This is a genomic window from Paenibacillus sp. FSL P2-0173 (assembly GCF_038008045.1).
Lineage (GTDB): Bacteria > Bacillota > Bacilli > Paenibacillales > Paenibacillaceae > Paenibacillus > Paenibacillus polymyxa_B.
Map to the genome: position 1 here is coordinate 1,153,431 of NZ_JBBOYK010000002.1, position 115,343 is coordinate 1,268,773.

The 115,343-nt window shown below is 46.5% G+C and carries 93 protein-coding genes, 2 pseudogenes, 1 riboswitch and 1 other annotated feature (2 of these 97 cut by a window edge); of the genes and pseudogenes, 31 read left to right on the forward strand and 64 right to left on the reverse strand.

Features of this window, described 5'->3' with window-relative positions; translation table 11 throughout:
• The 10 genes from MKX30_RS15525 to MKX30_RS15570 all read right to left on the reverse strand — a co-directional run.
• Nucleotides 1-570: the start of an SDR family NAD(P)-dependent oxidoreductase gene (locus tag MKX30_RS15525; RefSeq protein ID WP_341062966.1), read on the reverse strand. 3,465 nt of this gene lie to the left of the window's left edge; only the first 570 of its 4,035 coding nucleotides appear in the window; its start codon is at nt 568-570; the stop codon falls past the left edge of the window.
• Between the two features lies 1 nt (nt 571).
• On the reverse strand, nt 572-2,596 hold the full coding sequence (locus MKX30_RS15530) for a non-ribosomal peptide synthetase (protein WP_341062967.1): 2,025 nt from the start codon (nt 2,594-2,596) through the stop codon (nt 572-574).
• Nucleotides 2,597-2,601: 5 nt separating this feature from the next.
• A complete protein-coding gene (locus MKX30_RS15535) occupies nt 2,602-3,813 on the reverse strand; it encodes a pyridoxal phosphate-dependent aminotransferase (protein WP_209941231.1) in 1,212 nt (403 codons plus the stop codon).
• Between the two features lie 31 nt (nt 3,814-3,844).
• Nucleotides 3,845-8,764: a condensation domain-containing protein gene (locus MKX30_RS15540; RefSeq protein WP_341058083.1), complete on the reverse strand. Its 4,920-nt coding sequence runs from the start codon at nt 8,762-8,764 to the stop codon at nt 3,845-3,847.
• Nucleotides 8,761-16,374 carry an amino acid adenylation domain-containing protein gene (locus tag MKX30_RS15545; RefSeq protein WP_341062968.1) on the reverse strand — a complete coding sequence of 2,538 codons (7,614 nt, stop codon included), beginning with the start codon at nt 16,372-16,374 and terminating at the stop codon, nt 8,761-8,763. Before MKX30_RS15545 ends, MKX30_RS15540 begins: the two co-directional genes overlap by 4 nt.
• Before the next feature lie 83 nt (nt 16,375-16,457).
• Nucleotides 16,458-17,606 (reverse strand): archaeosine biosynthesis radical SAM protein RaSEA, encoded by a 1,149-nt coding sequence (locus MKX30_RS15550; RefSeq protein WP_076157858.1) that lies wholly within the window; start codon nt 17,604-17,606, stop codon nt 16,458-16,460.
• 2 nt (nt 17,607-17,608) lie between these two features.
• Nucleotides 17,609-19,015 carry a condensation domain-containing protein gene (locus tag MKX30_RS15555; RefSeq protein WP_068938681.1) on the reverse strand — a complete coding sequence of 469 codons (1,407 nt, stop codon included), beginning with the start codon at nt 19,013-19,015 and terminating at the stop codon, nt 17,609-17,611.
• Nucleotides 19,016-19,028: 13 nt separating this feature from the next.
• On the reverse strand, nt 19,029-20,060 hold the full coding sequence (locus MKX30_RS15560; RefSeq protein ID WP_034094990.1) for a class I SAM-dependent methyltransferase: 1,032 nt from the start codon (nt 20,058-20,060) through the stop codon (nt 19,029-19,031).
• On the reverse strand, nt 20,057-22,972 hold the full coding sequence (gene uvrA / locus MKX30_RS15565) for an excinuclease ABC subunit UvrA (protein ID WP_341062969.1): 2,916 nt from the start codon (nt 22,970-22,972) through the stop codon (nt 20,057-20,059). The genes MKX30_RS15560 and uvrA overlap by 4 nt, the downstream gene beginning before the upstream one ends.
• Nucleotides 22,973-23,010: 38 nt before the next feature.
• Complete coding sequence (locus tag MKX30_RS15570; protein WP_341062970.1) at nt 23,011-26,106, reverse strand: cyclic peptide export ABC transporter; 3,096 nt, start codon at nt 26,104-26,106, stop codon at nt 23,011-23,013.
• A gap of 576 nt (nt 26,107-26,682) precedes the next feature.
• On the opposite strand from MKX30_RS15570, the gene MKX30_RS15575 reads away from it, so the two are divergent.
• Nucleotides 26,683-31,176 carry an amino acid adenylation domain-containing protein gene (locus MKX30_RS15575; protein ID WP_341062971.1) on the forward strand — a complete coding sequence of 1,498 codons (4,494 nt, stop codon included), beginning with the start codon at nt 26,683-26,685 and terminating at the stop codon, nt 31,174-31,176.
• Nucleotides 31,177-31,293: 117 nt separating this feature from the next.
• Here the strand turns inward: MKX30_RS15575 and MKX30_RS15580 are convergent, their stop codons facing one another.
• The 19 genes from MKX30_RS15580 to MKX30_RS15670 all read right to left on the reverse strand — a co-directional run bounded on the left by MKX30_RS15580 (nt 31,294) and on the right by MKX30_RS15670 (nt 47,315).
• The gene (locus tag MKX30_RS15580) at nt 31,294-32,259 is read right to left on the reverse strand and encodes a glycoside hydrolase family 25 protein (protein WP_341058075.1); all 966 of its coding nucleotides are present in this window, start codon (nt 32,257-32,259) and stop codon (nt 31,294-31,296) included.
• Between the two features lie 158 nt (nt 32,260-32,417).
• Nucleotides 32,418-32,864, reverse strand: coding sequence for a phage holin family protein (locus tag MKX30_RS15585; protein WP_341062972.1), 447 nt, complete (start codon nt 32,862-32,864; stop codon nt 32,418-32,420).
• Between the two features lie 87 nt (nt 32,865-32,951).
• Complete coding sequence (locus MKX30_RS15590; protein ID WP_023987386.1) at nt 32,952-33,218, reverse strand: hypothetical protein; 267 nt, start codon at nt 33,216-33,218, stop codon at nt 32,952-32,954.
• Between the two features lie 59 nt (nt 33,219-33,277).
• Nucleotides 33,278-33,889 carry a hypothetical protein gene (locus MKX30_RS15595; RefSeq protein ID WP_279831934.1) on the reverse strand — a complete coding sequence of 204 codons (612 nt, stop codon included), beginning with the start codon at nt 33,887-33,889 and terminating at the stop codon, nt 33,278-33,280.
• Between the two features lie 13 nt (nt 33,890-33,902).
• Nucleotides 33,903-36,467, reverse strand: coding sequence for a hypothetical protein (locus tag MKX30_RS15600; RefSeq protein ID WP_279831935.1), 2,565 nt, complete (start codon nt 36,465-36,467; stop codon nt 33,903-33,905).
• A 1-nt stretch (nt 36,468) separates the two neighbouring features.
• Nucleotides 36,469-37,143 (reverse strand): YmfQ family protein, encoded by a 675-nt coding sequence (locus tag MKX30_RS15605; protein ID WP_341062973.1) that lies wholly within the window; start codon nt 37,141-37,143, stop codon nt 36,469-36,471.
• Complete coding sequence (locus MKX30_RS15610; protein WP_310167416.1) at nt 37,136-38,287, reverse strand: baseplate J/gp47 family protein; 1,152 nt, start codon at nt 38,285-38,287, stop codon at nt 37,136-37,138. Before MKX30_RS15610 ends, MKX30_RS15605 begins: the two co-directional genes overlap by 8 nt.
• Nucleotides 38,287-38,751 carry a DUF2634 domain-containing protein gene (locus MKX30_RS15615; RefSeq protein ID WP_028543145.1) on the reverse strand — a complete coding sequence of 155 codons (465 nt, stop codon included), beginning with the start codon at nt 38,749-38,751 and terminating at the stop codon, nt 38,287-38,289. Before MKX30_RS15615 ends, MKX30_RS15610 begins: the two co-directional genes overlap by 1 nt.
• Complete coding sequence (locus MKX30_RS15620; RefSeq protein WP_014280222.1) at nt 38,744-39,151, reverse strand: hypothetical protein; 408 nt, start codon at nt 39,149-39,151, stop codon at nt 38,744-38,746. Before MKX30_RS15620 ends, MKX30_RS15615 begins: the two co-directional genes overlap by 8 nt.
• Nucleotides 39,144-40,121: an XkdQ/YqbQ family protein gene (locus MKX30_RS15625; RefSeq protein WP_339201604.1), complete on the reverse strand. Its 978-nt coding sequence runs from the start codon at nt 40,119-40,121 to the stop codon at nt 39,144-39,146. The genes MKX30_RS15620 and MKX30_RS15625 overlap by 8 nt, the downstream gene beginning before the upstream one ends.
• The gene (locus MKX30_RS15630; protein ID WP_076295027.1) at nt 40,118-40,762 is read right to left on the reverse strand and encodes a LysM peptidoglycan-binding domain-containing protein; all 645 of its coding nucleotides are present in this window, start codon (nt 40,760-40,762) and stop codon (nt 40,118-40,120) included. Before MKX30_RS15630 ends, MKX30_RS15625 begins: the two co-directional genes overlap by 4 nt.
• A 36-nt stretch (nt 40,763-40,798) precedes the next feature.
• A complete protein-coding gene (locus tag MKX30_RS15635) occupies nt 40,799-42,592 on the reverse strand; it encodes a hypothetical protein (RefSeq protein ID WP_339201603.1) in 1,794 nt (597 codons plus the stop codon).
• 21 nt (nt 42,593-42,613) lie between these two features.
• On the reverse strand, nt 42,614-42,745 hold the full coding sequence (locus MKX30_RS15640) for a hypothetical protein (RefSeq protein ID WP_019686368.1): 132 nt from the start codon (nt 42,743-42,745) through the stop codon (nt 42,614-42,616).
• Nucleotides 42,746-42,768: 23 nt separating this feature from the next.
• A complete protein-coding gene (locus MKX30_RS15645; RefSeq protein WP_007429164.1) occupies nt 42,769-43,203 on the reverse strand; it encodes a phage tail assembly chaperone in 435 nt (144 codons plus the stop codon).
• A 76-nt stretch (nt 43,204-43,279) separates the two neighbouring features.
• On the reverse strand, nt 43,280-43,687 hold the full coding sequence (locus MKX30_RS15650) for a phage tail tube protein (RefSeq protein ID WP_013309122.1): 408 nt from the start codon (nt 43,685-43,687) through the stop codon (nt 43,280-43,282).
• Nucleotides 43,688-43,809: 122 nt separating this feature from the next.
• Nucleotides 43,810-45,276, reverse strand: a complete 1,467-nt coding sequence (locus MKX30_RS15655; protein WP_160789420.1) for a phage tail sheath family protein — start codon at nt 45,274-45,276, stop codon at nt 43,810-43,812.
• Between the two features lie 2 nt (nt 45,277-45,278).
• Nucleotides 45,279-45,497, reverse strand: a complete 219-nt coding sequence (locus MKX30_RS15660; RefSeq protein ID WP_013309120.1) for a hypothetical protein — start codon at nt 45,495-45,497, stop codon at nt 45,279-45,281.
• Between the two features lie 10 nt (nt 45,498-45,507).
• The gene (locus MKX30_RS15665) at nt 45,508-46,368 is read right to left on the reverse strand and encodes a hypothetical protein (RefSeq protein WP_339201601.1); all 861 of its coding nucleotides are present in this window, start codon (nt 46,366-46,368) and stop codon (nt 45,508-45,510) included.
• A 470-nt stretch (nt 46,369-46,838) separates the two neighbouring features.
• Nucleotides 46,839-47,315, reverse strand: coding sequence for an ArpU family phage packaging/lysis transcriptional regulator (locus tag MKX30_RS15670; protein WP_013309118.1), 477 nt, complete (start codon nt 47,313-47,315; stop codon nt 46,839-46,841).
• A 331-nt stretch (nt 47,316-47,646) separates the two neighbouring features.
• Here MKX30_RS15670 and MKX30_RS15675 point away from each other — a divergent pair, with 331 nt between their 5' ends.
• The 4 genes from MKX30_RS15675 to MKX30_RS15690 all read left to right on the forward strand — a co-directional run bounded on the left by MKX30_RS15675 (nt 47,647) and on the right by MKX30_RS15690 (nt 51,568).
• Nucleotides 47,647-48,120, forward strand: coding sequence for a helix-turn-helix domain-containing protein (locus MKX30_RS15675; protein ID WP_339201599.1), 474 nt, complete (start codon nt 47,647-47,649; stop codon nt 48,118-48,120).
• Nucleotides 48,121-48,131: 11 nt separating this feature from the next.
• Nucleotides 48,132-48,557, forward strand: a complete 426-nt coding sequence (locus MKX30_RS15680; RefSeq protein WP_076264415.1) for an ImmA/IrrE family metallo-endopeptidase — start codon at nt 48,132-48,134, stop codon at nt 48,555-48,557.
• A gap of 194 nt (nt 48,558-48,751) precedes the next feature.
• Entirely contained in the window at nt 48,752-50,653 is a 1,902-nt protein-coding gene (locus MKX30_RS15685) for a 5'-nucleotidase C-terminal domain-containing protein (protein ID WP_053324815.1), read from the forward strand.
• Between the two features lie 243 nt (nt 50,654-50,896).
• A complete protein-coding gene (locus tag MKX30_RS15690; RefSeq protein ID WP_023987369.1) occupies nt 50,897-51,568 on the forward strand; it encodes a 3'-5' exonuclease in 672 nt (223 codons plus the stop codon).
• Nucleotides 51,569-51,608: 40 nt separating this feature from the next.
• On the opposite strand, the gene MKX30_RS15695 is transcribed toward MKX30_RS15690, so the two are convergent.
• The 3 genes from MKX30_RS15695 to MKX30_RS15705 all read right to left on the reverse strand — a co-directional run bounded on the left by MKX30_RS15695 (nt 51,609) and on the right by MKX30_RS15705 (nt 53,810).
• Nucleotides 51,609-52,592: a helix-turn-helix transcriptional regulator gene (locus MKX30_RS15695; RefSeq protein WP_023987368.1), complete on the reverse strand. Its 984-nt coding sequence runs from the start codon at nt 52,590-52,592 to the stop codon at nt 51,609-51,611.
• 71 nt (nt 52,593-52,663) lie between these two features.
• Entirely contained in the window at nt 52,664-53,431 is a 768-nt protein-coding gene (locus tag MKX30_RS15700; protein ID WP_069081218.1) for a hypothetical protein, read from the reverse strand.
• Between the two features lie 223 nt (nt 53,432-53,654).
• Nucleotides 53,655-53,810, reverse strand: a complete 156-nt coding sequence (locus tag MKX30_RS15705; RefSeq protein WP_023987366.1) for a hypothetical protein — start codon at nt 53,808-53,810, stop codon at nt 53,655-53,657.
• Nucleotides 53,811-54,123: 313 nt separating this feature from the next.
• Between MKX30_RS15705 and MKX30_RS15710 the strand changes: the two genes are divergently transcribed.
• From MKX30_RS15710 to queF, 6 genes are all read left to right on the forward strand, one after another.
• Nucleotides 54,124-54,564 (forward strand): hypothetical protein, encoded by a 441-nt coding sequence (locus MKX30_RS15710; protein WP_341062974.1) that lies wholly within the window; start codon nt 54,124-54,126, stop codon nt 54,562-54,564.
• A 25-nt stretch (nt 54,565-54,589) separates the two neighbouring features.
• Nucleotides 54,590-55,294 (forward strand): AIM24 family protein, encoded by a 705-nt coding sequence (locus MKX30_RS15715; RefSeq protein ID WP_341062975.1) that lies wholly within the window; start codon nt 54,590-54,592, stop codon nt 55,292-55,294.
• Between the two features lie 79 nt (nt 55,295-55,373).
• A riboswitch (PreQ1 riboswitch) is annotated at nt 55,374-55,417 on the forward strand.
• A 134-nt stretch (nt 55,418-55,551) separates the two neighbouring features.
• On the forward strand, nt 55,552-56,235 hold the full coding sequence (gene queC, locus MKX30_RS15720) for a 7-cyano-7-deazaguanine synthase QueC (RefSeq protein ID WP_013309109.1): 684 nt from the start codon (nt 55,552-55,554) through the stop codon (nt 56,233-56,235).
• Complete coding sequence (queD, locus tag MKX30_RS15725) at nt 56,228-56,719, forward strand: 6-carboxytetrahydropterin synthase QueD (protein WP_053324813.1); 492 nt, start codon at nt 56,228-56,230, stop codon at nt 56,717-56,719. The genes queC and queD overlap by 8 nt, the downstream gene beginning before the upstream one ends.
• Complete coding sequence (gene queE / locus MKX30_RS15730; RefSeq protein ID WP_028543154.1) at nt 56,712-57,575, forward strand: 7-carboxy-7-deazaguanine synthase QueE; 864 nt, start codon at nt 56,712-56,714, stop codon at nt 57,573-57,575. The genes queD and queE overlap by 8 nt, the downstream gene beginning before the upstream one ends.
• A 423-nt stretch (nt 57,576-57,998) precedes the next feature.
• Nucleotides 57,999-58,496 (forward strand): preQ(1) synthase, encoded by a 498-nt coding sequence (gene queF / locus MKX30_RS15735; RefSeq protein WP_013309106.1) that lies wholly within the window; start codon nt 57,999-58,001, stop codon nt 58,494-58,496.
• 112 nt (nt 58,497-58,608) lie between these two features.
• On the opposite strand, the gene MKX30_RS15740 is transcribed toward queF, so the two are convergent.
• The 6 genes from MKX30_RS15740 to MKX30_RS15765 form a co-directional block, all read right to left on the reverse strand.
• Nucleotides 58,609-59,442 (reverse strand): helix-turn-helix domain-containing protein, encoded by an 834-nt coding sequence (locus tag MKX30_RS15740; RefSeq protein WP_023987362.1) that lies wholly within the window; start codon nt 59,440-59,442, stop codon nt 58,609-58,611.
• 215 nt (nt 59,443-59,657) lie between these two features.
• Nucleotides 59,658-61,037, reverse strand: coding sequence for a glycoside hydrolase family 32 protein (locus tag MKX30_RS15745; protein ID WP_023987361.1), 1,380 nt, complete (start codon nt 61,035-61,037; stop codon nt 59,658-59,660).
• The gene (gene bglX / locus MKX30_RS15750; protein WP_341062976.1) at nt 61,030-63,285 is read right to left on the reverse strand and encodes a beta-glucosidase BglX; all 2,256 of its coding nucleotides are present in this window, start codon (nt 63,283-63,285) and stop codon (nt 61,030-61,032) included. Before bglX ends, MKX30_RS15745 begins: the two co-directional genes overlap by 8 nt.
• A gap of 18 nt (nt 63,286-63,303) precedes the next feature.
• Nucleotides 63,304-64,710: a sucrose-specific PTS transporter subunit IIBC gene (locus MKX30_RS15755; RefSeq protein WP_076264421.1), complete on the reverse strand. Its 1,407-nt coding sequence runs from the start codon at nt 64,708-64,710 to the stop codon at nt 63,304-63,306.
• A 269-nt stretch (nt 64,711-64,979) separates the two neighbouring features.
• Complete coding sequence (locus tag MKX30_RS15760; protein WP_075153864.1) at nt 64,980-66,749, reverse strand: acid phosphatase; 1,770 nt, start codon at nt 66,747-66,749, stop codon at nt 64,980-64,982.
• Nucleotides 66,750-66,958: 209 nt separating this feature from the next.
• Nucleotides 66,959-68,950, reverse strand: coding sequence for a copper amine oxidase N-terminal domain-containing protein (locus MKX30_RS15765; protein ID WP_028543158.1), 1,992 nt, complete (start codon nt 68,948-68,950; stop codon nt 66,959-66,961).
• Nucleotides 68,951-69,305: 355 nt separating this feature from the next.
• Between MKX30_RS15765 and MKX30_RS15770 the strand changes: the two genes are divergently transcribed.
• Nucleotides 69,306-70,574: an MFS transporter gene (locus MKX30_RS15770; protein ID WP_071559076.1), complete on the forward strand. Its 1,269-nt coding sequence runs from the start codon at nt 69,306-69,308 to the stop codon at nt 70,572-70,574.
• A gap of 103 nt (nt 70,575-70,677) precedes the next feature.
• On the opposite strand, the gene MKX30_RS15775 is transcribed toward MKX30_RS15770, so the two are convergent.
• The gene (locus tag MKX30_RS15775) at nt 70,678-71,592 is read right to left on the reverse strand and encodes an EcsC family protein (protein ID WP_341062977.1); all 915 of its coding nucleotides are present in this window, start codon (nt 71,590-71,592) and stop codon (nt 70,678-70,680) included.
• A gap of 132 nt (nt 71,593-71,724) precedes the next feature.
• Between MKX30_RS15775 and MKX30_RS15780 the strand changes: the two genes are divergently transcribed.
• Nucleotides 71,725-72,201, forward strand: coding sequence for a GNAT family N-acetyltransferase (locus tag MKX30_RS15780; RefSeq protein WP_048481495.1), 477 nt, complete (start codon nt 71,725-71,727; stop codon nt 72,199-72,201).
• A 65-nt stretch (nt 72,202-72,266) separates the two neighbouring features.
• Here the strand turns inward: MKX30_RS15780 and MKX30_RS15785 are convergent, their stop codons facing one another.
• Nucleotides 72,267-72,692, reverse strand: a complete 426-nt coding sequence (locus tag MKX30_RS15785) for an Lrp/AsnC family transcriptional regulator (RefSeq protein ID WP_023987353.1) — start codon at nt 72,690-72,692, stop codon at nt 72,267-72,269.
• 158 nt (nt 72,693-72,850) lie between these two features.
• On the opposite strand from MKX30_RS15785, the gene MKX30_RS15790 reads away from it, so the two are divergent.
• On the forward strand, nt 72,851-73,603 hold the full coding sequence (locus MKX30_RS15790; RefSeq protein ID WP_076264424.1) for an MBL fold metallo-hydrolase: 753 nt from the start codon (nt 72,851-72,853) through the stop codon (nt 73,601-73,603).
• 119 nt (nt 73,604-73,722) lie between these two features.
• Here the strand turns inward: MKX30_RS15790 and mmsB are convergent, their stop codons facing one another.
• The 5 genes from mmsB to MKX30_RS15815 form a co-directional block, all read right to left on the reverse strand.
• Nucleotides 73,723-74,886, reverse strand: a complete 1,164-nt coding sequence (mmsB, locus tag MKX30_RS15795; RefSeq protein WP_023987351.1) for a multiple monosaccharide ABC transporter permease — start codon at nt 74,884-74,886, stop codon at nt 73,723-73,725.
• Nucleotides 74,870-76,420, reverse strand: a complete 1,551-nt coding sequence (gene mmsA / locus MKX30_RS15800; RefSeq protein ID WP_209941190.1) for a multiple monosaccharide ABC transporter ATP-binding protein — start codon at nt 76,418-76,420, stop codon at nt 74,870-74,872. The genes mmsB and mmsA overlap by 17 nt, the downstream gene beginning before the upstream one ends.
• A 32-nt stretch (nt 76,421-76,452) precedes the next feature.
• Nucleotides 76,453-77,538: a multiple monosaccharide ABC transporter substrate-binding protein gene (chvE, locus tag MKX30_RS15805; RefSeq protein WP_061831190.1), complete on the reverse strand. Its 1,086-nt coding sequence runs from the start codon at nt 77,536-77,538 to the stop codon at nt 76,453-76,455.
• Nucleotides 77,539-77,926: 388 nt separating this feature from the next.
• The gene (locus tag MKX30_RS15810) at nt 77,927-78,259 is read right to left on the reverse strand and encodes a nucleoside triphosphate pyrophosphohydrolase (protein ID WP_069081246.1); all 333 of its coding nucleotides are present in this window, start codon (nt 78,257-78,259) and stop codon (nt 77,927-77,929) included.
• A gap of 77 nt (nt 78,260-78,336) precedes the next feature.
• Nucleotides 78,337-78,876, reverse strand: a complete 540-nt coding sequence (locus MKX30_RS15815; protein ID WP_341062978.1) for a hypothetical protein — start codon at nt 78,874-78,876, stop codon at nt 78,337-78,339.
• A 454-nt stretch (nt 78,877-79,330) separates the two neighbouring features.
• On the opposite strand from MKX30_RS15815, the gene MKX30_RS15820 reads away from it, so the two are divergent.
• Entirely contained in the window at nt 79,331-79,678 is a 348-nt protein-coding gene (locus tag MKX30_RS15820) for a helix-turn-helix domain-containing protein (RefSeq protein WP_023987345.1), read from the forward strand.
• A 41-nt stretch (nt 79,679-79,719) separates the two neighbouring features.
• Here the strand turns inward: MKX30_RS15820 and hcp are convergent, their stop codons facing one another.
• From hcp to MKX30_RS15840, 4 genes are all read right to left on the reverse strand, one after another.
• A complete protein-coding gene (hcp, locus tag MKX30_RS15825) occupies nt 79,720-81,012 on the reverse strand; it encodes a hydroxylamine reductase (protein WP_076264432.1) in 1,293 nt (430 codons plus the stop codon).
• 145 nt (nt 81,013-81,157) lie between these two features.
• The gene (locus tag MKX30_RS15830; protein WP_071559085.1) at nt 81,158-82,459 is read right to left on the reverse strand and encodes a response regulator; all 1,302 of its coding nucleotides are present in this window, start codon (nt 82,457-82,459) and stop codon (nt 81,158-81,160) included.
• A complete protein-coding gene (locus MKX30_RS15835; RefSeq protein WP_341062979.1) occupies nt 82,419-84,407 on the reverse strand; it encodes a cache domain-containing sensor histidine kinase in 1,989 nt (662 codons plus the stop codon). The genes MKX30_RS15830 and MKX30_RS15835 overlap by 41 nt, the downstream gene beginning before the upstream one ends.
• A 37-nt stretch (nt 84,408-84,444) precedes the next feature.
• Nucleotides 84,445-85,452 (reverse strand): substrate-binding domain-containing protein, encoded by a 1,008-nt coding sequence (locus tag MKX30_RS15840; RefSeq protein WP_023987342.1) that lies wholly within the window; start codon nt 85,450-85,452, stop codon nt 84,445-84,447.
• 241 nt (nt 85,453-85,693) lie between these two features.
• On the opposite strand from MKX30_RS15840, the gene MKX30_RS15845 reads away from it, so the two are divergent.
• Nucleotides 85,694-87,013 carry an acyltransferase gene (locus MKX30_RS15845; protein ID WP_341062980.1) on the forward strand — a complete coding sequence of 440 codons (1,320 nt, stop codon included), beginning with the start codon at nt 85,694-85,696 and terminating at the stop codon, nt 87,011-87,013.
• Between the two features lie 177 nt (nt 87,014-87,190).
• Here MKX30_RS15845 and MKX30_RS15850 read toward each other — a convergent pair whose 3' ends face one another.
• Nucleotides 87,191-87,376: an aspartyl-phosphate phosphatase Spo0E family protein gene (locus MKX30_RS15850; protein WP_025723187.1), complete on the reverse strand. Its 186-nt coding sequence runs from the start codon at nt 87,374-87,376 to the stop codon at nt 87,191-87,193.
• A gap of 222 nt (nt 87,377-87,598) precedes the next feature.
• Nucleotides 87,599-88,984: a helix-turn-helix domain-containing protein gene (locus MKX30_RS15855; RefSeq protein WP_341062981.1), complete on the reverse strand. Its 1,386-nt coding sequence runs from the start codon at nt 88,982-88,984 to the stop codon at nt 87,599-87,601.
• 198 nt (nt 88,985-89,182) lie between these two features.
• On the opposite strand from MKX30_RS15855, the pseudogene MKX30_RS15860 reads away from it, so the two are divergent.
• From MKX30_RS15860 to MKX30_RS15870, 3 genes and pseudogenes are all read left to right on the forward strand, one after another.
• Nucleotides 89,183-89,630 (forward strand): annotated as a pseudogene (locus MKX30_RS15860) (AbrB/MazE/SpoVT family DNA-binding domain-containing protein).
• Nucleotides 89,631-89,838: 208 nt separating this feature from the next.
• The gene (locus MKX30_RS15865; protein WP_338533323.1) at nt 89,839-90,345 is read left to right on the forward strand and encodes a DJ-1/PfpI family protein; all 507 of its coding nucleotides are present in this window, start codon (nt 89,839-89,841) and stop codon (nt 90,343-90,345) included.
• A gap of 94 nt (nt 90,346-90,439) precedes the next feature.
• Nucleotides 90,440-90,934, forward strand: coding sequence for a hypothetical protein (locus MKX30_RS15870; protein WP_053324789.1), 495 nt, complete (start codon nt 90,440-90,442; stop codon nt 90,932-90,934).
• A gap of 86 nt (nt 90,935-91,020) precedes the next feature.
• On the opposite strand, the gene MKX30_RS15875 is transcribed toward MKX30_RS15870, so the two are convergent.
• Entirely contained in the window at nt 91,021-91,497 is a 477-nt protein-coding gene (locus MKX30_RS15875; protein ID WP_338533322.1) for a hypothetical protein, read from the reverse strand.
• Nucleotides 91,498-91,872: 375 nt separating this feature from the next.
• Between MKX30_RS15875 and MKX30_RS15880 the strand changes: the two genes are divergently transcribed.
• The 4 genes from MKX30_RS15880 to MKX30_RS15895 all read left to right on the forward strand — a co-directional run bounded on the left by MKX30_RS15880 (nt 91,873) and on the right by MKX30_RS15895 (nt 95,497).
• Complete coding sequence (locus MKX30_RS15880; RefSeq protein WP_023987332.1) at nt 91,873-92,961, forward strand: glycoside hydrolase family 11 protein; 1,089 nt, start codon at nt 91,873-91,875, stop codon at nt 92,959-92,961.
• A gap of 37 nt (nt 92,962-92,998) precedes the next feature.
• Complete coding sequence (locus MKX30_RS15885) at nt 92,999-94,072, forward strand: polysaccharide deacetylase family protein (protein WP_053324787.1); 1,074 nt, start codon at nt 92,999-93,001, stop codon at nt 94,070-94,072.
• A gap of 177 nt (nt 94,073-94,249) precedes the next feature.
• A complete protein-coding gene (locus tag MKX30_RS15890) occupies nt 94,250-95,185 on the forward strand; it encodes a hypothetical protein (RefSeq protein WP_338533321.1) in 936 nt (311 codons plus the stop codon).
• 75 nt (nt 95,186-95,260) lie between these two features.
• Entirely contained in the window at nt 95,261-95,497 is a 237-nt protein-coding gene (locus MKX30_RS15895; protein WP_013309068.1) for an NHLP leader peptide family RiPP precursor, read from the forward strand.
• A 99-nt stretch (nt 95,498-95,596) separates the two neighbouring features.
• On the opposite strand, the gene MKX30_RS15900 is transcribed toward MKX30_RS15895, so the two are convergent.
• Both MKX30_RS15900 and MKX30_RS15905 read right to left on the reverse strand, forming a co-directional pair.
• Nucleotides 95,597-97,486 carry a sensor histidine kinase gene (locus tag MKX30_RS15900; protein WP_023987329.1) on the reverse strand — a complete coding sequence of 630 codons (1,890 nt, stop codon included), beginning with the start codon at nt 97,484-97,486 and terminating at the stop codon, nt 95,597-95,599.
• Between the two features lie 132 nt (nt 97,487-97,618).
• Entirely contained in the window at nt 97,619-97,906 is a 288-nt protein-coding gene (locus tag MKX30_RS15905) for a hypothetical protein (protein WP_023987328.1), read from the reverse strand.
• A 183-nt stretch (nt 97,907-98,089) separates the two neighbouring features.
• On the opposite strand from MKX30_RS15905, the gene MKX30_RS15910 reads away from it, so the two are divergent.
• The gene (locus MKX30_RS15910; protein WP_069079713.1) at nt 98,090-98,350 is read left to right on the forward strand and encodes a hypothetical protein; all 261 of its coding nucleotides are present in this window, start codon (nt 98,090-98,092) and stop codon (nt 98,348-98,350) included.
• 360 nt (nt 98,351-98,710) lie between these two features.
• Here MKX30_RS15910 and MKX30_RS15915 read toward each other — a convergent pair whose 3' ends face one another.
• The 3 genes from MKX30_RS15915 to MKX30_RS15925 are packed head-to-tail and all read right to left on the reverse strand — an operon-like array spanning nt 98,711 to nt 100,955.
• Nucleotides 98,711-99,382, reverse strand: a complete 672-nt coding sequence (locus MKX30_RS15915; protein ID WP_028543187.1) for a hypothetical protein — start codon at nt 99,380-99,382, stop codon at nt 98,711-98,713.
• Between the two features lie 24 nt (nt 99,383-99,406).
• A complete protein-coding gene (locus MKX30_RS15920; RefSeq protein WP_341062982.1) occupies nt 99,407-100,078 on the reverse strand; it encodes a GNAT family N-acetyltransferase in 672 nt (223 codons plus the stop codon).
• 16 nt (nt 100,079-100,094) lie between these two features.
• Nucleotides 100,095-100,955 (reverse strand): carbon-nitrogen hydrolase family protein, encoded by an 861-nt coding sequence (locus tag MKX30_RS15925; protein ID WP_341062983.1) that lies wholly within the window; start codon nt 100,953-100,955, stop codon nt 100,095-100,097.
• Between the two features lie 161 nt (nt 100,956-101,116).
• Nucleotides 101,117-101,388, forward strand: a binding site (T-box leader).
• Nucleotides 101,389-101,478: 90 nt separating this feature from the next.
• On the opposite strand from MKX30_RS15925, the gene MKX30_RS15930 reads away from it, so the two are divergent.
• Both MKX30_RS15930 and MKX30_RS15935 read left to right on the forward strand, forming a co-directional pair.
• Nucleotides 101,479-102,561, forward strand: a complete 1,083-nt coding sequence (locus MKX30_RS15930; RefSeq protein WP_013309063.1) for a bifunctional 3-deoxy-7-phosphoheptulonate synthase/chorismate mutase — start codon at nt 101,479-101,481, stop codon at nt 102,559-102,561.
• A 236-nt stretch (nt 102,562-102,797) separates the two neighbouring features.
• Complete coding sequence (locus MKX30_RS15935) at nt 102,798-104,420, forward strand: DUF1593 domain-containing protein (protein ID WP_023987322.1); 1,623 nt, start codon at nt 102,798-102,800, stop codon at nt 104,418-104,420.
• Between the two features lie 86 nt (nt 104,421-104,506).
• On the opposite strand, the gene MKX30_RS15940 is transcribed toward MKX30_RS15935, so the two are convergent.
• On the reverse strand, nt 104,507-105,367 hold the full coding sequence (locus MKX30_RS15940; protein WP_023987321.1) for a TrmB family transcriptional regulator: 861 nt from the start codon (nt 105,365-105,367) through the stop codon (nt 104,507-104,509).
• A gap of 155 nt (nt 105,368-105,522) precedes the next feature.
• On the opposite strand from MKX30_RS15940, the gene MKX30_RS15945 reads away from it, so the two are divergent.
• On the forward strand, nt 105,523-106,425 hold the full coding sequence (locus MKX30_RS15945) for a DMT family transporter (RefSeq protein ID WP_023987320.1): 903 nt from the start codon (nt 105,523-105,525) through the stop codon (nt 106,423-106,425).
• 116 nt (nt 106,426-106,541) lie between these two features.
• Here MKX30_RS15945 and MKX30_RS15950 read toward each other — a convergent pair whose 3' ends face one another.
• Nucleotides 106,542-106,721, reverse strand: a complete 180-nt coding sequence (locus tag MKX30_RS15950) for an aspartyl-phosphate phosphatase Spo0E family protein (RefSeq protein ID WP_025723205.1) — start codon at nt 106,719-106,721, stop codon at nt 106,542-106,544.
• Nucleotides 106,722-106,873: 152 nt separating this feature from the next.
• Complete coding sequence (locus tag MKX30_RS15955; protein WP_023987318.1) at nt 106,874-108,106, reverse strand: MFS transporter; 1,233 nt, start codon at nt 108,104-108,106, stop codon at nt 106,874-106,876.
• Between the two features lie 131 nt (nt 108,107-108,237).
• Between MKX30_RS15955 and MKX30_RS15960 the strand changes: the two genes are divergently transcribed.
• Both MKX30_RS15960 and MKX30_RS15965 read left to right on the forward strand, forming a co-directional pair.
• Complete coding sequence (locus tag MKX30_RS15960) at nt 108,238-108,495, forward strand: YqkE family protein (RefSeq protein WP_023987317.1); 258 nt, start codon at nt 108,238-108,240, stop codon at nt 108,493-108,495.
• A gap of 330 nt (nt 108,496-108,825) precedes the next feature.
• Nucleotides 108,826-109,503 carry a peptidylprolyl isomerase gene (locus MKX30_RS15965; protein ID WP_023987315.1) on the forward strand — a complete coding sequence of 226 codons (678 nt, stop codon included), beginning with the start codon at nt 108,826-108,828 and terminating at the stop codon, nt 109,501-109,503.
• 226 nt (nt 109,504-109,729) lie between these two features.
• Here the strand turns inward: MKX30_RS15965 and MKX30_RS15970 are convergent, their stop codons facing one another.
• Nucleotides 109,730-110,401 carry an MgtC/SapB family protein gene (locus MKX30_RS15970; protein WP_053324781.1) on the reverse strand — a complete coding sequence of 224 codons (672 nt, stop codon included), beginning with the start codon at nt 110,399-110,401 and terminating at the stop codon, nt 109,730-109,732.
• 122 nt (nt 110,402-110,523) lie between these two features.
• The gene (locus tag MKX30_RS15975; protein ID WP_069079724.1) at nt 110,524-111,897 is read right to left on the reverse strand and encodes an N-acyl-D-glucosamine 2-epimerase; all 1,374 of its coding nucleotides are present in this window, start codon (nt 111,895-111,897) and stop codon (nt 110,524-110,526) included.
• 259 nt (nt 111,898-112,156) lie between these two features.
• Here MKX30_RS15975 and MKX30_RS15980 point away from each other — a divergent pair.
• A pseudogene (locus MKX30_RS15980) lies at nt 112,157-112,947 on the forward strand (SDR family oxidoreductase).
• Between the two features lie 111 nt (nt 112,948-113,058).
• Here the strand turns inward: MKX30_RS15980 and MKX30_RS15985 are convergent.
• The gene (locus MKX30_RS15985; RefSeq protein WP_069079711.1) at nt 113,059-113,841 is read right to left on the reverse strand and encodes a YwaF family protein; all 783 of its coding nucleotides are present in this window, start codon (nt 113,839-113,841) and stop codon (nt 113,059-113,061) included.
• A 140-nt stretch (nt 113,842-113,981) separates the two neighbouring features.
• On the opposite strand from MKX30_RS15985, the gene MKX30_RS15990 reads away from it, so the two are divergent.
• Entirely contained in the window at nt 113,982-114,194 is a 213-nt protein-coding gene (locus MKX30_RS15990) for a hypothetical protein (RefSeq protein WP_013309048.1), read from the forward strand.
• Nucleotides 114,195-114,287: 93 nt separating this feature from the next.
• On the opposite strand, the gene MKX30_RS15995 is transcribed toward MKX30_RS15990, so the two are convergent.
• Nucleotides 114,288-115,343 carry the 3' portion of a methyl-accepting chemotaxis protein gene (locus MKX30_RS15995; RefSeq protein WP_023987309.1) on the reverse strand. 216 nt of this gene lie beyond the right edge of the window, so only the last 1,056 of its 1,272 coding nucleotides appear in the window; its start codon lies off the right edge, out of view; its stop codon occupies nt 114,288-114,290.

The window sequence follows — 115,343 nt, forward strand, 5'->3', positions numbered from 1 at the left end:
GGCTACGACTGAAATGGTATTACCGGGTAAGGCATACGGCTCCATGTTCTGAATCAGTTGCAAGTAATCGGCATCCGTATCCCCTACGTATACCCCGGTTCGTGAGCCGTACAATTCCTTTTCGGCATAGCCAGCATCCTCCAGCGCTTCCCAGGTAACTTCAAGGAAAATGCGCTGCAAAGGGTCCATACACCGGGCTTCTGCAGGAGTAATGTTAAAATATTCTGCATCAAAACGATCAATATGGTCCAAATAGGCTCCTCTGCGATACTTGATCTCCGGCGCATATCGTTTACCTTTAAAATAGTCCCGAATAGGCTGGTCCACGTCAGCCTTGCGGCTTTCCGGGAAGTCCCTCACGGCATCCATGCCGTTCACGAGATTATCCCAAAACTCATCCGTTCCATTTGCTCCCGGAAAACGACAGGCCATCCCAACCACGGCAATATCATCAACCTTCACCGTTTTGGCCTCATTTTCGAATAGCTCTTTTAGCATCGGCAGAGCTTCTATCTTGGAGAGATGTTTTGCGGCAACCTGAGCTAGCAAATAATTCTGAACCCGTTTCATATTATCCCTCCTTCAGATGGTCCAGCGCCCGTATAGACTCGCTTACATCCAGTGAGCCATCTTCAATTTGATCCAGCAGGCTCATAAGATCCTGATCCAGCTGTTCGTCATCCTTGGACTGATTTTCAAAGTGATTCATATACGCTGCAATCGTAGGATAGGAAAACAGCTCGGCTACTGTTGCCTCACTGCCCAGTGCGTGCTTCATCTTTCGATGAAGCCGAACAATCGAGATGGAATTGCCGCCGATTTCAAAAAAGCTGTCATGGATGCCGACGTCCTCCGGGCTTATATTTAAAATTCCGGCCCAGATTTTCGTCAGCATATGCTCTCTTTCATTGCGAGGCGCCACATATGCGGTTGAACGGTGAACTCGGCCCTCCGGCTGTGGCAGATTTTTGCGATCAATCTTCCCGTTCGGAGTTAACGGCATCTCCAGCAGTTCCATGAAAAATCCCGGAATCATATACTCAGGTAATATTTCACGCAAGTGTGTTGTCAGATCATCCACTTCGAGCCCTTTTTCCAGCGAAGTAAAATAACATAAGAGATTGGTTACACCAAACTCATCAGTTTGGGCAATCACAGCTGTTTCCTTGATCCCTGGAAAAACGGATACGGCCCGTTCCACTTCTTTGAGTTCTACGCGATACCCACGCACCTGTACCTGATCATCCTTGCGGCCGCTATACTCCAGAATGCCATCCGGCCGTAACATGCCCAAATCACCTGTACGATATAGCCTTTCTCCTGTTTTGGGATGCTGGGTAAAAGCCTTGGCAGTTGCTTCTGCCTTATTCCAGTACCCCTCCGTCAGACCAATCCCGCCGATGCATATTTCGCCTTTGACCTCAAAGGGGCACAATTGCCCCTCCTTGTCCAAAATATAAACATGCGTGTTCGCAAGGGGTCTTCCCAACGGAATGCTCAATTCTCCCTCTTCCGGAGATGCGTCAATCAGGTAACAGGTTGCATAAATAGCCGACTCGGTCATACCGTAAATGTTGGCAATCTTGGCTTGCTGGAATGTGCTGTACCAGTCCCGCACCCCATTGACGAGCAAGGCTTCGCCTCCATTGAATACCCATTTAAGTTCCGGTAGCGGATGATCCGTCTCTTCGGTCGGAACCGCATCCAGAAAGAGACTCATCTGGGCCGGAACGAACTGGGTAATGGTAATCTTGTCATCCCGGAGCTGTTCATATAGCCGTTGAGGATCTTTGACCGTATCCGAGCTGAATATAGACAGCTTGGCTCCGTATATCAGAGGCCAGAAGAATTCCCATACCGAATCGGTAAAACTGGCAGAAGTCTTCTGCGCAATCACATCTTCTGCGGTCAAACAAAAGGTATCCTGCAACCAAAAGAGCGTATTCAGCACAGCTTTATGCGTCATCATGACTCCTTTGGGATCTCCCGTAGAGCCTGAGGTGTAAATCAAATACGCAAGATCATTTTCACCGGCAGGACACGCCCATGAGCCCTGCTCCTGGCGCTCCCAATCCGACCGCTGATACACCGTCAGACGATCTGCTCGCATCTTCGTTTCGTCAAGACAAACAACCGTCGTCATGCTCTCCGGCAAATCTCCCAGCATCGTTTGAAGCTTGGCAGACTCGGTGATCAGCACACCGCAAGAACTGTCGCGCAGCATATATTGAATCCGCTTTTTCGGGTAGTCCGGGTCAATAGGCACGTAGGCTGCACCTGCTTTTAATACGCCGAAAACAGCTACTAAAAGCTCAATTCCCCGTTCCGCTACCACTGCTACCCGCTGGTTAGGTCGCACACCTGCTGCGTGCAGCAGGCGTGCCATTCGATTCGCTTGTTCCTCCAATTCGGCATACGTAATGGAGGAGCCGTATTCATAAATAGCGGTTTGCTGTGGTGTGATTGCGACCTGACGGGCAAACAAATCAGGAATCGTAACATGATCCTCATAAAGCTTTGCAGTCTGATTCATCTCCGCAATGACGCGTTCCTCTTCTGCCGATAGAATTTCAAATGCATCAAAATCCAGATCCATAGGGTCTACTCCCGAACCGGAATTGCAGCAGATACAGCCGATTGACCTACCAAGCTGTTTGTGAAAAAGTCCACTAAGCGATCTATGCCTTCGTTGTATCGCGTTGTAGAGTAGGACAGGCGCAGCATTTTCGGCAATCCAAAATCAGAACCTGGCACAGTCGCCACTTGTTTGGCTCTCATAATTTGTTCAGCCAGCTCCAAACTCGTTTCGATGCCGTGCTCGTCCATGTACTTTTCACAATCGAGTGTGAAGTAAAAGCTACCTTGTGCAGGGATAGCACGTACGAGCGGAACCTCATTGAATCGCTCCACCGTATAATCCCGTCTTGCTTTATACAGGCTGACCAGCTGCTCAATCTCTTCGGGATGTGCCAATGCTTCCAATGCGCCAAATTGCACGACAGGGTCGGCTGTCAGCAATGTGTGATGCTGTATGACCGTGAGCGGTGTGACTAGCTCGTCAGGAACGATGCAGTAGCCCACGCGCCGACTGTACATCCGGTACCCTTTGGAGAAAGCATTCGTTGTAATAAAGGCTGATTTGGTATCCTTCAGCTCCAGTACCGAAGTGCTTCGTTCATCAAAGCAAACATTGGCATAAATCTCATCATTAATGACCACCGCCTGACCGTTGATAATTTTATCAATGGCATACAGTTCGTCTTTCGTTAAGATGTTGCCTAGCGGATTACCAGGCGAATTAATGACTACAATTCTAGTTTTATCCGTGAAATTTTCCTTAAAGGAATCCAGATCCAGTGCTAGCGTCTCCAAATTGATATCATAGTAGCGAACATTCGCCCCTACCAATTGGGCGCAAAAATGATACAGAGAATAGTACGGACGCGGTAAAAGAACCTCATCCCCCTCTTTTGCCAGCAAATAAAACAGATTTCGGAACAAGGCGCTGGTGCCTACATTAATCAGGATATTGTTGGGGTTAATGTCCAGATCATATGTTTTCTTGTATTCCTCCGCGAGTGCTTCCTTTAATTCCGGCAAACCCGGCGGAAATACAAGCGAGCTTTTTTCAAAGGTGTCCAACGCATCCTTCATCGACTGAATGATATCCTCATGCAAAGGTAGCTCGGATTTTCCCAAGGTCATTCGAATGACCTCTTTGGAGCCGTTTTTCTCAAATTCATAAGCCATTTGATCCAGAACGAACATTAAAAACCGATTGTCATAAAATTCAATAGATGATCTTAATTCCATTTGTAATTGCCTCCTTTGAATGAACCGCACGTTAATGGGATACCTTAGACAGGTTGGACACACTACTAGCAATGGTCTTGATTATTTTGTGATACCTTTCCAGCATAGAGTGGACATAGGAAGATTCCAGCAAAGCGGTATTCCACCTCAGGGAACAGGTCAGTCCGGTTGTTGATTTCACGACTGACAGTTGCAGTGCTGCTGGCTCTGAGGGGTATACACGCAATCCCACTTCCCCTCCCTCGGGTAAAGATCTCGTTCCATCCTCTGTGCAAAAGACGACGTTATAACGTGATGAACCCTCCCTCCCGCTCTTCAACTCATTAGGGTCCAGCAGCAAATGAAACGGATATAAAACAGCTTGAAGCGCAGCTTGATGTTTGTCCTTCACTTTTTCTAGCAAAGGATTAAACGACGAAAGCCCCTCCATCAAAACTCTGACTGGCACAGGATGCTGGATACATAAAGGTACTCCGCTGCCCTGAACTGGATGTCCTTCGGGATGCATGACATAGATCAAAAGCTCCTCCGCATGCGTTAATTGCCGCAGCAGCAGGAAATAACAGGCGAATAGAACGTCCGTAACAGAACCTTCATGACTGGAGGCAAAAGCTTTTAGAGCTTCAGTCTCCTCTGTGGCGAGAGGCACTTCAATAGAAGTCCACTCGGGTGTTACAAAAGCTTCTTCCCCGCGTTTGAACGGCAATCCGATCGGAGGAAGCGGCTTTTGCAGTGCCTCAGTCCAATACGCCTTTTGAGGCTCCAAATATCCTTCCTGCAGCAACCGTTGTTGCCAATAAGTAAAATCAATCTGCGAGATGGACTGAAATATGTGGGCTGTATCCACTGCCGAATCCGTAACAGCAGCGGAATAGCGAATAAACAGTTGTTCCAGCCAACCTTTCAGATCGAGGCACTCCGTTAGTAATGGATGAACGGCGACGATCAATTGGCATCGTTCGTTGCTGTCACAACCCAAGCGTATCCGGTACAGCGGACCTTGTCGTAACTCGAACGGGTTCCGATACTCCACAGCCACACGGTGTTCCGCCCAAGAAGCTGCATCCCCCTCTATTACATCTGTAAATTTGTAATCCAACGGAAGACACGCCTGCACCTGCTGAGTCGGCCCGGCTGTCTCTTCCCTAAAGGTTGTTCTGAGCGTGCTGTGTTCGGCTTGCAGTTCTTCCAGCACTCTGGCAAATAACGTTTGATCCACCTTGCCTTTCCACGTTGCATGAACGATCACATTATTAGTTGATCCTCGATGTCGCCATATCTGCTTTTGATAAAAAGACAAAGGGTGCTGCTCAGCCTCCGGTGCCGGGCAGATCGCAGGAAGCGCAAAAGTAGAGTCCTTTCCCTGCCGTTTCTGTTTCATCTTCTCCGCTTCCTCAGGTGAAAAAATCCGGTACTCCGCTAAAGCTTGCTCAGGCTGGTCCACAATCTGGTCGATCAGGCTGAGCAAATGTCCTGCCAGCGCAGTGATCGTCTGTTCGTGAAACAAACGGGAGTAATACTCAAAGGTACATTTCAGTTCCCCTTGCATTCCCTGAAAAATGTCGAGCTTTAAATCCATGGTTGAACTGTGCTTGGCCCAGTCCACCATGTTCAGCGTTAAATCTCCCATCGTAAATTGGGTTTTCTGCATCCCCTGATTATGTAAAATAAGCATGGTGTCAAAAATAGGGTTGCGTGAAAGATCGCGCTTCTGATCCAGATGCTCCACCATTTTTTCAAATGGATAATCCTGATGATCATACGCGGCTATGGTGCGATGAGCCACCTCCTTTAAGAAGTCCGTAAAGCGCCGCTCACCCGCTGGAGTATTACGAATAGGCAAGTAGTTGGTAAAAAGTCCTATCGTATGCTCTACACCCGCATAACGTCTGCCAGCAATGAGGGAGCCTACAATGACATCCTCCTGCCCTGTGTATTGATAAAGCAGCACATTGTATACAGCAAGAAGCGTCATATACAGCGTAGCGCCATGCTCCTGTCCCATCGCTCGCAAGCGTTCAGCGACCACTTTGTCAATCGTGAACGAGTACACCCCCCCTTCAAAAGTCATCACAGGCGGCCGGGGATAGTCACTGGGCATTTTCAGAACAGGCAATCCTGACTCCAGTCCTTCCGTTAACGTCCTCAGCCAAAATTGCTCCTGTTGCAGCATCTGCTCACTTTGCAGAAAAGCATTTTGCCATACCGCATAGTCCTTATATTGGATACGCAGCGGCGGCAGGTTCTGCCCGGCATAAAGACTGGTAAATTCCCGAATGAGGATCTCCATGGAAACGCCATCCGAAACAATATGATGCATATCAAACATCAGCAAATGCTTGTCCTCTTCATCACATTCCTCCGTTAATCGCAGCAAGCGTATCCGAAGTAAAGGAGCCTCTCCCAGGGAAAACGGCTGGACAAATTCCTCCATCAGCTTTTGTACATCTGCTCCCTTTGGAGCCACACCCAGCGATATAGCAAGCTCAGCCTGCGGAAGAACACTTTGCACAATTTCATCCTCCGCAACATCAAACACCGTCCGAAAGGATTCATGGCGACGAATGATCGCAGCAAAAGCAGCTTTAAAGCGTTCCACATCCAAGCGTCCCGTGATCGTAGCCGCTCCGGGCATGTTGTAACTCAAATTGCCTTCTGCCAGCTGCTTCAAAATAAACTGACGGCGCTGCGCATTGGATACGGGATAAAATGCTTGTGGAGACACAGGTTCAATGGACTGGTAATCCGATTTTTTTTCACCTGAAATAAGCTGGGCAAGCTCACGAATGCAGGGATGCCCAAACAAATCAACCAATGTAATTCGTGTATGGAATACCTGGCTTATGGCAGTAATCAGATCTGTTGCCAACAGAGAGTCCCCGCCAAGTTCGAAGAAATCCGCATCCACAGACAGCTCGTCAATGCCTAAAATTCGGCCCCAGATACGTGCCAGCCTGTCTTCTGTTTCCGTCGGAACATACCCGTCACCAAAGGAAACGCGTGCTTCGCTATAAGCTGACACCTGTTCATCGCGTTTGCTGCTTCTACGTTGGATCGGCGGCTCCACCCAATATCGTTGCTTCTCCCAAGCGTATGCAGGCAAGGGTACTTTGACACACCCACCTGCCGGATAATCCTCCGCCCAGCGCCTGTTCTCCCCGGCAACATATCGCCGGGCAATCATCGGGGCATCATCTGTATCCAGCGCCATTTCTACCAGGGACTCGCTGCACATGGAACAGAAAATCCCCTGCTGCTCCAGCCCTGTTCCATCCTGACGAACAAAAGCATCATAGGCCTGTTTGAGCTTTGTCCAAAGGCTGCGTCGATCCGTGACCGGAATCGCCAGCCGATAAGCATGATGCTCTCTGCCCGTATTCAGGACGTAACAGATATTTTCCAAAGGCGGAATATCGTCATTCTCCAAAAAATCAATATATCGGGCAGTCAATCTTCGCAGTGAATCCTCACTGTATGCCGAAAGGGTAAATACACGCTCCCCACCGCAGGGTAGATCGGAGGACGAAGAAAGGGAGGGCCTGCTTCCCTGATAATCCTCCAGTACCACGTGACAATTTGTACCGCTTAATCCCCATGAACTGATACCTGCCCTCAGCGGAATTCCATCCTCACTTCGCCATTCGGTTAGCTTCGTATGGATATAGACCGGAGAACTATGCAAGTTCATCAACGGATTAGGATAAGCAAAATGCAGGGTGGGTGGAAGCTGCTTATGCTGTAAAGCCATGATCATTTTGATTAATCCTGCCATGCCTGAAGCGGAATCAAGATGACCGATATTGCTTTTGACCGAGCCGATACCGCAAAATTGTCTGTTTTGCGTATACCTGCGAAAGGCATTCGTAATCCCCTTAATTTCAATCGGATCTCCAATTTTGGTCCCCGTTCCATGGGCCTCGATGTAAGAGATCGTGGAAGGGTCAATGCCCGCACGCTTCCACGCCTCTACAATCACTTCTTCCTGAGCTCGGGCATTCGGGGAGGCCAATCCGTTGGAGGCACCATCCTGATTGATGGCACTTGCTTTAATCACGGAGTAAATATAATCGTGATCCCTCTCGGCTTGCTCCAGTGGCTTGATCAGAACAACACCACAACCTTCGCCCCATCCCGTACCGTCGGCATCCGCGTCGAAGCTGCGTGATTGTCCTTGCGGAGAAGTAATCCCCAGCCCGCCCGGCTCCATCCTGGTGGGTAACGCACCAATGGCTACCCCACCCACCAAAGCCATGCTGCAATCTCCAGCGCGTAATCCCTCACATGCAAGATGCAAGGCAACCAGGGAAGACGAGCAGGCGGTGGCTACACTCATTGCAGGACCGGACAGATTCAGCGCATAAGCGAGACGGCTTGCGATAACTGGCGGGAAATTCCCGACAAAGGCGGTGGACGACTCGCTTTCGATCAGCTCCTTGTATCGCGCTTCACTATAGCCGACATATACCCCCACTCGTGAGCCACGAATGCGTTCACCACCATACCCTGCATCCTCAATGGCCTCATAACCGGTTTCCATGAACATACGCTGCTGCGGGTCCATGTATTTGGCTTCACCCGGAAGAATATTAAAAAATGCCGCGTCAAACGTATCAACTTCCTCCAAATAGCCTGCCGGCATATATGGCCCTTGATTCTCCTCATCCAAAAAGGGACGAATCTGCTCCAAACGTGAGCTTGGAAACGTTCGTATCCCATTCAAACCGTTGACCAGATTACTCCAATATTGTTCCTTGTTATCTGCTTGCGGGAACCGTCCGGCTACGCCGATAATGGCTATATCCCTGTTGCGGTTTATTCCATCGTGGGCTGCGGACGATGAAGCAGTTTTGAGCCGAACCTGATATTGCTTGATCAGAGAATACGCATGCTCTTCGGATAATTCCTGTTTGGCTACAAGCTGCAAAATGGCTTCAACAAACGTATCCCTCATATGCTTTCATATCCTTTCATAGCTTCATCCACTGAAATAGCGTCCTCCTTTACACGCTTGATCAGGCTTCGTAAATCCTCGTCCGCGCCGGAAACTTCGACCTGTAAGTGCGGTGCTACGTCCGTCACTTCTCTTGTGCTGGCGGCATGCCTGTTTTCCATAAATTGCGCCAGCTGTGCAACTGTACCGTACGAGAACAAATCCCCAGCCTCCACTTCGGGATCAATCCGTTCATTCAGAAGACTCAGCACTTTCAAAATAAGCAAGGAATCCCCGCCGATTTCAAAAAAATGTTGACCTACATCAATTTCCTCGTATCCCAGCACCTCTGCCCATATTTGAGCGATCTGCTGTTCCAGCTCTGTGTAAGGCTCTGTTGTTTTCCCTTTCAGACTGACCTTCACATCTGTCACCAAACGGTTAGGCTCGACAGATGGCAGAGCTCCTGCTTCCTTGGTGGATTTAGCTACAGCTCGGCGTCGACTCGTCAACATATCCGGCGCAAGCTGAATTTTCATCATCGGCGCCCATTCACGCAACTTCTGTGTATCAAACTTGCCGATGGCCACCTGATCCAGCGGATAAGACAAGCTCATGCGGAAAGCAGCCAGCGCATCTGATACAGGCATATAGTCCATGCACCCTGGTCCAGTGAGTCCCTCCCACGCATACCAGTTGATCGCAAGCGTCGTTTGCCCCTGCATGTTACGCTGTGCGCTGAAGGCATCCATAAACGCATTGGCAGCCGCATAATCTCCACCGCCAGCTCCGCCCCATAGCGAGGCTACCGAGGAGTATAGAACAAAGAAATCTGTCTCTTGTTCCGCCATAAGCTTATCCAATACCAGCGTTCCGTGAATTTTGGGGCGAAGCACCTTGCGAAAATCACCCAAATTCTGAATCTTCAGCGGACGACTGGTGTCGCCGCTAGCTGCCGCACAATGAACAACTCCCTTAACGGGGCCATAACGAGCTTGTACATCGTCAAAAATGTGTTGCATCTGCCTATAATCAGCCACATCTCCCGCGTAATAATGCACCTTTGAGCCGTGTTTTTCCATGTCTGCAAAGGCCGAAAGCTTACGGTAAATTACGGTATCAGCCTTCCTTTGCACCGGATCATTTATGATGTGTGACCATTGCGATTTTTCCGGCAGCTCCGTTCGGTTCAGGATGACTAGATGGATCGGAGCTTGCTCGGATAAATACCGGCTAACCTCCAGTCCTAATCCCCCTGCGCCTCCAGTCACGATATATACGGCACCCGGACGAACGGTGATGGAACGCCGGGGTGGAATACCCGGATGATTCCGATTATCTGAAGTGCTTACCGTATCCGATTCGAGACGAGACATACCTTGGATGTAACGCTCCTGACGGATGACAACGAATGAATCCGTTTTGTTTTCTTGCAGCTCGGTCATGATCAGATCCGCCACTTGCTCGTTGGTGTGGTGGAGCGTTTCGACATCCAGTCCGAAGCATTGCAATTGTGGATGCTCCTGAGAAATAACTTTGACCAAACCGTGAATCGCCGCTTTTTCAGGTGATACTTGTTGCTCGTCCGATATCCGCTGGGTAAAGTTCGAAACCACCCGCAAGTCCAGCGTTTCATGCAGACCCTGATGAAGTAATGCTTTAGTCAGAAAATAAAGACTATAGACACCTGACTCCAAACCTGCATCCACTGTTTCAATGTTCACTTGGGTTGACGGGGTGGCTGTGCAGGTCCAGAGATGAACGATACCGTTCAAGCGCTGATTACGTTGTCCCAGTTCATTCATGAGTTGAATATAATCTGCTTCTACACCCGGCTGGATGGTGTACTGATGATCGTTCCGTTTTTCAAACCTTTGCCCAGCCTCTACAGTCACCACATGATGACCGGAGCGCGTCAAGCGTTGCACCAGTTCCTCACCAATCCCCAGCTTGTCTTGGAAGATTAACCAGTTTCCTTGAGCTAGCACGCCTTCTCTTGTCTTCTTCAGTTCTTTTTTAATCCACCGAACACGGTACATTAAATCTTCAACCCTGCTCACTTGTTCTTGCTCGCTCATTCGACCGATAATCAGCGCGGTTTCAGCCTCGGCACGGTTTGGCAAATGCATAGGAAAGGTTCGTACCTCCGTGAATCGCTCCTCCTTCAACAACTGCCCCCATGTTTCCGTCGGAACCAGCGGAGAATCCTTCCGTATGTCCTGATCCTCGAACAGCCACCATCCCTCCGTCATGCCCCAGACGAGATTTTCCGCAGGCTCGTTCTGCACTTTTTCGATCATAAACAGGGCTCCACCGGGAGCAAGCACCTTTTTCAACTGGGATAAGGATGTTCGTAAATGGCTTGTGGCATGAACTACATTCAGGCCAATAATGATATCAAACTGTTCCTGCGCAAAGCCTTGTGCCAAAGGATCTTCTTCAATATTAAAAGTCTGATATCGAACAAACGGGTACGCTGAAAACTGCTTCTGCGCTTCCAAAATGATGCCCCGGCCCAAATCGGTGTAGCAATACTCGACTTGACGATTTGCTATGGCTGGGAAAAGAACCTTGCCCACCGTTCCCGAGCCAGCCCCGACTTCCAGAATGCGGAGCCGTTTTCCCGCTTGCGCTAAAATATGCTGCTTTAATGCGTCCAGCGCCATCGTCTCACACAGATCGCCCAGCGTACGTCCCTGATTGGCAAAGCCCGCCAGGAATTGCGATGTACCATCGGGAAACAGCACACTCAGGGGTGACCTTTTCCCGGTCAGCACAGCCGGATAGGCGTCCAGACAATACTTCAACACCTTGAATGTTCCCGTAAATGCCGGATATTGTTCCACGTATTGGTTACATAAGGCCGACAGATCGGGAGCTAACCCTTCAAGGGTTAGCGTGATATTATCACCGTCAATGCAGATGTAGCCCTGTTCTTCTACGAAACGCAGCATGAACCGAAATAGACGCTGATATGTGGAAGTAATCCCTATCGTATGCAACATTTCTGACTCTTTATATACTTTTCCGGGTTCCGTGAGCGTCCCCCATTGTCTGAATAATCCGATAATAAGCTGGGCCGCAAATTCATCAACCGCCTTTTTATAGCCCTGTACTACCGCAAAGCCGCTCTCTTCCAATAACCGTTCACCAAATTGGAAAACCGCCTCGGTAGCCTGCCAGAAGTCAGGAGCTTCCTCCTGCGTGTCAGGGGTCAATTCCGCACTGTTTCGTACATGCGGTGGTTGCTGAACTTTGGGTTCAACCCAGTAGCGCTTCTCTTCAAACGGGTAGCCTGGAAGAGGGACTCGCACCCGATTTTGCCCGTGATAATAGTCCTCCCATTTCAGCTCCCTTCCTTGCATATACGCCTTTGCCATATGCTCCAGCGATTCCGCAGGCTGTACCCTATACGGCTCAGGGCTGTTCCCTGTTTTTGCTGTCGTATTTACGTATATTCGTTCGCGATCCGGTAATACCGAAGCTGCATCATGATCGCTCTGCTCCACGAACAGCATGAGCTTACGCCGTAATTCTTCCTGCGAGCCGACGACGGTAGCCAAACGGCAGGCGTCGTTTCCACGGCTGATATTGGTACAGTAACAAATGTCTGCCAAAGCTTCGTTGGTATTTCCCAGATAAGCTGCAAACCTGTCGGCATAAGCGTAGAGCGCTTGTTCAGTCCGGGCTGACAAGGTGAATACATATTCCTCGCCCAGAGAAGGAACTTCTCTTTGGATCGCATATTCCTCCAGCACAACATGGCAGTTCGTTCCGCTCAAGCCAAAGGAGCTTACCCCCGCACGACGAATTCCGCAGTCTGGCGTCCATTCCTGAAGTGACCGAGCAACATAAACCGGAGAATTTGCAAAATCAATATGTGGGTTAGGCACTTTAAAATGAAGGGATGCCGGAATCTGACGCTTGGTGATGGCCAGCACTGCTTTTATAAACCCGGCAATCCCTGCCGCTGAATCCAGATGCCCGATATTGCTTTTGACGGAGCCTACCGCACAGAACTGCTTACGATCTGTATACCGTCCAAAAGCCCGTGTAATGCCCTCCATTTCAATAGGATCACCTAGCTTGGTGCCTGTTCCGTGCGTTTCGATATAAGAAACCGTCTGCGGATCAATCTCCGCACGCTTCCAGGCCTCTTCAATCACTTCAGCCTGCGCTGCCGCATTGGGAGCTGTGATCCCGTTGGAGCGACCATCCGAGTTAGCTGCGCTTCCTTTGATTACTGCGTAAATATAATCACCATCAGCCACCGCCTGCTCCAGTGACTTCAGTACAACAGCGCCAACCCCTTCGCCACCGCCTGTACCATCTGCCGATGCGTCGTACGCCTTCGTCTTTCCATCAGGTGAGGCGATTCCCATATTGAAGAGATTTTCATCCACCATCGACAGATACAGATTGACACCACCAGCTACAGCCATTTCACAACCGCCGGACGTTATCTCCTGTACCGCATGATGCACGGCGATGAGTGAAGAGGAACAGGCTGTATCAACAACCTCCGCCGGGCCTGTCCAATTGAAGGCATAAGCAATCCGTCCGGCAATCACAGCCTGCAAATTCCCCGGAATTGCGGAAGGCTCTACCTGTGGCATAAGGTCCACATATTGCGGTGTGCCTGTCCCTACGAACACTCCTGTCTTCGAGCCATACACCTCTTTTTCCGAGTATCCCGCATTCACCATCGCTTCCCATACAACCTGCAACAGTAGACGCTGCTGCGGGTCCATCATCCGTGCTTCATTAGGGGATATTTGAAAAAACGATGCATCAAAGCCATCAATTCGATCCAGATATGCCCCTTGCGGCAACGATCTTGACTGCCCGACTACATCATCTGAACTCTGAGCAATATCCTGTAACCGATGGGCCGGAATGTCGCGGACGGCATCCACCTCGCGACACAGATTGTCCCAGAAGTCATCGCAATTGTCCGCCATAGGGAAACGGCAAGCCATGCCAATCACAGCAACATCACCGTTTCGCCCCTTGCTTCCAAGCTCAGGTCTGTGGGTATGTAGTCGTTTTGTTTCCGTTTTGCGAAGGGCTTCGGTAGGTTGCTCTACACCGCCGAACTGAATGATTTTAGCCTGCATGGCGATCGTATGATGTGTAAAGAGCTGCGGAATCGTCAGCTGAACTTTCAGCAGATGGTGGATTCTGCTTTGCAGTCGCACGATAGACAACGAATTTCCACCTGCTTCAAAAAAACTTTCCTCCACACTAACGACAGGTACGGCCAGCAGCTTCTTCCAGATCTCCGCCAGCTGTTCTTCCAGCTCATTACGTGGTGCCACATATGCACGGGTTTCGGTAATTCCAATCTGGTGCAGAGGCAACGCTTTTTTATCCACCTTGCCGTTCACTGTGACAGGCATGGACTCCAAGCAGACGATATGAGCCGGGACCATATAGCCCGGTACATGCTGCTTCAAGTACGACTGGATATCGCTCGTTCTGACCGGAGATTCTTGCCTGGCTCCCGATTTTTTCAAGGTATAAAAGGCAGCAAGATCCTCGGTTCGTTCCTCTGATCCATGCGGAATGACCACGGCTTCTTTGATGGACGGATGACTTCTGAGAACAGATTCAATCTCCCCCAGCTCCACACGCATCCCCCGGATCTTAACCTGATCATCGGACCTGCCGACAAACTCCAGATTGCCGTCGGGCAACCATTTCACCAGATCGCCTGTTTTATACATCCGTTCTGATTCGGTCCCAAACGGATTCGGCACAAAGCGTTCTGCCGTCAAGCGTGGATTGTATAAGTATCCGCGCGCCAGTCCAGCGCCAGCGATGAACAGCTCACCAGTAGCTCCGAAGGGCAGCAAGTGCTGCTGTGGATCCAGAACATATACCTGATAATTCAGCAGAGGCTTACCTATAGGTAATGTTGCTCGCTGCTCTACAGGCAGACATTCATACAGAGTTGTATTAATAGCCGCTTCCGTCGGGCCGTAAATGTTGAGCAGCTTGTCTATGTTCAGCTTATCGCGTAATTGCTGTACCAGCTCGCCGCTGCAAACCTCACCTGCCACCATAATAAAAGCAAAGTGATGTTCGATATCTGTCACCTGTTCCAACAGCACTTCCATCAGTGAAGGTACGGTATTCAACACGTTAATCCGTTCCTTCCGTACCAGTCCCCAAAAGGCGCTTGGATCGGTTTTGGCTTCTTTTGGAATCAGATACAGTGTCCCGCCTGTAGCTAACGGTAAAAAAATCTGCTGCACAGAGGGATCGAATGTGAACGGAGCCATCAAAACATGTCTCAACTGTTCATGGAAGTCATAGATGCGTTTCAGTCCAGCCAATTGATTGACAATATGACGATGCTCTATCACCACCCCTTTGGGCGCTCCCGTCGAGCCTGATGTGTATATGACATACGCTGTATGATCAGGTCTACCCTCAAACGGTAGATTGGACGGCTCCCCCGCATATAATGCAGGATTGGATAGATCGAGCACTGTTCCTTGAAAAGCATGGGTATCCACATGCTGTGGAGGTGAGATCAACAACTCCATCCGACTATCCGTTAAAAGCTGCTGTACCCGCTCTACTGGAAACGTCGGATCTATCGGACAATACGCCGCTCCAGCCTTTAATACCGCTAAGATGGCAATGATGACCTCCGTCGTCGACTCAGCCATGATGCCCACGATATCATCCGATCCCACTCCGTGACGTTGTAAAGTACGGGCCAACTGATTTGCCTTCGCATTTAGCTCTCTATAGCTAATGCGATACCCTGCCTCGACCACAGCAGCTTGTTCAGGCGTTGTCATCACCTGTTCTTCGAACAATTGATGCAGCAAGGTCACACCCGGCAGCTCTACAGCCGTCTGGTTTAATCCATGTACCAGAAGCTCTCGTTGCTGTGGAGCCAGCATATTTGCCGCATCATCCTCCAGAGAGACCGCCGATTTCTCAGGCCATTGAGCCAGAACATACAGCAAATTTGCAGCAAAGGATTGGACTAGGGACAACGAATACACCTCAGGCCGATAAACCAGTTGCAGCATTCGACCTTCTTCGTTTGGTACAAGCTTGATCATCAGATCGAACCGATCCAGGTCCTCAGTCACCGTTTGTAATCCCTCATCCACACATGCCAGTTGCCACAGTTCTTGCAGTTCTCTCCCGTGAAGAGATGTCCATTTGTTATAGAGAAGGGGCACAGAAACATCCTGATGATTCAGCGTTCGAGAAAACTCGGCCTTCATGTCTTCGTTAAGCTCACGCCAGGTTCGGCTTCCCTGAACCCGCGACTTGAGAAAAAGTACATTTCCCCGCTTGGGTTCGGACTGTATAAGCGTCGTCGTGCCGATACAAATATCCTCTGACTGCGAATAGCGATAGACCAGCCCTGACAGCGCCGTCAGGAACAAAATAAAACGTCCCAACTCCGAGCCCTTCGACATTTGATCCAATTGACGAATCGTTTTCCTGGGAATAACCATTTCGAGCGTTTCCTTGCGAGCCTCCAGCTGATGGTTAGACTTGCTTCTGCTTGTAGGCAGTAATTCCCTCGGCAGGTCTTGAGACCATTTTTCCATCCAATATTCTTCAATGATCCGACCTTTCAAATGTGTACTTTTGTCCATACACACTCCCCTCTCTGTCAACCGTTCCAGGCCTTCATGAGCTGACGAATCTATCCTATTTTTCAGTTGATAATCTCAATGAATCACTTGATTAATTCACTATTCAAAATACTCAGTCTTTCCTCAAATGGAGGATGCACGTGATTCAGTTCCTTCTTCCATTCAGCCTTGCAGCTGCAATCCAGATGGTCCAGAACGCTCGGATTAAGAGTGTGATTATACTCCTTCAACGCCTCCATTACTCGATCACTGCAATGCGGACAATTGTAAGGCACCCCGACAGGGGAAGGGTAAAATTGGAACAAGCCGACGATGATCTTGCCCAAATGCGCCGTCCGTTTTACCACCTCAACGATGCTCCAGAGCCATGCCGGTTTATAGGCACCCTGGTCACTTAAATATTGCACCAGTGTATAATCCTGTACGGTACAGCTTTCCAGTGAAACGGTCGTCGTACCGAGCTCAAAAGCATGCTCAATCGTTTGTACGGCATGTTCGATAGCCTCTTGTTCCGTAATAAAGGGCGGCTTCAGCAACACATAGCTGCGTAAATTCAGCTCCTGGGTCACCAAGCGAGCGGCCTTATCAAATTGCTTTAAGGAAAAGCCTTTGTTTATGCATACATACCGCAAAAAGTCGTCAATCATTTCGAGCCCCATGGCGACTTCCACATGCTTATCCGGTAAAAGGCGCTTAATTTCCGCCATATTTTCTTTCGTTACAAATTCGGGTCTGGTTTCGATGACCAGCATTTTGATCTCAGGCTTTTCTCCAACCATGCGTATGATTTCCCACAGCGCTTCAGCCGGAACTTCATTGTCGTTGAGAATGGAGCCGTTATTATACAGATTGAGTAAAGGATATTTGCTAAAATCAATCCGCTTAAATTCCTCACTAAATTGCTCCAAATAATAATGGGCAGAGAGAGGGCCGTCTTTACGTGTTTGCTTGGCCAAATGACCGCACATGGTGCAGCCATTTCCGTTTTTCAAGGCCCACTCACATCCGTTAGACATTAAATACATGACTGCGCGTTGATAGTTTTTTCCCTGAAAGTTTTCCTCACGAATATCCGTTTCTGTCGCTACTTTGTCCAAATGATACTGTTCATCTGGAATTTTAGCGTGAATCTCCTTCATTAGATTGGCGATGAGTCGGTAATAGTGGGCGGTTTCTTTCGTGGTCATCCATTGATAGGAATCCATTTGTTCCCAAGCTTTCGGCTTCTTCATCTTCATACACTCCTTTTCAAAGTATCCGGGCTATAGTCAAATTCAATTGCCCAGACCTCTTCCAGTCTCTTTTCCATCTCCGTCAAGGAGTGAATATTCTGAATGGCATAATCTCTTTCTGTAACGATCAGCCTGAGCAAAGCAACATAACGTTCACATAACAGTTCAATCGCGGACGGCTCATATTTTGAGGGCTGATACATGATTTGGATGGCAGTTTGCTCCATTTGATGAATGCTCACCAGAAGTGAATAATCCGTTACGCTATGGCCAGAAAAGGATTCCAAGGTCAATTCACTCTGTCGATTGATCTCCAGCGGATAATTTTCAATCACAAGCAACGTATCAAAAAGACGCTCTGTGCTTCTGAAATTGCCGTAAGACTGTATATCCACAAGCGGTGTTGTTTCGTAGGGCTGTCTCGCTACGCTGGCTTGCTGAATATCGAGCAAGGCTTGTTGCAGCGTATCTCCATTGCCTGACTGTAACCGTACAGGAACCGTGTTCATCAAAAGCCCCACTACCCGTTCAATTCCAGGCAGGCTGCTAGAGCGACCAGATACCGTCGTGCCGAAAAGCACATCCTGACGTCTGCTGACCTTTTGCAGCAGAATACCCCAGGCCGCTGTAAAAAGGGTACCTACTGTCACGGATTCTTCCTTCGCAACAGCTTCAAGCCCCCTCACCAGCTCCGATTGCAAAACATACGATTCGCAAGCCGTATCGCTTATTTCTGAGCTAGAAATTGTATCGGGTAAACACAGGGGCTGAACCTCATATCCAGTCAGGTAAGCTTGCCAAAATGCCTTGCTTCCGCTTCTATCCTGCGTACCAAGCCATTTCACGTACTCTCCAAAACGCGGCTTGGCTAATCGTTCTGGCTCCCGGCCTGCACGCAGCGCATCATATGCCCGGATAAACTCACCCAGCACAATGCCATTACTCCAGCCATCCATCACAATATGGTGGTTGCTGACCATCATGATATGACGATCATGTGCCAGCCTAAACACCGTAATCCGCAGTAGGGGGCCCTCGGACAGGTCAAATCCTACAGCACGGTCTGCCTCGCGCAGCTCCTGTAGTACCGTCTCTCGCTCCACCTCTTCCATTTCTGTGAGGTCATGGAAAGTGAAAGACAGGACGCGTCCTTTCAGGACAATCTGAACCGGGTTCTGGATCTTTTCCCAGCGGAATACGCTTCTCAGCACTTCATGCTGTTGAATCGTCCATTTCCACGCCTCACAGCAGACAGATAGATCAAGCTGACCCTGCAGCGTATAGCTGTATTGCTCAAAGTAAGCTCCTGTATCCTTGTCCCGTAAATAGTGGTAGAGCATTCCTTCCTGCATGGGAGTCAAACCAATGACATCCTCCACACGTGTTTTGTTCAATGGACGGTGGCTCATGGTTGTCTCCCCCTTACAATTGAATGATAGTGCCAATCCCATACGCGAACAGTCCCTCTTGCGGGTGACGAATAAACGGCTCTCGACAGCCCGTTGGGTCTACAAATTCCTCAAAGGAGGGATAACTTTGTTTCACTTCATCCCAGAAAACGCCAACATCATAACCTCTTCCCCACGTTTCAGGCCGCATGCTGATATCATGAAAAGCAATCATGCCGCCCGGTGCCACCAGCTCTTGATACATACGAAAATCTGAACTCACTCCACCGTAGGAATGATCTCCATCGATAAACAGAAGATCAATCTGCCGTTCTCCTAGAACCTTTTTCAAGTCCTGTTTGGTGGAGCAGTGAAATGAACGGTCTCGAATAAAAGAAAACTGCTGCCCCGTGCTGCCAAAGCTGGAATAGAGCTGCACCTCACTGTCATCCTGACCCCCTCCATACGGTCCACCCGGATAATCAATACTGACGAGCAACGCGTCCGGATCGGCCAGTTGACTCAGGCAATAAAATACACCGCCGCTGGCTGTCCCGATCTCAACGACTGTTTTAGGCTTTTGGCTCTTCACGACCTCCAGAAAGCGACGCAGCTCATAGGGATTCTGAATGGCTGGAAAAACAGGTACATGCTCGGCGACACGCTCCAAAATAGCTCTTAACCGGATAGATTGCGGACTGGTCACGTCTTCTTGAAGATTTTCCGGGGAAAGCAGTTCGAATAACTCGGGCACGATGACCTTAGCCAAGAGTCCTTCCACATCAGGTTCATCTTCTCCGTCCAGTAGCCATGCTTCCGGCAGCCGAGGAAGCATGTCCTCAGGATTTTCGCCTTTTTCAGTGGCTACTTTGAGACGATTTGCCTGTTCCCGTGTTAGCTTCACATACCCAGGCTTCCATGCATGAATGAGTATAAAATCCCCCTTTACCTTGATGTGATCCAAGCCAAACTTGTGCACCCATGGCAGATCGTTGTATCGCTTTTGCAGATAATAATTTAGGGGGCCTGTCGGGAGAATGCGTAAATGCTCCAATCTGTTGCTCATGCTCTCACCTCGTTCTCGTCGTAATCCATTCCTAAGTTACGTAAAAAAGATCCGGTATGGGAGTGCTCACAGGTCGCAACCTGCTCAGGCGTTCCAGCTGCCACTAGCTGTCCACCTCGGGTGCCCCCTTCAGGGCCAAGGTCTATCACATAATCTGCTGTTTTGATCAGATGCAGGTTATGTTCAATGATGAGTACGGTGTTGCCCTCATCCACGAGCTGTTGAAGGATAGTTAGCAGTCGCTGAATGTCGTCGGGATGCAAGCCTGTGGTCGGTTCATCCAAAATGTACAACAGGCTGCGCCCTTTTTTTAACTGACTTAGCTCCTCTACCAGCTTAATACGCTGGGCTTCCCCGCCAGATAATGTCGTGGCAGACTGACCCAGCTTCATATAACCAAGACCCAATTCGTTCATGAGCTTCAACTTGCCGTAAATATCCGGTTGGTCAGCGAAGAAAACAGCAGCTTCTTCAATGCTCATCTCCAATACATCCGCGATATTCTTCTCGTGATATGTAATTGCCAGTATATCCTCGCTGTAGCGTCTGCCCCGGCACGTTTCGCAAACCATTTCAACGTCAGACATAAACTGCATTTCAGTGACGATCACCCCGAGTCCTGAACAAACTTCACAGCGTCCACCCGGTGAATTGAAGCTAAAATGTGCACTCTTTCGTTGGAGTTGCTTAGCTATTTCTGTCCTGGCAAACAGCTTTCGAATGGCGTCAAACACCCCCACATAGGTAGCCGGAGTGGATCGCGGTGTCCGTCCAATTGGCTTCTGATCGATACAGATCACCTGATCAATCGACGCTTCTCCTTTCAGCTCTACATCGTGCTTCAGATATGCAGATTTACCATCCAGGCGAGAACGTAATTTCTCATATATAACGTTATGAACTAGCGTGGTTTTCCCTGATCCAGAGACCCCTGTAACACAAACCAAACAACCCAATGGAATACGAATATTCAGGTTTTGCAGATTATTCTCCCTGGCTCCCAGCACCTCAAGATATTTCCCGTCACAGGCCTTTCTTCGTTGGGTGGGAACAGGAATACCTTGCTTGCCGCTCAAATATTGTCCTGTCAAAGACTTCGAATTGCTCATGACTTCTTCCACCGTACCCTGTGCTACAATTTCACCGCCGAGCAATCCTGCGCCAGGTCCAATATCAACAAGATAATCCGCTTGGGCCATAATCTCCTCATCATGTTCGACGACCAAGATGGTATTTCCCAAATCCCGTAGTCTGTGAAGCATAGCTATCATTTTCCCGGTATCCTTCGGGTGTAATCCAACACTGGGTTCATCCAAAATGTAGATCATGCCCATCAGCCCAGAGCTTAATTGGGTCGTCAAGCGTACGCGCTGGGATTCACCACCCGAGAGCAGGGTCACCGGACGGTTCAGATTTAAATAGTCCAGTCCCATATCCAGCAGCAGCGTCAAACGAGTCTTGATTTCCTGTAAAATGGGCTGGGCCACAGCCGCAAGACTCTCGAAAACTTGAGGTGCCATTCGCAGTAGTTCATCACAGCCTGCATACAGCTCAACCAACGGCATGTTCGAAAAATCGCGGATCGTTTTGTCCCCCACACGATATAGCAGTCGTTCTGCCTTCAAACGTGCTCCTCCGCAGCTCGGACATACTTGTTCCCACATCACTTCCTTGTCTTCCGCTTTCATGGCGCTCATTTCATCCTTGGCATTAGCGTTAAAGCGCTCATAAATAAGATTCACAATCCCTGCAAATCTTTCGTGCATCAGCTTGCCACCTGTAGCAGGATTCTCAATTGCAATCTTTTCACCTTGAGTACCGTATAGCACAGCGTATAACGCCTCATCTGGCAGATCCTTTACCGCCGTGCTCAGTTCAAAATGATATCGGGTCGCTAGTCCCTCCAAAATTTTTCGATTTTTATGAAATTTCTCTTGCTCACATTGCCAGCCAAGTAGCTGAATCGCTCCTTCAGCTAGACTTTTGGATCGATCAGGAATCACACGTTCCAGATCTACTTCATAATGAGTGCCCAGTCCTGTACAAGTCGGACAAGCACCCAAAGGACTATTCGACGAGAAAGCCCCTGCCGAAATTTCACTCGCCACCATACCACAACAGGAGCAACCGAAATTTGGATTCCATACGAATCGTTTATCAACCATAGGTCGAATTCGAATCCAGCCATCTCCTAAGTCCAGTGCTTTATCCACCATAGCTTGAATATCTTTGCGTTGCTCCACGGAAGCTGAAATCGTAATTCTGCCAACCAGTACCTCCAGCTGACTGTCTCCTTTTCCTAGACGTACTGCCTGTGGAGACATACTGGAAAACAAAACCTCAGCTTGCTCTACATCCAGCATTTTTTGATTCCAGCTTAATTGGGTGTAGCCTTTTTTTTGTATTTCCTTCAGCAACGCGACAGGCCCTTCATGTGGCATGGAAAGGATCGGCGCATAGATTTCTATTGAAGCATCAGGTGAGCATTGGAGTACCTGCTCCGTGATTTTTTTCCTTGTCTGCACAGGCAGTGCTTCCTGACAGTAGGGACAAACCGCCCGACTTGTTCGTGAAAACAACAACCGGACAAAAGAGGAGATTTCGGTCAATGTACCCACGGTTGACCTCGGGTTGCGCGAGACCGTCTTTTGCTCCATCGCAATTGCCGGAGACAACCCTTCGATCAAGTCCACATCCGCCTCTTCCGTTTTTCGCAAGCCCATTCGTTCATATGCGGACAGCGACTCCATTAAGCGTCGTCGCCCTTCCGCATATAGTGTATTGAAGACAAGCGATGATTTACCCGAGCCGCTAACTCCCGTGAAAACAACCAGTTGATCTCGCGGAATCCGCAAGGAGATATTTTTCAGGTTGTGCTGTCTTGCACCTTTGACAACAATGTAGTTTTGCATGCTAAGCCCACACTTTTTCATAAATTTTAATGGATTGGTTATGAGCCACTGACTTCAGCACTCAACACCTCCAGCTCCTTCATCTGCCCCATTTCCATCTTCAGCAGTCGGTCTGCGGTATGGAAATAATGGTCATCATGCGTAATGGCGAAAATAATTTTACCCGCCGCCTTCATTTCAGGCAGAAGTGTATGGTAAAAGAACTTGCGGAATTCCGGATCTTGATCGGCAGCCCATTCGTCAAACAAATATACGGGTCGATCTTCCAGATAACAGATCAAAAGCGCAAGCCGCTTTCGTTGTCCACCTGATAGCTTGAGCGTACTGAAATATCCATCCTTGACCGTTACTTTTTCCTCCAGTCCCAGTCTTTTCAGATAACGCTCAATGTCGGACTGCTTTTCCTTATAATCAATGTCGTACAAGCGCTCAAACAGATGAAAATCAGAGAAGACGGTGGAAAAATACTCGCCCGACGTGCGGGCATCAATGACTTCTCCATTGATCGTGATGTATCCCGTTTGTGGAGGATAGAGGGCAGTCATTAATTTAGCAAGCGTCGTTTTACCACTGCCGTTGCCGCCTGTGATGAAAATGGTCTGTCCTTTAGCCGCTTCCAGTGTAATAGGTCCGACCAGAAAGCTGGACTCTCCAGTCACGTTGCTGTACTCGAAGCTAAGATTATGAAAACCAATTCGTTCCACAGCCACTTCTTCATCCACCAAACTCGCAGTATCATACACTTCTCCGCTGTCATCAGTCGGCATTTCCGCAATAAAGGCTTTAATTCTTCGCCAGGAGGTCCGAATCTGGAACAGCTCCGGCACAGCCTGCAACAATCCGTTGATGGGTCCGATCAAGTAGAGGAACACGACAACAAATTGAATTAATGTGTAATCCTTAATGTTCGGGAAAATCGTCGGGAACACAAAGGTAACTACACCTAAAATTAAAATCAGCAGCGTCTCGCCCAGCACCAGTGCATTGGTAAATTTAATGCGGGACACGGAGCGTTTTTGACGATACTGTTCACAGCTATCCTGAATATCGCTGCTAAACTCCGTCTTTTTGCGTCCATGCATACTAAGCTCTTTAAAGCCCTTGAGCATGTGGTCGATGAACCCCAAATACACGTTTTGGGTATCCCTCGCCTCTTCCCAATAGCGGTTAGCCGTACCGCTGACGATGCTATAAAATGCGGCAATCACCGCAATGACAACAAGGGAAAGTATCGTGCCCCAAAATGAAATCGTACCGAGATAAACAAAGCAGCAGATGACTGTCAGTAGACTGGTCGCGAACCCCACCGCCACATTGGCCGAGAAGCCCACCATCTCTGTATCATTATTTAAAGTGGCTAAAATTTTGCCATTGTCCATGCGTTCTAATTTGTCATAAGAGCTGTGTAGCACACGTTGAATCAGTTCCATTCGTTTTCGATAAATCATGTTGTAGGTAATCTTCACTAATTTGGTTTCAATCAGCTTGCGACCGAAAATATAAACCGCCAGCGCTAATCCGAAATAATACAGCAGATATTTGAGCGGTATTTCGCTGCCAATTGAGAAATTGACGATAAAAATGACAAAAGCATTCGCCGCCCCGCTTAGCAAGCTCATCATTACCAGTAAAGGAAGCGAGCGTTTATTTTCGTCTGTGTTCGGAAAAATCGTACCCAACACCAGGTAGCCAAAGCTCAAAAGCAATCCCAGCCCCAAGGCTCCAATCGCAAACGGAAAGCTAAACGGAGACCAGACAATCGCGGTTGTCCATGAAACGCCCTGCATGGCAGTAGGAACCAAATAAACTCCATACAAAAACGGTGTACTGCAAAGTAAAAATAGCAGCCATGTGAGCAGCTTTTTTGGATTCAAAGGCTTCAAAACACGTTGTTTGCGGATGATATCTCGTACCACCGTAATCAACAGGACCCCTACCGCCAGCACATAACATGCCAGCATGATCGTAATAACGGACCACGCATTGTCTGTTTTCTGATCTGGCTCATACGGAGACACAGGCTGCCGATCTCGTAAAATGTCCATAAGACCATGCCCCGTGATATACGTTAACGTGGTACCGTTGTTCGCCATAATCCCTACAGCCAGCTGATCCTGAGGGCGAAAAACCATATAAGCAGAAAAATTCGGATTTAATCCAGCCTTGGACACCTCTCCGTTTCCGCTTTGGTAGTCAGCCCAGCCCATAGCATAAGACGACATATCAAACTTGCTGGGGGTAACGGTGCGGTCAGGCGCATGAGTTTCCATAATTAATGGAGTCATGGGAGATTTCAGGCTGCCCAACTGATATTTGAGCCAAGTGGCGAGGTCATTTCCGTCCATCATGATATAACCAGCGGGACGGTTTCCTCTAAAGACAGGGGATTGATATTCACGTGCTTGAAAAAAGCCGTTCTTGTAGCCTGTTGCCATCGTGGGTGCGGCTTCTGTGGGATAAAGAGTAGTTTTATTCAGACCTAAAGGCTGAAAAATATGGGTCTTCATATAATCTTCGTAAGGTTGCCCTGTGACCTTTTGAATGACAGCCCCCACGATTGCGTAGTTAATGGTGGCATATTCAAAGCGTTCGCCAGGACGATTATGTAATTCCAGGCCATTCACATTTCGTACAACCTGTTCCAGTGAATCGGGACGGTTGGAGATCGGGATGTCGGTAATTGTGTACCATGGAATGCCACTGGAGTGATGTAACAGCTGCCGCAGTGTAATCTCGACATTTTGGTGCTTATACTTGGCTTGAAACCATGGAAAAAACTTTGAAACGGGATCATCCAGCTTCAACAACCCCTGCTGCTGTAGTTGCAGCACGGCAAGTGCTGTAAATCCTTTGGAGCAAGAGGCAATTTCAAAGCTTGTCTCGGGTGTTACAGGAACCTGCTTGTCCACATTGGCATACCCAAAACTTTTGAGATAGGCCGTTTCCTTTCCACGAACCACAATAACTGTCATTCCAGGGATATGACCTTCCTGCATCTTCTCATGAATAAATGCTTCCAAACGCTGAGTGGTGTTTTCATTCAATCCTGCTGCGGCCTCCGCACGACTGGGCGGAATACATGTAGCCACTAAAGCGAAAATCAGGATAACCGCTGCCATTTTTCTCATGATCATCTTTTTACATTCCATAATCGCTCCAGCTTTCTTTGTAATATGTAATCAAAGCTTGCTTGACCAATATATGTAAGACTATTTATCTAGTAATTACATAAAAAAACTAGGATAAACAGTATTCAACATCATGAATAAATATACACAATTTGTATATTTAATTTATGGATAATTAAATAGTTTAAGAGTAAATATATGTTAAATAGGAATGGATTTATTTAAAGGAAAATTAAGGAAGAATGCCAGGATATTGATTGCGAAATCGGAGAGTCAATTACCAGAAATACTTAATAAATTAATATTTATCAATATTATCGAAATTGTATTAACACCTTAACATTTCATCCATATCGGATGTAGTGAGCTAATTCACACTTTTTAAAAATTCCATTGTAAACCTACGGAAACCTTTTAAAGGGAACTCGCCTTTTTAAATTGGAATAAAATTGTCGAAAATCCGTTTTATTTTTTGTTTAAAAATACATTTTTTCTGCTTGATTGTTTTTATTGGGTGGGCTAGGATCATTTTTATGTAGACTCTATGTTTTTCAATATCTGCATGTATAAGGAGGCTAATGGATGTTCTATGCACTAACACATTCTCAAAAAAGAGTTTGGTATAACGAGAAAATATATGGTACGACAGCCATGCACAATCTGACCGGACTTGTACGCATTCAAAAGGAACTAGAGTTTGACGCGCTGGAGAAAGCGATTCAACTCTTCATTTCCAAAACGGAAGGCCTCCGCATCCAGATCGAAGAGCAAAATGGAGAACCCGTACAGTACGTAAAGCCCTATGAAAAGGAGCAGATCGCATGTATTGATTTTAGTCATGAGCCTGATCCGTTACTTCATTTTGAACAATGGCTGAAGGCTGTGAGTGGACAGGTTATGCCTCTGTTGAATGCCAAACTGTATTCTTTTGTTATTTTTAAACTTGGGCCTGGTGATGTTGGTTATTTGGGTCAATTTCATCATATTATTGCAGACGGTTGGGCCTTACATATCGTGTCTGAACGAATTTCGCAGTATTATACACTACTGGTTAACCACAGCCCCCTGCCTGCTGATGAAGAATATTCCTACATACCTATCATTGATCAAGAACAAGCCTATTTAACATCTGAGCGTTTTATTAAAAATAAAATATTCTGGCATGAAAAATTCCAAACCTTACCCGACATGATACCTATCAACAAAAGCAAAGATATTTCGGCCGTTCGAACGTCCTTTGCCATCGACAGTGAAACTTCACGTATCATTCAGACCTTTATCCAAAGCTCCAAACTTTCTGTAAACGTATTATTCGTATCCGCCCTTCTGCTTTACATCTACCGGACGACTCAAGAAACCGATGTGGTGATCGGGACTCCAGTCCTAAACAGATCGGGCAAAAAACAAAAAAATACGTTTGGTATGTTCACCAGCACCATGCCGTTTCGCATCCAACTGGATGCAGCTTTAGATGCCTGCTCTTTGATGAAGCATGTGGGGGCAGAGCTGATGAATTTTTATTTTCATCAAAAATATCCATATGATCTTCTAGCTAGTGACCTGGAGCTTGCTCAAAAAGGATATAACAGTCTGTTTGGTATGTGTGTTAATTATTACAATATGAAATTTAGTCCCCAATTTGATGGGTGCCCCTATGAAGTTCAGGAGGTTTTCAGTGGTTATCAACCTTATGCGCTGCAACTGGTTATTCGTGACTGGGAGGGGAGCGGAAGAATTACGCTGGACTTTGACTATAAAGTGAATTCTTACAGTGAGACGCAGATCGCAAAAATGTTTGAGTATATCATTCATATCGTTCGCGAGATGATCGAGCAGCCACAGACCCCGATTGCGGAAATTGAAATGCTATCTCCGCAGGAACAAAATGAGCTGATCTATGGGCTGAATCAAACACGTTCTTCCTATCCCTCGTCCCTAACCATTACTCAGTTATTTGAGCAGCAAGTCGTTGAAAAAGCTACTAATATTGCCTGTTACTTTGAAGAGCACACGTTAACCTATCGTGAGTTAAATGAACAAGCTAACCAACTGGCGAGGTTTTTAAAAAGCCGTGGTATTGGGCAAGAGAGTATCGTGGGGATCATGGCTGGGCATTCATTTGAGCTTATCATTTCGGTCTTAGCTGTGTTGAAATCAGGTGGGGCGTATCTGCCTATAGATCCTCACTATCCAGCTGACCGTGTTAGCTATATGCTGGAGGATTCCGGGGCTGCTTTGCTTCTTACCGATGCACCTTTGAATGATGATATTTCATTTTCCAGAGGAGTTTATCGTATAGACGATGCATCCCTGTACCATGGAGATTGCTCGAATTTGAAGCCACAAAGCGGACCGAACCAGCTCGCTTATGTAATTTACACCTCCGGTTCCACAGGCAAACCTAAAGGAGTGGCAGTTCCGCACAAGGGACTTGTGAATTACATATGGTGGGCGAATAAAACCTACTTGTCCGCAGCTCACGAGGTCTTTGCTTGTTATTCGTCAATAGCCTTTGATCTGACTGTCACTTCCATATTCACCCCATTAATCAGCGGACATGCCATTAACCTCTACAGAGATGATGATCCCGGCGAATTTGTATTGTTCCGCATTATGAAAGACCAACGTACAACCATTGTAAAGCTAACTCCCGCACACTTGTCCCTTCTACAAGAGTCGGACATTCGTACATCGAGCGTCCGCAAATGCATTGTAGGAGGAGAAGATCTCAAAGTCAGTCTTGCTCACAACATTCATGACAAGTTTGGCGGAAGTATTGCCCTGTTCAATGAGTACGGACCTACGGAAACCGTCGTAGGCTGCATGATCCATATGTATGATGCAGACCGGGATAGCAGAAGATCCGTTCCCATCGGTGTGCCTTCCGATAACGTGGCTGTATATTTGCTGGATACGCATTTAAAGCCTGTTCCTATGCAGGTAAAAGGAGAAATCTACATTTCCGGTCATGGAGTGGCAAGAGGATATCTGAACAGACCGGAACTCACAAAAGAAAGGTTTCTCGATAATCCTTTTGTTCCTGGCGAACGAATGTATAAAACCGGTGACATGGGGATACGGCTGGAAAATGGCCTGATCGAATACCTTGGCCGAAATGATCACCAAGTCAAAATCAGAGGCTTTCGTATCGAGCTGGGTGAGATTGAAGGAGCTTTATCCTCCTATCCTGACATCCAGCATGCTGTCGTAAACGTGGTGGAAACAGGCGATGCGAATAGATATCCCGTTTTGTGTGCCTATTATGTATCTGATCGTGTTATCTCTCCCAAGCTTCTCAAAGATTATTTACATGCTTGTCTTCCCCATTATATGGTACCAAGCCACATACTCCAGCTGGAAATCATCCCGCTTACATCCAATGGCAAGGTGGACAAGCAAAAGCTTCCTGTACCAGACGTGTCCTCTGGATTAACTGACATATATGAGGAAGCCCATAATACGGTGGAAAGCATTCTCGTGCAGGTTTGGGAAGAGCTGTTCCATACGTCTATCATAGGTATCCACGATAATTTCTTTGCACTGGGCGGAGACTCTATTAAAGCGATCCAGATGACTTCCAAATTAAATAACTATGATTTGGAAGTGGGTGTACAGGATGTCTTAGCGCATCCCAGTATAGCAGAGCTTGCTCATTACACACGCCAAAAGAGCCGACTGTACGATTCTTCAGCTCCCGTCGGCGGAGAAATTCAGCATACACCGATCTCCTTGTGGTTTATGGAGCAGTCATTTCATAATCCTCATCACTATAATCAATCGGTCTTGCTTCTGTTGAAAAATGAAATGGATCGTTCTGCTCTAGAAAAGGCATTTCACAAAGTAATTGAACATCACGATGCTTTAAGGATGAGCATACACCCGGATGGCAAGTTATTTTACAACCCGGAACTCACTGCAATCCCGTTCAAGCTGGATTGTTATGACATGACGCCTATTTCAGCAGAGGCTTGGCAGCATGAATTCAATAAGCTAGTGCATAGCTTGCAATCCGGTTTCGATCTGTCCCACCGTCTTCCTATTCGAGCAGCTATATTCGATCACGGACAAGGAACCTCGGAATTGTTCATCACTGCGCATCATCTAGTTGTAGATGGAGTTTCCTGGAGAATTATATTGGAGGATGTATTGGAGGCTTATCATGCCTTAGAAGAAGGCAAGGAGGTACATTTTTCAAGAAAAACAGCCTCTGTTCAAACCTTTGCCAAGGAGCTTCATCATTATTCCACTACTGCGGATCTACGGGAGGAGCTTGATTTTTGGAATGAAATGGAGGGCGGCAACGACCATTTTCCAGCATTCATCACAAGCCAGCCATCCACTACCGTAAACTATGCTTCATGTGCAGTCGTCGAAGGAGAACTTTCCCCTGCCCATACGCACAAACTGCTCACCAAGGCGAATCAGGTCTATCATACTGAGCCTGTGGATTTACTGCTAGCTGCCTTGTCTTTAAGTGTAAAGGAATGGATTGGATTAGAAGATTTCACTTATGAGGTTGAGCATCACGGAAGGAGCCTGGATCACGTAGACGTATCCAGAACGGTTGGCTGGTTTACGGCGTTACATCCCTTACGTATTCAAGTGCCAGGTACAGAAATAGGCAGTGTCATTGCATATGTCAAGGAACTGCGCCGACGCATTCCCCAACAGGGTATCGGTTATGGCATTTTAAAATACATGCTAGGAGCTATTGAAAAAAGTAAGGAGATTCGTCCCCTACGCTTCAATTATCTGGGACAGTTCGATCACGAAAGTCAGAGTTCAGACTATGTATATAAGCATACTCCAGGCCTTCAAGATGTGGACTACGCCAATCATCTAACGGCTGGCATCGAAATCAACAGCCTGATTGTTAACGACCAGTTGGTGGTCCATATGATGTACAGCACAACAATGTTTGAAAAAGAAAGTATAACCGAATTTATGCATATGTATGTCCAAACTCTACACCGTGTAATTGATTTTACACTTAGTCAGCAGAATGTTCACTTCACTCCTTCGGACTTTGAATCTGCTCGGATTAGCCAAGAGGATATTGAATTGCTTTTCGAATAAGGGTGCAATAAGGGCAGGCGGTTGCCTTCAACCGCCTGTCTATTTAGACTTCGGGCGTAACTGCTTTACTCATTTCATATAAAAGTGGGGTTGGCAGTACATGAGTTCTTTCGAAGATCATTTGGTTGTTTTAAACACACCCAGACGGTTCAGTACGACCAGTAAGCGATAAAAATCATAACTGCTTGGCAGTTTCGCATCCACAATCGGGCTTGCCGGATTAAATGCAACAGCGGCAGCCATCGCTTCCTTCGCCCAGGTCGGCACAGGCATAGCCTGACGCGCCTCCAGTTCAGCTACCCGCTGATCCACTTTTTTAATATAAGCGCTCTGTTCATTCAACGTCTGCTTGAGCACATCTTTGCTGTTTTCAAGGGCAGCGACCTGCTGTTGCAGGGCTTTAAATGCCGCTTTTTCCTCTGCTGTCATTGGCTCATCCCCCTCTTCTCCTGCAAATACTTGGCGTAGCTCGGCCTCTGTTCCGGCGTATACATTCAGGTCAACCGGCCCTTGAATTCCATCAACCCGTCCACTATCGCTGTATTGCCAAAAGTCCCAGCGCTTCCATGCCGTGGTGTCGCCGGGCACTCGTGTACTATAACGCGCAATCCACAGCTTATAACTACCCAATGGGGCTTTGAAATGGGCAGCAAAAGCATTCCCTGTATATACCATCGGCTTGCGGCCGCTTACTCGTTCAAATTCCGTTATAAATGCCAACGCAACCTCATGAATCGCGGCCGAGCTAAGCCCTTCCGGATTATTTTCGTAATCCATCACCGCTGGCAAGTCCAGCGCTTTCGCACCCCCCACCTGATCCAGCACCTCGGCGAAATGCCTGGCTTCCGCTTTTGCTGCGTTTACACTAGTTGCATCTACAAAATGGTAAGCTCCCAGGAGAATCCCGGCTGCCTTGATCCCTTTTGCATTCGTGATAAATGTCGGATCGACGTAACGCTGTCCTTGACTCGCTTTAATAAAGGCAAACGATTTACCATCGGCTCGTACACGCTTCCAATCAATCGTTCCCTGATATCGGGATACGTCAATGCCTTCGGCAGCGTTAGGGCTGCGATTCTGCATAAGGCGTTCCCTCCTTATCATTCATAATGTTGTAGCTCACTTTGTCTCTGTTATCCATATGCTTGGACCATCCATACGGTCTGGGCTTTTCCACTTTTACACCGAAAAAAGGGCGAAAAGGTAGTCTGCCTATTTTGGTAGTGGCCACTAGTGGCACTTTATGAAGCTTTATTTTCTTTGTCGGAAGGGTCGGTTGGCTTTATTTTTTCTCCACTCGACTTGGACTCAAAAATAGCTACCGCATTCCGCAAAATATCCGGCATCGGCACTCCCATTCTGCCCACATTTTCAATAATGGACAACAGCTCGTTCGCTAAATAAAAGAAAACGACGGCATCCCGGAAGTAATGTGCATCCCCGAGAATACCGTCGATTAGATGAGCTACCGTAATGAGCAAAAACACGGTAACCTTGCGAAAAATACCGCAATACCCCTGGCGGCTTTTTAGCTCCCCATTAATCCAGGCCGCTGCCCATCCGGTGAAAAAGTCGATCACGACCATCCACCACAGCAACGTCAACATTGTGGTCCACCCCCCAAAAAAATAACCGATCAAGGTCCCCGTGGATAGCCCCAGCCAAATCTGATCGATCTTTTCATGCATGTTTGTTCCCCCTTCTGAACCAAGGTGTAAAATGAATGCCCTTGGACTGATCCAAGGGCAAATAAACAATTATCTTTGTTTTGTTCTCTATACTGTTTTTTTACGGAAAATAGAGTTATACCATTTAACCGTTTCTTCCTGCTCATTCAGAGCTTCAGTTGATGATGAATCACCTACGTTGCCCGTTACCAGATCAGAACGCTTGGATAAAATAATCTTCATTACTTGTTCACGTTGTTCTTCATCTAAAATGTAGCTTCCCATGATCGTTGCTATATCGCCCTCTCCCCGCTCATAGCGGGTGATGCAAGCATGAGCACAAATACGCAATTGAGCCTCTGTTAAAGCGGTCATAGTTATGACTTCACCTCTTTTATATAAAAATTTTTGCTATATATAATAGTCAGTACACGTTATTTTCCTGTGCTACCAAGCATGAGCTGAGTCAGCATTACTTCGAGATCTGCAATACGCTGCTTCAATTGATCTGTCTCACTTGGCTGTTGCTCTGCTTTTTGTGTCAGTTCCTTAATCGCTTCGGCACTTAATCCTTCACTCCAGAACGTCGTTGGGTCTCTTCGTTCTGGAGCCGTGAATGTCTGAGCAAAATATACAGGTTCATCCCCGCGTTCGTTTTCCGGCTTGTTTTGCCATTCATCATGCAGCTTCTGAAATGCTGCCTGAGATTCCTTGTTCAACTGCTCATACGCACCCTGTGCTTCTATCAATTTTTGGTTATATTCCGCTTCATAAGTCAGCCAGCCTTGGATATCAAAACGAGGATGATATAAGCCTGGCGGCACTGAAATTGCTATCGTATAACCAGCAAGGATGCTTTCTGAACTTGTTCCATTTATGGTACTAGAGCTACTGTCAGTAAGCCGATGGGTGTCTAGCTGCTGCTTTGTATCAGATAGCGTGGGCGAAGATGGAGTATAAAAAGGGACGACACCTGAAAAGGCATCGTCCACCAGCTCGTCCTCCAGATAGAGGCCGTTTGTATTTACTTTAGGTACTGCTTTCATGTGTTAGACCTCCTTATTGTTCAGCCAGAAACGGCGGCAAACTGTCCAAACTAACCCAACCAGTATTTGTTATCGTGATGCCAGCTACGGCAAGTATCGCAACGTTGCCATTGGCTCCAATGTTTATTCGCCCTAAAACGTCATGATCTTTGTCTGTATTCGCTGCCACACCAGCCACGATCGTTCGAGAAGGTCTATACCCTACAGGTAACTGAAACACATTCGTATTCATCGCGCCTGGTTTGGCTACACCTTTTATGTGGACGTAACCATTTGAATCTTTTAGGTAGGATATTTGGCTCAATGATGTATCTATGTTAGTCCACCCATTAAGCAACGTCGGTGTAAGCCATGCAGGATTATCTTTGTCAGCCTTCTTGTTCTCAAGCACCGACACCCTCGCCGTGTTCTGCTGCACACTTTCCACCAAGTCCGCTAAAAGCGTCTTCTCGTTGGCTGCGTAGGAGCCTGTGAATGGTACGGCTGGAGATGCGTCAGTCATAAAGTAGGTTGTTGAAAAGCTGTCCGCTGGGTCATACAACCCCACAACTAACCGCGAAAACGCTACCCCTATGGGTGCGAAGGCGTCCGAACCTGGCCTAATAACAACCTCCCACCGTGAATCCTTTTTACCATTCTTGTACACAGCAAGGATATTCCTCGGTTTGTATTTTAAAGGGCTTTCGGCATTCACATAGGCATAAGCACCGGGAATCGTATTAATACCTGAGCTTTCGCGCAGTACAATCCCCGTACCTACTTCAATCTGATTATCGCCCTCAACAAAGGATAGTTGCCCTTCACTGATAATATGCTCTACAACTGGAACTGCAAGTTGGTAAATGAGTTGATATGACGTGTATTCCGCATAAGAAGCTGTAGGCAAAGGTTTGGAATAGGTAGCTGCACCAATACGATGCACCCAGTATTTTGTGCCTGTACCGTTATATGTCGCGGTGGTTGCTGCTTGTGCCGCCTCTGGAGTATATATTCCTGCATCATACATTTTCCAACCCATAAAATACACTTTAATTTCGTCCGTTGTTGGCGTATAGTTGTCTCCCCATCCGCTGTCTGCGCTCGAGATGGACAGACCAACTACGCCCGAATCTGGGCTAAGGTGGGATTGGTCTGACTCACTCAGTGGGAAAACATGCTGAATCAACTTACCATCGAACTTGGTTATCCTCTCACTATCAACCCTGCCGTTAGTGATAGGTAGACGAACAACTTTATATCCCATTGCTGACGAGAAAAAAAACCAAGGTAACGATCCATCTAATACCAAACTCTTCCACATCTTACTTTTAAAATACTGCCCATCCTGCTCAAACACCCTATCGGCACTACCACCTGTCACCGGATCGGCGTACAGATCTGTTTGGAGAGCAAGCATGGAGTCTTCACGCGACCTGAATGTTTTTGCTGTGCTGCCGATGTTAAGCATAACATCGGAAAACGTTATATCGTCAGTGGATGTCCCCAACAAGCGGATCACTACACCATTAGTGCCTACCGGAACTGTGAATGTGTAAGAGATAAGTCCGATACCTGTTACATTACCGACAACCGCAGTCTCGTTTTGTGTATTTACATGTATTCTACCCGTTGACCCACTCGACTGAGCGGAAATAGTGTAACTCTGACCAGAAACTAATGGGTAGATGGAAGATATCATTATATTGGAAGATGAAACAACAACACTTCGATCATCTTTAATAACGGGTGTTCCCACCTTAGCGTTCCAAGAATAAAAGGAATGGGGGGCCAAATTCTCCCCATACCGAATCGCATACGGATTACGCACAGGCGTTACGCTGTCTACATATGGATATTTGGCAGCTACCTGTTCAGCAACCATGCTATCCAGCGCAGCATATTCTGAGGCGCTAACTTCATAGAGACGAATCGCGTCTGCATAAAAAGCTTGACCCGTTGCTGTGGAAATCGCTGAAACTTCCAAGTTTATCGCAGTATCGTTTGCCGGTGCACATTTTGTATAGATCGTTACAAATTGACTCTTATCTATGGACTGCTTGAGCGCCTTATTACCACCCGTAGAAAAGTTTACATAAATATTATTTGAAGCATTGATGTTTTTAACATCAGCCAGGGCGATATAGTACCTTCCGCCAGTAAGCTTTAATCCGCTACTGTACACGTTATACACGCCGGTGGCATTCTTTGCAGTGACCTTGATTGATCCCATACCCTGCGCCTTATTAGATGTATCAACTGCAAGATCGGCATCCCAACCTAAAAGGCTACCGATTTGGTCACCAGAGCCTGCCCGCCCCAACAGATTCACCAACGTACGCCCGCTCATCCCCGTCAGCGAAAACGGAGATGCCTTTTCCGCATGAACAATTTGTACCCCAGGTTCCAAAGTTACCGCCTTACGATCCGTCGTATCCAGACGCTTCTTGATCGCATTCACACCATCATTCACATCACCTGCAAAATCATCTACAGCGCGCCAGTTTTGGTCCAAATACTTCTCCAGATCAAAATACGTGGTTTTGGGCGATGTGCGGTCAATTTGATTTAAGCCAAGATTTGGTGTTTTTTCGCTTGCCATGTTATGCGCCACCTCCTAAATATCTATCCTGTGTTGTATGTTCATTTTCATAGACGGTCATAGACTCGACTTCAGCAATGGTCAGGTAGCGTAATTTGTACTCCACCGCCATGTGAGCGGGCTTGATCTCCTCAATGGCTGCTTTAAGATCCTCCACGTTGGGCGGAATCCCAATGGTATCCATAAATTTGACCGTAAATCCCCATTCGGCGGGATGAAAAGTGACATCTACCGTGCCTCCGTCATACGCTTCAGCTACATTTTTGACAAGCCGGCCAGAAAAAGTTCCTGCCCCTCGCAGCTTCGATTCCACCACCGCACGCCGTTGGTCCAATGGCTTCGTCGGATCGGTTTCGATACCCAGCTCCATTTCCCAGCGTTCCAACCCCCATGTGGCGGTACGTACGAAAAACTGTCCCACCGTTGCATCCATTGCAAGATACAAGGCATCCAATTCGCTTCCTTTAGCATCCATATCGGAACGCATCACACGTGAGGTTTCATAATAGGCAGGCAAATAGGAAAGCAGCTCGCGTCCCCGCTCGCTGCTCATTTGGCCCACTGTATCTCCCGCTATAGTTACCCGATTAACAAAATTGTCAATACGGTTTGCACGTTTTTCCTGCTCTGGATTGTTCAATAAATCTTCAAAACTGTTCGTTCCATTGCTACTCACTAACGCTCACCGTCCCCAGCACTGCCACCTGACCTGATCCAATCTCAATATTCTGATTGCTCTGTCCATTGATTTTCAGTTCAGAAAAATCAATAATGATCGGAATGTCCAGCAGCACAGCAGAAATCCGGGTATATCGTACCAACGGGTCTTCCTTGTAAAAAGCAAGTTGCTTCAAATACGTCCGCACACCGCTCTCGATCAGTTTTTTGATTTCATCCAGTGTGGACGGCTTCTCTTTGGTACGCTGTACCTTGACTGAGATGTTAATCTCCACTTCTGCCGCTGGCATGATGGTCACTACAGGGCCCGCTGGTGCCAGCCCTTCTCCTTGCCCATCCTGGGTCGGATCAATGTATTTCTGCACCGCAGCCACGATATCCGGACTGGCCGCGCGTTTATCCGTGTCCAGCACATATAAACCCACGGTGCCCGGTCCTTTCCACAATGGAACAACTTCTACGCCACCAACTCCAGCGATCTCATTCGCCCACTGGGTATACTGCGCCTTGTTGCCGCTTGTGCCTTGGTTCCGCACCTTGGCATAAAAACGCTCCAGCAACAGCTGGTCGCTCTCAACGTCTGTACCGCTTTTGGTTTCCTCCGTATTGATCACAGAGGCGACCCCGCTAATCGGGGTTGCCATCACTTGGATGACACCTGCAGGCACATTACCGCTGCGCCCGGGATTGGCCGCCCGAATAGTCGCTTCCCCGGCACCTTGTTCATCCAGCGTGACCGATGCCATGGTCGCATACTCAATGGAAGCTTCCCCGGATACATCATCTGCCGGGGTCGCCACCAACGTTCCCGCCGGGACGGTCGTTCCCGCTGTGCCCGTAAACGTGACCATACCTGAGGCAGCAACCGCTTCTCGCCGTGTCACCCCATGCTCTGCTGTCCGCAAATCCAGCTCTGGCGAGCGAAAATCCGGGTTGTCGCTGGCTGCTGTGCTGGCAAAGCCACGTCGCAGTAGCTCCTGCGCCCAGATTGCCGCTTCGGATAGCATAAACGCTACCGGCGCCTGTGCATCCCAAATAAAAGAGCCCTCGGACTTATCCATGTCCGAAGGCACTTTTTCCAGCATCCGATTTAAAATTTCCTCTTCCGTCTGGTCTACCAAATATTCCGGCAAGTCTGCCATTAGATCACCACACTTTCCACAATTTCTGTTTCATCTCGCACGTTCGTAATCTGGCAGCTAAAATGGCACGCCTCACCTTCCCAGCGAAACGTGAATTGATCCACACTAGCCGTACGTGCATCTGCTAGTAATGCCTCCGTAACCATGCGTTTAATTTCGCTTTCTTGCACACCGTGCCCATAGCTGCTGCCAATTAGCTCCTCCAGCTCACTCCCATAGTCAGGTGAATAGATCACATGCCGGTAGCGAGGAGTGCGAATCGCTTTTTCACACCACTGTACCCAGGCTTCTTTCTCGCCTGTAGTCACGATTTTACGGCTAGGGCTCATAACAAACTCACCAGCTTCAAAATCAAACCGCCAGCTTCGCCCAAATACCGCACGGTTATCCTCCAGTACATCCGGGTCGGTCATATCCGTGTCTGTCCAGATCATATCATCTGTTTCGGGGAATAAATTAGCCACGTCCACTCACCACCTTGCACACGACCACCACATCATTGCCGCTATTCACCCGAACCGCAAGTACACGATCTCCAGGCTTAAGACCTTCGTTCAAACTGAGATTCACATCCTCCAGCTCGTCTTCCCCGATATAAAAGGAAGTTTTCAGCTCTTTGCCTTCCCAATTTTCCGATTCCACTGCGGTTGAGGTGCCTTTATACATATGACGTGGTACAGACAGCAGCCCCGGTAGCTCGGCGACCAGATAATCCTGAAGCTCATGTTTAAAATCGTCCAGCTTGAGTCCCGTGGAGGTGATCGTTCCTAGTACCGCGCCTACCCCACTCAGTGCTTGCTTGGTATGCTTATGAAAAGAAGATTGCAGCGCAGTAGCCAAATGCCCATAGGGGTCCTTATTCAAGGTAAAACCTCCTTTTTACATCGTCATACGTTCCGAGCTCCAGCGACATACTGCCGGGGTTACCTAATTCCCTGCTCACTGAAATGACCAACAGCTTTATGGAACCTAACATTACCGCATCTCCTGCTCGAATCGTGTTCATATCCGGTGCATTTACCGATATCGTTTGTTGTATGCCTCTCAGCTTACTTTTGGCCAACTCACGTGCTGCTGCCCCAGACTTGACCTCGTCATCCTGCACGATCACCTGAAGTGTCCCATATTTGGCAATGTCCTTTTCCTCAAGCGCCATCACCTTGGATGGTACCTCATTGCCTGATTCACTGGCAGCCGTAGCCAGTACCTTCACTCTCGTGGCCGCACCTTCCAGCGTACGGGATTGAGTTGTATCCGTGACTCTCTCCAGAGCATACACATCTTTGTTCGTTCCCAGCTCGTACAGCTCCAAGCCGGAAGAAATCATCCGTGGATGATACAGCTTCCCCCCCGCCTTTGCCGTTTCGCGCAGATCTCCCAGCATCATAGAATAGATGGACTGTGTGCGGTATACGGCGCGTCCCAGCGTTTTTTTCGTATCTGGCAATGAAGCGATTTTCAGCTTCCAGTCCCTAGCATACTTCTGAAAACGCTGAGTAGCCGTCTGCTTGGCAGGAAGTAAATATTCATCCTCTGACTTGTCCAAATACACCGTACGGTCATATAACGTCAGCGTCATACGTTTGAGTCCGTTGTTAGAGGTTTCTACTTCCCAGATCACCGCTGGAGACAACAAGGGAACATAATCCTTTTTACCATAAGGAATCCCACTAACCCGAATGGACATCCCAGGGGAAATGGCGGGCATATCCGGCGTAACGACCAGATTGACCGTGCCCTGATAGGCGATTTGCTCCAGCGAATCCCTCAAATTAATGTTCTCCACAAGCGGCGACAAATCATATTTATCCTGTAACATGACTTTATAGCTCATGACAGCACCAGCTTTTGTCCCGGTTTAATCGCATTCGGATTTTGTCCAATGACCTTTTTATTAAGCTGATAAATACGACTCCATTGCGAACTGTCCCCCAACTCCAGCTTGGCAATTTTGGACAAGGAATCCCCGGACTTAACCGTATATGTTTTTTTCTTTTCTTTCATATCTGTGCGGGGCTTTTTGTTGACCACAGCCGCCTTACTTCCTGTGCCACCAGCTTTTTTGGCAACTTTCATATCACTCCAGGTCCGCAGTGACAGATCAAAATTCACATCCCCATACTCGCCGCCGCGAAAGATCGAATTATGAGATGCCACAATTACTGGCACATTCACGGCTGTCTCCGTAATAATAAAACGTAGCGGGTTCTTGGATAACAAAAAGCCATTCAACGTGTTCATGGCCTCCTGCGGATCAGGGATATCTTCGTATGTGCAATACGCTGGATTGTATTCTTTCGGAAAAAAAGAAGAGAAGGAGATTTCCTTCACCTTCTCCCCTTGTGGGAAGTCAAACTCCCCATAGGATAAAATCGTCGTTGTATCAAATCCCTTTTGCCGTGAGATCGTCACTTCCTCAGGATTCACCGGAAACTGAAATTTTTTCCCTTTACCATCTGTCAAACTAAATTCCATCTCTTTCCTCCTTCCCCGTTGCTACCATCTACTCCATTACATAGCTCCAGCGCCTGCTGGCTTGGTATTCTGCGTTGCACGCAGAATTTCAGCTTTGAGACGGTAGCCAATTTGCGTAATAAGCCCATCCACATCCAGCTTGTTCTCATGTACAGTGACCTGTACAGCCCCCGCAGGAAGATTGAATTGGTTGGTGGTTTCCGTTTTAAAATCCTTCAAAAAGCCAGACAGTGTTCCCATTTGTTCAGGACTGATCTGTACTACTTGAGGTGTCGGATTACCATTACCTTTGCCTTTAGCTTTGGCTCCATTGTTCGCATGAGCCGCAGTATTCAGTAGTGGGTTTGGATTGACTCCCTGGTTAACTATAGCCATCGGTCCGTAAGGATTAGGAACACCTTTTACGCCTGGTTGCGGAGGTACGTTTGCAACTGCACTAGCACTATAATTTATAGCCATAGGCGTTAAGGGCTCAAATGACTTACCTAAATTCGAATGAGGTGGGATTGCTGGTTTAGAGGTTGCTGGTTTAGGAGCTTCAGGAGGCTTAGCTGGCTCTTTCTTAGGTTCATCTTTTTTACCAAAAGAAAAGAAATCAGAAAAGCCTTTACCAAAATCTCCAGCCTTATCAGAAAGCCAGCCTGTAACCTGGGAAGCTTTTTCTCCAAGGAATTTACCAGCGGACTTCGCTTTGTCCATCATGGCTGGACCATAATCTGAGACTAATCCACCAATTTTCCCACCGACAAAGTCTCCCGCCATACCCCCAAGTGTAGAACCAACCACAGTACCAATACCCGGAAGCAAAAATGAACCGATAGCTCCGCCTAATGCAGAACCAGCAGTCCCACCAACTGTGGAACCGATAGCTTCTGCACGTTCTTTACCAGAGGTAGCCTTCGCGATGTTCACAATATCCATTCCATAGCTTAAAGGTCCCAATAGTTTTTTCGCTCCACCTTTTAAAAAGTTCTTAAATAAGCCTGATCCAGCTTCCTCAGCTGCACCTGCAACACTACTTGGTCTGATAATACTTGAGGCTGCATCTGCCGCAGCACTCGAACTTGCAGCGCTAGGCACCACACCAGCGGCTTCACTCGGATTTATCATCCCCAAGCTTTTAGCCTGATCAAACAATCCCTGTCCGCCTTCAATTAAATCTGAAGACCCTCCAAATTTTTCTAAAAACTCACCCCCAGATTTCCCTACATTTAATGCTTTACTAGCAAAATCTTTAAACTTCTCTCTTCGGTTAGCTCCCTGGAGCGGTCCCTTTAAAATACCAAAATCAGTTTTAAATTTTTTAAAAGCTTCAGGAGCTTCAGATATGCTTTTTACCCCTTCACCAACTTTTTTTACATTACCAAGAAAATCCTTTACCTGAGTTAATGCGTCCTTAGGCTCTTCTTTTTTCTCTGCAGCTGGTGTCACAGATCCCAACTTAGTACCTAAATCAACAATAGCTGCTGTATTGGCATTTACAGCTATAGTATTCAATTGCACCGCCGTGCTTAGCAAAACGATACTCGGATTGTTATCAGACTTCGGGGAGCCTGAGCCAGATTGGGAGTTTACCTTCAAATTCACATTCCCCGAGGCGTTAATAATCTGGGATTTGACCCGGTTAATCTTGTTCAACAGATTATCCAATCCTTTGGAAGCCATATCGTTCAGCACAATTTCCGGGGCCATGCGAGTGCGGCCGATTTTCAACACACGTCCTTGAATCCGCTCAAAATAGCGTTCCATTGCGCGCAATTCTCTGTTCGCCTTAATGACGTTTTTAGGATCAATCACAAGGTTCATGCGGTAATTTAATGCTTCTGCCATCTATCATGTTCACCTCCTTGTTTATGCTTTTGAAGCTGCTATGCTATCCATTTCCTGTTCGGCAAACGCCAGCAGCAGCATACGCTCACCACGGGGAAGTCGCCAAAAGTCTCCGGGACGGAGGTGGTGCCGGACCCACAAGTGGTACAGCATCGTCGTCATTCCCCCGGAGCCGATTAGTTTTTTAGGTCAGCAATCTCAACACCAAAACCGGACAGTTCCAGCACCTTATCTCCTACTGCATCCAGTTCACCTGCCAGTAGCATACGGCGGACAGACTGTTCGCCACCGGACAGCTTTAAGCGGCTTGTAATCCGGGGATCGCCCCAACCGTTAAGGGACAAGCCTTTTACTTCCAGCTTTCCAGTAGCTTCCGAAATCAACAAGGCGTTGAACGTTTCGGTATCTACCTTTTCATCCACTGCACCTTTCACAGTCCGTCGAATTGTGCAGCGTTCACGAATGCTGTCCACCTTACTGGAGGTCAGGCCGTGCAGCACAATTTTCATATCGAGGCGCTTGATACGTACCGTTTCCTCTGGCAGTTTTTCAGCAGCTTCAAACAGGCTATCCAAAATTTGTTCTTCTGTCATATTCTCATTTAAGCTCATAAGTCATTCTCCCTTATTGTTCATTTGTATTTAGGGAATGGAACGCCTGGCAGCATCCCATCCCCCGTTAACCAATTTAGTTTGCTACAATCGGATCAAGCAGCTCATAGCCTTCAAAGGTGAAGGTCGTTTCTTCCTGTACTTCTTCACCTGCTGTCCAGTTGGCCAGTTGAATTTTGTCAGCAGTGCAACGAATGAGACGAATACTTTCATGTCCGAAGGCTTCTGGATCATCCAATTTAGTAATAATCTCAAAACGGTTAAAACCGCGACGAATCATATCGGACGTAACCTTGTAGCCACTCATCGTTCCCGTTCCCTTTTTGATACCGCGCTTGTGTACCTTCCACTCGTTGCCCACGAGATTCAGCTCGCGTTTTTCCATTTCCACGCTGGCTTCCAGCTTATTGATATTCGTCTGCCACACCCCATCCACATGCGCCTGACCATACGTACCTAAAATGACTCTTGAAGCATCCAACATTTCTTTTTCCTCCTCAAAATAATCCATAATATAGTTCGGGATTTCATAAAATCCTCGTAGTTAACAAGCTACTTTAATCCTGCTGATTGCCTGCGAAATACTTGTACACGTAAAATGCTTATTTATTGCACGTAAAATGTGCCGAACAACTGCTCCATCACGTCGGTAAGCTTCACGTTCCATTGCAGGAACACTTGATCCGGCTCCGGTTTGATGACTGGCGCATCGCCGTAGTAAGCCGGGTCGAGAATGACATCGTAGCCATCTGCTTCGATGACGTTGCTCAGCGACAGCTGTGCCAGGTATTCTTTGATCGCACCGATAAGCGCCAGACGACCTTCCACCGTGTTGTTGATTTTGCCAATGTAAGTCTCTTCGGCTGCACGCTGCAAGTCAGCATTAATAGCATCCATGACACGGATGGAACGAATTTTCTTCCATGCATTGTTTTGTCCAGCAGCCGGGTTCACCAAGCTGTTGATGCCACGCAGCGCTTTGACCTGACGACCGTCAAAGAACAACAGGAAGACACCATTACGGACTGCCTGCTCCTGCTCGGAACGTGTCCAGCGACGGGTCACATCCTCAAAAGGCGTAACCGCATACGTCGCCGATTGATTCAGACGTTGGCCTGCAATCAGCCCGGCTACATAAGCAGCCGTTTGGGCGGAACTGTAGTCCGTACCTGCCAGACGTACGCCTGTACCGACGTTCACGATACCTTCATGGTTCAGCGCCAGGGAACGTGCAGAGGCCAAGCTGACGGCTGTTTTGGACACATCATCTGCCGCAGAACCGCCGAATACAGCGATTACGCCTTTACCTTCGTTGCGGACACGCTTGATCCAGGCAGCAAAGCTTTGCAGCAATGCCAGATCAGCTGCATAATCCAGGGCCAAGACATTAAATTCCTGTCCTTCAAGTGCCTCCTGCATCGCGATGTAATCGGCATTAACCAGCTTGCTATTGCCGCTGTTGCCGCCAGTGAGGTGTACGCCGCTGACATCCACCGGAATGCCGCCGTCGCCAACAACCTCGGCCTTCACCCATACGTTTTCGCTGTTCTCGTTCATGGCCTTGGCAATAGAGGCTGCTGTACCGTCACTGCCTTTGTACGTGCCGAGTAGCTTGGTTCCTTCATAGAGGCGCACCTCACGAGCTTGGTCATCACCCAAAGTTGGCTGTACAGTTACAGCGAAACCATTACCGCGGCTACCTGTGTACAAAGCCTTCAGGCGCAGCACATCCGCCGGGGTCGCACCGCCGCTTTTCAGCGTCACAGATGCTTCAGCAGCTGTATCATCTGCCAAACGGTAGGCTAGAAGCTTTTTCGGACCCCCCAGCAAAGCCAGATACAGCGTCGAATACGCGGTCGCACCGTCCAGACTGTCACCGGAAAAGATTTGGCTGATTGCCGTTTCACTGCCGATCTCTACAAACTCACGTACAGGGCCCCAATTCGCCTTAACGGGTACAACGACCGTACCACGCGACCCACCTTGAATTGCTGAAGCTGCTGCTGCCTGAAAATTCATATACAAACCCGGTAATACCGGTTTATTCGTGTTTTCCCATGTTCCGCCTGCCATAATTAGTCCACCTTCGCTTTCATAAATTGTTCGATTTTAGTGTGTGCTTCTGCTACCGTAAACAGCTTGTCCTGTGTGCCAAAAAAGGCGCCTGCCAGCACTTCTTCTTTCACGGAAAACAATTGTTCTGCGTGCTCCTTTAGCTCCTCCAGCGTATAGCGGGGGCCGCTTGCTTCCTGCCCGGCATATACCGGGGCCTTCTCATGGTTTTCCAAGGTCACTCGGACCACCTCATTTCAAAATAGGATGAATTTCCACTCTGCGAATCAACGCCGCTTCCTCGGCTGGGCGCATTCGCCGCTGTACTAGCATCAGTCGAAGCTGACCGTCTAAAATGGCATCTGCCTGCAAATCAGCTGAAGCTTCAGCTGTAGACATATAACGGCCCTTGTCCTGATCAAGAGGAAGCTGGATTTGAGCGGCAAAGCCCTCGATCAGTGCGGAAGCTGCGCGGTTTTCTTCAGTGGTGTCTGGGGCGGTAATATGCCCGATGAACCGTTTGCGCAGCTCATACATGGAGGCTCCCGCCATCCTAGTTTCGCAGCCGCTCATCCGCCATAGTACCGCGTGCCGGCCCGGCTGTGCTGGCCATGCGTCGGCGTATACCGACCACGTTTCGCCCAGTTGCTTCCGCGTCCAGCGGACCAGCGCGGCCAGCCACTCTTCCGGCTGTGTAGCACCGTTTGCTGGAACGGCCGAACCACCTTCCGTCTCAGGCACATACACGCCAAAACGCAGCGTTCTATAGGCCTTGCCCGTAACAGTGTCCAGCTTTTCTGCATCCCGCACACCCAAATAGTGCGCGGTAAAAGCCGATGTATCCTCACCTGCACCTGTCACTGGTTCCCGGTGCAGCCCGGCAATCAGGGCATTCGCCCATACATCAGCCTGCGCCAGCCCGGCTTGTCCTGCGTACAGCTTGATGCGAACAACCTGCCGATAGCCGGCCCAGGAAGACTTCCAAATTTCCTCGCCCAGCGCCATAACAGCATACAGCTCCTCTGCCGTCTGCGACGGTGGCTGAACATCGTATACACGCCCTTGCAGCGCTGGAATAATTTCAATGAGCTTTTGCTTAAAGGCTTGTCTCATCCTGCGGCATGCCACCTTTGCGTCCCCTGCGTTCGCATGTTGTGGCTATTCAGCCAGGCTTTTTTCCACTTTCGCGTTCTCATCCGGCGCAGCCTCGTACTCATGCATTGCAGCATCCCTTGCTTAGGCAACACGACTCCTCCTTTCTGTACAACGAATTCCCGGGAACCGACAGAGACGATCACCGCATGAAAAAACCGGCCCTAATGGCCGGCTAACGTTTGACTGTGTGTGTCTTCGGTATGTCCTCTTGTCTTGATTCCCGATGATATAATCTTACACCCTAATAACGAATGCGTTGCCGGGGAAATGGACGATAAAAGCAGAGACTAGGGATGATGTTGGGAGGTTTTTAGAGAACATATGTTCCTATTATAAAAAAAGACCTTGATCCCTGTTATTACAGGAAATCAAGGCCTTTTAGGAAACCATTTTAAAATAGAAATGAGAACAAGTGGATAATTATTACATTAACCCAGTTTTCGATCCGCGCCCTTCTGCAAGCCTGCCAAATTTAAAACGCCTTGGTCCGCCAGTGCAAGTGCCATTTTGTAAAAAGCACGCGTACGAAGCTTCGTGTACGTATCCTTGCTGACCGGAGGGTCCAGTACGTAATTGTAAACCTTGTAATCAAACACATCGTCATCCTTTAAATAACGTTCACGGATGAGCAGCTGTTCGCGTTCATTCAAGCGACTCACTACGGCATCCACCATTTCGCAGTAGGCCAAGCGGGCGGCAGGAGCATCTACATTATATACGGCTGTCCGGGCCGTTGGATCGCTTGTCACATTCGTTGGGCCGTTCGGGCGATCCGTATAGCCAGCCGTAATAAAGCTCTCCCGATCCATAAAAGTAATCGTTTTATAAATTCGGTATTTCTCAAACACACCCTCCAATGCATTCTGCGTTTTGCGACGGTCCAATTCGGGTAAGTTATTTCTCATGTAAAGCAACACTCCTTATCTTATGCCTTTTGACAATGATGTATTTTTAAATGAGGATTTTGCACTTCGGAGCAACTGGTATCGAATTTTGCAAATCCTGAAATAGAAAAACGCTCGTGTTTACATTGTGTTCCCTTTTTGTTCGTATCTTGAGTATAACATAACATTATTTAGGATAGGTATCCATCGTCAAAAAAAGCAGTATAGCTCCAAAAACAGGATATTCACTTCATTTTCCTATGCCTTTTGGCATATTACGTGCTTTTACTATTTACCTAATGGTATAATAAAACTAATATCTATGATTCTCTTGCAGAAAGGAGCCCCCATTGTGGAACAGCCAGCATTCGGAACTTACTTAAAGCAGCAGCGTGAGCACAAACAATGGAGCATCAACCAGTTGGCAGATGCTGCAGGTATTAGCAATTCACAAATTTCCCGCATTGAAAATGGACTGCGCGGAATCCCCAAACCCTCCACTCTCCGCAAAATAGCGGACGCGCTTAGCGTATCCTATACCGAAATGATGAAGGCCGCCGGATATTGGGGAGACGATGATTCAATGGAGCAAAGTCCACATGAACTTTATCGTTCTACTGTGCCGGAATGGGCAACCTCCAAAGACCGCCGGGATTTTAAAAAAATGCTGGAGGAAGACGACGAATTAATGTTCGATGGCATTCCGCTGGATGAAAAAGACCGTCAACGGATCAAGGACGTGCTGACAGGTCTGTTCTGGGAAGCCAAGCAGATGAACAAACATAAAAAGCCCAAAGAGCCCCAAGCGGGCAAAGATCAGGGATAGTAGGTGAGCGTATGAACGAACTCATTCACAAACTTGTCCGAAAATACCGTACCAACTGCCCCTTCGATATTGCGAAAGCTTTGGGTATCCATATCCGATACTGCGATCTAGGCCCCACAACCAAAGGGCTGTATTACCACAAGCTGCGTAGAAGATTTATCGTTATCCACAATGGCCTCACACCCGAATGGGAACGGTTCGTCTGTGCGCATGAATTGGGACATGACCGACTGCATAAAGGCATTAGCCGCTTTTTTATGGAGGAGCACTCCTACTTTTCCCCAGGAAAATTTGAACAGCAGGCCAATCGGTTTGCCGTGCTTTTGCTGAGTGAGGGAAAACCGCCACTAGCTGACGAAACGTTGGATCACTATTTACCCCGGATCGGGCTGCCCAAAGAGACTGCCCTTTTTTTTGACCATAAATCAGAACATTAGTTCCTATTCTATAAGTTGCTGTTTATTACTTCCTCTACAATATAGGTAACTAGACGGTGGATTTAACAACCGATATCTCAAAAAATTTTAGTGCTTTGATATAAAATAGAAGTTATTTTTACAATCATCTGATAAAATGTGGTCGTAAGCGGTTTCTCTAATTCATTCATTTTATGGGAGGTTGAAGGAACAACATGAACTCATGGAAAAAACTCTCGTCGATCCTGACGACTGCCGCGCTTCTACTTGGTTGTCTCGGTACAGCAGCAGCAGACCCAGCAACCAATGTGGGAACAGCGGGAACGGCAACGGCTCCAGTCAGCGGTAAACACATCACCATCCTACATACGAACGATACCCATGCCCACGTGGTCGCGAACGACAAGGAAATGGGATTCGCCAAGCTGGCGGGTATCATTGATCAGTATCGGGCTTCCAATCCCAATACGCTGCTGCTAGATGACGGGGATACCGTTCATGGAACGACCTTCGCTACTTTGGTTAACGGCGAGAGCATTGTGAAAGTGATTAACAAGCTGCGTTATGATGCTATGGTTCCGGGTAACCACGAGTTTAATTATGGTTGGAAGCATCTTGTTGAGCTAAGTAAGGAGATTCAGTTCCCTGTGCTCAGCGCCAATATTAAACAAACAGACGGAACACGTTTGTTCAAACCCTATGTTATTAAAGAAGTGGACGGCGTTAAAATTGGTATTATCGGTTTGACTACGCCAGAAACAGCATATAAGACTAATCCCAAAAATGTTGAGGGTATTCAATTCACCGACCCTGCGGCTGAGGCCAAAGCGGCTGTTGATGAAATCCGCAGCAAAGTAGATGTCGTTGTTGTTCTTGGTCACCTGGGGCAGGATGCGTCTAGTAAGGACACCAGCCTCAAGGTTGTTAAGGAAGTGCCTGGCATTGATATTTTCATCGATGGACACAGCCATACCGTACTGGAAAAAGGCTTGATTAGTGACAATGGTACATTGATCGCTAGCGCAGGTGAATACACCAAGTATCTGGGTGTTGTGGACTTATGGGTCGACGGCGGTAAGGTTACGCAAAAGCAAGCCAAGCTGATTGATTCGACTCAAGCAGTCGACGTTCAGCCCGACGCTGAGATTGCTGCATTGATCGCCTCCATTCAAAAGGACCAGGAACCTATTCTTAAAGAGGTTGTAACGCAAACGAGTGTGGATCTGGAAGGAGCACGCGAAAAGGTACGTGCAAGTGAAACCAATCTCGGTGACCTGCTCACCGATGCTATGCGTGATGTTTCAGGAGCAGACGTGGCTTTAACGAATGGTGGCGGCATCCGGGCTTCTATCAAGACGGGGACAGTAACCAAGGGAGACATCATCACTGTGCTGCCCTTCGGCAACCAGATCGTTACCCTGAAAGTGAAGGGCTCTGACATTCAGGCCGCACTGGAAAATGGTACAGCCTCCTATCCAGAGCCAAGCGGAGGTTTCCCACAAGTATCAGGTATCTCGTTCAAAATAGACACATCAGCAGCCAAAGGGAGCCGTGTTCATTCCATCCTGATCGGCGGGAAGACACTTGATCCTGAGGCAACATACACACTGGCCACCAATGATTTTACTGCCGTAGGTGGTGACCAATATACGATGTTCGCTAAATATCCACAGGCAGGTATGTTCGGCTCGCTTGACGAAGCGTTAATTCGCTACATGCAAAAGGTGGGCTCCGCTAGCCTGCAAGTACAAGCGGACGGTCGCATTCAAGAAGCCAAGGCTGATGGTAAAACTTCTGTCCCTGCCACACAAGCTGCGCCATCTGCTTCAACGGCAACACCCGCACCTGTGCAGGAAAAGCCGCAATCCGTCCCTACACCGGCTGCGAAACCAGCACCCGCAAAACCGGCACCGGCAAAGTCTCAAACAGCCAAGCCACAGCAGACATCCGCCTCTGCACAAGTTACAAATAGCCATGTATATGTTGTGAAATCCGGGGATACGCTGTATGACATTTCCCGCAAACATGGTACCACCTGGCAACAGCTTCAGCAGTTGAATAAGTTGAAGAATCCTCACCGCATTTATCCGGGACAAAAGTTAGACCTCCCGGCCTAATTCAATAGCTAGCAAAAACAGCGTCCGGAATCCTAGTGGTTTCGGATGCTGCTGTATGTCAGGCGTTTTTAGATATGCGATAGTCCAAGCTCATTTGGACATCGCATATTTTTTTTAAAAGCAAACCTTTTAACCGCTGACAAGTTGTGAACCGAGAGGTATGATGGAGAAGAGTCATTCGGGCAGAGAACATTCGTCCCGATATCCATCGGGATCAGTTATATGTGTGGAAGGAGTCCAGAAATGCAATACATTATTTACGATCTTGAATTTACTGTTAGCCGTAACGCCAGATATTCCTCCGAAATCATTGATATCGGTGCCGTCAAAGTTGTTCAGGGAGACGATGGCCTATACGTTGCGGATACGTTTCACAGTTTTGTAAGGCCCTCGAATCGGCCTGTACTCTCTACAGATACCGTTCAGTTCACGGGTATTACTCAACGAGACATTGATGCCGCCCCACTATTCCCTGAAGCTGTGAAGCAATTCATAGCCTGGCTCGGTACGGATTCCCCTTATTATTTATGCGCATGGGGCCCGGATGACCGTCAGAAGCTGGTATCCCATTGTCGTACCCATCATGTAGATCTCGGATGGATTCATAATACAAATGATATACAGAAGCAGATTTCCCGTCTGTTTAGTTCCAATGGAAAGTACCGTCAGTTGAGCCTGTCTCAGGCGCTGGAATTGTGCAACATTGACTTTGACGGTCAACAACACCGGGCACTGGATGATGCCGTGAACACCGCACAGGTTTTCATGTACCATTTTGATCGTATTACATTAGTTCATAATGCTGCTGACGATGAGGAAAGCCGCGGCTCGAAGCTCGTCTACTCCTCACCAGAAGAAGAACAGGAGCAGTACAGTCCTTTTGGCAATCTCGCCAACCTGTTTAAAGACCGTTAAACGGATAGCTCCCCGGCCCGTTCCGGGGGATCTCCCCCTGTTATTCTTGATTTCCTGCCTTTTTATCGAAATAGAATGCCCCCCAGGTCCGCAGCATTTCTTGCATTCGTTTGCGGTACCGTAAAGGCTCCAGGATCTCGGCCTCAGCTCCATAGGAAGTGAGCCAATCCAAAAATTCACGGTCATGATTGACCGTCACCTCAAACAACAAACTTCCATCCGGCAAATCCTTAAGAAAAGGCTTGATGAACAGCTCCTCTTCTTTGACCCGATATACAGACTCGGCAGAAAAACGTACCACAAACCGGATATTCTGATTTCCTTTGGTCACCGACCAGGTCCCTTTAAAAAACATTTCCATTTCAGTTGTATTTTTTTGAAACGTATACGGCAAAATTCTCATGTTCCGAAAGCGGCTGATCCGAAAGGTTCTCATAGCGGAGTGCTTGTGACAAAAACCAAGCATATAGAATCGCCGATCCTGCGGAACCAAACAATAAGGATCTACCTGAACTAGGGATACATTTTCATTTTGAGGCGAGCTGTACTCCGCTTCAATCGTCTGCTGCGTAAGACTCGCCAAAACAATCAGCCTGAGCAGATAGGGCTGGTTTTCCCGATCAAGTGTCGAGCCGAGCCGGATGATATTTTTCATTTCCTGCGCGAAGCTCGTCTGGTCCATCTTTTTTTTCTGACTAGAGGCCATCACTTTCTCATAAGCACTTTCAAAAGCTGGCGGTAAAAGAGGCTTTACCGTTTCCATAATCTCTCCCAGCTTGGTAAAAGCCTCTACCTCTTCTTCCGTCCAATTCAGAGGATACAAAGCAAAATTACTAATAAAAATGTACCCTTTGCCATGCCCCATATTCGTAATCGGAATATGCATAGCGCTTAACGCCTCCATATCCCGGTATATAGTACGTTCTGATGTTTCACAACGTTCGGCAAGCTCTCTTGCCAATATCCCCGGATTTGCCTGAACAATAGTAATAATCCGCATTAAACGTATCAACCGATCAGTCAAGGAAGTCTCTCCTTTACAAAAAGATAGTAAATTAGACTCACTATATTACACAAATAAACTAGCATAATTGCCTATCTTAAAATATCATTTTCAGTAAAATGAACATCTCCTACCGATATTGCTTTATTAAAAATGACCTTAGAACTATACGCTGTGAATGAGACAAAAGTACCACTCCATTTATTGCGTATGGCCAGAATTAACTCGGCTTCCTGCAGGTAGTCCATGTCATCGCTTCTTGCTGCAAGTATAAGTAATTCATCTGCTTGTCTGGTAAGGATGAACGCCCCTCGCTCATATTCCCCTTTCTCGTACATACGCAATGCTTTTTTTACAATAGGGGACGTCTCATTCAGCTTTATGTATTTTTCCACCTTCGGGTTGGATGGAATGCTCAGCAGACCAAGATGATGCGTGAAATGGATATAGAGCTGGTCTGTCCGGATCAGCGTTCGCTTTTCCTGCGATGGCTTGCGCCAGCTCCACTCCATCATTCCAATCGTATGTCTTCCGGACGAGTGAGCCGGTATAGAAAACGTTAAAATAGCCTGTCTATATTTTCCCCGCCGTACATCACCACAGTGAACAAACATGCTATCTCCGTTTTCTGAGCGTTTAAAACCGAGCCTCACCCCTTCAGCTTTTAATAGACTTACCCCGTTTTCTGGAATGAACTGGAGTTGAAGGTCACATCCCGCTGCTTTCGGTATTAGATTTCCTTTTCTTTTACGTATAGCTCCATAGCCCCATTCTATCAGTAGATTTACTTGTTTGGACCCATTCGCAGATATAGACTCTTTGTCCCATGTGCACGTTACATTGAGCATTGACTTCACCACTGGTAAATTCCCCCTAAAAGAACATGTAACTCTAAATTAACAGTGTTATCTGACACTATATTGTCAGGGAACGTATGTTTGATTGTGAAAATTATACATGGGAATCTTTATGAAGGGGGACCTAGTTTGGTAAATAACATTTTAAACCATTTTAATTACATAAATGCGCAAAAATAGCCCGGCATATGCCGGGCTATATTATAGTCTACTTCTATATTTATACTTATGAGATTGTAGTTTCTGTTAAAGAAACTTTCGTTTTTGTGCAAATATCAGATATAGGAGCAAAAGTAGTGCTATCTACAACGAGATCCTTTGATAACGGCTTTCCATTTACAGTGATTTTTAAAGTTTTATAGTTTTGTTCTCTCTCATTCATCTTGCAAAATCTCCTTCTATATCAATTTTTAATATATTTCAGTTCATATATTCAACTTAAGCCCTGATCAGGTGCGGATCGTTCTTTACTCGTATGCTGGAAAAAATGCCGGAATGTTGCCGCTTCCTTGATATACCCGTTTTAAGGTACACTTAAACTAATATATCGACTTTTTTTGAGAACATTTTCTCCGTATTTGTCGTCCATTTATTCTAAAATCTGCATCCGAATCGTTATATTATACGTAACCATGTCATATGGGTAATGATCCGTATCACCTAACATCTTGGTTTATCAAAAGGGGGAACATCTCTTGGCACGACCAACTTGTCGTTTTGCTTTGTACCGCCGCATTGTCTGCGCTGCTATAGCACTTTTGTTTATTTTTGGGATAACTCGTGTACCCGAAGTACATGCTGCTTATTGGGATGATGTGTACCAAGGCTTCGAGCAATTTTCGCGGTTGCCCGGTGATGTGTATCAGCTCAAGGAAAGCTACCGACAAACACAGGAGGATCTGGAGGAGGCCCGTAACAGCTTAGAGGCCTATCAGGAGCAAAACGCCCAATTACTGGAGCAAAACCGCAAGCTGACTGACACTGTCACAGAATTAAAAAATTTTCAAACCCAGCGCGATCAGGCTTCACACCGAAATAAAATGCTCATCATCACAGCTATAATTCTGCTGGCCGGTTATTTTATCGGTATCCGACTGTTGCGTTACGGGATGCGTCGACGTTCGGGAAGGTACTAACTGTCTGAAAGGATGAAAGGTCTGAATGGACATACAAGCAGGACAACACCATGATGAAAGCGTCGGTTCGGTCGTAACGCTCGATCTGGCGGAAGGAGAAAAGCTGCATGTTCTGCATCCGCAGCAAATCATCGCATACCGCGGACCCAGCTCAGGCCGTAGTGATAAACTGATGAATATTAAGGGCATGTATCGCAAACACAAACTGATTCAAGCCGATTTCACAGGAGCTTGTCGCCTAATTGCCGCACTTCCGCCTGGCTTTAGTCTAAAAATGATTAAGCTTGAAGGGAGCGATGATCTGTTATACGATTTTCGCAACCTGTTCTGGTACAGCTCCGGTATCCAAATGCGTACCAAGCTGCTAAGCATGAAAAACATGTTGTTTAGCCGCGATGTTATAAAAATGAAATTCGATGGTGTTGGTCAAATCGGTCTTTTGACGCAGGGATTGGTATGTCAAGAACAGCTTCATCCCACAGAGCCGATATATGTGGATGCAAGCAGCGTCATTGCCTATCCCGAAAACGCTAAACTAGAGTTGACCGTGTACGGCAACCATCTGGCCAGCCAGCATATGAACTATCATTTTAAAATGACCGGACAGGGTTCCGTACTATTTCATGCTGGGGAACATCATCGGCGCCTTCAACAGGATATGAACGACGATGGCGTGATCAAGCGATTTTTACGGGAAGTCATTCCATTTGGTGGAGTGTTTATCAAATAGCCCTGCCATGCTATAATGACAATGCTATAGCCGTCTGTCCTCATGGCAGATACTAATGGAGAAAATCCATGCGTCATGCATGGGAGAGGTTCGCGAACTCCCTCTATAAAAAACTAACGATGCTTTGTCCTCCGCAAGAAAAATGAATTTGCGGGGCAAGGCCTGTTTTTTGTTGAAGTCGGTTCAAGAACTCTCCTTCTTCCAAGTGACAAGACTCCATGTCTTGCACCATTCCAAGAAGATCGAGAGGTTTTTTTATGTTTGCAAACGAAAAAGCAGTCGTCGTATTCAGCGGCGGCCAAGACAGCACAACCTGTTTATTCTGGGCAAAAAAACATTTTGCTGAAGTAGAAACCGTGACGTTCGATTACGGTCAACGCCACAAGCAGGAAATCGAAGTAGCCGCTGGAATTGCCCGCGAGCTGGGTGTTCCGCAAACGGTACTGGATATGAGCCTGCTTAATCAACTAGCCCCTAATGCCCTCACACGCACCGACATTGACATTACTCAACAGGAAGGCGAACTGCCTAGCACCTTTGTAGACGGTCGTAACCTACTGTTCCTGAGCTTCGCGGGAGTTCTCGCCAAGCAAAAAGGAGCGCGCCACTTGATTACAGGCGTTTGTGAGACGGATTTCAGCGGCTATCCCGATTGCCGGGATTCCTTTATCAAATCGCTGAACGTCACACTGAACCTTTCGATGGACTATCCCTTTGTGATTCATACCCCGCTCATGTGGTTGAACAAGGCCGAAACCTGGCACATGGCCGATGAGCTGAAAGCTTTTGAATTTGTAAGAACACGTACACTAACGTGCTATAACGGCGTCATTGGCGATGGCTGTGGCGAATGCCCTGCTTGCAAACTTCGCCGTGCTGGACTCGAGCAGTATCTCGCGGTGCGCGGAGCTTCATCCCAAGGAGTTGAAGGTCATGCGTGAGCCAGGTACTTTTCGCATTGTCGACAAGCTCCAGCAGTTCGGGACAGACATTGAGCACTCTCAGCTGCGTTATCACCGCAAACGTGTACTAGTCAGCAAACAATTTACATTCGATGCAGCACATCATTTGCACTGCTACGAAGGCAAATGCAAAAATCTGCACGGACATACCTATATCGTCGTGTTTGGCATAAGCGGTATACCGGGCGAAACGGGTCTAACGCTGGATTTTGGTGACATCAAAACGATCTGGAAAGAGCGGCTTGAGCCTTTTCTGGACCACCGTTACTTGAATGAGACGCTTCCTCCAATGAATACAACGGCGGAAAATATGGTCGTCTGGATCTTTGAACAAATGGAGTCAGCCTTGACCTCGGATGCATACTGCAACCGTGTCGAAGGTGGACGTACCGAGTTTGTACGGTTGTTCGAGACACCTACCAGCTACGCCGAGTTCCGACGGGAGTGGATGCTCGATGAGTAATACCGTGACGACTCACCAACCCATGACAGCCTCCCACGGCACCAAACTAGCCCCTATTCCCGTACTAGAGGTGTTTGGTCCCACCGTTCAGGGCGAAGGTATGGTCATTGGTCGTAAAACGATGTTTGTTCGCACCGCAGGCTGCGATTACCATTGCTCGTGGTGCGACTCCGCCTTTACCTGGGACGGCAGCGCCAAGGACCAGATCCGTCGTCTGAGTGCCACTGACATTTGGCAGGAGCTGAAGGCCATCGGTGGCGAACGGTTTTCGCATGTGACACTTTCTGGAGGCAATCCTGCTCTGCTACCGCAGATTGGGGAGCTAATCACCCTGCTGCGCAGCCAAGGCATTGCCACCGCTGTCGAAACACAAGGCTCCCGTTGGCAGGAATGGCTATACGATATCGATGAGGTAACCCTATCCCCGAAGCCGCCCAGCTCTGGTATGACGACCAACTGGGACGTGCTGGATGATATCGTCGCCCGTCTATCGAACCGGAAGATGGCTAGTGAGTCCCGAGCTACGTCCAACGTCCCAACCGCACCAGGCTTGAAGGAACCCGCTAATGAATCTGCGCGGCTCTATACCGGAGCTTGCAGCTTGAAGGTCGTCATCTTCGATGACACCGATCTTGCCTATGCCCGCATCGTTCACGAGCGCTATCCACACGTACCGCTGTTCCTCCAGACGGGTAATCCAGATGTGAACACGGAGAACACCGGACAGATTGCGGAGTCCCTACTCCATCGTTATGAATGGCTTATCGACCGTGTCATGGACGATTCCCGACTAAACGACGTAAGAGTACTCCCGCAGCTCCACACCCTCGTATGGGGCAATAAACGCGGCGTATAACACTTATATGTAATATATTCCGTATGGGCTGTATGTGATACACAAGATACGCCAAATTAGTCGAAGTACACCCTCGACACCCAAGTTACAAAACAAGAGAAACCCTCGTCCGTAAGGACGGGGTTCTCAACAAGCTCGCTCCTTTTATAAAGGAGCGAGCACTATTCACTTCTGCCCCAACCTACAGGTAAACGGGTAGGGACTTTATGGTGGTGACGGCGGTCGGCAGCGAAGCGGAGGATTTGAAGCTGGAGAAGCGATAGCGTTCTCCTTTGAAATGGGATTCTAACCTATATCTTTCATCTTATCAGAAAGAATCCCATTTCAACAGCGATCGGAAGCTCAAATCCTTCGCGGAGCGACCTCCCCATCATCATAACTCCCTCTCTCTTTTACCAAACTAAACTTAAGGAGCCCCATCCAATGACCGGAAGAACACCCGAAGAAATGACCGACGTTACCCTGCTTGGCAATCAAGGTACACAATACACGTTTGCCTATGATCCCGCCATTCTCGAAAGTTTTGATAATAAACATCCGTATCGGGATTATTTTGTAAAGTTCAATTGCCCGGAGTTCACCAGCCTGTGCCCGATTACAGGACAGCCTGATTTTGCAACCATCTACATCAGCTACATTCCCGATATTAAAATGGTAGAAAGCAAGTCCCTTAAGCTGTATCTGTTCAGCTTCCGTAACCACGGCGATTTCCATGAAGATTGCGTCAATATCATCATGAATGACTTAATTAAGCTGATGGACCCTCGCTACATTGAAGTATGGGGCAAATTCACGCCACGCGGCGGCATCTCTATCGACCCTTACACCAACTACGGCAAGCCAGGAACGAAGTACGAACAGATAGCGGAGCACCGCATGATGAACCATGATATGTACCCGGAAAAGATCGATAACCGTTAAGCTAATAACTCTTCTGACATAGCGTAAATATCAAGGGGTTGTCCTAAAGTCATCAAATGACAAGGGACAGCCCCTTGGTTGTACTGAAAGGATGCTGTGCATGCTCGTGGCGTTACACATCCAGATCAAATCTTGATTTTTTATATTCATACGGTGTTTTACCCATAACTTCTCTAAAAGCTTTTCTGAAAGATTTCTCGTTTGGAAACCCCACCTCGTAAGAAATTTCTGTAAGTGACTTATTGGTTGAATCCAGTAAATCGATCGCCTTCTCCAAACAAAGAATTTGCTTGTATTCGGTAAACGTCTGGCCTGTATATTCATGAAACATTCGCGACAAATAAGCCTCCGAATAACCGCAGATACGGGCCGTTTTGGCCAGGCTAATATTTTCAGTATAATGCTCTTTAATAAAGTCCATGATTGTCTTTATCTTTCGTTGCTTTTCACTAAATACTTCCGGTGGAATGTCTGTTGCTTGACTAAAATGATTGACAAGCAAATATTTCAGTTCAATAATTCGGCTTTGCTCTAAAATGTAGTCGTATTTGCTTTTGGAAATATGTAGATCATATATATCCATAAACAATCCTCTTAATTTAGAGATTATAGTATCTTCAACTTGTTTCTCTTGCGTGTTTAATTGGATGATTACTTGTTCATTGGCAAAGAAAGTGTCTGGAAATTGCAGCACAATGACTTGGTTCTCCGTAATGCTCTGCGTGGAATGCGGGACATTGCTGTTAATGAATAGCGCATCCTTTTCCATCAAAATAGTTATTTTTCCTTCATGCCACACCTTTAGACTTCCACTTGTACAGTAGATCAACTCCATATTGCTGTGAAAATGCATAGGAATGACTCTTTCTGTATCTCTGGATTGGAACATAAAAAGGTTAATCATTTTTTTTCTGTCTATTTCGATATGTTCATATATTTTTTTCATCACTACACCTCATCAGCCAGCCATGAGTGATCCATCTGTATTCTATATTAAGCAATAAACTCTTATACTAATACTCATACTATACCGATAGTAAAATGCCCGGACAAGCAGAATCTATTCAACGGACCAAAATAAAAAAGAAGGCAGTTCTTCCCGTAAACGGGATAATGAACAGCCTTCCTTAGCCTACTTGCAACTCGGCAAGCAAAAAAATGTTAACCTACACATTCCTGCAACTGATACATTCTAACTTCACCTACATTGTCTCCTGCCTCAAGCAATACATTGCGTTGGTCTGCATCTTCTATGAAATAACGCAGGGAAAACACTTCTTCACCCTCGTTAACAAATATTTCCAAGCTTGAGCTTTCAATGAATATTTGCATTTCTGCAAGCTTATTATTTAATGTTGCTTTTCTGTACTCCCTCTCGCCAGTCAACCAGTTTGTTCTCCAAACTGTCAGACTATTTTGTTCCCAATCATAGTCAAATTGCACAGCATCCCTAATGATCATTTTAAAGTTTTCTGTGAGTAAGGAAAAATGAACAATGAGCTCCGTTTGTGTAGAAGGCAGTAACCACTCACTGTTATTTTGAATTTCCCCTTTGTAATGCATGTCATCAAGTCTTAACAATTGTAATTCCGGCAATGGTTTCTGGTACAACACACCGTTCATCAATACCACTTCTCTAGGAAGAGTCAATGCATGAATCCAGCCCTCCTGAATGGTCGGGACAGCCCTCTCCGCTTCTTCATTCATGGCGCTCATCCATCCGAACATAATGGTTCTGTCATTAACCTTAAATGATTGTGGCGCGTAAAAATCAAATCCTCGATCAAGCTCTTTAAAATCGGAAAGGTTGCCGTTAAATTTGCCTGTATTCGATAATTTGCCAACAATATAACCCGATTGATTAGGATTTTTATAATATTCGCCTCTCTCCGGTAAACCCTGAGGAGAGAAAACAAAAACATCATTTTCGGCAAAATGAAGTACATCTGGACATTCCCACATATATCCAAATTGATGATCGTGATCAACAAATGATCCTTGGCATTCCCATTCGGACAAATTTTTAGATTTGTAGATAAGCGTATCTCCAGTCAAATCTTCTCTCTGAGCACCAACAATCAACCACCAGTTCCCGTGTTGGTCTCTCCATACTTTCGGATCTCGAACATGCCGGGTATAACCTTTGGGGTGCTCAAACAAGGGACCTATTTTTTGGAAATACTCGCCATCCTCCGAAATCGCGGCGCATTGATAGCTTTCTTTTACTCCATCATCTCGGATTACATTTCCTGTATAAAACAGATACAGCTTTTCATTATGAACAATGCCTCCGCCCGAATAAATGCCATCCTTGTCATACCATTCTGAAGGCTCCAGCGCGACACTTTTCCTTTGCCAGTGCACCAGATCGCTAGAAACAACATGGCCCCAGCATTTATTTTTATGCTCCGTTCCTTTTGGATTCCACTGATAGAACACATGATATTGATGATTGAAATAGGCAAGTCCATTAGGGTCATTGAGCAAACCGTAAGGAGGAGTAATATGATATTTCAGGTTATACGCGTCGCTTTTATTCATGCTCATCCTCCGGTAAAAAAACAAAACTAAAACTCAGCAAAATTTCCTGCGAGCTTGACCCGATATAAATATCAAATTCGCCGGGTTCACTTTTGTATTGCATTTCACGATCATAAAATTTAAGCATCTCTTCATGAATTGAAAATTCGACATTTTGGGTCTCGCCACTTTGCAAAAAAACTTTTTTAAAGTCTTTTAATTCTTTCACTGGTCTTGCAACACTTGCAAATTTATCGCGAATATATAATTGGATCGTTTCCTTTCCATCATAAATTCCAGTGTTGGTGACAGAAATACAGATATCAACTGACTCATTTTTTTTCATTTCTTTTTGGCTAACTGTTAATAGGCTGTATTCAAATGAGGTATAGGATTTACCATAGCCAAACGGATACAAGGGTTCATTCACTTCATCAATATATCGGGATGCAAACCGATAAGAACCATTTTCCTTTAAATTTGGTCTTCCTGTATTCAACTCATTGTAGGATATCGGAATTTGTCCAACGCTTCGTGGAAAGGTCATGGCTAATTTCCCCGATGGATTGACTTCCCCATACAGTATATTGGCCAGTGCTTCTCCGCCCATCGTTCCTGGATACCAGGCTTGAACAATAGCGTCAACTTTTCCGGCTACTTCGGTAAGAATCAAAGGTCTTCCGCTATAAACGATCAGAACCATCTTTTTGCCCAGTAAACTTAATTCATGGAGCAGTTTCATTTGCGGCTTAGGAAGCGTCGGGTTCGTTCGCGATCCCCCTTCTCCGCTCTGATAAATACTTTCTCCCAAGGCGAGTACAATGACATCCGCTTCGTTAGCATTCCGGATCGCTTCGTGCAGCAGGGCCTCCTCATCGACTGTTTCAGCAGCCAGCTTGTCCGCATATTTGCCTAGGGCTTCTCTCGCATTAGCGGGGAGCATATACGCCCCTTTGCAAACCGAGAGATTGCCGGGATCAACATGCTTTAATAATCCCATTTTCAAATTGACGGTATCCGCCTCATCCCCCTTAATGGCCCACATGCCCAGGGTAGAGTTTTCATCTGCGTAAGGGCCGATTAAAGCTACTTTGGTATGTTTAGACAATGGCAGTAGTTGATTTTCATTTTTCAGCAAGACTACGGATTCTTCAGCCAAGGACAGCGCGGCTTTTTTATGTTCATCTGACAGAATACTGTTTCTCGACCGCTGAACGGTTTCCTGTAATCCGCGGAACGGGTCCTCAAAAAGCCCCAAATCATTTTTTAGCTTTAAAACACGGTATACAGCCTCATTCAAAAGCTCCAGCATATGCTCGTCATCCGATACTACTTTCTCCAATTGATTGGCATATATCGCTGTCTTCATATCCACATCAACACCAGCCAATAACGAAATCCTTGCGGCTGAAGCCTCGTCTTCAGCATAACCGTGCATGATCAGTTCTTCTATAGCGGCGTAATCCGAGATCAACACACCATTAAAGTTCATTTCTCGTCTTAGCACGTCGCGGTTAAGCCACTCGTTTCCTGTCGCAGGGACGCCGTTCAAGGTATTAAAGGCCGTCATAACAAGCTTTGCCCCCGCCTCGATTGCAGCTTGATACCCTGGCAAATAATATTCTCGCAGCGTATGCTCCGACATATCCACGGCGTTATACTCACGTCCAGCGACAGGTGCCCCATAAGCGGCAAAATGCTTGACGCAAGCGGCAATTTTATTGGCTGGTATGATCCCTTCCAAGTTTCTTCCCTGTATCCCCTGAACCATGCTTTCAGCGTATTTCTTCGCTAGCAAAGTATCCTCTCCAGGCGATTCCATCACCCGCCCCCAACGGGGATCTCTAACGATATCTACCATGGGGGAAAAGGTCACGTGAACACCTTCGTCGTAACATTCCTGGGCAGCAATCGAACCCGCATGTTCTATTCCCTCATAATTCCAACTACATGCTTGTGCAATCGGAATCGGGAAGATAGTTCGATACCCATAGATAATATCTGCCATGAACAGCAGCGGAATTTTATGAATCGATTTTTCCAAATAATCCGTTTGCAACTGGATAATTTTTTCTGGGTTAGTGATGTTCAATATCGATCCTGTGTTATATATATTGTAGCCGGCGTTTAACCCTAATTTTTTTAAAGGCCCTGTCACAACAGTGTCTATATCCCCTTCAAAAAAATCACCGGTCAGTTGGATGAGCTGGCCTATTTTCTCTTCTATTGAAAGGCTGTCCAATTTCTTAAGTAGTGTGTTGTTGTCCATGATTCTCCCCACATCATTTTATTTGTTATCTGTTTTTTCTTTAAACCCAAAGATCCACGTTAGCGAAAATGCTACAGCAAAGCCGATTACACAAACTAAAATGTAAAGAAATATCTGATTGTTCAGGTACAATAACATTCCAGGTAGGGCTGTAATCGACATCCCCGTTGCTTGAATATTAAATATACGTGCGAAGAAACCACCAACCGCTCCTCCAATCAAGCCCATCATGAACGGTTTGCCATATCGAATGTTCACCCCAAAGATAGCGGGTTCTGTAATGCCCAACAACGCAGACAAGGTAGAAGGATAAGCAATGGATTTGGTTTTTACATTTTTAGATTTTAGACCAACAGCTAGCGCAGCACCCGCTTGTGCGCAAATCGACGCCGAACTGATCGGGTTCACCATATTCCAACCATTGCCCACTAACATCTGTATTTCAATCAGGTTTAAGGCATGGTGTAGTCCGGTAACTACAATAATCTGATTGATGCCACCGTAAATAAATCCGCCGATGCCGTATGGTAATTTCAAAATGGCGGTAACAGCCATTAATATTAAAGTTTCCACCTCGTGAAAAATGGGACCAATTACGAACAATCCCAGTACCAGTGTTATTAATAATGTTAGAAACGGTGTTAGAATTAAGTCCAATGCATCGGGGACTGACTTCCTGATCTTCTTCTCCAGCATCGCCCCCACGACACCTATTATGAAAGCAGGCAGAACCGAGCCCTGATAGCCTGCAATTTTAATGAATCCGAAAAACACTAGTGGTTCCTGAACTTTTTGGGCGACATCCCAGGATGTAGGCAACGAAGGACTCACTAACATTAATCCAATCAAAATCCCCAATAGTGGCGATCCACCAAACACCCGGAAGGCCGACCAACATACCAACACGGGTAAAAATGCAAAAGCCGTATCAGTCAATATTTGCGTAAACAATATGAAATTCGCAGAAATATGATCAGGTGTAAGTCCAAATAACTGAAGCAGTGCAGGCTGAGTTACTAAGCCTCTAACTCCCATGAATAATCCTGTAGCTACCAATGCGGGCATAATCGGAACAAATACATCCCCGAAAACTCGGATCATTCTTTTGAACCGATTATCATCTTGGGTGGAGGCCATTTCTTTCAAATCAGCTTTTGATGTAGCAGATATGCTTTGACCAACCATGGCATCGTATACTTTATTTACAGTACCGGTTCCAAAAATAATTTGATATTGCCCAGAGGTAAAGAAAACGCCTTTGGCCTTATCAATATTCTCAATAAATTCATCATCAATAATTTCTCTATCTTTTACAATCAGCCTCAGCCGTGTGGCACAATGTGCCATGGAAATAATATTGTCTTCTCCGCCAAGCCCTTTAATGACATCTTGGGCTATTTTAACGTATTCCTTTTCAAGACTCATCAGTCTCTTCCTTTCCTCTGTTCCTCTTAGTTAGTCTGAATCATTTAAAACTTTGATCAAATATGCTTCTTAAGAATATCATGACTGCGCTTTCAAACAGCGGGATTATTTTACTACATTAAGGTCAAATTTTGACCTTTTTATACTTTTGATTAATTATGATGAAACAATAAAGTGCACCCTAGAATACATACTGGAATAACCTTCTGGTTTATCCCCATGTATTTTAAAGGTGCACTTCAATTGTTGTATAGAGAGTTAATTACGTTTTACTTAGTGACTTTCAACTGAGCACTGTCAGCTGTATAGATAACCTTCACTTTATAATTGCTTGGTAAACCTACTGTTTCAATCGAAGAAAATGCTCCATTCCGTTTACCATAAGTTAAGATCGTAGCACCATTGGCCGGTACATATTTGTTAGAAAAATTCAGACGTAATTTTCCGTTGAGTATGGCTGTTCCCTTCATTTTGAGCACATCATTTTTACTGTGCAGGTTAAGCTCAAGTGTTCCCTTGGCAGATTGTCTGTAATTTCCGCCAATAATCAGCTTTCCAGAAGCATTTTTAAGAAGAGTTCCCCCGTTATTCGTAATTCCACCACTTCCGAAAGCCGTTTCCGAAGTTCCTTCCAGAGTACCTTGTTCGATCTGTGTACCGCCGGAATACGTATTGTTGCCCATTAGCTTCAACGTACCTGTTCCCTTTTTAGTCAGCTTTCCAACGCCGGAGATATTGTTGCGCCAGCGATCCAGTGCATTGAAACCGCCTTTGGAAGCGTCCATATTTACCGCAACATTATTGGTGAAAGCACCGTAGCCATCCGCGGCGGAAAACAGGTTCAATCGTCCCCATCCCTCAGCATCATCAAGTACAGGATAGCCGGAAGGAATCCCTGTAGTAGCCAAAACCCAACGACGTTGTGTGCTATCCAGGTAAGGCAAGCGTGTCTCCAACAGTACCTCAGCTCCCTTAGGCACTGTCATTGGCGTCGTAGTTGGATTAACCTGACTGAATCCGTATGTTAATCGTTGATTATAATTTTTTTTGTTTGTGGCATAATTGCTGAATCGATCTGGAGCTGTGCCTTTTTGAGACAGCAGTTGTTTACGAGCATCCTGATAAGCCGCTTTCTTCAAACTGCTATTGGCCGGATCAGACAGGATAGCAGCAGCCATCGCCGTTGCCATGACACGTCCTCCCATAACATCAAGCGGGGAGTGCATACCGGCAACAACACGGTTATTGCCCAGCTCCGAAGCTCGTGTCAGCAGTTCCTGATAACGCTCCGGCACGGCATAGGCCATAGCAATAGAACTGAGATATGCAGCATTGGTATGACCGCTAGGAAAGCCGCCATCGCTAGTAGCATCAGCTTTGAGAGCAGGAATAAGGCTCGGAACAACCACTGAGTTATCGCTCCAGCGAAACGGACGAGGATAGCTAAAGTAAGACTTAGCCGGGTTCGTCGTAGAGTATTCCCCGCGCAAGGTATTTACCAGATTTACGATGTTACCGAGATTGGAGCTTGTACTCCCTGCATTCGTTCCCTCATCTTCGTATTTCTTAGTCAGGGCATCTGCCGGAATGTCGTTGATCGTTGTCGTGGCACCTGCATTCTTTCGATATACATCAGTGAGCGAACCCAGACCGTCGATCACACTGTAGCTCTGGTTTCTGCGATCATCCAAATAAGCCGCATCAGCCTCACTAGAAGTGCGACGGGCAGCTATATCAATCACTTTTTGAATATTGGCGTCCAGCACGCTGCTGTTTAGCTTGGTACCTGTATCCCAAGTAGCGCCGGGAGTCCAAAGCTTATTAAATTCGGAGAGCAACCCGAGGGTCGGATTAGAGCTTTCCGTCTTATTGGCAGAACTATTATTTTTATAATGATCTACGAAATATCCCCACGATGGTTCTGTTGGAGTTACCGTTGTTGGTAGGGTTGCCGCACTCGCATAACTTCCACCCAGGGAACCTAGAAGTAATGGTAAAGATAGTAATGCAACTGATAATGGTTTCCTTAGCGATTTCATTCTCAAATCAGATCCTCTCTTCTCTTGTGCTCTTCGTACTTTCTCTACGGAGCTATTATCTAAATAACAAGATGTATGATATAAAGAATCATATCTTAAGTTTGTTAAATAAAGAGCTTAGTTTTGTTAAATGAAAAAAAGGCATCCCAAGAGCCGTATATACGACTCTGGAGATACCTTGTTCAAACCGTTATAGAAAACCAGCTACCCTACAGCCATACTTCTATGACTTTGCCATTCACGAAAGCTACCGCCTTGAAATAAAGACTACGGTTGCCGTATACCCAGGCTTCGACTTGAGTTCCGTTTGAAGCAGCCCCCTTTTCTCTGACTGTTGGGTTTCCCCATGCGAACTGCACCTGCGTCGTATTCATGCCCAAGCTTACCTCATTATTTTTAATCTTGTTCCAGATGGCTTGCGACCATTGGTATTTCTTGTACGGATCGTAAGTCAGAAATTGATCGGAATCAGACAGCATTTGTGGAATGCGTGAAGCTCCGATGATGGAATACGTGTCATAAGTTTCGCCATTGGCCCCCTGGAAAATAACTTCGTAAGATTTAACACCGTTCGGATCCGTGCTGACTTCGATATCTTTAACTGTTACCTTGCCAAATCGCTCTCCAGCGCTATAGAAGTTATTGACCCAATAGGTTTTGCCAATTAATTTGGACAGACTACCCAGATCAATGGCTCTGATAATTTTTGCCGTTTCTGGCGTCTCAATGACCAGCTTGGTAGCGCCCACAGATAATTCTCCTTGCTGGCGGTCACGATTCCATTTGAATCCGCCCAACTTCAGATCGGTCAGTAATGTTCCCGGGAATACAACCTGTCCGTTAACCGTTTGAACCTTGCCCTTCAGTGCAACAGGTTTACCATTCACCATCGCGGTGGAGCTCCCTTTTTGGAGTACGATATTGTTTTTACCCAGCTTGATCGTAAAGGTCTGGTTCGCCACGGTAACAGATCCACCCAGCGTCTTGAACACAGACTGCACAGGCAAATACACATTGCCGTTCAGTATAGCCGCCCCGGTCAAGGTTTGATCGGACGATACCTTTAGTGTAAAAGAAGATGGTATTCCTTCGGTCCGCAGAGCTACGGATGTGCTTCCAATGCCCCTTACTTTGAGTGTACCGGAACCATTCTGCTGTAGCTCGGCAACCTGCGGTTTCTCCACTTCAATCTCACTAGCTTCGGGATGACGTGTTAGTCGATAACCGTTCGAATACGTCTCTTGTACATTTAATTGAATCGTATCGCCGATGGCAGCCTCTTTGGAGGTCGTCAACAAGGACATACCCGTTAATGTAGGCAAGCTCAGCGCAGTCGTGATTCCGTCCTTATAGCCGACCCAAGAGCCATCCTTTAATTGTGCAAAAAGCTCGTCAGGCGAATCAACCAACCGTGCAACATTAGATAACCCGCTAAGCTGCACAGCTGGATATTTCTTCATTCGGTCATAGCTCCATACAGTCCCATCATGATGTACAGTAATCAAGACATGTGTACCTTTTTTCCATAAAATTGAAGCAATATCACTTCCCACTTCGCGCGGTGGTTCATTGGTCAGCATATCCAGCATCGTGACATGGCCATCTTCCTTAAGTACTGCAGCATACGCCGTACTCATTTTGATATCAAGCGCACCATCTACATGACCTATCTTGCGGGGCTTAGATTCTGCGTACCCTGTGGAATACCATACATCACCGGATCGAGTAAGAACCGTAAAATAGGTACTTACCTTATCACCATCTATAGCATCCGATATTCCCTCAACCTGTTCTCTTCCCCAGGAGATCGTCCCATCGGTTTTAATAGCCAAACCCTCACCTGTAATTTCTTTAACTCCTGAGGATTGAGCCGTCACTTTTGGGTCGGAGTTATCATCCCAGATGGCTACCTTCCCGTCCTCAGTCCAGCCATAATAACCTTGGCTCTCGTTTTTGCTGCCTGTAATGCCTTTCAAATTCAATTTCTCAATAACCGGGCCATCTATACTCTTTCTCCATAAAGAACCGTCATCCAGTATGTAGTTATTCCGGTCGATCACGTCTATAATTTTAGCGTTTTTCCAAGTGTTGTTCGTCGTTACATTTGCCGCTACTGCTGTTTCTCCAGTGTTTAACGTAGTTCCCACCACCGCTCCACATACCATGGATACTGCCAGCAAAATCTTCGCTGCTTTTCTCATCGTGGTTCCCCTTTTCTATCTATATTTCCATATCAGTATTTTGCATAATTCCATTCCCAACGCTCAAAAATATAATATATAGACGAACTGGATCACTTCGATCTCTATTTTGCTGATTTGAAAAGCGCTCTTGGGACTTATGCAAAATACTCACATATATATCGGTTTTGAGGATGATAAACGTTTGAATTTCGATGTACCATTTTAGAAACCAACTAAATCGAGTAATAAAGAGTATCCAGCAGAATGGGCAAGCAGCAATGAGTAAAGTGGGGCTTTATCCCACTTTCAGCCATTTGCTGCAAACGGATCGCTTCCTATATCTTAAAATATACATACATATTCGGAGGTTGCCATGACTAGTAAATCTGCTGCAAAAAATGAAACGGGCCAATCGCTTCCCCTCCCGGGGCCGCAAGCGAAAAGCACCGTTTTTGCGATTCTGATTGCGATCAGTTTCGTCCATCTGTTCAATGACTCGATTCAATCGGTCATTCCAGCGATCTTTCCGATCTTAAAGGAATCTATGAGCCTGAGCTACACGCAGATCGGCTGGATTTCATTCGCGATCAATTTTACAGCTTCAATCATGCAGCCCGTGATTGGCTTGTTTTCGGACAAACGACCTACGCCAGCTATTCTTCCCATCGGTATGGGCTTTACGCTGACCGGCATGCTGCTGCTCGCCTATGCTGCCGATTATAAAGCGGTGCTGATCGCAGTCATCTTTGTGGGTCTGGGCTCGGCTGCCTTTCACCCTGAAGGCTCGCGCGTATCCCATATGGCGGCAGGATCACGCCGGGGCTTAGCACAATCCATTTTTCAAGTTGGCGGCAATGCGGGCCAATCGCTGGCGCCGATGCTCACGAGCTGGATTTTTATCCCGTTGGGACAATTCGGTGCGATCTGGTTCACAGGTATTGCAGCAGCGGGAATTGTGGTGCAATCGTTCATCGCCCGCTGGTACGGTAACGTCCTGCGTACAGAAGGCATTGCACGTAAAAAAGCGGTGGCACGCCGCATGAAGCCCGAAGTGCGTAACCGCGTTATGTTTGCCATGATTGTCCTCATTCTACTGGTATTCGTCCGTTCGTGGTACTCAACCTCGGTCGGAAGCTACTATTCGTTTTACCTGATGGAAGTATTCAAAATGCCATTGGCTGATGCACAGCTCTACATTTTCCTGTTCCTCGGGGCTGGAGCGCTGGGCACCTTCTTTGGCGGTCCACTGGCGGACCGTTTTGGTAAACGCAATATGATTTTTCTGTCCATGGTATTAGCTGCACCACTCGCGCTGTTGCTGCCTTATGCCAACCAATTCTGGACGGCAATCCTGCTGGCGATTATCGGATTTATTATGCTGTCTAGCTTTTCGGTCACAGTCGTATATGCACAGATGCTTGTGCCTGGTAAAATCGGGACCGTGTCCGGTCTCATTACGGGCCTTGCTTTTGGCCTTGGCGGTGTAGGCGCACTCGTACTCGGCAACTGGATCGACAAAGTAGGCATCACCCACATCATGTTCTTGTGTGGCTTTTTGCCACTGCTCGGCATCTTAACCTTCCTGCTTCCTACAGATAAAACCCTGAACCGCTGGGCGGAAGAAAATGGAGCCGAAGTGTAACAGGCAAACGTGTGGCGGCCATCTTGGCCGCTGCACAACTTTATAGCCAACTCACGTGTTTCCTCACGAAAAAAATATCCCCTTTTACGCCTAAGTGTTGCAATCAGTTCTCTACTTCTGCCAAACGCATCAAAATACGACGCTTCCGATACAACATTTTCCCTGCTTCTGCTACGTCACTAATAGCGCTTCGATTCGCGATGGAGCCGAACAAAATGCCCGCAATCGGGACCATTTGAAGCAGCTTTTTCCATCCAAACTGATCACGATAGGTGTTAATGACCTCTCTCCATCCCTGCATCTGGGAAAAAACCTGTGCCTGACGTGAAGGATCATCAAACAAAGCCAGCTCCTCTAAAACAGCCTTTTTACCCACAATATCAGATGAAGCAAATTGCATACATTTAATAATAAAAATGCGTTCCTGCTTATCATGGGGATTAAAGCCATAACACAAGGCTATTTCCTGAAGCACTTTGAGTGACAAGCCGAGCAAAAGAGGAATATCCGCCGCAATCGTAAACACACCCCCAATCCCCGTTGTTGCTCCCTGAGCGGTGGCAAAGGTAATGCGACCCGCCGTCATCTCGTCAGCAGTCCGATCCATGATTGTTAGCGGGAGCTCAGCCGCCTGCTTCAACTCCCACCTAGGTTCGGCACTATGTTCCGAATCAGCGTTTTCCCCGGCACGAGGCAGGTCCTGCGTATCCGACACGGAATCTGTGCCATTTCGCTGAATTACATGTTCATGGGCCGTCTTTTTCAGCCTGTTCAGAACCGTTTCTTCCTTCACCAAATATTTGCCGCCGTTCTGAATGAAACTGCCCATCTCATTAAGCAGTTGCTCTAGCTTGTCTTTAATGATTTTGGGCGTCAGCCGATCCAGCAGCATAAAAGGCCATCTGCCGATTTTTTCCCAGAAAAAAATGTCCTTCTGTTCCTTTTCCCATTTTTCAATATTCTTCAGCTCATGACGCAATACGTCCTGGCTTTCCCGATATTCTGCAAGCTGCTTCATAACCGTAGACGTCTCCTTTTGACTATGCTAGTTTATGTATGGGTAATACGTAAGCAAGGCGAGTTCAGGTTTCTTTTTTTAGCAAACTAGATGATATAGAAAGTTAAAATCCGTACAGATCGGAGTGTAATGATGAATAATGTAGAGCTTGTCCCTTACCATTGTGGGCATGATGCCATTTTACATACCTTCTACTTACCTGAGGAGCAGAAGCAGTTTACTGGAATGCCGGATGAAATGCTGACACTGGCCAAGGAAGATCCGCACCGCCATCCTGTCGTGATTACGGCTACTAGAAGACCCGTTGGATTTTTCATTTTATACGATGGGGAAGAATTAGCGGACTATACGAATACTGCTGAGGCACTGCTGCTGCGCGCGTTCTCTATTCATTACGCAGATCAGGGACAAGGATTCGCTAAAAAAGGGCTGCTTTTACTACCACAGTTCATCGCCAGACACTTCCCACATATTCGCGAGATTGTACTGGGCGTCAATGCCCGTAATCTGCCTGCCCAAAATCTGTATCGCAAATGCGGCTTTATCGATGAAGGCAACACTAAAATGGGACAACACGGCTTGCAGCATATTTTTAAAATGAGCCTATAACGTTGAGCTCATAGCCTTCGCCCAAATAAAAAAGCTTTCGGCACAAACGCCGAAAGCTTTTATCGTTAAATCTCACCAATGGAAAAACTCAATTTGTAATTACCAAACTTCGTAAGCTCATCCAGCATGGTATTTAACTCTGCCTGTGATGACATGCGCAAGCGCATCCAATAACAGCCTTCCCCACTCACCCGATGGATTTCGACAATATAGGGATGCTCCCGTGCAAAAGCCTGGAAAGCACTGTGAGTCGTTCCTGAATTCAAAAAAACCGTAATAAAGGCATGAATCGTCTGGCCAATTTTTTCAGGGTTCCAGCGCAGCGTATAGCCCTCGATAATGCCCGCATCCTGCATTTTTCGAACACGTGCCCCTACGGCTTGGCCTGTCAAATGAACAAGCTGGCCGATCTCCTTGTTCGATAAAGAGCTGTCTTCAATTAAATGATGAAGAATGCGCAGATCGGTGTCATCAGGTACGAATAGTTCCATAGTTATTTTTCCTTTCATGATGAAACGAGTATGTTGGTTTTCCTTTCAGCAGGCTGTAGCCTGTAGCTCCTTGCGTCAGATATGATTGTAACAGAAACAAAGAACCACCGAAAATATACTCGGTCCAAAAACATTCACTACCAAAGGAGCTTCCATATATGAAAATCACACTAATCCGCAACGCAACCTTATGGTTGGAATACGCTGGAGTAAAATTTCTGATTGATCCGATGTTAAGCGATGCTGGCGCAAATCCGCCAGTTCCCAATACGGAAAATGCCCGCCGTAATCCGCTGGTTCCCTTGCCGCCGCAATGGCAGGCACTCGGACAGCCTGACGTTGTGATCGTCACACATTTACATCCGGATCATTGGGACCCGGCAGCAGTACGCTGGTTGGACAAACAAATTCCCGTCTTCTGCCAGCCCGGAAATGAAGAACAGATCGCTGCTGACGGTTTTACACAGGTTACTCCGATTTGGGTAGCTGGTTCTGTGGGAGAAATTGAGATTATCCGTACAGCCGGGCATCACGGCACCGGAGAAATCGGGGAACAGATGGGACCCGTATCCGGCTTTGTGTTTCAGGCTCCAGGTGAACCTGTCGTCTATTTGGCTGGGGATACGATCTGGTGCAGTGAAGTCGCGGAAACACTGGATAAATACCGTCCTGAGTGGACAATTGTGAACGCTGGAGGAGCACGGTTTACGGTAGGTGATCCTATTATTATGACTGCCCAAGATGTAACAGCTGTTGCACAGCATGCCTCTTATACACAAATCGTGGCTGTCCACATGGAGGCAATCAACCATTGTCTACTAACTCGCTCTGAGCTTACAGAACATATCAACCGTGAAGGTTTGGAGGGACGCGTCCATATTCCGGCAGATGGAGCGACGGTTTCAGGATAATATGTGTGCTGGCTTCGGATGATGGTTCCTACATTCCAGGCCTAACAAACAAGACACCTCCAGCATCCACATTTTAAGTGGGACTGGAGGTGTCTTGTTTTACGATATCGAATCTGAGCTTAAGCTGATCTTTTGTTTTTGTTGTAAATATCGAAGGCAACCGCCAGCAGCAGCACCAAGCCCTTAATGCCTTGCTGCCAGTCAATACCCAGACCGATCAGAGACATTCCGTTATTCAGTACACCCATGACCAAACCACCGATAATGGCTCCAAAAACGGTTCCGATCCCGCCGGATGCCGAAGCACCGCCGATAAAGCAAGCCGCGATGGCATCCAGCTCAAAGTTCGTACCTGCTCTCGGCGTAGCCGCATTCAGACGTGCAGCAAAGATCAGACCGGAAATGGCGGCCAGCACGCCCATGTTGACGAATACCCAGAACGTTACTTTTTTCGTTTTGACACCGGACAGACCCGCTGCCTTTTCATTTCCACCCAACGCATACACATGACGGCCCATAATCGTGCGGTTCATGACGAAGGAGTATACAACGATCAGTATGAACAGCAGCACGAGAATGTTAGGTATCCCCGCGTAGCTCGCGAGCATGAAGGTGAACAGATTGATAACCGCAGCTACCACAATCAACTTGAGTACAAATAAAGTCTGTGACGGAACCTCGAATCCATATTTAAGCTGAGAACGGCGTTCGCGAAGTTCGTTCACGATAAACCATACCGTGAGTGCAATACCGACAATGATGGATACCAGGTTATACCCGGTAGATGAAAAATCCGGCAGGAAGCCTGAACTGATTTTCTGGAATCCCCCTGGAAATGGAGAGATAGATTGGCCTTCCAGCACGATCATTGTCAATCCGCGAAAGAGCAGCATTCCCGCCAATGTAACGATAAATGCCGGAATCCGTACATAAGCGACCCAGAACCCTTGCCATGCGCCGATTAACGCCCCGACCAGCAAAGATGCAATCACAGCGATCCATGCTGGAAGCTGCCAGTCGACCATCATTATGGCGGCAACCGCACCGACAAAAGCGGCTATGGAGCCGACGGACAGATCAATATGTCCAGTGATGATGACCAGCACCATCCCGATAGCCAGCACGAGAATATAGCTGTTTTGCAGAATCAGATTTGTAATATTAATCGGCTTCAACAGCAGGCCGCCTGTCAGTACCTCGAACAAAATCATAATGACGACCAGCGCAATCATCATGCCATATTGGCGGATGTTATTTTTAAATAGTTTAGTTATGGTTTCCATGCTTCACGCCTCCTGACTTGGTCATATATCTCATCAACGTTTCCTGCGACGCGTCCTCACGGCTAACCTCTCCAGTGATCCGCCCAGCATTCATGACATAAATCCGGTCACACAAGCCTAGTACCTCTGGTAGCTCGGACGAAATGACCAGCACTCCCTTGCCTTCAGCGGCAAGTCGATGAATAATCGTATAAATTTCATATTTGGCGCCCACATCAATGCCGCGTGTCGGCTCATCCAGAATCAGAATATCCGGCCCGGCAAAAATCCATTTGCTCAGCACCACCTTCTGCTGATTGCCGCCACTCAGATTACCCGTTTTCTGTAAAATGCTCGGCGCTTTGATGTTCATGCTTTTTTTCATTTCCTCTGCAATAACGACTTCCTCCTGCTCATTGACGACAGCGCCCTTCGTCAGCTTGTTCAGGCCAGTCAGCGAAATATTACGCTTGATGTCATCCATCAGAATGAGGCCATACTCCTTGCGATCCTCTGTCACATAGGCAAAGCCGTTGTTGATCGCGTCCGTAACCGTGTTGTTCTGGATCGGCTTGCCGTCTTTAATCAGCTGACCGGAAATGTTGCGTCCATACGACTTGCCAAAAATGCTCATCGCCAGCTCGGTCCGTCCCGCTCCCATCAGCCCGGCAATACCAACAATCTCACCGCGACGGATGTTCAAATTCACCTGATCCAGCACCTTGCGGTCTGCATGGTGCTCGTGATACACCGTCCAATCCTTCACTTCCAAAACGACTTTGCCAATCTCGGCATGACGCTCTGGATAACGGCTGGTCAGATCACGTCCAACCATCCCGCTAATGATCCGATCCTCCGTGACCTCATCCTTTTTCATATCCAGTGTCTCAATCGTCTTCCCATCCCGCAAAATCGTAATCGAATCCGACACCTTTGCGACTTCATTCAGCTTGTGGGAGATGAGAATGCAGGAAATGCCCTGCTTTTTAAATTCCAGCATCAAATTAAGCAGATTTTCACTATCATCCTCATTCAACGCCGCTGTCGGTTCATCGAGAATAAGCAGCTTCACCTTTTTAGAGAGCGCTTTCGCAATTTCAACTAGTTGTTGCTTCCCGACCCCGATGTTCGTAACTAATGTATTGGGATTTTCACTCAAACCGACCTTAGACAGCAGCTCGCGTGTCCCTACAAAAGTCTCTTTCCAATCAATCACGCCGCCACTGGCGCGTTCGTTGCCCAGATAAATATTTTCTGCAATCGAGAGATACGGGATCAGTGCCAGCTCCTGATGGATAATGACAATGCCCAATTCCTCGCTCTGCTTGATATCCTTGAACTCACACGTTTTGCCCTGGAAAACAATATCCCCTTCATAGGTTCCATGCGGATATACACCGCTTAGTACCTTCATCAGCGTCGATTTGCCTGCACCGTTCTCACCGCACAGGGAATGGATTTCGCCTTCCTTGACCTTGAGATTTACATTTTCCAATGCCTTCACGCCGGGAAAGGTTTTGGTAATTCCCTTCATTTCCAAAATGATTCCAGTCATGGGATACGCTCCTTTCGGTTGGATTCTTACTCTTATTTCAGTCCGATTTGCTCCTTGGTGTAATAGTGACTGCCGACAATATCCTTTTCCACATTCGTCCGATCCACCGAGATTGGATCAAGTAAGTAAGCAGGAATGATCTTTTTACCGTTGTTATAGGATTCGGTGTCATTCACTTCCGCTTGTTTGCCCTGTAAAATGCTGTTGGCCATCACGACCGTTTGCTCAGCCAGCTTGCGAGTATCCTTAAATACAGTTTGCGTCTGCTCCCCAGCCACAATGGACTTGATGGAAGCCAGCTCCGCATCCTGCCCTGTAATGATCGGCAGCGGCTTGTTCGCTGATCCATATCCGACCCCTTTTAGGGATGAAATGATACCGATACTGATTCCGTCATAAGGGGATAGTACCGCGTCCAGATTAGCCCCCGAATAGTACGCACTCAGCAGGTTATCCATTCTCGACTGGGCCAATGCTCCGTCCCACCGCAGTGTAGCGATCTGCGCCATCGTCATCTGCTTGCTGCGCACGACCAGTTTGCCGGAATCGATGTATGGTTTAAGTACAGACATCGCACCATTAAAGAAGAAATAGGCGTTATTGTCATCCGGTGAACCACCGAACAGCTCGATATTGAAAGGGCCTTTGCCTTCCTTGAGTCCCAGCTTTTTCTCAATATATGCCGCCTGTAGCACGCCCACCTTAAAGTTATCGAAGGTCGCATAATACGTCAGATACGGTGTGTTGCGAATCAGCCGGTCGTAAGAAATGACCTGAATGCCTCGGTCGTGTGCCTTCTGAATCACATCCGTCAGCGTGTTTCCGTCGACCGAAGCGATCACCATAACATTGACACCCTTGGTGATCATATTTTCGATTTGGGAGATTTGGTTTTCCACCACGTCCTCGGCGTACTGTAAATCCGTTTTATAGCCTTGCTCCTGAAACAACCGGACCATATTTTCTCCGTCCCCTACCCAACGCTCGGACGATTTGGTCGGCATGGAAATGCCTACGTAGCCTTTTTCCTTGCTGCCCGTTCCACTCTCCGCCAAATTACAGGCCGAAAGCATCAGGGCCAAAACCAGAAGCCATACGACAACAGCTCCTTTTTTCATATGAAGTTCCCCTTTCCTCATGTGATGCGGGTCAATTTGAAGGTAAGTGCTGATTAGAGTCGAAATGAGATAGCGCTTACATAAGTGAGGCAATGAGCACCTCTCCTTTTTTTATGTGCAAACACATGGTATCATTCCAGGCCGGGAAAGGTCTTTGCAGGTTTTGAACTTTTTTTATAAAATTTTAACCTTTGTGTGGGGGGAGGGGGAAGTTGGAGGAGATAACATGAAACTCGTTGACTAAATAGTCATATGGCTTGTAAATAAATTAAAATAACTTCCACTTTATAATTTTCCGCTATACTGGGTGCTTAAAAAGAGACAAAAAAAAGGCAGCTCCAGTTATCAAGCTCCCTTTTTGAATGTGCTTATCTTAAAAGTATTTTAGTTAACTTTTACCTTCATCGACATCAATTAAAAACACTCGCTCCTGGAATCCGCCCCGTGCCTCGGCTTTGTCTGCCCGCAGCTTGTCCAGCTCTTCTGCATTCGCCCCATATTCTTCTGCCAACGCTCGGATGACTTCCAGCATATCCGCCAGCTCTTCCAGCGCATCCTGATCTTTGTCCGCTTCAAAATATTCCTCAGCCTCTTCACGAAGCTTGGTTCTCAGCTCCTGCTTATATTCCTCTGGGTCCAAAATGCGTGTCCGACACTCCTTGCCTTGAGACATAATGATATGCGGAATCCGATCTCGTACCAGCTTGTTGTATGTAGGCATATGAAATACACCCTTTCTGTTATAGAACTTTAAGTCGTAATCCAACATCTTCCTTTTCGTCATTATATATCATTGGCTCAAAAAGCATCGGGGATTATTGATAAAAGATCTAACGACTCATTAAATGGATTTTCTTTATAAATAGATGGATACCGCTTAGACGGATCAGCTACGATCCGCTGTGACAGAGTCCCTAGAATAGAGTCCGTTTTATAAAGCAACTTGTCTACTTCCCCCAGCTTCATCGGCTCTTTAGATACATCATCTTCTCCCGAAACCAGATAATGTACCGTACCGATAAACAGCACCATATCTAAATTAGGCTCAGCATCTGTGTGAATTAAAGGGAACAGGTCAGTCACGGATAAACGGATATACAATGGAATGATTTGATTTCGATGAACATAAATGGCCTTAGCCATAGAAAACATCGCTTGATCACAAAGAATGAGGCAGTTGTGAAACTGATTATGGTCGCGCATCATCTGTGCAAGCTTGATCTGGTATTCGGCAAGCTTTTGAAAATCCATCATGCAATTGAATATGTAGGTGTCGCTGTACTTAGGCAATTTGAAATCGGAATCACTATGTAGGGGACTTAAGGAGTAATGTTTCAAGGGGAATCAACTCCTGAATTAAAATTTCATAAACGAGGATTTTGCAAAAATCCCATAAGCGACTTCCAATGAACAAGATATAGATGGAAATAGTTTAGTTCGTCTATATCCTTGCACTTCGGAGCGACTGGTATCGAATTTTGCAAAATCCTGAAACAAATGTGAGCAACATAGCACAATTATGTAACCATCAAGATGTATAATTTTCTAGCTACGGGACAAGCTTCATAATAAATATTACTATATAGTAGTTTTTAATTCAATTTACTTACTAACACTTATTAATTAGATGTAACTCTTTCTCTACACTTCTAACTAGAGGATTTTGCAAAATCCAATAAGCGACTTCCAATTAATAATATATAGATTGAGATGATCTCGTTCGTCTATATATTACATTTTGGAGCGATTGGAATCGAATTTTGTGAAATTCTTACTATAGAGAGGTGTAATCATGTCAGAACTTTTAGAATTAGTCGGTACACGTATTCGAGATATCCGAAAGTCTAAAGGGCTTTCCCAAGAAGCTTTAGCCGAAAAAGCAGGATTCAATTCGAGTTATATTGGTTTCATTGAGCGAGCGGAGAGAAATATATCTTTGAAAAATCTGGAGAAAATAGCGAAGGCATTGAACGTGGGCGTCTATCAGTTGCTTACATATGTGAAGGACAATGATGAGCTTACCGAAGAAGATTCGAGTATAAAAACCATTTTGACTCTCCTAAGAACTCGTGAATCCAAAGATACTGAGCTGGCATTAAAGATTCTTACGGACATCTTTATAAGAATCGATGAACGATGAAACAAAAAAGGAACTGCGCTTTGCAGTTCCCCACCAACCCCTTACGACAACGCCAACATCGCTTTCATATCTTCCTCTGCGGTAGTAATTAGTTTCAAGCCAAACATCTCCACCAGTACATCCAGTACGCCAGAAGAAATGAACTCAGGCGGCTTCGGCCCAATGCGAATATCTTGGATGCCAAGGCTGAACAAGCCCAGCAGGATGGCGACCGCTTTTTGCTCAAACCAGGACAGAACAATGCTGACAGGCAGTTCGTTCACCGTACAGCCGAAAGCATCCGCTAATGCCAGAGCGATTTTAACAGTAGAACCGGAATTGTTGCATTGCCCCAAATCAATATAACGCGGAATGCCGGTATCTCCAACGGTGCCATAATCCACGTCATTAAAACGGAATTTACCACAGGACGTGGTCAGAATGACTGTATCATTCGGCAAGGATGTAGCCAGCTCGCGATAATAGTTGCCGCCTTTGCCCGGTGCGTCGCAGCCTGCAATGACGAAGAAACGACGGATATGCCCGTCTTTAACTGCCTGAATAATCTCAGGAGCCAGCCCGATAACCGTCTCATGATGATATCCCGTTGTAAGCACCTGCTCAGACTCTACATCTGCGGCTGGCAGTGCTAAAGCACGCTCGATCAATGGAGAGAAATCGTCGTCCATGATCTTGGCTACTCCCTCCAGCCCGGCTACTTCATAAGAGAAGAAGCGGTCTGCATACGTGCCTTTAATCGGCATAACACAGTTCGTCGTAGCCAGAATGGCGCCCGGGAACTCTTCGAACAGTCTGCGTTGATCGTACCAGGCTTTACCGATATTCCCTTTGAGATGTGCATATTTCTTCAATGCCGGATAACCGTGGGCAGGCAGCATTTCTGAGTGGGTATAGATGTTGATGCCTTTACCCTCTGTCTGCCGCAGCAATTCCTCCAGCGCATACAAATTATGTCCGGTCACGACGATGCATTGGCCTTCGATTTTATTTTGGCTGACCGTAATCGGCTGCGGAATGCCAAAACGATCCGTATGCGCACGATCCAGCACATCCATGATCCGTACAGCCGCATTTCCGACCTTCATCGCCATTTCCAAATGCTCTTGTACATTAAAGTTAGAATTGGTTAAGGTCATATATAACGCTTCATGCGTGATCCGATCTACCTCAGGATCGCTATATCCCAACTGGCGAGCATGTGTCGCATAGGCAGCAATCCCTTTTAATGCAAAAATCATCGTATCCTGCAAGCTTGCTATCGTCTCATCCTTCCCGCACACCCCAACTACTTTACACCCGCCACTCGGCGTCTGTTCACACTGATAACAAAACATATCGTTTTCCTCCAAATATTGATAGATATTTGTTCGTTATCCCCAGCGTAACAAACCCCTGAATACATAGGTGTGATTACACACACATTTTTTCTTACAGTTCATGATGAAATAGTGTGGGACTCATCTCCCATTCCAATCCTTCCTACTCTACCGTGCTTTCTTGAATTCCACCGCCTTTACGGTACTGCACAGGGGACACGCCCATAGTCTTTTTAAAAGCGGTGCTAAAATAGTGCTGACTGTCGTAACCCGTACGTTCTGCTATATCATAGATAGACAACGTCGTGGAATCCAGCAGCTGCACCGCTTTACGGATACGAGCACGCGTGACGAGGGTCACGAAGCTGTCGTTGAGCTCTTTTTTGAGCACACGGCTGAGATATACGGCGGATACTTGTAGACGCGAAGCAAGGGCTTCCAACGTCAGCTCCCGATCGGCGTAACCTTCCTGAATGAGCTGCCGAGCCCGACGTACGATGGGAGACAGCTGCGATTCGCCATACACTCGATCCCGACTCACCCGGTACGCGTCAATTGCGCCTTCCAGTCCACCCGCGTTGGACTCCACATGCGTATGAACCGCTATATTCAGGTAGCGTCCAATCGCCTGCTCCATGGAAGCGCCTATCGTCTCGGGTGCCTCCTGCCATAGGCATATGCCGATCAGTCCGTTCGCATCGCGGAACAACACATGCGGGCAGTCCTCCAGCAGTTCGCCAATAATATTTTCAGCGGCAAAAAGAAATAGCTGGCGGTCATTCTCGCGCATAATCGTCTGCCGGGCCTCTGCCGCAGGCCACCGTACGACACCGATCTGAGCAGGCGGCCGCGATGGAAGCCGTAAAAACGCCAACTGCTCCATGACGTCTTTTCCCGTGTGTTGCCCTTCCAGCCATTCCAGGCAAAACCGCTGGCGCAGCAGCGGAATATTCCGTTCAATCTGTCCGGCGGCTTGTTCTACATAGGCAGCACGCTTGTACTCTTCGTCCATTCGCTGACGAAGCCGCAACAACGCAGCATGAAGCTGATCCGCATCTACCGGCTTCAAAATATAATCCTCTACGCCAAGTCGGACAGCCTCCTGCGCATAAGCAAACTCATCATGCCCAGAAATGATCAGACAGCGGCACTCCGGACGTTCTTCCCGCAGCCGCCGAATCAGTTCAATGCCGTCCATGAACGGCATATTCATATCGACCAGCACGATGTCGATATGAAGCTGACCCACCAGCTCCAGCGCTTCTTCTCCGTCCTCCGCCTCTGCTGCCACCTCCATGCCCAGAGCCGCCCAGTCTATGCAATCTCGTATCCCCTCTCGGATGATCGGCTCATCATCTGCGATCAATACTTGATAACGTTTTGCCGTCCCTATGGTCACTTCCGTTATGGCCTGGTCAATCAGACTATCCGTTGTCGAGTTGTCTGTGGCCTGTGATTTCGTCATCCTGACCCTCTCCTTTTTCATAAGGCTTCTTCAGTTGCGCCATATCCAGCAGCAATGGTTGAGTGATCGTAACGCAGGTACCTGTCCCTTCTTTGCTCTCCAGTACAATTCCATATTCCTCGCCAAAAGACAACCGGATACGCGCTTGTACATTCAGCATGCCATAGCTTCTGCCATGGGTACTAACTCCCTTTTGCTTCTGCTTTCCTTCCATCGCCTCCAGGGGTATTTCCAGCCATTCACGCAGTTCACGCAGCCGGTCCGCCGTCATCCCTGCGCCATCGTCACGTACCGTCAGCAGCAGCTTGTCGCCCTCGGCTTTAGCTTCTATCCAAATCGTGCCTGGGCCTCGTCTGGCCTTGATGCCGTGATAAATCGCATTTTCCACTACAGGCTGAAGCATTAACTTCAACACGAACAGATCCTTTAGCTCGTCGGGTACATTCAATTCCCAGCGAAGTCGGTCACGATAGCGGGTTTGCTGGATTTGCATATAGCTCGATATGTGCTCAATCTCGGAGCGCAGCGGAATAAAGTCATCCCCCTTGCTCAGCCCTAGACGGAACAATCTCGATAGCGCCCCCACCATGTCGGACACGTCGTCTGCTCCATTTTTTCGAGCCATCCAGTGAATGGTATCTAGCGTATTGTATAAAAAATGCGGCTTAATATGCTCCTGAAGGCTGCGCAGCTCGGCATCCCGCTTTTGCCGTTCCCTCAGTTCGCTAAGTGACATGAGACGGCGAATTTGCTCCAGCATCCGGTTAAAACTCCGCCCCAGCATCCCAACTTCATCCCCACGGTCACTCCATTGGCGAACTGTAAGATCTCCTGTCTCTGCTGCCCGCATATAGGACATCAGCCGGAAAATCGGCTGCGCAATGGAACTCGACAATCGCAAGGATGCCGTTAAGCCAAATAGACATACAATAAAAACAAAACAGACGACATAGAACTTAATTTGCCGAACTTCCAGTGTAGATTCGCGTGCCGGGAATACCCCCACTGTTCTCCAGCCCGTGAATTCGGAAGCCCTGAACATGAACAGCAATTCTCTGCCCCCAGCTTCACGGGTAAACATCCCGCTGTCACCTGCCCCGAACCATTGCGACGGAATGCGCTCAATCAAAGGCATATCCGGCCTGTACACGCTGCGCCCCTCAGCATCTGTCACCATTAAATACCCGCTTTTGCCCAAGGTTACATCTCTGGCAGCCTGCGACACAGCCCGCAGCTTGAGGTCAATCATAATCACGCCTAACACATGTCCGGTTTCCGAATCCGTAACCGAACGGACGACGGAGACAATTTCACTGTCCTTGTACCGGACATGAGTCGTTACATTACGGTGGCTCGGCTGTCCTAGCACAGTGAATATGCCTGCATGCTGCGCCGCCTGTCGGTACCAGCCTTCTTCCGTCAGGCTACGCGTGCTTCGAGCATACATTTCATTGCTGATATAGTCGCCTTTTTCGTTTACGATCAGAATCCCTGCAATCTCAGGATATAACGTAGTATATCCCTGCAAAAATTGCTTCATTTCATATAGCGTATCCTGCTCCTGTACAGAACTTAATGCCTGCTTGGAAGTGTGAGCCTGATTTTGCACCGAGTTCTGTGTCCGCTCCCCCTGGTTTTCCGGCGTTACTATACTCGCATGACCCGCGTGGCCGTCAGCCAGCGTCTTCCCTTTCCAGAACTCCCCGATATCGGGGTTAAAAGCAATCAGATACGTCATGTTTTGCAAATTTTCCATTTTGGTGTCCAGTGCTTCGTTCACCTTGCCAATCAATTGCATCGTATGGTCTTCCACCTGCCGCTCAATAATCCGTTCCACCGTCCAATTGACCAGCAGACCTAATCCCAGCGAAGGCACAATGCCAAACAACAGGAACAGCAGCATGAGCTGAAAGCGTAAAGGCATATTGCGCAAGCGTAAGCGAGGCATCGTTTGGTGCACCCTTAAGTGGATACGCTTCCAAAATTTATTTCGCATAATAATCATCTACATTCGCCCGGGTGACCACGGAAATCCCAGTATCTACCCGCACGGGCAGCGGAGTGTTGTCGCCAGAGGAAGAAGGTGCAGGAATCGTTAAATGATGATGCAGATGGAACAGATATTGAAGCGACCAATAGCCCATATTCCATGTTCCCTGGGCAATCGTTGCCGAGATCGTCCCACCACGAATCATATCCAGTGTCGCTTTATTTGTATCAAAAGAAATGATTTTCAGCGGATGGCTGTTTTTTTGACTCAGTACCGCTTCACCCACACCTGTTCCTCCCGTTGCATCGGTCACAAAAATGCCCGCCAGTTTCGGATAAGCTTTCATCAGCCTTTGCGACTCATCCCGGGAGACCATCGCGTCTGCACGGCCATCTGCTACTTCCACCACCTTCATCGCAGGATACTGCCGCTGAATGGTATCGCGAAAGCCACGCGAGCGTTCTTCATGATTTTGCTGTCCAGGTAGTGTCAGAACAGCGACTTGGCCTTCTCGTCCCAACAGCTCTGCCATTTTATCTGCAGCAGTCACGCCCGCCTTATAATTATCCGTGCCCAAAAAGGAATACGCACGACTCCCCGGCGCTCCGGCATCAAACAGTACTACAGGAATGCCCGCATCCAGCGCCTTATTAATCACCGGAATCAGGGAGTGAGGATCAATCGCTGATATGGCAATCCCTGCGGGCTTACGAGCAATCGCCTGCTCAATAACGGTCGTCTGCTCCTGCGCATCATAACGGGTAGCTCCCCGATACTCCACAGTCACCCCCAGCGCATCCCCGGCATCCTCGAAGCCCTTGAGCCCGCTTTTCCAATACTCCAAACCAGACTGGAAGGTAATCATCATATAGGTTTCTCCGATGCTGCCTCGTAGCCCCTTATCCTCCCAAGTACCATTCAACGGGCCCGTTTGTTCATACCTGAACACATAGAGAGCAAAGGCCGCAATCAACAGCATGTATACCAGCAGCGTTTTTTTCATCCTTCCTCTCCTCTTCCTGTGTATATCCTTAAGTTATAAATTCACTTTAATTTATTCTGGTTTTACTTAGTAATTTATTCTGGTTTTACTTAGATTGTAAACGCAATCATATCAAATTGGAACTACTTCACTCTTCTTACTTTCAGGTGGCGTTAATCCTGCACTAATGTTTCTACGTTACAATACCTACAATTGTGCTAGGGAAAACATGTGCGTATCTTGAGGAAAAGGAGTGATATGGATGAGCAAGCCGCGTATCGCGGAGTGGACAGAACTACGGGGCCTTGCCTACCTCGCTGTCGTGCTTCAGCATTGCATTGGCGAATATATTTATCGCAGCGACATCCAACAGCCAGATTCTGTTATGCTCGCGATGCTGTATCATTTGACACGTTTTGGCACACCGACGTTCGTTTTCCTGTCTGCGGCGCTACTTTTTTATAATGGCAACAAACCGATTGGTTATCCTCGCTATATTGGCAGGCGGTTTCGAGATATTTATGTTCCTTTCCTTTGCTGGACTGTTATTTATTGGGTATGTACTCAGAACTGGTCAACGGCGCAGTGGGGAAATATTTATTTTTACAAAGGTATGTTCGAGGAAATGATCATCCCCGTCAGCGGATATCATCTATGGTTTGTAGTCATGATCTTTCAGTTTTATATTTTGTTTCCTTTATTTGCAAAAGCAGCCGGGCAGGTTCAAGCGTTTCTACGTCGTTATAGTACGAAAAGACGCAAACAGCTTGTTTTGACTATTATGCTGATTGCCGCTGCGGTTTATGCTTTGCTGTTACAATGGTCCTACTATGACATGTCTGCATGGAGCACTCGGTTACCGTCCTTTTGGCAGACTCTGCTGGATTATCGCACCTATAACTTTGTCATGTACTTTTTCTATTTTATGCTAGGCGCAGTATGTGCTTACATGACAGACACCTGGCGTGGACTGGCCAAACAGGCGTTGCCGTGGAATGTATTTGTCTTTATTGGTTTGTTCATGCTCATGGGTCACACGATGCTGATCCAGTCGGGTGATACGATCAATCTCAATATTTCCACCTATTTGAAGCCAAGCACCTTTGTTCTAATCGTGTCGCAGTTGCTTTTATTGTACGGACTGCTGCTCCATTTGCAAAAAGATACGCGATCCGAGCCGTTTCGCCGTATGCTGAACTGGATCGGACGTTATTCTTTTGGAGGATATCTGGCCCATGCGCTCGTACTGGCCTTCATATCCTACTACACCCGCCCGCTTGCACTGGGCGATCATCATTTTACAGCTACGCTCATTACGTTTATCGTCGTGGCAAGTGTTTCTCTGGGCATAAGCTGGCTGTTTGCCCATCTGCCTGGCGGCAACTGGATTGTTGGCTCTAAAGGCAGACAGCGGTTGAACTGGCACTCGTTTCGTTTCCAGTTCCTTTCCTCCAAACGTGCTTCCAAAAGCACGCAGGAGCTTTGGCTAATCTTGTGTGTCTGTGTTTCAGCATGGGGTTATAATTCCAATGGACTTTGGCAGGGCTCACTTATTGAGCTCTGCTTTTTTTTGTTGCCTTAGTATGCCGTCCCCTCAAAAAAATGATTAACATTTTATGACATGAATATGTATTTTATTTTAAAATAAGTCATTATATAGAATAATCATAAACGTTACGCGGGAAAAGTCACAGTTTTGCATAACAAAGAAGGGAGAGGATGTACTGAACATAACATCGTCGTTGTTAATGATCTAGCCCTAAACATAGTGAGGCAGCTTCTTGGTTTGAAACATACGGTTGTACTGATTAATCAGTTCATCCAAAAGCATAGACTGCTCAAGTACACAAGCATGTCCGAAGCCATACTCTTCGTAAAGATCATGCAAATGTTGTCTGGCGTGTTCCATCTGTTGAATTAACGTTACCGTTTCATACCTGTTCATCCTGCATACCTCCTAATGAATCTCATTTTAAGGAGGGATGTACAAATACGTCATGATCTTTTTTGAACCAAAAAATTACAAAATAATACAAAAATAGACCAGCAATAAGCTGGTCCATAGTAGTTACACTCGAATTAAGCACCGCCGATGATTCCAGTGGTAGAAATCGTTCCATGACCTTGATTCGGACCTTGGATTGGTACTGCGAGTACCAATAAGAAGCTAGTTATTGCGAAAAGAAAAACCATCTTTTTGGTCAATTTTCTCCCATAGACTTTGCAACTGATCTCGGGTTTCAGGAACGGCATACGCTTTAAATCGTTCAAATAACATTGCACAATTATGCGAAAATATTCCTTTATTAATGGATTCGGCCTTTTCCCATGCATTTAGGAGACATTTGAAACCATATGGATATCTACCTTTATTAAGATTGTATTTAGCCATCTTGTACCAGAACCGAATGTATTCTCCCGGTAAAACTTGTTGTGTGTACATGTCAGAAGATGACGGTTCCTGATGAGCTGCAATTTGGGATTCAAAACGTCGGAGGACATGATCTACATCTACATTATATCGATTAGCTACTTCAAGGACGTTCAATAGCTCGGCCAAAATCTCTTTTTCGGCAGCCATATGTTCTACGTAATCGGGGAGAACACTAATATCCCCGGACATAAGCCTGTTGACGTACGTATTAATTTTCGCCCATTGTTGATATTGCTTCTTCCAATAAAGTGAATCAGGATCCTTCTCCTTCACCCAACTTAGATCGGCATAACCTCGAATATGTTCTAATGCCTGTTCATGATCACCTTTTGCATCGCAAGCATTAGCACACAGCAACTCGGAGTAAACTATGTATACAAACAGTGGCCTGCTTAGCTTTTTTCGTGGCTCTGTTCCTTTTCGCTTGGAGTTATGAACCAAATTATATTGTATCTGTCCTAATTGACCCATTTGAAATGCAAATTCATACACCTTGTCCCACATACTTAATGACCTATACACGTTCGCTAAATCTTTTAATGCATCTAATTGCTCTATCTCGTCTAAACGATCAACAAAAGGGGCAAATTCAATGGCAGCCTGAAGATTTACAGCTCTATCTTGTCCAATATTGATTTGGAACAAACGATACTGGCAGATCGCCAATCGCTCTGAATGCTGCTGCTTCTCACTTTCAGCCACCTTTTTGTAAAGGTATGCCGCTGCTTCATTGTAACCGTCTTTGTATACATTTTCGGCAACTTCAAAGAGTGATGGCGGATAACTAGGGTTATCCAATAACAGAATTACCACTCGCTGCAAGCAGTCCAGTCGTCCTAGCTCAATGCATCGGTATAGGAAAGGGCTGATTTTTTTCCAGTTTAGCGGAGATTCTTCAATACATTCTTCAATATAACGCTCGTAAAAATAATCCGGTGGTAAATTCATTCCCGCAGTAATACTATCCAGTTGGTGAACAGAAATAGATCGGTTACCGGTCACAATGCTACTAACTGTACCTACATTCAAATCAATCGTGTGACCAAACTTGGTCATCGTTAAGCCTTTTCGTTTCAAATAGGTTTGAATTTCTGCCTGTATCGTAGGTGTGATTTCCATGGATAAACCACCCTTTCAGCATTTTCATAGAATTTCAATTTCAATAAACAATATAGTTTGGAAACTAATAGTATAATTATAGATTTTCCTTCACGATAATACCATCTTTTGGAACAAACATAAATGCTTTTACTTTATTGATTTTTATATTTTTATTAGGAGATCATTGGATGTTGGACAATGGAAGGAGAGGATCATTTGAAAAATACAGGTATGACACGTCCCTTGGATACGTTAGGCCGGATTGTTATCCCTAAGGAGTTGCGAACCTCTATGGGTATTCAAGCTGGTGAGTCTTTAGAAATTTTATTTAGATGTTGAAACAGGATTATTGAGTATGCGGAAGTATATTGGAGTCTGCTGTCACTTATGTTATTCGGTTCATGATTTAAGCTATTTCAGGGATTCATTTTTATGTAAAAAATGCATAAACGATCTGAAGGGAAATATAGGTGTAAGTCAAATACCTGTTCCTGTTGTTAAGGAACCATACAAAGAAAAACGAGCACATCGGTCGCCTTCACAACATTTGGTTGAAAAGCTAAGAAGACTTATGCGTGAGCATCCAACAGCCAAGCAAGGCGAATATGCTGAATGGCTCGGCGTATCCCAAGGCCGTATTTCCCAGCTTAAAAAGCTATTATAGGTGCCGCACGACTCATATTCTAGCAAAGCTAAATAACCAGTCGCTGGTTGATTTCGTGCGACTGGTTATTTAAACTTCCAACCCATTATTTGCTGTAAATTATGGAATTAAACCTATCAAGGTGATATATTCTGACTATATGTAAACTTCCTGAAGGCACGTCTAACGAATACAAAGCTACAAAATTAAATGTTGGAGTGGTGAATAAATGAAATCACATGTTCTAATTTATGATGGTTATGTGAGTTTTGAGATTATGTTAGCAACCTATTTTATGAAAACCAAAGGGGACATTGTTACGATTGGGGTAACCAAAGACCCTGTAATTTCCTATGAGGATTTTAAAGTTACGCCTTCGATGGCCATTGATGAAGTGTCTGCGGAGGATATTCAACTCCTAATTATACCTGGTGGAGATAACACTCAATTAAAGACGAACAAGCAACTTCTAGCTTTAATCAATACACTAAATAATGATAATAAAGTGATAGCGACCATTTGTTCTGCCACTGAACTACTGGAGATAGCAGTTGTCTACTATAAAAGTCCTGTGAATCATCCAACGGGTCTGGAGATACACAAGAATATCATTACGGCTAAACCAAATAAGTATGTGGACTTTGCAATTGAAATAGGCAAGGTGATGAACATTTATACGGATGATGAAGATTTAAAAGAAACCATTGATTTTTTTAAGCTCTTTAAAGATAGTTGACTCTTCTGCTCTCCCCCACAACAATCACTTTATGCATGGTGATATTTGGGATATTATTAATAAGGAAATTAGCATACATAAAGGGGTAATTAAAATGAATGACAAATTAAAGGGGCTATTAGTGGGCTTAACCATTGGTACGATGATTACAGGTACAACCGCAATGGCTGCATCTGGAACAAGCGTAAATGCTGTTGTGAAAAAGTTTGATGTGTTTTTAGAGGGAACAAAAAAGAATACTGCCGATGCCTTGATTTACAACGGAAACACATACATCTCTGTTAAAGATATTGGAATTGCAGAAGGCAGACAAATCAGCCTCATTGATAATAAACTGTATTTAGGTAAACAGCAAAATATTATTACAGAAAATCAAGCGATCAATATTCTTTTTGATAAAATAAAAAACGAAGCTGTTAAATACAATTTAAATGTAATGGTTGAAGGTTTGGAAGGAACAAAATACTCTTTAAGAGCTTACGAAGATTTCCCTGATCACATTGCAACTTATGGATTCTATTACGTAGACAAATACACTGGCAAAGTAACTAAATATGACATCGTACACGATAAGGAAGTTGCAATTTAAGGATGGGTTTCCCCCATCCTTTTTTTGTTGTCAAACGATCTACTCCTCGACTTATTCATAAGGAAGATGTGCCACGGAATCCCCTGCTAACGCTTCAATTGAGCTTCATTCGAAGCGCCGGACTTACGATCGAATGTAATCGGGCCTTTGCGGTTGACGAGCCGTTTCAGATCGACGGTCATTTCATTTTTTAGCTTATTTATAAGCTGTTCCTCATTAATTCCTTTGCTTTTAGCGATGTCGGACAACGATTTGCCTTGTCCCAACTCATTTTCTAAGCGAACAGGAGTGATACCCAATAGTTTGGCTACTTTTTCGTTCAGATGATGGTCCCAGCCTCCAGGCCGTTTGCCATGCCCGTGCTTATAAGCATGTCCTTGTCGATGGCAGTCCTGTGACTGCATGCGCCCTGGATCAGCCTCACCCTGAATAGAGTTGCTAGGAGTAAGAGCTTGCATCTGGGGGCTTGTCTTTATACCAGCAGCTTCGATCATCCCTGCACTACTATACATCATCACTCCTACATACAGGGTAGCAGTGATTAATTTCCATTGTTTTTTCATATTCAGGCCCTTCTTTCACCCTTTTTAATTTAATATTTTCTCTTTCTGCTATTTTTATTCGTATTTTCACCTGTTAAGTAGTCACAAGACCGGGAAAATACGAGCTCATGAACATTTCTATCACGGTTACACCCCAATCTTCGATCTGAACGCACTCCTTGGAAACCTTATCCTGTAGGGAAGTAAGAATGAAGTACTAAACTTTCTACAATATAATTCGAAATTTTTCAGGTAAAATATTAAGGAAAATATGATAAAATTTTTTTGTAATCGATTACAATTAAAATTTTGGAAATAAATGTTGTATCAAGCTACTACAGAATGCACTGCATCGTAGTCAGACTACACGCAATTACACACAAGGAGGAAAGTCCAATGAAACAAAAAAGAATAAGGTTATTTTTATCAATTTTGATTTGTTTTTCGCTTATCTTACCCGCAGTAAATGCACAGGCGGCAACAACGATCACCTCAAACCAAACCGGTACCCATGACAACTACTACTATGAGTTGTGGAAAGATTCCGGGAACACAAGTATGACTCTTAATAGTGGGGGGGCGTTCAGTGCCCAGTGGAGTAACATTGGAAATGCATTATTCCGTAAAGGCAAGAAATTCGACGAGACCAAGACACACCAGCAAATTGGAAACATTTCCGTAAACTACAGTGCCAACTACCAACCAAATGGTAATTCGTATTTATGCGTCTATGGATGGGCAGTTAACCCGCTCGTAGAATATTACATCGTCGATAGCTGGGGAAGCTGGCGTCCACCCGGTGCAACATCGAAGGGCACTTTTACCGTTGACGGGGGAACATATGATATTTATGAAACCACTCGGGTTGACCAGCCTTCCATTAAAGGAGACAAAACAACTTTTCAACAGTATTGGAGTGTCCGGACATCCAAACGCACAAGCGGAACCATATCGGTTAGCGAGCACTTCAAAAAGTGGGAAAGCATGGGCATGAAAATGGGCAAGATGTATGAAACTTCACTTACTGTAGAGGGATACCAAAGCAGTGGGAGTGCTAATGTAACTAGTAATACAATTACGATTGGCGGCAGTTCTGACGGCGGAACGACTACTCCTCCAGGCACAAGTACGAAAATAGAAGCCGAAAGTATGACCAAAAGCGGTCAGCATACCTCAAATATCAGCTCGCCGTTCAACGGAGTGGCTTTATACTCCAACAATGATTCGGTGAAATATACGCAAAATTTCACTAGCGGCACCCATAGTTTTTCACTACGTGGTGCCTCGAACAACTCCAACATGGCCAAAGTTGACTTGAAAATCGGTGGACAAACAAAGGGGTCCTTCTATTTTGGTGGAAGCAACCCTGCCGTCTATACTTTAAACAATGTCAGCCATGGCACCGGAAACCAAGAGATCGAGCTCGTTGTAACAGCCGATGACGGAACATGGGATGCTTATGTTGATTATTTGGAGATCAACTAACCTTATTATCTATTAAAATTGTTAAGGAGGTACAACCTTGTTTATAGCTAAAGCAGGAAAATGGACGGCGATTATGTCAATCACCTTGTCTTTATTCACAGGATCGCTGGTGATCTCGAGCAACCAGGCGCTTGCGGCTGATTGCTCGAGCGGTTATGTAGCGTTAACCTTCGACGATGGTCCCAATCCCTCTAACACCAAAGCGCTGCTTAGTGCTTTGAAGCAAAACGGTTTACGGGCGACGCTCTTTAATCTTGGACAAAACGTGCAGAATAATCCTTCGCTTGTACGTGACCAGCAAGCAGCAGGCATGTGGATCGGTAACCATTCATGGTCACATCCGCATATGACACAACTGAGCACATCGCAGATGTCATCGGAAATTACACGCACGCAGCAAACGATACAGTCCATTACTGGCACGGTACCAAAGTTATTCCGTCCTCCGTATGGCGAGACCAACGCAACCCTCAAATCCATTGAGACCCAAAACGGTCTTACCGAAGTATTGTGGAACGTTGACTCCCAAGACTGGAACGGCGCCTCCACCGCACAGATCGTAGCTGCTGCGGGCAAACTTAAAAACGGCGATGTGATCCTGATGCATGATCAGTACCAGACTACACTCCAAGCTATTCCACAAATTGCACAGAACCTCAAAAACCGTAACCTTTGCTCTGGTATGATCTCACCAAGCAATGGCCGGGCAGTAGCGCCTGATGGCGGAAACGGCGAAACGCCGCCAAACAAAGGCACAAAAGTGGAAGCAGAGAATATGACCAAAGGCGGTCAGTACACTTCAAATATCAGCTCGCCGTTCAACGGAGTGGCTTTATACTCCAACAATGATTCAGTGAAATTCACACAGAATTTTACCAGTGGCACCCATAGTTTTTCACTCCGTGGTGCTTCAAATAATTCCAACATGGCCAAAGTTGACTTGAAAATTGGTGGACAAACGAAGGGTACCTTCTATTTCGGCGGGAGCAGTCCTGCGGTCTATACTTTAAACAATGTCAGCCATGGAACCGGAAATCAAGAGATTGAGCTTGTTGTAACAGCCGATGATGGGACATGGGATGCTTATATTGACTATTTAGAGATCATCTAATTTTAAAAAAACAAAATCCCGGCGGGATCTTCCCAGCCGGGATTTTTGTCGATATCCTTTTTACAACATTCTCAATGTAAAAATAACAAAATCTTGAAAATTGCAATCTGTTGTATAATGGCGGTTAACAACTAGAAATCGCTATAAAAATATTCATAAGAGATGCAGGTGATAGCGATGGAATGGTATTTTGCATACAAAGACGAATTGGAAAAAGTATTTCGTCAAGCGGAGGAACGGACGTCCACGTTTCCAGCTCCCTTTCAGCAAGAGGGTTTGGACTATCTGGCGCGTTTTAATCCGTTGAGGGAAGACAGCACGCGTAATTACATATGCTATTTGCTTCCATTTTGGCTGCAAGAACTCACCGGACTCCCCCCCGAAACATGCCGCAAGCTGTCACTTGGCAACGTATTCGTCATGGCTCACTATTTAATTCAAGATGATGTGATGGACACAGCAGCAGACAACCGTAAAACGCAACTCGCGTTAAGCCAGCTATTCTATACCGAGTGTCTAAGCGTATATCGGGACCTTTTTCCGGCAACCTCTCCTTTTTGGTCATATGCCCGAACGTATATTGATGAATGGGCCGTTAGTGTGACATTCGAAGGAACAGAGGACTATTTTCAAGGGGAAAGAAATAAGGTCGCGCTGAAAGCAAGTCCATTAAAAATGGCCGGAACGGGTGCTTTACTGCTTGCAGGCCGTGCCGATCTGATCCAGATCATTACAGATATGACGGACTTGGCGCTACTCGTGCTTCAAATGTCGGATGATTGGGCGGATTGGTCAGAAGATTTGGTCGAACATAGCTATAACTGTCTTTTGTCCCATATCAGTGCCGAGCAGAAGACGGCTTACTGTGAAGGATTGGGACCCAAACAGATTCAGGAAGCGATTTATGTACGCGGTGCACTCGCCAGCTATGTGAACATTGCCGATCAAGCAGTCCAACAGTTAGAGACCCTGGAGCCTTCTATCCACGGCCTACGTAGCTTTGCACATTCTATCGCAGCGGAGCTGGGCGAAGTGGCGGCGGAAATTGAAGGCGGACGCTCGCATTTGAGAAGAGGCGGACTTGATTACTGGCTCTCCAAAAATATGAAATAATGCTAGATTTTTCTGAGTCTTTCGTGGTATACTGACTAGGTAAATATAACCAATTGAATGAGAGGGTGATTTTTGATGGCTACTGAAGTTCTTCAAACACAAGTCATTCAAAAAGCTTGGGAGGATGCCAGTTTCAGAGAGAAACTGATGACAGATCCCAAATCTGCAATTCGTGATGTGTTAGGAGTCGTGATCCCCGATCATATCCAAATCAAAACGTTAGAGGAAACGCCTGATCAGTTTTTTCTGGTAATTCCTCCAGACCCCTCCGGTGTACTCGCTGCATCCCAGAAACCTCGCTCGATGTGGTAAATTGGTTGTTAATGCTTATTTAATCTATATTCCTTAATCTCATGTGGGTGGGCTCAGCAAGCTTCCCTCCGTTTTCTCCGAATGCAAAAAAGCCGGATATTATCCGGCTACGGGGAAGCGGATGGTCGCTTCCGTTCCCACCCCTTTTGCACTTGTAAAAGTTATTTTTCCATTCATCGTTTCAATAATCCGAAAAGTCACCATCATCCCCAAACCCGTGCCTTTTGTCTTATTCGAGAAATAAGGCTCACCTAGTCTGGATAAAGTCTGAGCATCCATCCCTTCACCATTATCCCGAATATGAATGACAGCTTCTCCGTTGTCCACATAAGCCCATATATGAATATGACCCTGGTCTCGCAGCGCTTCAATGCTGTTTTTGATAATATTGATGAACGCCTGCTTGAACTTGGAGGAATTCCCGCGTACTTTGATTTCCTGGGGAATATCCAGTGAAATTTTTCCACCTTGCAAATTAGCCATTGGACTGATGATTCCTTCAATATGTTTGAATTCGTCCAATATGGTCAACGTTTTGGTTTGGTCAAACTCTGGCTTGGCAAAAGTCAGAAAATCAGTAATAATCGCGGAAGCTCGATCCAACTCCTCCAGAGCGATATGTAGATAGTCTTTGTTTTTACCATCCTCCTGCTTGCTCATCAACTGAAGAAATCCACGTGTAACCTGAAGCGGATTACGTACCTCATGAGCTACAGATGCAGCCAGATCGCTAATAATCTCCATTTTCTCCGAACGTTGAAGCTCATTATTGAACATCTCCAGTTCTCTGGAATACCGAACCACCTGCTTGTGCTTTTCTGCCAGTCTTCTGCCCAAAATCGCGATCAACGCCAGTACAAAACCGAACACGCCCCATTTCCACAAAAACATATTGTAGTGTCCGTCTAGAATGAAGAACCAGCTCAGTTCCCCGATAGAGATGACTGCAAAAAATGCAAAGCCTGTCGATAAAATGATCGCTTCGTGATCACCCTTAAGTGCCATGCGAACCGAAGCAAATACCAGCAGTATCATTAAGGCGACGAGTAATATACCCAGGATGACTACACTAAAAAAATAATATATATCGTTCAACCGCTCCTGTGCTCCTAAATTAACAATCATCATGGTAAAGCAGAACAAAGAGTAGGCGGTTAACACTTTTCTGAATTTGCGAATCAGTATAATCGAATTGATATTTTGCTCAAAAAAGTAGGCTAATGAAGGTAGCAGAATAAATAGTGCCACATCAAAAAGTTGTAAGTACAGCTTGCCATAGCCGCGATAGAATGTATACAAGAATGGTGAATACGTTACGATCATCAGACCAATAGACAATACAATCGCACTTAGGGACAGCCACATGGCCATACTCGGACGGAACAGAAAAAACGAGCAGATCAGTAATACCAGGGCGATAAAGATAAACGTACTGCCCAGTACAATATCTAAAACATCCATTCTGACCAAGGTTCCCAATAAATCACGATAATCACCGGTCATCACATTGCCGATAATGCCCAGTCTATTCTTACTGCTTTCCGTCCATATGTATAATGTTTTACCGCTGTCTTCCGGCTTCAGCGGAATCAGAATACGATTATTCTCATAATTGTACCCACGGTAGGATTCGTAAAAATTGGTCCCATCTTTATACAGCGTAATATGCCTGCCATAAATATTTTCAAAAAGTACCGCTGGCGTTTCATCATTTAACGAAGGTAACTTAATACGAATCCAGGCGGAGCCTATATTACCGGGCTGCCTAAGCAGTTGTGTATCATCTTCAATATGCATCCAGATCTTGCTGCGATCCTTTACCTCATCTAAAGAGCCATCCTCGTCTACCGCTCCCCATCTCATATCCCAGGAGGGTATTTTATAATCCCTTTCCGGGGTCATTTTGGCCGCATAGGCGGAGTGGCCCAGCGACAACAGCAACACAATGACCGCTAGCAGGGTGGCGACAGCTTTGGGCACATGCCTCATGTTAAGCACCTCAAAGTTACATAGTAGGATTTATAAGTTTGTATACGTTTTAACATTTTTTACGTCCTGAAATTATATTATTCTATACGATGATGTGCATACCTTCTTCATAAGAAGGGTATCATGTTCTTTTTACTCATTTTTTGTAAAATCTTCATATTGATTAATGATCATTTCCTGTTCGCGCCGCTCTTTCTGCTCTCTAAGCCCCAACCACGGTTCACAATCTTCATCTTCATAGATCGTCCAAATATCGGAAAATAAATAATCGCGTATTTCTACTATTTTTCCCGCTTGTCCGCCATCTGTCCAGTATAAGCCTTCCGGGCGCCGAATGAGGGTGCGGGAAAATCCCGGGGTAGATGCCTTTTGACCTACTCGGATACGACTAATCATCGGACCAAACATGTACCATTCCAATTCATATCCCTCCCTATCTTCTTTATCATATCACAGCAGTTACCAAAAAAACGCTAATTGAGAATGGGCATATCCCTATTCGCATGATTTTAACTTCCTACAGACACACTAACTTAAGGTTTATCCGTTCTTCTGTTTGGGTAAGGTCGGAATAAGCAACAAAAAGTAAAGGAGCTGAGCAACATGGTCAATCGTGATGATCGAACTACTGAGCTACATGACAATGATTTTGAGCCTTCTCTGCAAAATGCAGAAACCAACTGGGAGAATCTTACGGAAGGGCCGGATACTCCTCTGGAGGACGTTCCAGATGCCGATGAACTGACACCGAACAGTCCTGTCGATCCTTCTGCTCCTGCTGAATTCCTGCATGGTACCGATTTGCTGAACGGTACGGATGGAGACGAAGAAGAGCAACTGGACAGCGACGATATGCTGGATTAACCACTTCATTTTATCGGGTGAAAGAAAACGGTTACCCATTCTGCTGTGCGGGTAATGAAGTGTATAACAGAAAGGAGTTGACTGATCTCCTATGTATAAAGATCCGATGTCTCAGGCCGATATGGAGTATAAGCGCTACAAAACCTTGAATCCTGTGGAAGCAGACGAACGTAGGACCGCGGACAAGACAACTACAGATGATATTTCGGCCGAAGATAACCCACGAGGAGTCGCATCTGCGAAGCCCGAACCCAGGGATCAAGGAAAATGAAAGGGTCAATTAGAGAATGCAAAAAGGGTGCAACCTAAGCCACGCAGATGATACATGGCTTGAGTGCACCCTTTTTGTACTTCATATGTTTACAATGGCAGCAATGCTACTGTCGATTTAGCTTCCAATCCATCTACCATTTCGTTCCAGACAGCAGGCTTGTTCGGCAATACTGTATAGTACCGACGTATGAAAGCTGCCACCAATTTGGCGCTCACTTCTTCCACGCTATCATCCTCAGGCATAAAGCCTAAATTCAGCCCTTCTACTGCTACACCATCGTTATTCCAGGACGGATGTACGTAGTCCAGATCCAAACGCTTATAGCCCAGATGAGATAGCACCTCACGTCGCACGTACGGGTCCATTGGCTTGACACCACCAAAGGGATGCTCGTTGCCACGGTAAGGGTCATAGATTTCAGCAAACATCCCCTGTAACTGCTGTCCGCTGGCCTGAGCAAGCGCGTGCAAGTCATTCTGGCGTCGTGTCCAAAGAAAACGGCCAATGCCCAGTCCCGGTTGTCCGATGATCGTAAAATCTGTCATAGCTACATTAAAGTCCTCATAATAACGATACTCTGTTGCACCAACTACCTTATCATCCTGTACCGCAACAAAGACACGAATACCCGGGTCTTCCAGCGGTTCCTTCCACAGACTGTACTCCAGCACTTCCTCTGGTGGAAATACTTCCTGCATTAGCTGATGCATGCTCGCAAACAAGGGGTCTTCAATATGAGTAATGCGATGATATTCCATAGGATAGGACACGCTCCTCTACAATTAGTGATGGGTATGAAACGGATTTCGCCATTCCATGAGGGCAGCATAATTACGCGATTGTTCATCATCCAAATAATTCGGCAGGATACAAACAGGCACCCGTCCGCAACGAAGCAGAAAAGTTAATACCGGGTCCTTCAGCTCACCAGACACTACGGCATCCACATACGCTTCTGCGCTCAATTGGTCGGCATGATGCTGATAACTAGGCATACGCCCCGCGCCCAGCAAACGATCCAGTCTCCGTTCAATCACAAGATGATATAAGGAAAAAATCAGCCATTTGCCCAGACCCAATCTGCGGTAAGCAGGACGTACCGCCAAATCAATCACATACAGCGCCTTGCCGTCCTCACAGTGCGTACGAATATAACCGTCATCTGCTACTTCCTCCCATGTATGCTGGGGATGTTCGGGGTTATAATGCATCAGTAGGCTGGTTACCGAACCCGCCAGTTTCCCCTCAATTTCCACACACAGCGCTCCATCTGCAAAATGCTCTGTCTGGCTAGCAATCTGCTCCCGGCTCCATAACAGCTCCTGCGGATAAGGTGGGGGGAAGCTCTCCTGCTGAATACGCAGCAATCCCTCATAATCAGCTGTAGAATAATTACGAATCACCGCCCGTAGCGGCCGATCGCCGTCAAAGATGAACCATTCTTTGCGATACATGGCTTATTTCCTTTCATTAGCTCCAGTCTGTGTATAAATCTGTTCTACGGTCACGCCAGGTTGTAACCGAGCCCCGCTCGCGCACATCGTACAACAGCTGCAAATCGAGATCTGCTGTCACAATCATATCGTTGTTCAGTTCACCCTCCACCATAATGCCGCGTGGCGGAAAAGGAATGTCATTGGGTGTAATGACTGCGGCTTGTCCATAATTGGCACGCATAAAATCAACCGTAGGCAAAGCGCCGACAGTTCCCGTTAAAACGACATACACCTGATTTTCAACCGCTCTGGCGTGGCTTGTATATCGTACCCGGTAAAATCCGTGACGATCGTCCGTACAGGAAGGACAGAAAATAATATCTGCTCCCTTGGCCTTCGCCATGCGAACGATTTTGGGAAATTCAATATCATAGCAGGTCAGCATCGCTATGGTGCCCTTGGACGTCTCAAACACATTCAGCCCCTCACCGGGAGCCATATTCCATTCATGCACCTCTGTCGGTGTAATGTGAATTTTGTCCTGAGTGGCCACACGCCCGTCCGGGTAAAACAAATGTGCCGTATTATATAAACGTTCGTTTCTCCTAACTACATGAGTGCCACCGATAATATGCATCCCGGTTCGACGTGCGAACGAAGTGAATAATTCAAGGTACCGGTCCGTAAAATCCGGCAGGTAGTTGATCGTCAGAGCTTTGCCTTCACTATCACCAATCGACATAAGCTGGGTCGTAAAAAACTCGGGAAACAGAACAAATTCCGCGCCAAATTCCTCCGCTGTTTTGATATAATGCTCCGATTGCAGGGCAAATTGCTCGAATGAGTCAATCGTATGCAGATGATATTGAACCGCCGATACTCTGATTTTGCTCATAATTCCTCCTCGGACATCACGTCTTTTAGATTGCAAGGGGGGCCCGTTGCTGTTCACATTATAACCGATTCAAAACGGTGCGAAAACTGAACCTGATAATCAGGGCTTGCCTTCTGCACCTACTTTGTTTAAAATAAGGTCAAATCTTTTGAATACCATGAACAAAGACAGTGACGGAGACAAGTAAACGTCTAACGGATTCCCACAGAAAGGTACGAATTGCTGAGAGCGTACCGCAATCCCGCGTTGAAATTCACTCCCGAGTCGAGCCTTGAACCGACAGAAGGATTCATTCCTTTGTCCGCAGTAGAGGTTTCCGGAAGCCCCCGTTACGGGCATCAAGCTCAGAAGTTACTGCCGTCGACTGAACGACGTTGACGATTCGTATGTATACTTCTGTAATTAGGGTGGTACCACGGCATTCGTCCCTTGCGACGAGTGCCTTTTTGTGTTATTTTCTGCAAGAAAAGTCTATGGGCTGACAGAAAAAACAAATTTAAATTCGGGAAGGATGTAGTACTGTATGTCTACAAATGAAAATTCTTTGGAGCTGCTGCGTGAACAGCTCGATGCTACAAATTTGCAATTGCTGGAGTTGCTGTCCCAACGCGCTGAACTGGCGGGACAACTTGGAAAATTGAAGGAAGCTCAAGGGGTACCTGACTTTGATCCGGTACGTGAGCAACAAATGTTGGACAAACTGATCGCGGCTAACCGTGGGCCTTTTGACGATGCTACGATTCGCCAGCTGTTCAAAAATATTTTCAAGGCTTCTTTGAACTATCAAAAAGAAGAACACAAAAAACATCTGATCGTTAGCCGCAAAAATCAACCGGATAGCACAGTTATCAAGGTTAAAGATACGCTGGTGGGCGGCAAAGCCTCCATCATGGTTGCAGGTCCCTGCTCGGTCGAAAGCTACCAGCAAACTCGCGAAGTAGGTGCGGCTCTCAAGGAAGCCGGTGTGCCGATTCTGCGTGGTGGTGCGTTCAAACCACGTACGTCCCCGTATGATTTCCAAGGACTGGGCGTGGAAGGACTGCAAATTCTCAAACGTGTAGGCGACGAGTTCGGGCTGGCTACAATCAGTGAAATCGTCGATCCAAGACATTTGGAGGAAGCGATCCAATACATCGACATTATTCAAATTGGTGCGCGCAACATGCACAACTTTGAATTGCTCAAAGCTGCGGGTGAAACCAGAACTCCGGTTCTGCTCAAACGCGGACTGGCTGCCACAATGGAAGAGTTCCTTCATGCTGCTGAATACATCGTTTCCCGTGGTAACACGCAAGTCATGCTGATTGAACGCGGTATCCGTACGTACGAAAAATGGACGCGTAACACGCTGGATATTTCCGCTGTTCCGATTTTGAAAAAGGAAAGCCATCTGCCTGTATTGGTGGACGTGACTCACTCCACAGGACGTAAGGACATCCTGGCTCCTTGCGCCAAAGCTGCCTTGGCTGCTGGAGCCGACGGTATCATGGTGGAAGTCCATCCAAACCCAGCAGTCGCTTTGTCCGATGCTCAGCAACAGCTGAACATTCCTGAGTTCCACAACTTCCTGTCTGAAGTCAAAGAATCCGGTTTATTCAAAGCGTAAAACTAATTTTATGCCGGGATTCATAAACCGCTTTCATTTTCTCGGACAATGATGTAAAATTGGATCAGGATTGTGACTGATCATGCAGGCAAAACCTAAATGTATGTATGCTCGACTTTTGTTGAGGCATATATATGTTTAGGTTTTTTTTATGCCTAATTCTTGAATAAAAAGAATACCTACATGGTTATAATCCTAAAAAAACATCATAGGAACGTTCAGAGAGGGGAACAGAAATGAGAGAAAGAAAAGGGTTAAGCATTTTTTTATTAGCCATGATTTGTATTTTGATCATCAGTGGCTGTAGTAGTAAGGCTCCCGCCGTTGTGAAGGATGAAAGCGCTGCTCCAACAGAAAAACAAACGGAAAATAAAGTAGAAAATAAAGCAACCAAGGCCAGAACGGTAATCACTACCGATGGAGAAGTAGATGATATGAACTCTGTCATTCGCTTTCTTCTTTACTCCAATGAAATGGATTTGTCGGGGATTGTACTGACTAGCTCTGTATATCATTATGCAGGTGATGAAAAGGCTGGCATCAAGCCATTTAGATGGACCGGAACACAATGGGTAACGGACATGATTGATGCCTACGGAGAGATTTATCCCAACTTAATCAAACATGCCGAGGGATATCCAAAGCCTGAATATATCAAGAGCGTTACCAAAATAGGTAACATTTCAAATAAAGGTGAAATGGACAAAGAAACGGAAGGCTCCAATTTCCTTAAAACACTTTTCCTGGACGATGACAAAAGAGATTTGTACGTACAAACTTGGGGTGGAACCAATACCACGGCCAGAGCTTTAAAGTCCATTGAAGACGAATATAAAAATACAGATCAATGGGAAACGATTCAAAAAAAAGTAAGTGATAAACTCGTACTGTACATCATTCTGGACCAGGACGATAGCTACAATAATTACATCGCTAAAAATTGGCCTGATATCAGAATTATCAATGATCAATCTAACTTCTGGCATTTCGCTTATGCTTGGAAAATGCACACAGAAGAAGTAAACAGCAAGTTGCACGGGGAATGGAACTTCAAAAATATTAAAGATGGTCATGGCAAGTTGCTCAATATGTATGCCTTGATGGGCGATGGCAATATCATCAAAGGCGAGTTGGATGAAGAACAAAGAGGCAGTGAAGCCTACTTAAAGAAAAATCCACAATACGACAAGTATGACTTTATTTCTGAAGGTGATTCTCCATCCTTCTTCTATTTAATTGATAACGGATTGCGGAGTATGGAAAACCCAACCTATGGTGGCTGGGGAGGTCGTTTCGGTGTCGTTAACGATAAATTATTTAGAAATACCGTGTTAGATTATGATGTGCATACGAAAAAATTCGAAGCAGAGTATTCTCTGATGCGTTGGTTTGATGATATTCAAAATGACTTTGCTGCTCGTGCAGATTGGGCTATTGCATCCGACTACAAAGATGCCAACCACAATCCAACGTTGACCATTAAAGAAGGATTAGACCTAACCGCTAGTCCAGGGGAGAAAATAACCCTGCATGCAGAAGGTTCAGATCCCGACGGTAATCAATTGACCTATAAATGGTGGAGATATTTTGAAGCAGACACGTATGAAGATTCTAAAGTAAAACCAGCACAAGTTAAACCTGAATTGCTGGGGGAAATGCAGCTTGGGCTTCATCGAGAAGTAGCTAAAGGCGAGAAAGTAAACACGATTGACTTGCAAGGTAGTGATACGAATGCAGTTAGTTTCACAGTTCCTGCAGATGCTAAGTCAGGGAATACGCTTCATATCATTGCAGAAGTACAGGACAATGGAAAACATCCTTTAAAGCATTATCAACGTGTGATTGTAACCGTAAAATAATTGAACACAACACCCAATAAAATTAGGCTCATGGAATAACACTCCATGGGCCTGTTTATTTTTGCACATCGGACCTCAGACAATCTCTATACACGTTTAATGCTTTTTTCAGTCAAAGGAACATAATATCCTTTGCCATTCGGACCCATAGCAAATTTATTGCGAAGATGAATTAGATTAGGGCCGAATTTCGCCTCTAATTGTTCACGGAACTCATATAGGATCTCCATGATATAAATATCATGAATAATCACTTCTGTAATCGGCATCACCAGACCCGGATGTAACGTCCATGCAGCGCGGCTGTCATCACCAAGTGAAAGTATGCCAGCTACGACCTCCCGGTCGTCTACGCTAAGTACAATCCACCGACCACCAATTTCAGACGTAATCTCCTCACTCATATCATGGCGGTAAACAGTAGCGAAATCAAAATTAAGCTCCCCATACGCTACAATGATCACTTCAATTCCTTGCTGAGCGACTTGCTCTAAGGCATCTCGGAACACCTCGGCATCCTCTTTCCAAATTTCCAATAAAATTCGGTGTTTTGCTCCCTTTACCCCTTCATTTATGCGATTGATAATGGCTTCATACCCCGAAATATTCCAAATATTCTCTCTATTTTGAAATGATGCTGTGTACTGCTCCAAACTCTCTTGCGCCACATTGAAAATCTGCTCTGCTTTGCGTTTTCTCTGGGCAATCAATTCATGTGGCGGGAGCGGCACATACAGAGGCGTATTTTCTTGACTGACCATGATATCCCCACGGTTGACCATTCCAGACAAAACCTCGTAAATTTTGGATCTCGGTACCCCGGAATTCAATGAAACGGCGTATCCCGAAAGTGGAGAGCTTTCCAATAAGGTCACATAAGCCTTGGCTTCATATTCACTAAAATTCAAATCCCGTAGAATTTCTAATATATTTGGTTTTGGTTTCATGACGTCTTCTCCTCAATTCGTGTTCATCCTTACTATATCACTTCCCCTTGACAAAAACTGATATACACACTATCTTTTTAGTAACGTTTTTATAGTAGTCACTTTAGTAGCTACTATCATCATTTCACAGGGGATTATCTCAGGGAGGATTTAACTTGAACAAAGTCATAGCTCATCACAGCGAAAGCAGCCGGATTTACTACGGTTCTACGATTCTGGCCCTATTGATCTGGAGTACATCGTTTATTGCCACCAAAGCAGCCTACACGACGTTCCCCCCTCTTACCTTGGGTCTATCCAGATTTATTATAGCTTCCGTTGTGCTAGGTATCGTTTTGCTGATTAAAAAAGAACATATCAAAGTAAAGCCAAAAGATTTGGTTACGATTTCGTTTAGTGGTGTTTTGGGAATCACTCTCTATTTTTCAATGGAGAATATAGGGGTTAGCTTGACTACCGCTTCCAACGCAGCATTAATTGTTGCATCATATCCCGCAATTACATCGCTGCTTGAACTTATTTTGTATAAAGTGAAAATATCCAAATATAAAATTTGCGGTATAGCATTGGCCATGATCGGGGTATATTTCTTGACTTCAGTTGGCGAAAGCTCGGATAGTAAGAATCAACTAATCGGAAATTTAATATTGATTGGAACGGGTTTTGCGTGGGCGTTTTACACTTTCATGACGCGCAAGGTAGTGGACAAATATCCGCCTGTGACGTTATCTTTTTATCAAACTGTTGCAGGAAGTATCTTTTTTATACCGTTGGCTCTATTAGAAAAGGATAGTTGGCAGGCTCCGACAACAGGATCGTTTATGTTGTTAGTATATCTGGGCGTATTCTGCTCCGTTATCGCATTTTTGCTTTACAATTACGGGTTAATCAAGCTGTCACCGAGCAGTTCCGTTTCTCTGATGAATTTGGTTCCGATATTTGGAGTCTTATTTTCTGTGTTGCTTTTGCAAGAAACGATTACATGGCGCCAAATCATTGGTGGTTTGGTCGTCATTATAGGTGTCCTACTGAGTGCTCATCAAACGAACCGTACCTAAAATGATAGATTGCACACTAGTTATAAAAGTTAAGATAAGCATCGTTGTATAGGTATTAGCGCTACAGTACAAGGGCGAGTGACCTCACCAAAAGTTTCTCGCCCAGTCGGTTGCATTTATGCAGTCGGCTTTTTTTCTTTTATATAAAAAAGGTGGTTATATTGATTGATGAGGTTATCCATAATTACAGACTGTCTGAGCACACTGGCATGATTAAAGCCATGTTTTGCTTGCAAAATATACAGCTTTTGACGAGCTTTCTCAAGCTGTTGACGCAAAATGTCGTCTCTTATCATAATATATCCCTCCTTGTCATATTATCAGTGTAGAGGGTTATGAATAAGTATACTAAAAGTAAAGGTTTGGGATAATTATCTAATAGCACAAAAAAAAAGACCTGCTCTATGAGCTCTAAGGTTGTCCTCTTAGACAATCCTGTGTGATTCGCTTATCCGGCAGAATGAATATCCTGATCCGTTACGTTCTTCCTGGCTGAAACTGGGAACACGTTTTTTCCCTTCGCCCATAGCAACAACGCTGCAAGCAGCAGTATGCCTCCGTTTAACACAAAGATCCAGCGGATTGGCATCCAGCTGCCAAGCATACCGCCAATCAACGGCCCCGCCATGGTCGCGAGTTGAGTAGCTGATTGGCTCAAGCTAAAGGCTCGTCCGCGAAACTCCGGCTTGGTGACCTCCACAGTCATTGCGTTGATAGCCGGCATGACGGACGCATAAAATAATCCATATCCAAACCGAAGCGCACCAAAACCAACAAAGTTGGTTACAAAAAATTGTAAGATGTTCCCGATTCCCGAACCGATCAGTCCAATCAGCAGCACGTGTGCAAATCCGGTCCGGCCTCCAATCCGTCCCCATCGGGGAGCCATGAGCACCGCCGCAATACCAACGGCTGAGAATACAATCCCGGAACTTAAAGACGCCCGGCTACGGTCAACTCCCATTTCAAGCACATATACCGTAATTAACGGTTCCAATATCATGACGGAAAAGGTACTTAATCCCGCCAGAATAAGCAAAAAGCACAAAGGCCGATTAGCAATAGCCTCCTTGATATCATCACGAACATGCGAGCGGGTACTGGTTCCCTTGAAGCTGTCCTCTCTAGCGCCAAAAGTCGCGATTAACGCAGATACCAGCACAAGAGCTGCAGAGAAAAAAAAGGCATTCCGATTGCCATAATAATGGCTCACTACACCGCCAATCAGCGGACCTATAATGCTGCCTGTCGCCCCAGCGGTCGCCATAATACCGAGTGCATAGCCGGTTTTCTCCTCAGGCGAGCCCGTTCCGACCAGCGCAATCGCAGCAGGAATAAACCCGGATAGAAGGCCTTGAAACAACCGTACTCCTACGAACACATACGGATCTGTCACAAAAGCACATATCAGGTACAACACCGCCAGGCTAAAGCCTGAACGAATCAACATCGGCTTACGTCCATACTTATCTGCAAGCGAACCCCAAAATGGGGCAATCAGCGCGCTGGCTAAAAAAGTGACTCCAAAGGCAATCCCCGACCACAGTTCCAGATGATCATTTACGCCCATTTCCGTATTCAGAAAAATAGGTAAAAACGGAATAGACACGGAATAGGCCATGCTGCAAAACAATACTCCAATCCACAAAATGACCAGGTTTCGCTTCCAATATAGATGCATGATGCCACACGTCCCTTCTGCTCATTCCATTATTACCCTCTAAATTAGAAAAGTCTACCGCCCAGCTCATCCTTCAATCGTGGAACAACCGTGCAGAAGCTGATATAATCGAATGGAATGGAGATGATGACATGGCTAAGAAGAGAAATTCGTCTTCCCCTGCTCCTGCGGCTCAGGACAAACCTGCTACATTAAAAGATCTGTTGAGTCAGGATGTGCTGAATAAGCTTAAGGCTCAAGCCAATGAAGCCCAAGCAGAACAGGACAAGCGTAAAGAAGACGAACGGCAGCGTGCCGTCGAAGCAAAAAAAGCTGAACAGAAGAAGCTGGATAACAACTTCGAGCATCTACTGAATAACAGCAATTTGGACTGGCACAAATATAAATAAGCCAAAACCACAACGGTTTTGGCCTATCTTTACGCTTTATGTTATAGCCAGTCACGAATATGTTGTACTGAGTACAGCACCCCTACCCAAACCGGCAGACTGAACGCCATACCCCATATGAGACCTTTCGCCAGCTTTTTGTCTACCTCCATCATGATCCTGCCCCTTTCCTTGGGAATAGCAGCAGTATGGGTCAAGAATACGGCTTTCAAACCCGTATTTCCTTATCCCCAGCAAAAAAGGTATGATAGAAAATGGAAAAGTGTTCTGCGCTGCCCCCAAACTATAATTTAGGATGTTACACCATCCAACCTTTCAGGAGGAATATCAATGAACCGAAAAACGATACGCCCATGGTACACGCTGTGCCTGCTGGCCATCATGCTCGTGCTGGTTGCTGGATGCGGCACAAAAGCGGCCGATGTGGAAGCTGCCAGCCGGACAAGCACTACAACTCCTGCTGCGACTAAAGACAAAAGCAAGGCTGTTTCCCATCCGATTGTCACGATTGTCATGAATGATGGCAAGAAAATTAAGCTTGAGCTGTATCCGGAAGTAGCACCGAACACGGTTAACAACTTCATTTCTTTGGTGCAAAAGGGAGCCTATAACGGTACCATTTTCCACCGTGTCATCCCAGGCTTTATGATTCAGGGTGGTGATCCGCAAGGTAACGGTACAGGTGGCCCCGGCTACAGTATCAAAGGCGAATTCAAGAGCAATGGTGTTAACAATACACTCAAACATACACGTGGCGTATTATCCATGGCCCGCTCAGCGGATCTGGATTCGGCCGGATCGCAATTTTTCATCATGGTTGCCGATGCGGACTACCTCGACGGTCAATATGCCGCTTTCGGTAAAGTAACGTCCGGGTTGGATGTGGTCGATGCTATCGTCAATTCCAAACGAGATAGCAATGACAAACCGATCAAACCGGCTACGATGAAAAAAGTCACTGTGGATACGCTGGGTAAAAAATATCCAGCTCCAGTCAAAGTAAAGTAAGACATCAAATCAGTCTTTCAAAACGGGATAACAGCAACGACCTTGTGCATACGCATGAGGTCGTTTTTGCTTATCCCCTGATGCTTTCTAAGCTGCTGTCTCTGTGATGTAGTAAGAGTATATACACAAAAGGAAGCGTTTTCAATCATTATTTTTAAAGTTTTTTACTGTTAAATGGGTCTGTCAGCGTTCGACAAAAAAGCTACTGTATGAGCAGTAAATTCGTCTAATTGGACTTAGTCTCGACTGAACGAATACCTTCCATCTCTTGCAGCAGTGACAGCAGTTCCTCCACTCCCTCTGACCGGGACAGCTTTACAAGCATATGAATAACCAACTGCTCACCATTATTGATGCGCTCGACGTGAAAGCTGTGAATCGTCAGCTTCTTGTGCTCCAGCAGTTCTTTGATCCGATTCAGCACGCCCGGCTCATTGTCGACCTGAACAACTACTTGTCGCGTGGACGGAGTAGCCATCTGATAAAAACGACTATGGAGCAAGGACTGAGCCGCTAAAATAAACAGCGTTACACCTGCACCAAGCCCATACATCCCTGCACCTACGGCAATACCGATTCCGGCGGTAGTCCAGATGCCTGCGGCAGTGGTCAGTCCTTTAATTCTATTTTTTTGTGTAAAAATCATCCCTGCGCCGATAAAGCCGACTCCACTTATAACCTGTGCTGCTATTCTGGAAGGGTCCAGCGACAGGTTCGACCAGACGGTTTGATCCTGAAAACCATATTTGGATACCACCATCATGAGCGCTGCGCCAATACCGACAATGAAATGGGTGCGAATGCCCGCTTCTTTCATGCGACTTTTGCGCTCATAGCCAATTAAGGCGCCGCATAGTCCGGCAAACATGACCCGAATCAGGTAATCCCAATCCCACATACTTTTTTCACTCCACTATCGTTTATGTTTTGAAAAGATGCTGCTCCTCAAAAATATACAATTCGAAAATGCTATGGCAAATGAGCCGTTTATACAGCTGTTATTTTGTTATTACCCAAATTTTAAGGAACCCTCACTTCATCCTCTGGCAGATTGCGATGTAGCTTCCTCCCCTTGAGCAACCACAGCTCCGGTGTATCCTGTACACCATCAAGGCGCAAGCTGAACGCCCCCGCTGGTAAATTGCGTATACGCAGCAATAGACGGTTTCCGTCTGCTACGGCATCCACAAGCTCGAGCAACGTTAGTGAATCGTTCCTTAGGTGGCGGCTCAGGTCGCGTGTTGTACCTGCTCTGTCCTCCCGGCTCCAAATACACAGCTCATCTACAGACGGTGTGGCAATCCGCTTGCTGAAAGAAATAACCACCTCATCTTCGGCTGAACGTTCCGCCTTAAGCGGTTTGGGCGGCTCATCGTACATGTAACCACCCAAATGGTATTCATAGGCGGTCCAGGCGTCGTAGCCGCCCTCGAGGGCGGTAGCCCCAAACTGCTGCGTCCACTCACGGTCCCGAACCATACGCGCGAGGGAGCCAATATCCGCCTGCACCCCGAGGGGCAGGCCCGGATAAGCGGCCCGTATCGACTGCGCGATGCGAGCATAGCCCCGGGTATACTGTGGCGGTAGACGGCAGCGCATCCAGTCCGGCCAATGGGTCTGGAGTACGTGCATATCCGGGGCGACGCACCCGATCATAGCTACCGCGTCCAGCCCCTGCCATTCCCGCAGCTGGCCTGGGACATCGCCGCGTCCGCTCACAGCAAGCGACCATGTCGCCACGCAGATGTCCGGCCGGACATCACGCACACCGCCCGCGCCGTTCACCAGCTCGCTGATCAGGCCGTTCACGGCGTCCACGCGCAGGTCGACCCACTGCGCGTACAGGTTCGGAACCTTCCGGTAGTAATTCCGCGCATGCTTATCGCGGAAATCCGGAATATTCTCACCGCTACGCTCGCGAAAGGCACGCTGTGCATGCGGTCCAATATCCCCGTACACTCCACTGCGCAGCCCGTTCCATTCGGGAAAATAAGGCTCCGCCACCTCGAACCCGTCAAATGGAATGTCGGTGACGAGCCGGGCAGCGGCTTTCTTTTTCCATTCCACATACTCCTGGGCAAAATGCGAAATCCGCTGAAATCCGTCGTTCGGTTCGCGCAGCAACTCCATGCGCCAACCTTTCCACTCCGGTGGTAGCTGGGACACGCCAAAAGAACCGTTGCCCAGCACCATCGCCCACACCGCTATGCCTCTGCGTTGAAAAGCAGCAACAAGTGCTCCATCCACTTCATTTTCACGCACGACAAAATAATGAACAGTCTGGTAACCCGCAAGGGCGATCTCATCTGCTATACTGTCCCGCGAACGGTTGGCGTAATAGGGAAACAACGGATCGATTTGAATACTGGGGCCGCTCAGTGCCCACGGTTTCATTTTTCCGGTCAGTGCTATAGCGTCTGTCGATTCGGGTCGGTCATTTGCGTTATAGCTCAATTCGATCCACCTCCGTTACTCGGTCTTCTCCATACTTGTTCCTGCTGTATATTTTTGCTACAAGTTCCTGCTGGTTCGCCTATGTTACCATATTTCGCAAATGGGATGAAATCCAGCTGTGACTGTTTCACCATCAACGTACAGAGGTATGGAATAACGAGTCAGGTTTAGTTTATGAACGGAATGGGAGGAATAGTCAATGGCAGAGCAGAGATTGCAAGGGAAGATAGCAGTGGTCAGTGGTGGAGGTTCAGGGATCGGCAAGGCGACCGCGATCCGTTTTGCAGAACAAGGCGCCAAGGTGGTCATGCTGGATCGGACACCCAAGCATGCAGAGGAGACCAAAGCAATCATTGAGCAGGCTGGCGGCGAGCACTTGTACTGGAATGTGATATTTCCAAGCCGGACATGATTCAGCAGGGGTTCGCTAAAGTCGTGGAAACGTACGGAAAGCTGGACATAGTATTCGCCAACGCAGGCATTAATGGCACGATGGCCCCTATCGAGACACTGGAACTGGAGGAATGGGACCGCACGATGAACATTAATCTTCGCGGCACCTTTGCTACCGTTAAATATGCCGTCCCTTACCTGAAAGAACGCGGCGGCAGCATTATCATTACCAGCTCCATCAACGGTAATCGAACCTTTTCAGGTATTGGATTCTCAGCCTACGCCTCCACCAAGGCAGCTCAGGTTGCTTTTATGAAAATGGCAGCACTGGAGCTGGCACAATACAAAATTCGGGTCAACGCGATATGCCCGGGAGCCATCGACACGGAAATTGACGATAACACGTACCCTTCGGAAGACTTGAAGCAGGTACAAATTCCAGTCGAATTTCCGAAGGGCGGAGAGCATCCGCTAGAGGATGCCCCTGGTGAGCCAGAGCAGGTTGCCAATCTGGTCCTGTTTCTCGCCTCAGACGAGTCATCTCATGTATCGGGTACGGAAATTTATGTAGACGGAGCAGAATCACTACTGCGTTAAGTATTAGAATGGGGAACGTTATACCTATACTACTGTTTAGGCATTCTTAGCAGCCTTATCCCTGGTCATATACTTGTGGAATAGGCTGCCTTTATATCGCTTTACAACGGCTTATATCGACCTGTCAGCACCATGCAGAGCTCCTTTGCGAAAGCGGACATACAGCCTGCCTCCCGGGAGCACCTCGAACAACAGCATCAGAAGCGAAAAGAACAGCAGTGCAATGGCTTCTTCTGCCAGAATGTACAGAGGATATGGCCCCAAAACATCCAATATCGACGGTGTCGACGGCTTTCCAGCTAGAAACATGTAGTTAGCACCGAGAGCATCGTCTACGATCCACACCATCAGCGCCAAGCCATTCAGAAAAAGCATAACTCCCCCCACACTCTTCCATGTCGGTTTGAGTCCTTCTATCCAGGTCATATACAAGGCTGCCAAAATAATAGCACTATGAGCTACGAAAAAATGGATAAAACGATAATGCGGAAATGTGTATGCCAAATTAGGCGTCAGTACGGCTTGGAGCGCCCCTCCAATTCCAGCAAAAAGGATGATCGGATATAACCAGCGGCTTCGAAAAATAAGCATCAGGATAGACAGCAGCAGTGTCACACTGCACAGTTCTAATGGCAATGAGGTCTGGACATCCCAAATATGCTGCATCACATACCAAATATTCAGAGTCACCTCTGACAGAATGAGAACTGTAATTAACAACCAGCGAATTCCCTCGCTTACAGGCTTGTTCGATCGAATCCATCCCCGAGTCAGCCACAGCATCAAAGCGCATACAATGAGTCCCGATATAGCCAACCCATGTGACGGAGTAAAAGCCTCGAACCCTTCTGGCGCATTGGCATCAAACCAAGGCCCTGACCACGACCTATCCATAGCTAGCCCCCTTTGATCTCTTTCTCTCTTCGTTGCATTCTATTTTATACCCAATAACCGATTATGTTCTAGCCGTGTTTCTTGCTTGTTCAATACCTTACCTTTATGATAAAAGATATTATATTTAAAGGAGAACCCTCATGGCCATTAATCGCCGATTAATTACAGATCAGGATTTCAATGAGGCACTGGAACGTCATCTTCGTGTCCGAGTATTTCAGGATGACCAATTGATTGGCTCTGGCGGAATCATAATCCGTTTCGACGATCAAACCATCGTCGTGCAATCCAGCGTCAGTGATCTGGCTTACCACCCCAGAAAACAATGTGAGTTTTTTGAAATTAAAAAATAGCCACTACACACCGGGGAACCATTTTGCTTCGTTTTCCGGTGTGTAGCGGCTATATTTTGTTTGTATATATCATGCCTCACATGACGGCTTCTGTTATAGTTGCATTCCCCGTGTTTTCATCATGAGTTTATTCGTAAGCACTTTCAAATCCTCGGAAGAAGACGAAATTTCCTGCATAATTGCTGTCTCCTCATGAGCAGCTGTATAAATTTTGTGAGCTCCTTCAGAGAAGGCCCCTGACATTTGCTGAATACGATGGATCTGCTCAAAGGTTTGATCTACCCGGTTCGTCTGCTCCGTCACGGCTTCTTCCATTAAACGGATGCTCTCGACAAATTCACGTACAATAGCGTTCAAACGGTTCAGCGTCTGATCCACAGAGCTTGTCCGTTCCGCCTCAGCACTGACCAATGACGTCTGCTGATGCATCAACTGCACTGTCTCTACGATTTGTGACTGGACACGGCTAACGATGGCATTTATTTGCTGCACAGACTCCGTACTTTGGGCAGCAAGTGCGCGAATTTGGTGAGCCACTACAGCAAACCCGTTCCCTTCTTCTCCCGCACGCGCCGCTTCTATGGAAGCATTTAACGCCAGCAAATGGGTCTGTTCCGCAATATCCTTCACGGTGCTTGTAATCGCTTCAATTTGGGAAGCTTCTTTTTCCAGTCGGGCAATTACCTGCTGCGAACGACCATGTGATGCTGTCAGCTCTCCCATTCCATCCATCAGGGATGAAAATACGGTCTGCGTCGAATCTACTGAATGCTCCATATGGCCTGACAGTTCCAGCATATGCCCCGATTTGCTACGCATCATTTTAAAATCGCCCAGCATTCGGTCTGCTGTTTTAATAGATTGGGCAGATGCTTGCTTTTGCTGCTCCACGCCATTCAAAATATCTTCTACCACCGAAGACATGGACTCAATTTGTGTGGTAGCCTGCACAATAGCCAAGCTCAGATTTTCCGCACTTTGCGAAGTTGTTCTGGTGCTGTACGAGATCTCGTTGAACATATCTTTAATGTTCAGCATCATATGCCGAAATGCATCATACAGAACTTTAATTTCATCCTCCGAACGACGTTCAGGAATCACAACAGACAGGTTCCCCGCCGAGGCTTCCTCTGCCGCCTTTGCCAACCT

What these genes read in the sequence shown, in the direction of transcription:
- MKX30_RS15535 (WP_209941231.1), bottom strand. Translation starts at nt 3,813, where the DNA reads ATGGAATTAAGATCATCTATTGAATTTTATGACAATCGGTTTTTAATG.
- MKX30_RS15530 (WP_341062967.1), bottom strand. Translation starts at nt 2,596, where the DNA reads ATGGATCTGGATTTTGATGCATTTGAAATTCTATCGGCAGAAGAGGAA.
- MKX30_RS15820 (WP_023987345.1), top strand. Translation starts at nt 79,331, where the DNA reads ATGTCAGAACTTTTAGAATTAGTCGGTACACGTATTCGAGATATCCGA.
- MKX30_RS15640 (WP_019686368.1), bottom strand. Translation starts at nt 42,745, where the DNA reads ATGCTGTACCACTTGTGGGTCCGGCACCACCTCCGTCCCGGAGACTTT.
- MKX30_RS15975 (WP_069079724.1), bottom strand. Translation starts at nt 111,897, where the DNA reads ATGAAACCGTGGGCACTGAGCGGCCCCAGTATTCAAATCGATCCGTTG.
- MKX30_RS15925 (WP_341062983.1), bottom strand. Translation starts at nt 100,955, where the DNA reads ATGAGCAAAATCAGAGTATCGGCGGTTCAATATCATCTGCATACGATT.
- MKX30_RS15560 (WP_034094990.1), bottom strand. Translation starts at nt 20,060, where the DNA reads ATGAGCAACAGATTGGAGCATTTACGCATTCTCCCGACAGGCCCCCTA.
- MKX30_RS15635 (WP_339201603.1), bottom strand. Translation starts at nt 42,592, where the DNA reads ATGGCAGAAGCATTAAATTACCGCATGAACCTTGTGATTGATCCTAAA.
- MKX30_RS15930 (WP_013309063.1), top strand. Translation starts at nt 101,479, where the DNA reads ATGTCTACAAATGAAAATTCTTTGGAGCTGCTGCGTGAACAGCTCGAT.
- MKX30_RS15590 (WP_023987386.1), bottom strand. Translation starts at nt 33,218, where the DNA reads ATGACCGCTTTAACAGAGGCTCAATTGCGTATTTGTGCTCATGCTTGC.
- MKX30_RS15715 (WP_341062975.1), top strand. Translation starts at nt 54,590, where the DNA reads ATGGACATACAAGCAGGACAACACCATGATGAAAGCGTCGGTTCGGTC.
- MKX30_RS15585 (WP_341062972.1), bottom strand. Translation starts at nt 32,864, where the DNA reads ATGCATGAAAAGATCGATCAGATTTGGCTGGGGCTATCCACGGGGACC.
- MKX30_RS15570 (WP_341062970.1), bottom strand. Translation starts at nt 26,106, where the DNA reads ATGATCATGAGAAAAATGGCAGCGGTTATCCTGATTTTCGCTTTAGTG.
- MKX30_RS15745 (WP_023987361.1), bottom strand. Translation starts at nt 61,037, where the DNA reads ATGAATAAAAGCGACGCGTATAACCTGAAATATCATATTACTCCTCCT.
- MKX30_RS15895 (WP_013309068.1), top strand. Translation starts at nt 95,261, where the DNA reads ATGGCTACTGAAGTTCTTCAAACACAAGTCATTCAAAAAGCTTGGGAG.
- MKX30_RS15865 (WP_338533323.1), top strand. Translation starts at nt 89,839, where the DNA reads ATGAAATCACATGTTCTAATTTATGATGGTTATGTGAGTTTTGAGATT.
- MKX30_RS15845 (WP_341062980.1), top strand. Translation starts at nt 85,694, where the DNA reads ATGAGCAAGCCGCGTATCGCGGAGTGGACAGAACTACGGGGCCTTGCC.
- MKX30_RS15940 (WP_023987321.1), bottom strand. Translation starts at nt 105,367, where the DNA reads ATGAAACCAAAACCAAATATATTAGAAATTCTACGGGATTTGAATTTT.
- MKX30_RS15580 (WP_341058075.1), bottom strand. Translation starts at nt 32,259, where the DNA reads ATGCAGAATCGCAGCCCTAACGCTGCCGAAGGCATTGACGTATCCCGA.
- MKX30_RS15830 (WP_071559085.1), bottom strand. Translation starts at nt 82,459, where the DNA reads ATGACGAAATCACAGGCCACAGACAACTCGACAACGGATAGTCTGATT.
- MKX30_RS15690 (WP_023987369.1), top strand. Translation starts at nt 50,897, where the DNA reads ATGCAATACATTATTTACGATCTTGAATTTACTGTTAGCCGTAACGCC.
- MKX30_RS15910 (WP_069079713.1), top strand. Translation starts at nt 98,090, where the DNA reads ATGGTCAATCGTGATGATCGAACTACTGAGCTACATGACAATGATTTT.
- MKX30_RS15645 (WP_007429164.1), bottom strand. Translation starts at nt 43,203, where the DNA reads ATGAGCTTAAATGAGAATATGACAGAAGAACAAATTTTGGATAGCCTG.
- MKX30_RS15545 (WP_341062968.1), bottom strand. Translation starts at nt 16,374, where the DNA reads ATGGACAAAAGTACACATTTGAAAGGTCGGATCATTGAAGAATATTGG.
- MKX30_RS15810 (WP_069081246.1), bottom strand. Translation starts at nt 78,259, where the DNA reads ATGCCTACATACAACAAGCTGGTACGAGATCGGATTCCGCATATCATT.
- MKX30_RS15680 (WP_076264415.1), top strand. Translation starts at nt 48,132, where the DNA reads ATGAACGAACTCATTCACAAACTTGTCCGAAAATACCGTACCAACTGC.
- MKX30_RS15540 (WP_341058083.1), bottom strand. Translation starts at nt 8,764, where the DNA reads ATGAGGGATACGTTTGTTGAAGCCATTTTGCAGCTTGTAGCCAAACAG.
- queC (WP_013309109.1), top strand. Translation starts at nt 55,552, where the DNA reads ATGTTTGCAAACGAAAAAGCAGTCGTCGTATTCAGCGGCGGCCAAGAC.
- MKX30_RS15840 (WP_023987342.1), bottom strand. Translation starts at nt 85,452, where the DNA reads ATGAAAAAAACGCTGCTGGTATACATGCTGTTGATTGCGGCCTTTGCT.
- MKX30_RS15785 (WP_023987353.1), bottom strand. Translation starts at nt 72,692, where the DNA reads ATGGAACTATTCGTACCTGATGACACCGATCTGCGCATTCTTCATCAT.
- MKX30_RS15920 (WP_341062982.1), bottom strand. Translation starts at nt 100,078, where the DNA reads ATGTATCGCAAAGAATGGTTCATCTTTGACGGCGATCGGCCGCTACGG.
- queD (WP_053324813.1), top strand. Translation starts at nt 56,228, where the DNA reads ATGCGTGAGCCAGGTACTTTTCGCATTGTCGACAAGCTCCAGCAGTTC.
- MKX30_RS15880 (WP_023987332.1), top strand. Translation starts at nt 91,873, where the DNA reads ATGAAACAAAAAAGAATAAGGTTATTTTTATCAATTTTGATTTGTTTT.
- MKX30_RS15780 (WP_048481495.1), top strand. Translation starts at nt 71,725, where the DNA reads ATGAATAATGTAGAGCTTGTCCCTTACCATTGTGGGCATGATGCCATT.
- MKX30_RS15775 (WP_341062977.1), bottom strand. Translation starts at nt 71,592, where the DNA reads ATGAAGCAGCTTGCAGAATATCGGGAAAGCCAGGACGTATTGCGTCAT.
- MKX30_RS15595 (WP_279831934.1), bottom strand. Translation starts at nt 33,889, where the DNA reads ATGAAAGCAGTACCTAAAGTAAATACAAACGGCCTCTATCTGGAGGAC.
- mmsB (WP_023987351.1), bottom strand. Translation starts at nt 74,886, where the DNA reads ATGGAAACCATAACTAAACTATTTAAAAATAACATCCGCCAATATGGC.
- MKX30_RS15875 (WP_338533322.1), bottom strand. Translation starts at nt 91,497, where the DNA reads ATGAAAAAACAATGGAAATTAATCACTGCTACCCTGTATGTAGGAGTG.
- MKX30_RS15600 (WP_279831935.1), bottom strand. Translation starts at nt 36,467, where the DNA reads ATGGCAAGCGAAAAAACACCAAATCTTGGCTTAAATCAAATTGACCGC.
- MKX30_RS15960 (WP_023987317.1), top strand. Translation starts at nt 108,238, where the DNA reads ATGGCTAAGAAGAGAAATTCGTCTTCCCCTGCTCCTGCGGCTCAGGAC.
- MKX30_RS15935 (WP_023987322.1), top strand. Translation starts at nt 102,798, where the DNA reads ATGAGAGAAAGAAAAGGGTTAAGCATTTTTTTATTAGCCATGATTTGT.
- MKX30_RS15850 (WP_025723187.1), bottom strand. Translation starts at nt 87,376, where the DNA reads ATGAACAGGTATGAAACGGTAACGTTAATTCAACAGATGGAACACGCC.
- MKX30_RS15650 (WP_013309122.1), bottom strand. Translation starts at nt 43,687, where the DNA reads ATGTTGGATGCTTCAAGAGTCATTTTAGGTACGTATGGTCAGGCGCAT.
- MKX30_RS15990 (WP_013309048.1), top strand. Translation starts at nt 113,982, where the DNA reads ATGGCCATTAATCGCCGATTAATTACAGATCAGGATTTCAATGAGGCA.
- MKX30_RS15555 (WP_068938681.1), bottom strand. Translation starts at nt 19,015, where the DNA reads ATGAGCCACCGTCCATTGAACAAAACACGTGTGGAGGATGTCATTGGT.
- MKX30_RS15965 (WP_023987315.1), top strand. Translation starts at nt 108,826, where the DNA reads ATGAACCGAAAAACGATACGCCCATGGTACACGCTGTGCCTGCTGGCC.
- MKX30_RS15630 (WP_076295027.1), bottom strand. Translation starts at nt 40,762, where the DNA reads ATGGAATTTAGTTTGACAGATGGTAAAGGGAAAAAATTTCAGTTTCCG.
- MKX30_RS15575 (WP_341062971.1), top strand. Translation starts at nt 26,683, where the DNA reads ATGTTCTATGCACTAACACATTCTCAAAAAAGAGTTTGGTATAACGAG.
- MKX30_RS15765 (WP_028543158.1), bottom strand. Translation starts at nt 68,950, where the DNA reads ATGAGAAAAGCAGCGAAGATTTTGCTGGCAGTATCCATGGTATGTGGA.
- MKX30_RS15855 (WP_341062981.1), bottom strand. Translation starts at nt 88,984, where the DNA reads ATGGAAATCACACCTACGATACAGGCAGAAATTCAAACCTATTTGAAA.
- mmsA (WP_209941190.1), bottom strand. Translation starts at nt 76,420, where the DNA reads ATGACTGGAATCATTTTGGAAATGAAGGGAATTACCAAAACCTTTCCC.
- MKX30_RS15610 (WP_310167416.1), bottom strand. Translation starts at nt 38,287, where the DNA reads ATGGCAGACTTGCCGGAATATTTGGTAGACCAGACGGAAGAGGAAATT.
- MKX30_RS15665 (WP_339201601.1), bottom strand. Translation starts at nt 46,368, where the DNA reads ATGAGACAAGCCTTTAAGCAAAAGCTCATTGAAATTATTCCAGCGCTG.
- queE (WP_028543154.1), top strand. Translation starts at nt 56,712, where the DNA reads ATGAGTAATACCGTGACGACTCACCAACCCATGACAGCCTCCCACGGC.
- MKX30_RS15870 (WP_053324789.1), top strand. Translation starts at nt 90,440, where the DNA reads ATGAATGACAAATTAAAGGGGCTATTAGTGGGCTTAACCATTGGTACG.
- MKX30_RS15655 (WP_160789420.1), bottom strand. Translation starts at nt 45,276, where the DNA reads ATGGCAGGCGGAACATGGGAAAACACGAATAAACCGGTATTACCGGGT.
- uvrA (WP_341062969.1), bottom strand. Translation starts at nt 22,972, where the DNA reads ATGCAAAACTACATTGTTGTCAAAGGTGCAAGACAGCACAACCTGAAA.
- hcp (WP_076264432.1), bottom strand. Translation starts at nt 81,012, where the DNA reads ATGTTTTGTTATCAGTGTGAACAGACGCCGAGTGGCGGGTGTAAAGTA.
- MKX30_RS15900 (WP_023987329.1), bottom strand. Translation starts at nt 97,486, where the DNA reads ATGAGGCATGTGCCCAAAGCTGTCGCCACCCTGCTAGCGGTCATTGTG.
- MKX30_RS15685 (WP_053324815.1), top strand. Translation starts at nt 48,752, where the DNA reads ATGAACTCATGGAAAAAACTCTCGTCGATCCTGACGACTGCCGCGCTT.
- MKX30_RS15770 (WP_071559076.1), top strand. Translation starts at nt 69,306, where the DNA reads ATGACTAGTAAATCTGCTGCAAAAAATGAAACGGGCCAATCGCTTCCC.
- chvE (WP_061831190.1), bottom strand. Translation starts at nt 77,538, where the DNA reads ATGAAAAAAGGAGCTGTTGTCGTATGGCTTCTGGTTTTGGCCCTGATG.
- MKX30_RS15550 (WP_076157858.1), bottom strand. Translation starts at nt 17,606, where the DNA reads ATGAAGAAGCCGAAAGCTTGGGAACAAATGGATTCCTATCAATGGATG.
- MKX30_RS15915 (WP_028543187.1), bottom strand. Translation starts at nt 99,382, where the DNA reads ATGGAATATCATCGCATTACTCATATTGAAGACCCCTTGTTTGCGAGC.
- queF (WP_013309106.1), top strand. Translation starts at nt 57,999, where the DNA reads ATGACCGGAAGAACACCCGAAGAAATGACCGACGTTACCCTGCTTGGC.
- MKX30_RS15835 (WP_341062979.1), bottom strand. Translation starts at nt 84,407, where the DNA reads ATGCCTCGCTTACGCTTGCGCAATATGCCTTTACGCTTTCAGCTCATG.
- MKX30_RS15970 (WP_053324781.1), bottom strand. Translation starts at nt 110,401, where the DNA reads ATGTGGGATTGGGATTACCTGATTCGGGTCATGTTTGCCGGACTATGC.
- MKX30_RS15625 (WP_339201604.1), bottom strand. Translation starts at nt 40,121, where the DNA reads ATGAGCTATAAAGTCATGTTACAGGATAAATATGATTTGTCGCCGCTT.
- MKX30_RS15760 (WP_075153864.1), bottom strand. Translation starts at nt 66,749, where the DNA reads ATGAAATCGCTAAGGAAACCATTATCAGTTGCATTACTATCTTTACCA.
- MKX30_RS15955 (WP_023987318.1), bottom strand. Translation starts at nt 108,106, where the DNA reads ATGCATCTATATTGGAAGCGAAACCTGGTCATTTTGTGGATTGGAGTA.
- MKX30_RS15740 (WP_023987362.1), bottom strand. Translation starts at nt 59,442, where the DNA reads ATGAAAAAAATATATGAACATATCGAAATAGACAGAAAAAAAATGATT.
- MKX30_RS15670 (WP_013309118.1), bottom strand. Translation starts at nt 47,315, where the DNA reads ATGAGAAATAACTTACCCGAATTGGACCGTCGCAAAACGCAGAATGCA.
- MKX30_RS15950 (WP_025723205.1), bottom strand. Translation starts at nt 106,721, where the DNA reads ATGATAAGAGACGACATTTTGCGTCAACAGCTTGAGAAAGCTCGTCAA.
- MKX30_RS15890 (WP_338533321.1), top strand. Translation starts at nt 94,250, where the DNA reads ATGGAATGGTATTTTGCATACAAAGACGAATTGGAAAAAGTATTTCGT.
- MKX30_RS15705 (WP_023987366.1), bottom strand. Translation starts at nt 53,810, where the DNA reads ATGAATGAGAGAGAACAAAACTATAAAACTTTAAAAATCACTGTAAAT.
- bglX (WP_341062976.1), bottom strand. Translation starts at nt 63,285, where the DNA reads ATGGACAACAACACACTACTTAAGAAATTGGACAGCCTTTCAATAGAA.
- MKX30_RS15755 (WP_076264421.1), bottom strand. Translation starts at nt 64,710, where the DNA reads ATGAGTCTTGAAAAGGAATACGTTAAAATAGCCCAAGATGTCATTAAA.
- MKX30_RS15790 (WP_076264424.1), top strand. Translation starts at nt 72,851, where the DNA reads ATGAAAATCACACTAATCCGCAACGCAACCTTATGGTTGGAATACGCT.
- MKX30_RS15985 (WP_069079711.1), bottom strand. Translation starts at nt 113,841, where the DNA reads ATGGATAGGTCGTGGTCAGGGCCTTGGTTTGATGCCAATGCGCCAGAA.